We start from the raw sequence: 81,971 nt of genomic DNA on the forward strand, positions 1-81,971 counted from the left end.
TAAGCCCAAAAAGGTATAGGCTGTATATAAGTCTGCCCCGACAAGGAACCAAACGAGAAGTCCACCAAACTTTCTTCCACCAACAGACCATTCTTCTACTGTCTGCCTTGAAGATTTGTCACGACCAGCGACAAAGCCGATCACTACGACAATGAAAATAATACTTGCAGTAATCAATAACGCTGTTAAATTTCCTTGCATCAGTCAGTTCCTCCATTTGAAAATTGCATCCTGTAAATAATAAATGTGCAAATCGGTGTAAGGACAATCCAAAGTAAGAGCCAGAAGTGGAAAAAAGGCAGCCCCATGACAAATGGATGAATCCGATTCACAAACGGGAGCAGTATAAGCTGTCCGATGAATGGAATCGATATGAGTAGTAGCATGATGAATTTTTTATTCATAGTTTCCTCCTGAAAGATTTGTAATTTCATAATAATAGCAGTTGTCTGACAAGATCACAATACCATTTTCAGAAAAAACAATCATTTTCATGAATATCATACTAATATAATGCTTTAGTTCTAAAAGAGATTTTTATATGAAGATTTAAAAGGGGGCATTTTATATCAATATGGAGAAATAATATATAAAACAAATAAAAAACCCCAGCTTGGTCACTGGGGGACTTTGTGATCTTATAGGAAATCAGAGACTTCTTCGATATCGAAACGATTGCTTTTGTGTGCTTCTTTTGCTGCTTTCCCAACAGAAATCAACATGACTGGTTCGTAGCGCCCGCTCACATTGAACTCTTTGATGTAAGCTTCTTTGCTAAATCCACCCATTGCACACGTATCATAGCCCATTGCTTTCGCTGCCAGCATGAGTTGCATCGCTGCCAATGAAGCGTTTGAGTAGGCTGCTTCACGTGCATACTGCTCGCTTTGATAAGCGCCGTTAATTTGGGTCATCAGAGTTTCTTTAATGTCTTCAGTAATGAATCCTTGTTCTGCAAGCTCGCTATAGATTTTTTCACCATTTTTATTTGCTTCTAGGTCACCTAATACAGCGATGACAGCGGATGCTTGAGATACTTGCTTTTGGTTGTAAGCAATTGGTAATAACTTCGCTTTTGATTCAGCGCTATGAAAAACAGTGAAATGCCAATGTTGAAGATTCCAAGCAGACGGTGCTTTTGTCGTAATGTCAAGGAGTTCTTTTAGCTCTTTTTCTGTCATTTCATGGGAAGTATCATACTCTTTTACTGAAGCTCTTTCTTTTAAAATTTCAATCGTTTTTTGATCGATCGCCATTGGATATTTCCTCCCGTTTCTGTAAATAGTATGGTACAATAAATAAAAAAGTGAGAAACTTACTTATTGTAACTAGAGCCATTTTAAATGGAAATGGGTTCCTTTGTCAATCAAACATGAAAAGAGGCTGAAATATATGGAATTCCAACTATGTCCACGCATTCAGCAGGCGTTTGTACTTCTCGGTAAAAGGTGGAATGGTCTCATCATCCATGTGTTGCTAGATGGACCAAAACGATTCAAGGACTTAACAGACATTATTCCATCTATTAGCCAAAAAATGCTAGCAGAACGTTTAAAGGAGCTTGAGCAAGAAGGAATTATAAAGAGAACGGTTGTGCCTGAGACACCTGTGAAAGTCATTTATTGTCTGACTGAAAAAGGGAATGCCTTAAGCGATGTATTCGGAGAAGTATCACGCTGGGCAGGGGAGTACGCCGGATCACATGATAAAAAGAAGCAAGCCTAGTTTTAGGTTTGCCCAAACGTTTTTTCTTCTGATGAATATGCTGATGTTAGGCATATGACAAAGGAGGAAAAGGCATGTACCCGTATACTCCGTATTTCCGAGGCGGAGCCCCTGGCATTCCGCCGCATGAATCCAGAGTCCCTTTGGTTTTTGGTTTTGGCGCTCCTTTAGTCGGCGGATTGCTTGGCGGTTTTCTAGGTAGTGCGATCTTTAATTATCCCCGTCCGTATTATCCGCCCCCAGGACCTGTTCCACCTTATGGCGGCGGATATCCACCTTATTATTAAAAAAAGAGTAAGCCTGCTTCGTACGAAAGCAGGCTTTTTATAATGGAATATCTATTTCAGAAATGCCCGGATCATCATGCTTTAAAAACATAATCTCCAAAATACCATCTTGGTAGGAAGCCTTCGTCCCTTTCCTTTTCACAGCGGCAGGGAGGACAATCTTTTTATGTGTATTCTCTTCAGGAAAGTGATCGATATATAAGAGATTGGCTGTGTGTTTAATTTTTACTTGATCTTTATTGGGATGCGTCAGTTCAATTTTTACAAATACATGATCTGTTGTCTCAAACAGTTCGATATTCGGTTCCTTTCTTTTCTGATCATCTGTTTCGCTTTTTTGATTGGTTTGAGAGAGAGGATCCTGAAAGGGGAACTGAGCAGAATAATTGGAGCCGAAAACACTTTCCATCACCTGATTGACATACTGCTCTACATCTTTTGGATCCGAATTCTTTAACGTTTCTTTTGAAAATTGCTTTTGAAAAGGGAATAGTCGGTTCCAGTTAAACATGCACATCATCCTTTCTAAATGCCCTGAATTAGTGTATGCCCATTCAGGTATGCGCGTGCTATAATATACGATAGGTTTTAGAAAGGAATGGTTAGCTTGAATCAGCAACAACAATCAAAAGGTGTTCTGTATACAGCAGCATCTTTTATCTTATGGGGACTATTCCCATTATATTGGAAACTGATGGATCATATTTCGTCAGGCGAAATTTTAGCGCACAGAATCGTATGGTCGTTTGTCTTTATGTGCGGTGTTCTCCTTTATTTAAAGCAAGTTCGGCCAGCCATGCAAACAGTAAAAGGTCTTATGATGGATGGAAAAGCACTGTTTTCCTTATTGTTATCTGCGATTTTAATTTCGGTCAATTGGTACGTGTACATATGGGCAGTCAATCATCATCTTATGCTAGAAGCTAGTTTAGGATATTATATTAATCCACTTGTTTCGGTCGTATTAGGCATCATCTTTCTAAAAGAACGACTGAATAAGGTCCAGACGATTGCGATTCTCATTGCCGCCGCTGGTGTGGTGATTTCAACGATTCAATATGGATCATTTCCGGTCGTTGCTTTCTTATTAGCCTTTAGCTTTGGTTTTTATGGATTGATTAAAAAAAGAATGGCCTTTACGAGTGCAATCGGTTTAACCATTGAAACGATGCTACTCGCACCGGCTGCCCTTGTATATTTATTATTCTTCTTAAAGGAACCAGTGGTGACGATGCAACCAAGCAGCTTTGGCTCTCTTGGACTCCTCTTCTTTGCAGGCGTGTTTACAGCTGTGCCGTTGCTGTTGTTTTCTGAAGGGGCGAAACGAATTCCGCTGTTCCAAGTGGGCATTTTGCAATACATTGCACCGACCATCACGTTGTTCTTGGGAGTATTTGTGTACCATGAACAGTTATCCGTGGCGAAGATTGTCACATTTATCTGTATTTGGATTGCCATCTTATTGTTTACGACATCACAATTACGCATGAAAAAAACGGCAAATTCTCATTAAGATCGAAAGCAGTTTGCTTTTTTTTGGAGACGGAACATGTCATAATAAGTTGTCAACAAATCTGTAGGGGTGATCACATGACACCAGCCGATGAGCTTGTCATCGCATACCGATCTTTATGGAAAAATCGTCAGCTTGATGTTCGTGATTTGGCATCTTTGAACGAGGCGATCCGTGATGATTTACTGGACGCACGTACTCATCCACGTGCAAGAAAATCATTACATGAGAAGTATGTGTTGGCTGTAGAAAGAATTTTAGAAAGCGCTGCTGTGCAAGACCATCAATTACAGCTGATCAGCTTACATACAAAAAATCTCCGAGAATTAATTCATAATGAAGGAAGGAACCACTCATGAAACCAATTCAAACGGAAGATGTCTCAGCACATCTTGCATCGTTTTTCAATCGCCCAGTATACATCCATCTGGAAACGACAACTGGCTCTTATTCAGCTCATATGAATGAACAGAATATGACAGTCGTGGCCTATATCCGCAATGCAAAAGTTGTTTATTCACAGGCGAAAATAAAAGGACAAGGTCCGTACCGTGTCGGGATGAAAACAGAAGATGGCTGGATTTACGCAGAAGGATTGACCGACTATGTATTCGATGAAAAAGGCCGTCTTCTTTTAGCAGGGCACCTGCCGGACGGAAAACTGGCCATCTCATTACAAATTAGTGAAACACCATTTCAGGTGTAAAAGAAAGGGTGACGAGTTTTGAATGAACATGTACTTGTAATGCTACCTCACCCCGATGATGAATCCTTCGGAGTCGCAGGTCTCATCGCACAAAGCAGAAAACGCGGAATTCCCGTCACGTATGCATGCGGTACGCTTGGCGAAATGGGAAGAAACATGGGCAGTCCAACATATGCGAACCGTGAAACGCTTCCTGAATTAAGAAAGCAAGAACTCATCAATGCTTGTAAAGAAATGGACATCACAGATTTACGCATGCTTGGACTACGAGATAAAACGTTAGAATTTGAAGATGATGAATACTTAGCAGATGTGATGGAAGAGATCATTGATGAAGTGAAACCAACACTTATCGTCACATTTTACCCAGGACACGGTGTACACCCTGACCACGATGCAACAGGGGAAGCTGTCATTCGGGCGCTTTATCGCAAGAAAAAAGAAGACCGCCCTGTGACATATTGTATGGCCATTACGAGAAATAGAGAAGACGTGATAGGGAAGCCTGACATCACGATCGATATTACAGATGTGGCAGATATTAAGATGAATGCCTTAAGAGCGCACAGAACGCAAACAGAAGGTATGCTAAAAGAACTGGAACAAAAACTGAAAAACAAAGAACCAGTCGTCCAACAATGGTTTGATGAAGAAATTTTCTGGACGTATCAATGGAATGACTAAATATAAGAGCAGCTTACTTCAGTAGGCTAGTGCAGGCAGTTGAAACGCATTCGGCTGCCTGTTTTTCATGACAATTGTATTGTTTGAATAGGTCTAACATATGACTTTTAGAAAGGAAATGTCACTTGAATGATTGATAGCGCTTACGATCGGTCAAGTGCAAATGAGGGAGATATATTCTAATGGCAAAGTTGAGGTTGTTATTAGCAGCGAATCTGATTTCAACAGTAGGGACTGGGGTCACTTCATATTTAATCATTTGGTTATTAGTCGATCAGTTAAAGCAGTCTGTTTTATATGGCATTTTAACAATGGTCACGATGATGTTTGTGTTCATTGCTTCTCCCTTTTTAGGGAGCTTAGTTGACCGGCACTCTCGGAAACACTTATTTCTTCTATTAGAAATAGTAGGTGCATTGATCCTCGTTGTATTTCTTGTTTTCTATCATACTTCACATATGGTGAATGTGATTCTTGTTGTTTTATTGATCTTGTATCATACAACCTATGATGCGATCAAATATCCAACCTTATCTGCACTCACGCAAGAGATGTTTCGTAAAGAGGAGTATAGTAAAGTAAATAGTAGCTTAGAAGTTCAAGGGCAAGCAGCGTTAATGATTAGCTCTGGATTGGCCGCGTATTTGATCGGTCATATATCATTTACCATCATCTTGGTTATAAACTTGATCACATTTGTTATCGCAGCGATTTTCATCTATAAACTTCCTTATCAATCAAATCATGAGATCAAACAACAATCGAATGCGACCAAAAGCGCATCCTATTGGGTGAATTTCATTTCATCACTACACTATCTTTTTAGGCGTAAAATTCTGTTTATTCTGTTATTAACGACTTTTGTTCCAAGCATCGTCATCATCGTCGCTAATTATTTAGATCCGATTTTTATTTATCAGTATTTACATGAGGGACCCTCAGTGATTGGTGTCGCAAATATTCTTTATGCGATCGGAGCAATTGGTGCTGGTTTTATTGCGTACCAAATGTCAAAGAAACTTGGAGACATTGCGGGGATTATTTTATTTATGATTGTCTTTGCTATTGCAACGATTGCCATTTTCCTCATGCCTCATGCAGTGACGTTTATGGTCGCAAGTCTATTCTGGGGAAACTCAAACGCAGCCATTAGAATTTTCAGGAAAAGTTATATGTTTCATCAAGTTGATAACGCATATATGGGGCGCGTGAATTCATTGATGAACGCATGTAAGTTATTAGGCCAAATTTCTCTCATCGGTATTTTAACCATCACGGTCGTGCCGGCAGGAAGGCCTCATGTTGGCTACCTCATCTTATTTATTATTGTGTTGCTCTCTCTACTTGTGACCACATATTTCTTTATGAAAAAAGTCCGCACAGTCAAATAAAAAATCAACCGAAAGAAGTCGGTTGATTTTTTAGGTGATCCTAAAAACGAAGGTACACGTCTATATCAGTTGTCTCGGGTGTTGTTATGCATGCTGTTTTTGATATCGTTTTTCAATCAATCGAAGCCGGCCAAAGAGGACAATTGCGCCAGTAGCAAGCCCAGCAATTAATCCGATCCAATAGCCAAATGCCCCAAAAGAAGTATAGGTGCCGATAAAGTAACCGACCGGTAGACCAATTACCCAATATGAAACAAAGGCTGCGATGAGTGTATAGTTGACGTCCTTATAGCCGCGAAGTGCCCCTTGTATCGGTGCTGCAACTGCATCAGACAGCTGGAAAAAGATCGCGTAAATCAAAAATTGCTGTGTCATGTGTAATACCGCTGAATCGGTTGTGTATAGCCCTGCAATCTCAGGTCTCAATAACATAATAATTCCTGCTGTACATAGCGAGAAAAGAACAGCAGTTCCAATGCCGAGATAGCTGTATTGTTTAGCATCCTGATAACGCTTCGCACCTACTTCATAGCCCACTACGATGGTTAATGCCATTGATATGCCAAGTGGTAAGATATATAAAATAGAAGCAAAGTTCATTGCTGCTTGGTGACTGGCGATGGTGACCGTATCAAAGTGCCCCATGAATAGGGTGACCGCGGCAAAAATACTTGTTTCAAAAAAGATGGCAAAGCCAATCGGTAAACCGATTTTCAATATTTGTCCAATGCGGGACGGATTGAAACGGGGAAACGTTTGAAACAAATGAAATGATGTAAATGGTTCTGCTTTCATCACAATCCACACACTTATAAGGAAAATCGCCCAATACGTCAAGGCGGATGCTAGACCAGCTCCGGCTCCGCCAAGTGCTGGAAAACCAAATTTCCCGAAAATCAATAAGTAATTGAGAACAAAGTTAATGGGTAGTGCAGATAACGTGATCACCATGGTCACACGTGTTTTCCCTAACGCATCAATGAATGATCTCATAACAGAATAGCCAAATAGAGGAATGATGCCAATCGCAAGGAAACGAAGAAAACCCTCCGAGATCACGATGACGGATTGTTCAAGCCCAAGACCGCCTAAAATATGAGGGACGGCAGTCATTCCAATTAGGATGACGACGACACTTAAAAGAAGGGATAAATAAAGGGCTTGTAAAACAGCTCGGGGAACATCCTCTTTCTGATTTGCCCCCATGAGCTGAGCGACAATTGGCGTAACAGCCATAAGAATTCCGGCAAGCCCCGTATAAACCGGCGTCCATAAACTTGAACCGATGGCAACCCCGGCAAGATCCTCTGCACTTACCTTTCCTGACATCACAGTGTCTAAAAATGTAATAAGTGAAAGGCCTGCTTGTGTAATTAATATTGGAATTAAAATGGTTAAAAAATGTGCGAATTTTGCACGAATAGTTGTTGTTTCTCTCATATTAAGTTCCTCTCTTAGCAACAATAACGAGAGGAATTATATCATGCTATGTAAAAAAATCAATTCTCCGTCGGATTGTTTTTTTTTGGCTGCTTCGTTTTTTTAAACATTTGGGCATAAATAAAAGATAGACTGACCACACCTAAAATACTGCAAGCGTATTGAATCACTTTTTGAATCGTCAAATCAGCTCACCTCCATACACATAGAATGCACACATTTTGTGATTTTATGACATAGTGAGCGAAGGAGGAGAATTATCAGATGATCTATCGTACCAACGAAGAAGCAACCTTTAAAACAGAGATGAAAACCCATTTAATACAGATCGAGATGGATACGAATAAAATCATTGAATCTATTGATCAAACAGACCAATGTCTACTGTGTGAGCTTGAATCATTACATGATCAATTTAATGCAATGCATGCAGAGGCCTCTTCGTTTTATTTACAATCGTATATGGAGGAATTCACTCCGGCATTTGCTGAATTTTCTATCGCGATTGAGCAACTATCAAAGCAAAAACACGGAGCACTTATCGTCATCCAAAGGCGAGACGAGGTAGAGAATTTCATTCAAAAAGGAACACCCCTACATGCAAGAATCAGCGCATCATTAATAGAAAGCATTTTTTACCCTGGAAACCCGCTTCACGATGGTGCTCTATTAGTAAAAGAAAACACACTCGTGTCTGCCGCAAATCTACTTCCACTCACATCAAAAAAAGTCAATCCATCTCTTGGCACTAGGCATCGGGCAGCAATAGGACTCTCTGGCATGACAGATGCACTTGTGCTAGTGGTGTCAGAAGAAACTGGCAAAATGTCGTTTGCAAAAGAAGGGGTATTATACCCGTTAACCGTAAAAGACCGAAGTCAAATGTAATGTTCAAAAGAAAAAAGTAGAACTTTCATTTTCTTCATCCGTATACAATGATATGAGGATAAATGGCATTCATTTTGTCATTCACACCAATCTAACAGGAAGGGGCGTAAATATGTCTACCGCCATCGTATCTATCGTTTCGATCGTACTCTGGATTGTCGTCATAAAGGAACTTGAAAAACCCTCAAAAGAAATGAGCGGACGGAAAGTATGTACTTTCATGTTTGCTGGTTCATTATCTACGGTCATTCTGACGATTTCATTTTTTCAGCATCATCTATTTTAAAAACATGCACATGCATGAATGAAATAGAAACAAAAAGACAGCATTCTTCAAGTGGAGGATGCTTTTTGTCATGCAGCGAAAGAAAAAACACGCAATTAAGTAAAAAGTCATTTGATACAGAAAAATTTGTCATGTAGAATAGAACTATAAAACTAGTAAAGTGCTTGTTTTGACAAAGTTCTCTACGTCAACTTAAAAATTCCTTAAAAAATGTTTATAAACATAGCGATCAGCCGATAGAAATGATAAGGCTTTGTTTTAGCATTTTGAGTTTGTTGCTCGAACCTATTTGATATTGCCCAATGTCTTCATGTCTAGTAATATAATAGAAATGAAGACAAAATAGTTCAAGAGAATCAGAACCATTAAATGCTAAACTCAAAACTAGTACATAAGTATTATTGAGTGAAATTACGAAAGGCGGAGATTCATCTATGAAGAAAAAAGTAGTAACCGGCCTCACAGTTTCAGCGATCGCTGGCTCGGCTGTCATTGCGGCTCCTGCAGAAGCACAGACGATCAAGGTGAAAAGCGGTGACTCACTTTGGAAGATCGCCGAACAGTACAATACAAGTATTTCGGAGCTCCAATCTCTTAATCAATTAAAAACAACCATGATATTTGCAGGACAAAGTTTGAAAATTCCTGGCGAAAAGAGCACGAAGTCTACCTCTTCAACAGCAAAGAAATCAAGTGCTCAAACGACATCTAGCTATACAGTTAAGCTTGGAGATTCACTGTGGATGATTGCGAAAAATCATCACATGTCCGTCTCAAGCTTGAAAAGCTTAAATAGTTTAAACAGTGACCTCATTCGTCCTGGACAAAAGCTAAAAGTATCTGGAACCACTACAAGCAGTAGTCAGTCTACTAGTTCTAGCTCTAAATCTAGCACAAGTCAAAAGTCAACAAGTGCGAAACCATCACCATCAGCTAGTACATACAAAGTCAAATTAGGCGATTCACTGTGGAAAATTGCAAACTCGCTCAACATGTCAATTGGTGAAATTAAAACATTGAACCAATTAAAGTCTGATACGATTTATCCAAATCAAGTTTTGAAGGTGAAAGGTTCAGTCGCGTCACAACCAAGTCAGCCGAAGCCATCTACGAAACCTAGCAACCAGACGTCTAATGGGAATCAATCATCAAGCAGTAAAGCAACTACTTATACTGTGAAGTCTGGTGATTCGTTATGGAAGATCGCCAATCAATTTAACGTGCAAGTTCAGTCGATCCGTACAGCGAACAGCTTAAAAAGCGATATGCTGAGAATTGGACAAGTATTGAAAATCAATGGCGCTTCTGGTTCTACGGGATCATCATCTACTGGAACAACGAAGCCAGCTACTGATAATAAAACGAGTGTCCCAATGAATGCGAAAATTAGCACGATGATTCAAGAAGGTAAAAAATTAACTGGAACACCTTACAGATGGGGTGGCAATACGCCTGCTGGATTTGATTGTAGCGGATTTATTTACTATCTCATCAATAAAGTTTCATCTGTATCTAGATTGAGCACAGCTGGCTACTGGAATATGATGACGCCTGTAAGCTCCCCGCAAGTTGGAGACTTTGTTTATTTCACAACGTACAAAGCAGGTCCATCTCATATGGGGATATACCTTGGTGGAGGAGATTTCTTGCATGCTGGTGACAGCGGAGTAGGAATTGCAAACTTAAGCAACCCTTATTGGAAGAAAGCTTACTTAGGGGCAAAACGATTCTTTTAAAAAAAGCCGATTTTCGGCTTTTTTTGTTTGACTTTTATACCGGTTGTCCATACTGATATTAAAAGGGGGACGACGTCAAATGAAAATGTTAAGATGGGCAATCGTGATGTGTTTGATCCCTGTCATATCAGCTTGTCAAGCACCACCGAAAAAGGAAACGACTGAAGAGAGTCATGAAGCTGTAGCACCTAAAAGAGAGCCAATTGTCACAACACTGATGAATACTAGTGGCCAAAAGATCGGAACCATTGAAGTAAGTGAATCTGATTCATCTGGACTCGACTTGCATGTAAAAGCAAAAGGACTCCCACCAGGACCACACGGTTTTCATATTCACGAAATAGGGATATGTGAAACACCGGATTTTGAAACAGCAGGCCCTCATTTTAACCCAACTCACCGAGAGCACGGTTTTGACAATCCGAAGGGGCACCATGCTGGTGATATGCCTAACTTAGAAGTCGGAGCAGATGGTCAAATCGATGTCGTAGTGAATGTCCCAAATGTGATGCTGCATGGGGGAGAAAATGAATTGCTGGCTCAAAACGGAAGAAGCTTTGTCATTCATGCCGAAGCCGATGATTACTTAAATAATCCGTCTGGAAATTCAGGAAAACGGATCGCCTGCGGTGCAATCACAAAAGAAATGGTAAAATAACAGAAGAAAAGCCTTTATGTATTGAGTGCATAAAGGTTTTTTTAGTATACTTGGTGAGGAAAATGATCGAAGAGAGGAATTAAACATATATGTTCAACCAACAATCACTCCCAGAAGAAATCCAAGCAATGATCGCAACGAAAGTAAAAGAGCTTGAAGAAGAATTTCGACCATTAATAGGAAAAGGCGGCTATGAATCACAAGATTCTTCTATTATAGAGGATGCGATGATCGCACTTGCACTAGGAAAGAACGTCTTACTGAAAGGACCTACCGGTTCAGGAAAAACAAAATTAGCAGAAACATTATCCGCTTTCTTTCAGCAACCGATGCACAGTGTCAACTGTTCAGTGGATCTTGATGCCGAAAGCTTAATAGGGTATAAAACCATTCATAACGATGGACAAGTCGCTTCAATTGAATTTATCGAAGGACCTGTCACAAAAGCAATGAAAAAAGGGCACCTTTTATATATTGATGAAATTAACATGGCAAAGCCAGAAACATTACCGATTTTAAATGGTGTTCTTGACTACCGAAAAATGATGACAAACCCATTCACTGGTGAAGTCGTTCGAGCAGAAGAAGGCTTTGGTGTCATCGCAGCAATCAATGAAGGATATGTCGGGACAGTGCCATTGAATGAAGCACTGAAAAACCGATTTGTCGTGATAGACGTACCTTATATTGGCGGAGATATTTTAAAGGAAGTCTTACAAACCCAATCTGTTTTAAAAGATGAAAAACAAATTGACCAATTTGTGCAGCTTTCATCAGATCTGATTACACAAGCGCATAACGGACAAGTGAGTGAAGAAGCTGCGTCTATTCGAGCACTTTTAGACACATGTGATCTCGCGCAGTATATCCCACCGCTTCGTGCAGTGGAACGGGGAATTGTTGAAAAACTAGAAGATGACCGGGAAAAAGCAGCGGTACGAAATATCGCCCAAACATTATTCGAGTGAGGTTCTGACTTTTGAAATTTATCAAATTTAATGACAGCAGAATCGATTCATTTTTATTTATGGAATTAACTGACCTAGCCAAAACACTAGCAAAAAGTGATCATGTCGAGCTTGAATACGGTGTTCAATCCTACTATGATCCTTTTGAAAAGAAAATTTTCATCAGTCATTTTTGGGATGACCGAAAACAAGAAGACATGATGGCAGGGCTGAAAAGTGATGTGTTTTTGCGTGCAGTCGGGACAGTTTACAGTGACTTGGCTGTATTTGAGGACATCATTCGCTACGCACACACACTAACAATACCGGATGTATGTAAACAATTGTTTATGCTGTTTGAAGATATCCGCATTGAAGAGCAGATTAAGCGTGATCGCCCAGGGACCAAAAAGGTCTTTAAGCGAAGAAGAGAACTTTATCGTCGTCACTTTAAGACCCAATTAACAATCAACCAAGAACGAAGCATCTTAACGGACGCATTGTTTTGTGCGATTTATGTCAAGCTGACGGCTGACTCTCCTTTAGAAGAGATCCCAGCGCTTCATGAACGGATCAATCCAATGATCCCGTTCATCGAATCGAGTCTTGAACGTGTATATGACGCAGCTTCAACATCTGACATTGCAACCATTGTGAAAGAATTGACCGAAGGCTTTGATGAACTTCTTGAAAAAGACATGTTGAATACGTATTTCTTTTTCCCAGAATTGGATTATGAACAAGCGGCAAAAGAACCACTGTTCCATGACTTGAAAAGAAAGCCGAAATTAAGTGAGGATATAAAAGTCGATCGGGAAAAAGATGGGGACGAAGACATTCACCAAGAATATATGGAAGTATGGCATAGAGAGACGGAAGCCCCATCAAAAAGCTTTCTCCAATTTGATTTGGAGCATGGTGGCAAAAGTGATCTCGGCAAGGACGCCGCAAGAGAAGGAGACGACGGGGATCAGGCACTTGGAACTGTTCAAGGCTCTGCAAAACAAACCCATCGTAAAGATTATACAAAACTTGAAGCATTAGAAGCGGCTGAAGGGGAAGAAAGCGGAGCAGATGCTAGTGAAAATGGGAAAGAGAATAAATTTGCCTTCCCAGTGATGATCTCGCCAGATTCTCCCTCACTGGAACAAATCGATATGTATAAGCAGCATGCAAAAGCCATTGAGCCATATCAAAAACGCTTAAAACAAATGATTCAAAAAACACTTGAGCATAAAAAAACATGGCCAAAAACAGACCTTCATGCAGGAAGGCTTAATAAAAAACTCGTTCGATATTTTACAGAGTCTAATCCGCGTCTGTTCTATAAAAAGCAAGCACCATCAACTCAAATTGATGCAGTTTTCACACTGCTCGTTGACTGTTCTGCGAGTATGTTTGACAAAATGGATGAAACGAAAAAAGGAATCGTTCTTTTTCATGAGGCATTAAAATCAGTTCAAGTACCGCACCAAATTGTTGGGTTTTGGGAAGATACAAACGATGCGACTGAAACGAGCCAGCCGAACTATTTTAATACAGTAGTGTCGTTCAAAGACTCTTTATTTGATAGTGGTCCTTCGATTATGTCACTTGAACCTGAGGAAGATAACCGCGATGGTTATGCCATTCGACAAATGACAAAAATGATTCTAAAGCGGAGAGAAGATCAAAAGTTTCTCATTGTGTTTTCTGACGGGGAACCAGCAGCTTTTAGCTACGAACAAAACGGAATCGTAGATACGCATGAGGCTGTTCTTGAAGCGAGGAAAAAAGGAATTGAGGTCATCAATGTCTTTTTATCCAATTCGCCCATTGAAGAAGCGCAAATGAAAACAATCCAAGACATGTATGGCAGGTTCAGCATTTTTGTACCAGATGTCGATACATTACCGGATGTATTGTATCCATTATTGAAGAAACTACTGCATAAAAGCATCGGGGCATAAGGTTTTGCCCCTTTCTTCAAATTATTTTTCGGAATGATTTAAATTTTTTGTTTTTCTTTGAATTTTTTATCTTTAATTGAACAAAGAATGTAGAAAGTAATCCAAAACAGTGGTAGAATATTATTGGAAGCGTTTTATTACATAAATTTGGTCATTATGTTCTGGAAGTTATATCGAGATAGTGTTCTAACACTTGATGATCAAAGTTGGGGGTAGTGTTCAAAATGTTTCAAAATGATGTGAAACAACCGTTGAGTTGGGAAGAATTTCATGGTCCGAACCTCGGCTATGTGCTCGAGCTCTACGATCAATATGTCCAAGATCCTAATAGTGTGGAGGAAGAACTAAGAGGCATATTTGATGAACTTGGTGCACCGCCGAGCGAAATGAAGGAGGAAATTGGGAAAAAAGAAAATAGCGTAGTTACTTCTGAACAAATCCAAAAGATAGCATCAGTCGTAAAACTGGCAGAAGACATCAGAACGTATGGCCATTTAAATGCTTCCGTCAATCCTCTTCGTAAAGAGGAATTAAAAGAGTTATTTCCTCTAAAGGAATATGGGTTAACAGAAGAAGATGTAAAGCATATTCCGATTTCAATTATCAGTGCAAATGCACCAAAACACATTACTAACGGCATAGAAGCCATTAATCATTTAAGAAACACGTATAAGCGTACCATTTCATTTGAATTTGATCACGTCCATGATTTCGAAGAACGGAACTGGATCTCAAGTTCTATTGAATCTGGTGAGCTATTTAAGAAAAAACCAGCTGATAAGCTAGTTTCAGTATTCAAAAGATTAGTAGAAGTCGAGCAATTCGAGCAATTCCTTCATAAAACGTTTGTTGGACAAAAGCGTTTTTCTATTGAAGGATTGGATGCACTCGTACCAATACTAGATGAAATTATATCAGAGTCCGTGACACAAGGGACTTCAAATATTAACATTGGTATGGCGCATAGAGGTCGTTTAAATGTGTTAACACATGTGCTGGGAAAACCGTATGAAATCATTTTCTCGGAGTTCCAGCATGCGCCTAATAAAGAGCTTGTGCCATCAGAAGGTTCTATTGGCATCAGCTACGGATGGACTGGGGATGTAAAGTACCATCTTGGAGCTGATCGTCAAATTAAAGACGAAGATACAAAGAGTGCGAGAGTCACACTTGCCAATAACCCGAGTCACTTAGAGTTTATTGACCCGATTATTGAAGGAAGTACACGCGCCGCTCAAGAAACGCGGACTCAAAAAGGGTATCCAGTTCAAGACGAAGAAAAAGCACTAGCTATTTTGATTCATGGAGATGCTGCGTTCCCTGGGGAAGGTATTGTGGCAGAAACATTAAATTTAAATCAATTAGTTGGATATCAAGTAGGCGGAACGATCCATATCATTGCAAACAATATGATTGGATTTACAACCGAAAGCAATGAATCACGTTCAACAAAATACGCTAGTGACCTTGCTAAAGGCTTTGAAATTCCAATCGTTCACGTCAATGCGGATGATCCAGAAGCATGCTTAGCGGCTGTTCAGCTCGCTGTTGAATACCGTAAACGCTTCAAAAAGGATTTCTTAATTGATCTTATCGGTTATCGTAGATATGGCCATAATGAAATGGATGAACCATCTACAACTCAACCAATGCTATACGATGCGGTCAGAAAGCATAAAACGGTCAAAAATATCTTTGCTGATAAACTGATCGAAGAAGGTCTTCTGACAAAAGAGCAAAAAGAAGAAATCGAGCAAGCTGTGACAACGAAACTAGAAGACGCGTATAAAAAAGTACCTTCTAAGAAAGAACGGACGATTCAAGAAATCGAACTGCCTGAGCCAGTATCTAATGGTTTCCCAGCAGTTGACACGTCAGTTGAATTTGATGTGTTAAGAAAGCTAAATGAAGAATTAATTAGCTGGCCGAAAGACTTCCAAGTATTCGGTAAGCTAAAGCGGATCCTTGAAAAACGTGCAAAGGTGTTTACAGATGACCGTAAAGTGGAGTGGTCACTTGGGGAAGCACTGGCATTTGCATCTATATTAAAAGACGGTACGCCAATTCGAATGACCGGACAGGATTCAGAGCGAGGAACTTTTGCACAAAGAAACCTTGTTCTTCATGACAGTCAAACGGGCAAGGAGTTTATTGCGCTCCATCAATTAAGTGATGCCAATGCATCATTTACAGTTCATAATAGCCCGCTGTCAGAAGGCTCTGTCATCGGATTTGAATACGGATACAATATTTACTCTCCTGAAACGTTAGTCATTTGGGAAGCTCAATTCGGGGACTTCGCCAATGCGGCGCAAGTGTATTTTGACCAATTTATTTCAGCTGGCCGCGCAAAATGGGGACAAAAATCAGGGCTCGTCATGCTCTTACCACATGGATATGAAGGACAAGGTCCAGAACATTCAAGCGGTAGAACAGAACGATTCCTGCAATCAGCCGCTGAAAATAACTGGACAGTTGCGAACCTTACTAGTGCGGCGCAATACTTCCATATTCTTAGAAGACAGGCCAAAATGTTACTACGGGAAGAGATTCGTCCGCTTGTTATTATGACACCAAAGAGTCTGCTTCGTAATCCGAACACATTATCTGAAGTTCAAGAATTAACGGATGGACAGTTCCAAGCAGTGCTGGAACAGCCTGGTCTTGTGCATGATCATGAAAAGGTATCACGCCTCGTTCTGTCGAGTGGAAAGGTATCGATTGATATCAGTGATCGCTTCACTCAAATGGAAGATCCAAAGGATTGGCTGCATATTGCGAGAGTGGAACAATTATATCCGTTTCCTGCTAAAGATATTAAAGCGATTTTATCGAAATTACCAAACTTAGAAGAAATCGTGTGGGTACAAGAAGAACCACAAAATATGGGGGCTTGGGGTTACATTGAGCCATATTTACGAGAAATTACATCAGAAAAAGTAAAAGTACGTTATATCGGCCGCAGAAGACGCTCAAGTACGGCTGAAGGTGATCCAACTGTTCATAAAAAAGAACAAGAACGAATTGTATCTGATAGCTTGACTCGCAAAAACTAAGGGGGAAATGAAAAATGGCGGAAATTAAAGTACCTGAATTAGCGGAATCAATCTCGGAAGGAACGATCGCACAATGGCTAAAACAGCCAGGCGATTATGTGGAGCAGGGAGAATACCTGCTCGAACTTGAAACAGATAAAGTCAATGTCGAACTGACTGCCGAAGAATCCGGTGTCTTAAAAGAAGTACTCAAAGATTCTGGTGACACTGTTCAAGTTGGAGAAGTCATCGGAATCATTGCAGCAGGTGAAGCTGGCGGAAGCGAGTCCGCAGCTCCAGCACCTGAGAACGCTTCTGCATCCGAATCTAATGAAGAACAGGCAGCTCAACCAAAAGAAGCGACGCCACAAGAAGAACCAAAATCTAATAACGGCAGAACCATCGCTTCTCCTGCAGCTAGAAAGCTAGCGAGGGAAAAAGGACTAGACTTATCTGAGATTCCAACCGTAGATCCGCTGGGCAGGGTACGAAAGCAGGATGTGGCTTCATATCAGAAGAATGAAGCGCCTGCAAGTGCACCGAAAGCTGCGCCAAAAGCTCATGCTGCGGTGCAAAATGAACAAGCAGGTAAACCAGTTGAGCGTGAAAGAATGTCACGCCGCAGACAAACGATCGCAAAACGCTTAGTTGAAGTCCAACAAACAGCTGCGATGTTGACGACATTTAATGAAGTGGATATGACAGCTGTCATGGATCTTAGAAAGCGCCGTAAAGATGCATTTCTTGAGCAAAATGATGTGAAACTTGGCTTCATGTCTTTCTTCACGAAAGCCGTCGTCGCTGCACTGAAAAAATATCCGCTTCTCAACGCTGAAATCCAAGGCGATGAGCTTGTATTGAAGAAATTCTATGACATTGGAATCGCTGTTGCTGCGAATGAAGGACTTGTCGTACCTGTTGTTCGTGACGCAGATAGATTGTCCTTTGCGGGTATTGAAAAAGAAATTGGTCATCTTGCCAAAAAAGCGAGAGACAACAAATTATCTTTAAATGAATTACAAGGTGGATCATTCACGATCACTAATGGTGGAACGTTCGGTTCTCTGCTTTCAACACCCATTTTAAACAGCCCACAAGTTGGAATTTTAGGGATGCATAAAATTCAGCTCCGCCCTGTGGCTATTGATGAAGAGCGTTTTGAAAACCGTCCGATGATGTATTTGGCTCTTTCTTATGATCACCGTATTGTGGATGGGAAAGAAGCGGTTGGCTTCCTAGTCACCATTAAAAACCTACTTGAAGATCCTGAACAGTTATTACTTGAAGGATAATCTTGTGTAGAAAAACTAGCCTCTACAATGGGGCTAGTTTTTTTAGGTTGTTTTACAAAAACATAGATGTAAGTAATTTTATTATGTAAACTAAAAACAAAAACTCCAAATAGGCATTTTACCTAAATGGAGTGGGATGTTAAAACGGTGTCCAGCTCACTAATTGGGCTTTCTTTAATCGTGCTTCTGGTTCGCGCCAATCGATCACGTTCCACCATTTATCAACGTACTTCGCTTTTTCATTTCGATATTGTAAGTAATACGCATGTTCCCATACGTCAAGAGCAAGAAGAGGGATGACGTCCCATTGTGAAAGAAGCTGATGGCGCTCTGCTTGTAAAATTTCTAAACGTTGTGAGCGCGGTGCCCATACTAAGATCGCCCAGCCCACACCTTCTACTTGTTTTGCTGCTTGAGAAAATTGTGCTTGAAAAGCGTCGTAACTTTCAAAGGATTGTACGATGAGGCGCATCATTTCGCCAGTAGGCTTTCTTTTTCCTGAAGGACTCATGCAAAACCAGAAAATACAATGTAAGTAATGACCTGCACCATGGAAGGCAAGCTCACGTTCCCAATGCTTGATCAGCTTAAAATCATTGGTTTTTCTTGCTTTTTGTAGTTCAAGCTCCGCTTTATTGAGACCATCAACATACGTTTGATGATGCTTTTGATGATGCAAATACATAATCTCTTTTGATATATAAGGTTCAAGTGCCTCGTACCGATATGGAAGACGGGGTAATTGATGACGACCAACCGCTACGTCACGAAGTGCTTCATCTTGTTTGATTTCGTCTGCAATGCTTTTAGCCAGATCGTACCAATCTTGCTCGCTGGACCGGTCATCATTCAATTGTTCATTTAAATCTTCAGTAAGCCGAGAAACGGTTTCATCTTGAGATACGGTTTGAATCGAAGTAAGCCACTCTTTCAGTTGCAAACGATATTCTTCTTTAGTCATTTAAACGCCTCATTTCATCTAAAAATGTAGAACAAGCCATCATAGGAAACACAAAAGGATAGCTATGATAATCAATATAGAATTGTTTTGGTAGACCAATTCCCACTGGATAATGCAGGGCGTCATGCGAATGCTGTTGACTCACTAAAAACTGGATGGCGCTTATAATGGCTTTGTCATTTGGTTTTTCATATTGCAGGAGTGCCTCTGTCGCCCAAGCGGTTTGAACAACAGTGCCAAATCGGAGCGGGACGTACGTTTTTACCTCCGCACTTTTACACGATTCACCGAAGCTACCATCTTCTTGTTGGATCTGTTTGATAAAAGCACAAGCCTTTTGAATCGCAGGGTGTGTGGCTGGAAGACCTGCGGCTTTTAATCCTGTTAACGCGGCCCAAGTGCCATAAATATAACAAACGCCCCATCTTCCATACCATGAACCGTTTTTCTCTTGATGATTCAGGAGCCATTTGACACATTGATCTCGTTTGCGGCGAATAGAGGGAGTTGACTTTTTCTGTTCTTCTAACCCAATAAGATGTAGCACACGCCCGGTAATATCGGGGGTTGAAGGATCAATGGCAGCATCCTCTGCAGATTCAAGCGGTAGATGACGCAGTAGGAAGTGATCTTGATTTTTTTCAAATGCAGAAAAGCCACCATCTCGATTTTGCATGGAAAGAAGCCAATCAAATCCACGCCTCCATTGGGTAGGGGCATACAGCTGAGGGATGGCTTTCAGTACAATTTGTGTATCATCACAATCAGGATTATTTGTATTTAAATCTGAAAACCCAAACCCTCCTGGAGCGACCTGCCGATTATGAATCGCCCAATCTGCTTTTTTCATTTGCTGACGATTGAGTAAGTACGTCAAAGACTTTTGAATCATGGGATGTTCTGGTGTTCTGCCTGCTTTTTGAGAGGCGTAACTGACTAAAGCCGTATCCCACACAGTGGATGTTGAATTTTCAGCATACATCACGCCCTGACATGTGGTGATGAGTTGTTTCATTCCTTTGATCGCTTTTTGGATGAGATGATGTTGAGAAGAAAAGCCAAGACTCATCAAGGCATAAACCATAAAAATCGATGCACTTAAATAACTGTAAAGCATACCATCTTTTTCTAGACGATCGAACATAAATCGTTTTGCCGCTTCATATCCGAAAAAGTCCAAGCGGCTATCAAAAGAGACATATGAACGCATATACGTAAGGAAGTCATGAGACGATCGTTCTTCCCTAGCCATAAACCAGTCAAACGGATTTTTAGACATGTTTTCATCGAGATGTGATAAAGATGGAAACGTTCCTTGTGAGGTATACCGTTTGTTAAGTGCAATCATCATCGGGACAAAATGAATTCTTGCATAGGCACTAAGGTGATAAAAATGGAGCGGGAAATATGTAGGGATCAGTAAAATAGACAGAGGGACATAGAAGTAAGGCCATGGGTGCATGCCATTGACCGCAAGCATCCACTTTGTCATAAAATGTACGTCCTTTAAACCACCTTTTGAACGAATATACTGTGCGGCTTTTTCCATATGGGGATCACTTTTTTGATATCTGCCAGAAGTGAGCATCGCACAATACCCTTGCACTGTTGCAGTGACATGTCCGGTTTGATCCGCATAGAGTGAAAAGGAGCCATCCTCATTTTGTTTGGTACGTATTGCTTCTGCCAAATGCCGAATCAATGACTTGTCAGGATCATCTACTGCGGTTAAGAGCATGATCAAAAAAGCATTTGTCATCATGGGACCTTCAAAGCAGAAAACAAAAGCGCCGTCTTCTCTTTGTCTACGTTCTACTTGTGTGTGCAATTCATGAAGATACTCGTTTACCTTCGCTTCGAAAACGTGCATGATTCGTTCAAGCTCCTTTCTTTTCACACTATATTCACGCGGCAGCCTGTCACATGCAAACACAAAAAAGCCGATGACGAATCACCGGCTCTTACGCAATATTTGTCTTACAGATGAATCCAAACGCTTTTGACTTCTGTGTAGTTGTTAAGAGCGTATGAACCCATTTCTCTACCAAGACCTGATTGTTTATAACCTCCAAATGGAGAGGCAGCATCAAAGACATTGTAGCAGTTAACCCATACCGTTCCTGCTTCAAGGCGGGCTGCGATATCATGGGCGTGTTTTAAGTTTTCCGTCCAAAGACCTGCGGCAAGTCCATATTCTGAGTGATTGGCTCGTTCGACCACTTCGTCGATCGAATCGTAAGGAATCGCCGAAAGAACAGGTCCAAAAATCTCTTCTTTTGCAATGGTCATGTCATCTTCCACATCTTTAAATACAGTAGGAGAGACGAAATAACCGGCTTCATAAGGACAATCACCACCCGTAACAGCTGTTGCACCTTCTGATTTTCCTTTTTCGATATAGCCTAATACCCGTTCATGTTGCTCCTGACTGACAAGTGGGCCAATTTGTGTGTCTTGATGAAGGCCAGCGCCTTGTTTTAATGTCGAAGCATACTGAGCCATTTGATCGACCACTTCTTCGTATTGGCTACGATGAATAAACACTCTTGATCCCGCACAGCATACTTGACCTTGGTTAAACATGACACCGTTTAATGCACCTGGAATGGCCTTTTTCAAATCAGCATCTGGTAAAATGATATTCGGTGATTTTCCGCCAAGCTCTAGTGTGACACGTTTGATTGATTTTGCGGCTTTTTCCATAATTAATTTCCCAACACTTGTGGAGCCTGTGAAAGCCAGTTTGTTGACATCAGGATGATCGGTTAATGCTTCACCAGCTGTTTCACCGAAACCAGGGACAATGTTAATGACGCCATCTGGGAACCCAACCTGATCGACCAAAGTGGCTAAGTATAGAGCAGAGAGCGGTGTTTGCTCAGCTGGTTTTAACACAATGGTACAGCCTGTTGCAAGGGCAGCACCCATTTTCCACATTGCCATCAGAAGAGGGAAGTTCCATGGAATAATTTGCCCCACAACGCCTACAGGTTCATGGCGCGTATAATTAAAATACTCTTCACTCACAGGAATGGTTTGTCCAGTCATTTTGGTCGCCCATCCTGCGTAATATCGCATGTGCTCAATGGCAAGAGGCACATCTGCATTGGTCGTTTCATTAATTGGTTTGCCATTATCTAACGTTTCTAGTTGTGCAAGCTCTTGCTGATGTTCTTCTATTAAATCTGCGAGTTTAAACATGAGGCGAGCGCGCTCAGAAGCTGCCATTGAACGCCAAGGTCCATAAAAGGCACTTTTCGCAGCTTTTACAGCAGCATCAATGTCTTTTGCTCCTGCTTCATAGACGTCAATAAGGGTTTCTCCTGTGGCTGGGTTCGGTGTGGAAAATGTTTTGTCATCATGACTTGTGACAAATTGGCCGTTGATGTAGAGTTTTTTCGTTCCTTGGAGAAAAGATTCAAGTGTTGAACTAATTTGAAGTGTTGTAGAGCTCATACGTAAACAAACCTCCTAAAAGATATGGATTGTTCTGTGAGTTCTAGGTGAAAACAGTGGTCATCATGAAATGGAACATATATACGCATAATTGAAAACGTATACATTCATGATATTATACGACTGGAGGGAATGCAATCCATAACACTCTTTGCAATTCACGAAAAATTGGCTACAATACATGTATAGATAAAAAAGGAGTTTTTAAAACATGATCCATCAAAACTGGCAATCGGCTAAAACGTTAAAACAAGTGAAATGTATACATACGGACGCGAAAAAATATATGGTCAACCGCGCTTTAACAGTTGGAAACACATATGATGTGAAAAATGAAACCGAAGAATTCCTTTTTGTGCTTGATAATACCGGTAAAGTAGGCGGGTATTATAAAGAGTATTTCAAGGACCTTTCAGCTGAATGATTTAGATGATTATCACCCATACTAATCAAAACAGTAAAGGGTGATGATCATGAAAAAACAACCAGAAGATGTGCAACAAAATCAACAGGCATGGCATGATGCAGAAGATGTAGATATGGCAATTACACTTGAACAAATTTCAGATGTATATGCCGAAGGAACGATAGATACACCCAAAGATGAATAGTCATCCAAAAAACAGTGATTGATTGTGATCACTGTTTTTTTATCCATCTCTTATTTGAAGAAAGAACAATAAAAAATATTTTCCAAAAATAACTGAAACTTTTCACTTGATTTAACTGTCTTACTAAGTAGAGAAAAGCGCATCAAATAACTGAGGAAAAGTTAAATGAAATTTAATCTATTCGTAATGGAATCAGGGCCTTTTATAGCGTATTCTATAAGTGAGAACAAAACGTATCCACAATGCCGTGTGGCCGTTTTTTCATAAAGGAATTTGATGCAGGAAGAGGGGGTTTACGTGGGTATTTTTTCTGTCAGTAAACAAAATGATCATAAAAAATTCGAATCCTTGCTGATTGAAGGAGAGCGAATTGAGGCTGTTTACAGACTGCGTCACGACCAAATTTGTTTCACCAATAAACGATTGATCTTTGGCGATAACCGCGTATTTTCTAAGAAGAAAGTCAGGGTCTCCTTACCGTATCGATCAATTCATAGTTTTGCCATTCAAGAAGCCGGCGTGTTTGATCAGGACACAGGAATGCTGCTAGTCACTAGCTCCAAAGTTTTTGAACTAGATTTCTCTAAAGATACCGATTTAAGTGATGTGCAAGCCATTTTAACAAAGCATCTTTGTTAATCACTGTGATGATATAGATCACAGGCACTTTTCTTATTTTTTCTATTTCATTCATGACTTGACTTGAGCCTTTTCCTTTATAATGGGGAAGGTTTTTCTTATGGATGTGTTTGAATGATCTCAAAATCGGATAAAGAAGAAGGAGATACAGAAAGGAGAATGAATCAATGAAAGTTTTAGTTGCAGGAGCAAATGGACATACAGGGAAACTTGTCATTCGCTATTTAAAAGAAAAAGGACATGAGCCACTTGCTCTTATTCGGGATGAAAAACAAGCGGATGCGCTAAAAGAACTTGGTGCAACACCCGTCATCGGAGATCTTGAAAAAGATGTCACATCTGCTGTGAAGCAAGCAGAGGCGATCATTTTTGCAGCAGGTTCAGGATCAAAAACAGGTCCTGATAAAACCATTGCAGTAGACCAAGAAGGCGCAAAACGCCTCATTGATACAGCCAAGAAAGAAAACATTCAACATTTTGTCATGCTGAGTTCCTATAATGCAGATGATCCTAACCAAGCAAAAGGCCAAGGAAGCATGGAGCTCTATTATCAAGCGAAGAGAAATGCTGATTTGCATTTAAAAGAATCTGGTCTTTCCTATACAATTGTTCGTCCAGGCGCATTATTACATGAAGAAAAGACTGGGAAAATTGAAGCAGCCCCACATATACCAGAAGATCACAACATTGAGATTTCAAGAGAAGATGTTGCGATCGTACTTGTGGAGAGCTTGACTGAACCACATGTGAAAAATAAGTACTTCGACTTGATCAAAGGAGATCAACCAATCGAAGAAGCGCTTCGTACATTGTAAATAAGATAGCTGCTGCCAAAAAGGTGGCAGCTTTTTTCATGTTTTCCTTCTCTGTTTATCGGGAAAGAGCTGAGAAAGGAGTGATTGACCGTGAGCTTATCGAAAGAGCAAAAAGCAGAATTATATGACAAACTGATGCAATTAAAAAGAGAGGTCAAAGGTTCAAAAAAGAAAGAAGAATCGATGCAAGTAGAATCAAACGAGATCTCAAATGGAATAGGGAATCATATCGCTGATCATGGGAGCATTTATTTAGACCGTATGACGGAACAAACGTTAGATCAAGTAGATGATCAGCTTGAAGATGAAATTGATGCAGCACTTACACGAATGGAAAACGGGACATATGGGATATGTGAAAAAACAGGAAAAGACATTCCGTATGAACGTTTAAAAGCAGTCCCATATACGCGATATTCAATTGATGAAAAGAAAAAAGAAGAAACACATCAAGATCCGAATGCTTTTGATCGTTCGTTCACCGAGCAAATGCGATATTTGACGGATCGTGAAACAATGGATCAGGTACACTCAGACACATATGAAAGATTAGAGGAAGAGCAAGACGTCGAAGGAGACGAGAGGAATTAATGTTTTTTTAAAATTATTTTTTTCGATTCACTTTCTAAGTGTATAAGAGTATTGTAAAGAAAAAACGGATCTTGAATTTTGATAAATTTTCGTGTAGTATAGTTTAAAGGCTGCGATGTACGTAATGTTAATTAAGTTTTAACCTTTAAGCTGTAATAGGGAGTTTTATATTGAAGCTGGAATGTCATGCCTCCCTCGAGAGGAAGACAAGAACGTTTCTGCAAACACCCACTTTGAGGAGTGGTGGTTTAAAACTTTCTTACTTAGATTACGGCATCTGCAGCTATACATAAGATGAACCAAGCCATTTTCCTTCATTGGAAAATGGCTTTTTTTATGGCTAAAAGATGAATTTGTGTCGTCAGCATGTGATGACATCATTCTATGTTAAAATAGACAAAACAAATGACGGAGAGGGAATTCGATGTTAGAACAAGCAGAAGCACTTCTGAAACAATATTACGGCTTTGACGTCTTTAGGCAAGGCCAAAAACAAGCCATCGAATCGGTTGTGAAAAAGCGAAGGGATACAGTCTGTATCATGCCGACTGGCGGAGGAAAATCTGTGTGCTATCAGATTCCTGCCCTTATGATGGAGGGGACAACGATTGTGGTCTCCCCGCTTATTTCTTTAATGAAGGATCAAGTGGATGCTTTACATGATATGGGGATTCGGGCGTCTTTTTTAAATAGTACACTCTCGGCGAGTGAAATGAATGCACGGTTAAAGAAATGTGCAAATGGAGAATACCAATTGCTTTATATTACGCCAGAGCGTTTACAGAATGACCGTTTTCTTCAGATGATGGATCAAATGACAATCCCACTCATGGCGATAGATGAAGCCCACTGCATCTCAGAGTGGGGACATGATTTTAGACCAAGCTATCGCTATATTAAAGAGTGCTTACATCAGCTCTCAACAAGACCTGTCATCATTGCACTAACAGCGACAGCAACGAAAAAAGTCCATCAAGATATATGCATGCAACTTGGAATGAAGGGCGAAGAAACCATATTTACTGGTTTTGCTAGAGAGAATTTATCATTCCGAGTGGTCAAAGGTGAAAATCCTGATCGTTTTATCACACAATATATGAAAAAGAATCAGCGCGAGTCTGGCATTATTTATACAGCAACGAGAAAAGAAGCTGACAACATATACAATCGCCTCAAAAAACAGAAGGTGAATGCCGGTATATATCATGGCGGATTGGACGACGATACGAGAGAAGAACAACAAAACCTATTCTTAAATGACGAAATGAAGGTGATGGTCGCAACGTCGGCTTTTGGAATGGGGATTAATAAGTCGAATGTCCGTTTTGTCATCCATCATCAAATTCCAAGAGATATTGAAAGCTACTATCAAGAAGCGGGTCGTGCCGGTCGAGACGGGCTTGAAAGCGAATGTATATTGCTATTTTCGCCGCAAGGGGTTAGGGTGCAGCGCTTTCTCATCGAACAATCGACGGAAGATGAAGAGCGATATCAGCATGAGATGCTGAAGCTAAGACAAATGGTGGACTACTGCCATACAGAGCAGTGTTTGCAGCAATTTGTGATGGCTTATTTCGATCAATCGACAAACACTACTTGCCATAAGTGTAGTAATTGTTTAGATGACAGAGAACGAGAAGAAGTGACAAGAGAAGCTCAAATGGTGCTATCCTGTGCGATTAGAATGAACGAACGGTTCGGTAAAATGTTGATTGCCCAAGTGTTAGCAGGCTCGAAGAATAAAAAAGTCCTCGACTTTGGATTTGACCGTCTCCCTACATACGGTTTATTGGCACAACATTCTGTCCAGAAAATAAGTGACTTCATTGAATTTTTAATTACTGAAGAGTATTTACACATGTCTGAAGGTCCTTACCCGCTATTAAAAGTCACACATAAAGGAAAAAATGTATTAATGGGACAAGAAGCCGTATTTAAAAAACGTGCGATCAAAGCTGAAAGTATTCAAGAAAACGATGCACTGTTTGAGCATTTAAGAGTGGTCAGAATGAAGTTATCAAGAGAGCAGGGCGTTCCACCATTTGTTGTCTTTTCTGATAAGACATTAAAGGATATGTCAGCAATGCAACCAAAAACAGAAGAAGAATTACTCAACATCAAAGGTGTTGGGGAGCAAAAAAGAGTAAAATACGGTGATATTTTCTTAGAAGAAATTCGTTTTTTTATAGAAAAAGAGAAAAATCAAGAGATAGAAGGGGAAAAATAATTTTTTTTGTTGCACTAGGACATGGATTGAATCACCATTTTTCTATCCTCCCAAAACCTTGATATGGTGCGGAATGAAGCCGCTTTGTGGGCTGATTTACCAATCGAGATAAAAGTTTCATGTAAAGGAACTGTAATCTAAAACATATCGTTTTGTTATTGAAATGACATTTACATATGTTACGATAGCACTCGTTAGCCGCCATAAAAAGCTAACAAGGGAGGATTTACTTTATGAAGAAGACTATTATGTCCTTGGTTGCTGTTGCAGCAATCTCATCATCAGCAATCGGAGCACAGCAAGCATCTGCAAAGGAAATCACTGTGCAAAAAGGTGATACACTTTGGGGAATTTCACAGAAAAATGATGTGACTCTAAAGGACCTAAAGGGTTGGAACAATTTATCAACAGACATTATCTATGTAGGGGATAAATTGACAATCTCTTCAAAAGAGAAAACTCAGGAGCAGTACAAAATCCAGAAGGGGGACAGCCTCTGGAAAATCGCTCAAAAATTCAATGTGTCCATTAGCGATCTCAAATCTTGGAATAACTTAAACTCAGATATAATTATGATTGGTTCCACATTAAGTGTAGCTGGTCAAAGTTCAGCTCCGGTAAGCTCAGAGCCTGTTCAAAAACAGGCACCTGTCCAAAAAGAGCAAACAACGAAAAAAGCTGCTCCTAAACAGGAAACAGCGAAAGCAAAATCATCTTCTGCTAGTCAAAGTGTACAAAGAGAAATGACTGTAACGGCGACGGCTTATACAGCAAATGACGGTGGAATCTCAGGTATTACTGCAACAGGGGTAAACTTAAACAAAAACCCTCATGCAAAAGTAATTGCAGTAGATCCTAATGTCATTCCATTAGGAAGTAAGGTTTATGTAGAAGGCTACGGTGAAGCCATCGCAGCTGATACTGGCGGCGCAATTAAAGGCAATAAAATAGATGTACATTTACCAAGCAAATCCCAGGCAAAAAACTGGGGCGTTAAATCAGTCAAAGTGAAAGTACTTAACTAGTAGTCTATCGTTTTTGGAAAGAAGCATCAGGTGGCGGCCTGATGCTTTTATTGTACCCTTTTTTGGACAAAAATACACACACTTTTCTGAAAAATTCGCATTTTCGACAAAATCCAGTGTATACCATCAGTTCACACTGGATTTTGTCGTTAGCTATCTATCCAATAAATTTCTCCGCTTTGCTCTTTCCAATTAATTTGGACTTCAAATTGATGTTTCTCATAAAAGTGAATCAAGCGGTCTACATGATTCCAGTCTCTTTTGACAAGATCACCCGTAATGACAGGAATATTTTGTTCTCTAGCCATTTCTTTTAAGTGCTTCATACAGATGGAGCCATACCCATGATCAGGAGGACCTTTAATATCAGCGATATGAATTTTCCCTTCTTCAGGATATTCTGCAATCAATGAAAAATCAGATTGTCCACGAAAAGCTTTTTCGCAATCACTGAGCATGATTTTGCATACATCACTATTTTCAATTGTAGACACGATCATCCATTCATCTTCTTTCGCTTGGTCGATGCCAATGATCTTCGCCTTTTTAGAAATGTTTTTTATATTTTCTTGCATTCGATACATTTGAAACTGCAATTGATGTAATTCTTTTTCTAATGTATTCACATCTTTTGTTGTTTGCTGTAAAATTGACAAATCTATTGCTCCTTTCTGTGAACCTTATAAAAACAACACAAATTTTCATTTTAATAGATGTGAACGGATCTTTCAACCACCAGAATGTTCACAACTGCAAGTTTGTCTAAAAATCGACGAAGGTAGCGAATTCATTGACTTTATGCCAATTTTTCAATAACATACTCTTAGTCGGAATTTATAAAGAGAGGTTTTCAAACATGAAAGAACAGAATCAAAAACCAAAAAATTTCACCGGCATTGTGGTTTTCTTAACAATCGCCATAAATGGATTAATCGCTTTGTTATTCTTTATGCCAAAATCAGATAAATTCAGTCATCTGGATATTACATTTTTACCATTACTGAATGCTGTGATGAATAGTTTCACATTTATCTTTTTGCTTTCAGCACTTATTATGATTAAACAAAAAAATATTAAAGCCCATCGCCGCTTCATCTTTGCTGCATTTTCTACAACGTTCATCTTTTTAATTTCTTATTTGACTTATCATTCAATGGCATCTGATACAACATTCGGCGGGGAAGGGATCATTCGCCCAATCTATTACTTTATTTTAATTACACATATCGTGTTATCGGCCATTATTGTACCGCTTGCGCTCATTACGCTGTTTAGAGGCGCACAAATGCAAGTTGAGCGTCACCGGAAAATTGCTCGTTGGACGATGCCACTTTGGCTTTATGTCAGTCTAACTGGCGTCATTGTATATATCATGATTTCTCCGTATTACAGCTAACGTATGTCCATTTGGACATACGTTCTTTTATTTACAAGTGGAAGTGCTTTGGATAAAATGGAAGTTGGGTATCCGACTAGCACGGATTCGCCCCATCTATAGATATACATCATGTTTGGCCGTTTGCTCGTTTTTTGAGAACAACGATGAAACGAAACGGGGGTTATATGATGACAGATCAATTGCAGTATAAACCGGGACTTGAAGACATTGTGGCAAGTGAAACATCGATTTCATACTTAGATGTGGCACAAGAAGAAATTGTCATTCGCGGTTATGACCTAATTGATTTAGCAAAGCACAGCACATTTCTAGACACTGCCTACCTACTCATTTATGGAAGATTACCAGATAAAATGGAATCGCACCAATTTCAGCAAGACATTTCCTCTCAAACAACATTACATCCTACCATCCAACACATGTTAACAACACTACCCAAAACCACTCACCCAATGGACGCCATGCGAACATGTATATCTGCTCTTGCAGGATACGATGAATCATTACACGACCGGTCAGCTGCTTGCCAAGATGCACGTGCGGTTCGATTATTAGGTCAGCTGCCCGCCATTGTTGCTGGGAGCTATTATATTCTCTCAAAAGATACCACCATTTCTCCAGATCAGACCAAATCCTACACTGAAAACTTTTTAGCCATGCTTACAAATCGTACGCCAACGACAGACGAAATCACTGCTTTTGATCAAACGTTAACATTATATAGTGAACATGAGCTTCCCAATTCTACATTTGCTGCAAGAGTCATTGCTTCAACTCATGCTGATATGTACGGTGCCTTTACTGGTGCGATCTCATCTTTAAAAGGGGATTTACATGGAGGAGCGAATGAAGCCGTGATGCATATGCTTCTTGAAGCGAAGACGACAGAAGGCTTTCTGACACTCATTGAGCGAAAACTAGAAGCAAAAGAAAAAATGATGGGATTTGGACACAGGGTATATATGAGAAAGATGGACCCGAGGGCAGCCCTTTTAAAACAATCATTGAAAACGCTTACTGAATCAAAAGGGGATACGACCTTGTATGACATGTGTGTAGCAGGTGAGGCCTATATGAAAGAAAAGAAAAATCTTTATCCAAATCTTGATTATTATGCAGCCCCCATTTATTACGTGCTTGGCATACCTATTTCTCTATATACACCGATTTTCTTTGCAGCAAGAGCAAGTGGATTAGCAGCGCATGTCATTGAACAGCATTTGCATAATCGTATTTTTAGACCACGGGTTCGATATTTAGGGCCAAGAGGCTTACATGTCAAATGATGATAAAAGAGGGGGATGAACATGAATAAAACAGCAGTAGCCAATCAGACCGATCAGTTATTAGAGGAAATTGCAGCCTATGCAGTAGATGGGGAGATTACGAGCAAAGAAGCAATTGATACGGCACGGTATGTGCTGATGGATACGCTCGGCTGCGGAATGCTTGCGCTCAATTTCCCGGAATGCACGAAGCACCTTGGGCCTATCGTCCCTGGAACAGTTGTGCCGAACGGGGCGAGAGTGCCTGGCACGTCGTTTGTGTTAGATCCCGTCCAAGCAGCTTTTAATATAGGGTGTATGATTCGCTGGTTAGATTATAATGACACGTGGCTCGCACAAGAATGGGGTCATCCATCTGATAATCTTGGCGGGATACTTGCTGTCAGTGATTATCTTAGTAGAACGCGGCTTGTAAACGGAGAAGAGCCGCTTACGATGAATGACGTGCTACATGCCATTATAAAAGCACATGAAATCCAAGGCGTACTTGCACTAGAAAATTGTCTGAATCGAAATGGCTTAGATCATGTTCTATTTGTCAAAGTGGCATCAAGTGCAGTCGTATGTGCGATGCTTGGCGGAACGAAGGAGGATGTGCAACATGTGTTATCACAAGCGTTTGTCGATCATTCTCCACTTCGAACGTACCGTCATGCCCCAAATACAGGATCAAGAAAATCATGGGCCGCAGGAGATGCCACGAGCCGAGCAGTGAGATTGGCGATGATGACACTGAAAGGAGAAATGGGCTATCAAACGCCGCTTAGTGCAGAAAAGTGGGGATTTGAAGCTGTTGCAATGAAGGGCAAACCACTCACACTTGCACAGCCTCTCGGATCGTATGTCATAGAAAACGTACTTTTTAAAATTGCTTATCCTGCGGAATTTCATGCCCAAACGGCTGCAGAAGCAGCTGTCATACTGCATGACTCTGTCAAAGATCGGTTACATGAAATCGATCGAGTCGACATTACGACACATGAGTCAGCCATTCGAATTATAGATAAAAAAGGTCCACTTTATAACCCTGCAGACCGAGATCATTGTTTGCAATATATTACGGCCATTGGGCTGATCTATGGTGAACTGACTGCGGATCATTATGAAGAAGAAACAGCACAAAACCCAGAAATTGACCGGTTGCGTGATCAAATGATCGTGAAAGAAGATAAACGCTATACGGAAGATTACTTAGATCCGAAAAAGAGATCTATTGCCAATAGTGTTCAAGTTTTCTTTAAAGACGGAACCATGACAGACCGAATTGAAATTGAATATCCACTTGGTCATCGCAGAAGAAGAGAAGAAGGCATTCCGCTACTTGAAAAGAAATGGTTAGCTCATTTGAAAACAAGATTTCCTCAAAAACAAGTTCACGACATTGTGTCACTTTGTCAAAATCCAAATCAACTAAAAACAACAACAGTGCCAGCATTTATGGACTTATTTGTGATATAGGGGGGGAGCTAGTGTGTGGATCGTAAATGAAGAAAGGAGTCAAGCGGAGTTAGCCGCCTCCTTTAAAGCGCACATGAATCATCCAGCTTTGTTTCAAATCCCTGGCGTACATGATGGGATGTCTGCGCTTTATGCGAAAAAAATGGGCTTTCTAGGACTCTATTTATCTGGTGCCGCATTTTGTGCCAGCAAAGGCCTTCCAGACCTCGGTATGATTCATTCAACGGAAATGGCTGAAAAAGCGAAAGAGATCATTCGAGCTTCTGAGTTACCACTCCTCGTCGATATAGACACGGGGTATGGCGGCGTGCTGAATACAGCTAGAGCCGCAAAAGAAATGGTCGAGAGTAAGGTGGCAGCGATTCAAATTGAAGATCAGCAAATGCCGAAAAAATGCGGACATTTAAACGGAAAATCACTCGTACCAGCAGAAGAGATGATCGCTAAAATCAAGGCCATTAAACAGGTGGCACCGTCTCTTTTAGTGGTTGCAAGAACAGATGCAAAATCAGTGAGTGGGATGGACGATGTCATTCACCGAGCCAATCTCTATGTAGAAGCAGGAGCTGATGCGATTTTTCCTGAAGCACTGACGACAACGGACGACTTCATGTATGCTTCAAACCATATTCGAGGACCGCTGCTTGCGAATATGACGGAGTTTGGTCAAACGCCTTATTATCATGCGGACGAATTCTCTGAATTTGGTTTTGACATGGTCATTTATCCGGTGTCCACCCTTAGAGTGGCTGCTAAAGGGTATGAGCGTTTATTTACAGAAATTAAAGAAAAGGGAACGCAGCAAGGGATGCTACAAGACATGCAAACAAGAAAGGAATTGTATGAAGCCATTCATTATGATGAATATGAGGAAATGGATCAGAAAATAGCAAAAACCATTTTGCCGGAAATCGGGAAAGAACATCCATAAATCGAAAAGCACTTCCACGGAGGAAGTGCTTTTTTTACGATGATGGTGTGGATGATGAAGCCAATTTCATTTTTTCTTCAACTGTTTTCGTTTTTTCTTTTACTTTTTCAGCATAAGTGAAATCACCGTAGCAATACGGATAGCGAAAATTATCTTTGTCACCGCCGCACGTATAGACGGTCGGGTTTCGATTCACTTGCTTTTTGGAGTATTGCTTTGCCAGTTTCTCGGAATGTTCTCCCCCGTTTTTTGCAACAAAATCAATATAGCCGATTCCCATGTTATAGCTTTGAATGATGGTTTCAAGGTCAACACCTTTTTTCTTTCCATGCTTGTACATAGAAGAAAAATGTTGGACACCTTGTTTAATGCTTTTTTGAGGGTCGTTGATTTCATTTCGTTTCAAACCAAGAGATTCAGAGGACTGCATTGGATCTCCGCCTCTGCCTTTTGATTCTTGATACATCATACCGAGAATTAATGCGGTATATTGATCTAAATCTTGATCTCTTAACTCTGTTTCTACAAGCGGTTTGTAATCATCCAATCTCGACAAAACAATTGATTCCGTATCAATCGGCAGCTTTTTTAATTCCTTTTGATTGAAAGAAAAAACAATCGCTGCTAATACGAAAACGAACAGAAAAATCGTGAAACAGCCTGAAATGGCAAAACACCCTGTTTTTTTCTTTTTCAAGGTCAGTTCACCCCTGTTTTGCCCCGCTTTTAATAGGAAAGTACAGCCCTTTTATTATGCCATATCCTATAGAGGATACCAAGTAAAATTCTCATCAAGAATCATACCCAAACGTAAATTCAGGTCTCGTTTTCAATCTGTAGCAGAAATAAATGAAACCAATGATCAGCCAGCATATGCCAATGATCAGCGCATTCGTACTGATGCTAGTTAAAAGCCATAGACAAAAGGCCGTGCCGCAAAGAGGGACGAGTACATATCTCAATATATTTAAGAAGCCTCTTTGTTTCTGTTTCAAAAAATAATAGCAAAAAACAGACAAGTTCACAAAAGTGAACCCAATGAGGGCACCAAAGCTGATAAAGGAATAGATGAGTTCAAGTTCTCCAATGACAGCTGATAAAGAGAACACGCCAATCAATAAAATATTAAACACAGGTGTCTTTAACGTCGGATGAATGTAACCAAAGAACCGTTTCGGTAACGATTCATCTCGTCCCATCGCATAAAGCAGTCTTGCTGCACTCGCGTGTGACGACAATGACGAAGAAATGACCGCGACCATCGTACCCGCTAAAAAGAGTGAATGGAGAAATGCACCACCTACAAATTCAGCAATTTCAAGCGATGCTGCATCCGGATACTTGAATTGCTGGAAATTTGGAAAGACCTGCTGCAAAAAATAAGAGGTGATGATAAAAAGCACACCGCCAATGGCAACCGTAAGAAAAATTGCAAGAGGGATGGTCTTTTTGGGGCGAATGGTCTCCTCAGACATTGTCGAAATCGCGTCAAACCCTAAAAATGAAAAACATAATATGGTCGCACCAGAAAAGATCAGTGCAGGTTCTAAATTTGGTGAGTAAAAAGGTCGTGCCGACAACAATTCACCACTTCCGGTGTTTTGTGTGAGTGCATAAATGATAAAACCAACAAATATCACGGCAACAATGACCTGAAATGTGACAAATAAAGCTGTGATATTGGCTGTAAGACGAATCCCGATTACATTGACAGTCGTTATGGCGATAGCAAGTATGATGATCCAAATATAATGAGGTACATCTGGAAAGGCTGCGGTTAAATAAGCACTTCCGATCGCAAAATTCACCATAGGCAAAAATAAATAATCAAGCAATAATGTCCATCCTACGAGGAAGCCGACATGAGGATGAATACTTTTTTGCGCGTATGTATAGGCAGATCCTGCTTTTGGAAAAGCCTTCACCATATTCCCATAGCTAAGCGCTGTCAATAGTAATGCAAGTAAAGTAAATATATATGCAGCTGCGACGTGTCCTTTCGTCAGCTGAGCCACAATGCCGTATGAATCAAATACGACAAGTGGATCCATATAAGCAAGCCCGATCACAACAAGTGGTATAACCGTCAGGCTGCGTTTTAGTCTTGGCTCTTCAGTCAATTTGCCTATCAGCTCCTCTAAAAAAATGAATAAATAATGCTCATTTTAAAAAGAATGCTACCTTGTGTCAATGCTATTTGGAAAAACTTTTTTCAGAAAGATTGCGTGCTTTGCATACCACACATTTTGGTATATGATGTTAAGTAGAATAAGTCGTGATTTGACTGACAAGAAAGGTGAAACGATATGATAGATGAACAGAATACAAATCCAGAACAGGAACAGATCGAGCTAGATGAAGAAAGTTTATTTCTAGTTTCGCAAACATTCAAAGCTTTATCTGATCCAACACGTATTCGTATTCTTCACCTGCTTTCTCAAGGAGAACATTCGGTCAATGACATAGCGGAAACATTGAACCTTATGCAATCCACTGTTTCTCATCAGTTGCGCTTTTTAAAAAATCTTCGTCTCGTGAAATCTAGACGGGCAGGCACATCGATTTTTTACAGCCCTGAAGATCAGCATGTCATGGAAGTACTAGAACAAATGATTCATCATGCACAACACGATTGATAAAAAACCTTCCTTATTTTCATTAGGAAGGTTTTTTATTTTATGCATGATGCACATGAATGGATCTTTTATTGAATTTCATCATTTGATAGGAAAAAACGATATAGTAAGCAGCAAGTAGGAAAAAGCTGAGCATGGTCAAAGCATCATCACTCACAATATGTTGATATAATTCCAATGCGTCGACCTTCGTTAACGAATGGTTTGTCAGCTCGACCAATTTCATTGCAAACCTTGATAAAAACAAACACAAAATAAAGCTTTCAATCCATTTACTCGTTTTGACATAGAGTTTTCCATTTTCTAATTTCGTCCGGATCGTCTGATAGGCATGAACAGCTAAGCTACTCCCGAAGATCATGCCAATGGAAGCATACATGAAAATACTGTGATTTTGCCATCCTTCTGTCATGAGAATAAGGGCAGTGGAACCAAATACACATATTCTAATCAAAAGAGTCACCGGGCGCACAGCCTGATAGCGCTTCATTCGATTCATTCGAATGACAATACAGAACAAAATGATGATTCCGATGATGAACAACTGCCACACATTTTGTGTCATGATGCAACCTCCTCTTGCATAAAGCAGGGATGTAAACAAAGATGAGTTTTCCTTATCTTTCCCATTCTTTCTTTTTTTATCAAATCAAAACCCGCATTTATGAAAAAGAGAAAAGGTCGTGAAAATCGATCGAATTATCTCTCTTGTGCTGCTCATTAGCTAGAAGGAAGTACAAGCGAAAGACCTCGCTGTACTTCATAAAGTAAGCGTGAGGACCATTTATTGTGATATTGATACCAAATCGGTCTTATTTGATCACAGCAGGTCAACTTGTAGATCAGACATATAAAAGAGTTTCCGGCGCAAGATCTCGAATGAGAAAAGGAGCGGTTTGAAGAGGTAGTGCTTGAAACGTAGCAGCAGATTTGAGATTGGGATCATATCATCTCCACATATACAGAGGCGATTTTTGGATGGTACGGCGAAAGATTTATCGATCGATTCAAAAGAAGCACAAATTGATATTTATATTGCGATCGATGATAAAATCATTGCCTAAACTAATGATATTAGTTATTATAAAACTAATGCCATTAGTTATAGGGGGAGATCATGATGAGGTTGACGACTTTTGACCGCTTGCATCAGCTCACATTAATGCCGCGTATATTTCCAGTAAATTGTTATGTATTTGAGGAAGAGGATGGACTCATCTTAATTGATACGGCTTTGAAAATGGCGGCAAACTCAATTATCGAATTTGCCCACAAGCAAAACAAACCAATCGACAAGATTATTCTCACCCATAGTCATATGGATCATATCGGCGCATTAGATGAAGTGAAAAAGGCCTTTCCAGAGGCAGTCGTTTATTTATCAAAACGCGATGCCCGTCTTTTTGAGGGGGATTTTTCCTTGTTAGCTGATGAACCTCAGCAAAAAATAAAAGGCAGTTTTTCGAAAAACATTCACACAAAACCGGATGTTCTTGTCGAAGAAGGTGACGAGATTGGGTCATTGAAAGTCATCGCGACACCAGGACATACACCTGGGAGTATTTCATTATACGATGAACGGTCAGGAGTTATCATTGCAGGCGATGCCCTTGTAACAAAAGGCGGCTTATCAGTTACGGGTGAATTTCGTTGGACTTTCCCGTTCCCGGCTCTTGCTACATGGGATGCAGAAACCGCACTCAAAAGCGCCGAAAAATTACTGGCACTTCGCCTATCCTGTCTAGCTGCAGGACATGGCGATCTCATCATAGAACCTCATGAAAAGCTTCAAGCTGCCATTAGTAAAAGGCAGCACCAGATCAAGAAAAGGGGGAAGTAAACCGTGTCTCCGAGAATGGGTGTTACGCATGAGAAAATCATGGATATAGCGGCTGAAATTGTGGATAAAGAGGGTTTTTCTGCTTTGACCATTGCTACATTGTCAAAAAAACTGAACATCAGACCCCCTTCTCTTTACAATCACGTGTCTGGCCTTCATGAAATTCAGGCGACACTTGCCGTAAAGGGGTTGTCAATGCTTTGTGAGAAAGGCATACAGATAACCGAGGGGCTAGATAAGGAAGAAGCCGTTTTAGCCTTTGCCAGACAATATGTTCAATTTGTCCGAGAACATCCAGGTCTTTATGAAGCCGCCTTTTCACATATGAACGAAAAAGAAGTAAATATTGAGGGAGAACGCCTAGCTGAGTTTGTCCAATCCATTATGTCTCGCTTTGGTGTAAAAGAAGAGGAAATGACGCATGTGGTTAGGGGACTGAGAAGCTTACTGCACGGCTTCGGAGATATTTCAAATAAAAAGGGGTTTCAACGAAAAGAACAACTTGAAGAGAGTGTGAGCTATGCGGTCCGGCTTTATATTACAGGCGTACTCCAAAAAACAGATCTGTCTCGTTGACAGGTCTTTTTTGTATACCGGTTTGATATCATAAGAGGTGGCAGCCAAAAACAATTTTTTGTCAGATAACCACTACAGATTTGACAGTTTTGTGAAACATGGTATGCTTGTTATGTGAAAAGATTCACATAAAGGAGACGAGGCAAATGAAAAGAAAGCCTGTTTATGTGGAAGTAGATATTCATGCACCATTAGAAAGAGTATGGGAATATACTCAAAACCCAAAGCTTCATGAACAGTGGGATTTGCGATTTTCGACCATATCATTAAATGGCTCTAGTGATGAACAACCGCAGTCCTTTTTGTATGAAAAACATCTTGGCTTTGGTGTCAGTGTCACAGGGACAGGAGCATATCGAACGAAAATCATGGATGATCGTCATAAACGCGCATCATCACTTAAATTCCGTTCGTCCCATCCATTGTCGTTCATTAAAGAAGGTGGCGGCTATTGGAAGTACATCAAAACAAACGAGCAAGTTGTGTTTCAAACGCAATTTGATTATGAAACGATAGACGGAAAAGGGTGGAAGTGGGCAGATCGGTTTTTATTTCGGCCACTGATGGGGGCAATCACCGCATTTAGTTTTGGCGCATTAAAAACATGGCTTGAAAAAGGAACACATCCACGATTGTTATTAGAGAGAACTTTGGCTCATTACGGCATTTGCTTGCTTTTTGCTATTGTATGGATATGCCATGCCATCCTCCCTTTTTCACATGATGCATTTGATCATGGCACTGGATTTCAAGTGTTTTATGGTTTACTAGGCATATCGTGGCTCATTCCACATCTATCAAAAAAATATTTATTTATCTTTCAAAGCATTTATCTATTGATCATGCTGATGACCGGCATCATGTCACCACAAACAACCCTTCATGAGCCGCTTGTGACAAGTGCATTTTTGATTTTGTCCATTGCGGGAATGATCAATTTAAAAGATTGTGTAGATGTGTTTTCAATCAAACGAAAAAGGGGAGGTAAGTATGGTCGTTCATCGTCATCAAGTAAAGGATTACGATAAGCTACACCCGAAATTAAAAGAGCGCTACAACCGTACGTTTACGGCTGAAGGCATCATGGAGGAAATAGGCGGCGGCTCGAGACTTATCCGATTTTTATTCAAAATAGGGCCATTGTTTCGCTGTTTTTTCTCTGAGAGAGGGAAAAACATTCCCTTCCGTATTGTAAACAAGCCATTTATATCTAAAAAGGGAGAGGAAGGGATGCACTGGTTTCGCACGTTCTATTTCCCTGAAAAAGAGAGACATTTTGATGCAGATATGATCATTGATCAGGAGAGTTAAAAGGTACTAGATTATTTTGGAAAGCCTAGACTACTCATGTCAGAGCTTCATTTTACCGTCACGGAAAAAGGGTTCCTGCACATTCAATCAGGAAAGCAAAAGTTGTTGATGTTAGGGCGCGAGTGGCCACTGCCATCATGGCTTTACGGTGTATCAGATGTAACAGAAGGTTATGATGTGCATGCGCGTGAGTATACCATTAAGGTTCATGTGAAAAATCGCCTGTTTGGAACGCTTTTTACATATCATGGCCGGTTTACTGAAAGGGTGTTACACGATGAATAAATGGCACTTGACAACGAGCATCATCTTCATGACTTGTTTTCTCGTCCTCCGTATGAAGACAGCCCCGATAGCCGAGTTCTTTGTGCTCGTAGCGATCTTGTTTTTTCTACCGGCTGTATTAAACTTCTTCCAACAGGAGGGGAGGAAAGAGGGACTCGTTCGCTTCATTATGAAAGCCTTTCCAGTAGCGACTCTGTGTGCAACAGGTGCATTCATTTACCATTCTCCATGGTTTGCCGCAGGATGGCTTGTTTACACAGGGGTTCTCGCTTTATTTGGCTTCACTCGTTTGCTGAAGAGAGGATTCTTCCCGCTTCATGAATTGATGATAGACGGCGCATTGATGTACATCGCTCTAGGTGGGTTTTGGTTTTGGCTGTACACAGCAGATATACAAGTGATGACATTTTCGCCGATGATTGTTCTTTTGACTGCTATTCATTTTCATTATTCAGCTTTTTTTATTCCCATTTTCTATGGATTGTTGGGGAGACAACAGACAAAAGAGACGATTTTATACAAAGTGGCTGGCTGGGTGATTTTGCTTTCACCAATCATGATTGCTGTGGGAATTAGCTTCTCTCGTCTTTTTGATACGTTCAGTGTCATCCTTTATGTGATCGCACTGTACCTGTATGGAATCCTGTGTATGAAAACAGTGTTTCGTTCAACTGTCGCAAAAGGACTGATTGTGTTTTCTAGCTGTATATTAATGGGGACCATCGTGCTATCTCTTCTGTATTCTGCTGGCATGCTTTTACATGTGACCTATTTGAGCATCAATCAAATGATTTGGTTTCATGGCAGTGTTAATGCATGTTTCGTTGTGTTACCAGGACTCATTGGTTGGCTCATCGAAAGTCCGTCTATTCGTTTTAAAAAGAGAACCTTTCCATTATCGCGTGTACATGGTCGTTTTCATTTCATGTCTTTTCAAAATGAAAGGGGACATGATCGTCAGAAGATTGGCCTTGTCGATTCACTTGATCAATTAAATGGTCATACTTTTTCAGCAAGTAAAGTGTCACCAGTGATACGCAAATTTTATGAAAATCCTATGCAATTTACGTTAAAAGCAGCGGTCTGTTTCCATTGGTGGGTGAGACCTTTTGTCTTTTGCCTTCAACCTGCTTTTAAGAAAATAGGTCAGCTTTATTTGGGGACCTCTCGTATTCCGTATGTCATGCATGGGGGTCTCTGTCATTTCCAGCATCCACAGGAAGATAGGGAGAATGTGCGGGCGTGGATTCGTCACAACGAGAAGGGGAGACAAGTCTTTTTTGCCCTGTACGCCTTACATCATGATGAAGATACGGGCTACATGAATATTGCCTTACCACTTCCATATTCACAACTTACAGCCATTTTAAAACCTTTTAATGTGCAAGATGACTTTTTATTAAAAAGTACATCTCCAAAAGGCAGCACAGGGGACGAAGGTTTGTATTTGCATACGCCTTTTATCACCATGAAACTGCCAATGGAGGAGTACTTTCTTATGCGGCCCGAGACGGAAGACAGTCTCAAAGCGGTTCATCAAATGAAGCTGTTCGGTCTTCCGTTTTTAACGATTCAGTATCAGATCAACAGCATCAGCTGTCCATCTTAGTCAATGATGTCACATGGTTCACCGTGACGCAGGATATTCACAATCGCCTGTCCATCACTGGGGTGATGATCTGCATACTGTACTGGCAACAATGCAAAAAATACATAATAGACTGAGAAGTAAGCAAATTGATAGAAAAAAGGATGTTCTGGTAAGAATCCATTGACAATGAATGTGTTCAATATGAGAACACTAAGAAGGTTGCACAATGATCCGCCTAAGTAGACAAGAATGTGGGAGAATCGATTATTTCTCCTCATTTCTTCATAATGACAAAAAGCATCGAGAAAATAGATTCTTCTAATTTCGACTACGCCAATTTTCAATACTTTCTTGCCTCTACCTAGAGCAAAAGACACTTTTGCCCCAAACATCCATGCGACCATAATATGGCCAAGCTGATGCAGGATGGCAACGATCGGAAGAATGACGAAAAACGACCAGCAAAACGTCCACATATCTGATAATGTAAACAAATTGTACCCTCCCTGATAAATTCGAGAGGAAGCAGTAGGATTATTTGCCATTTTAGCGAATTCATTTTTAAGTTGCAAATATTTGATAGAATACAATAATATCATTATGTAAACTAAGTGTTATATTTGGTGCAATGAAGAGGATTTAACGGTCAAAAAGGGGAGGGGGATTCATGTGGCAGACATTGAACAGTTCTTGGCATTAGATATTCGTGTAGGAACGATAGTGGAAGCGGAATTTTTTGCTGAAGCAAGAGTACCTGCATTTAAGCTAGCGATTGATTTTGGGGATGAGATTGGATTGAAGAACTCAAGCGCACAGATAACGAAGCGGTATTCCACTGACAAATTGATCGGTAGGCAAGTAGCAGCAGTCGTCAACTTTCCGCCGAGAAGAATCGCGGGCTTTAAATCGGAAGTACTTGTATTAGGAGGCATGCCTTCAAGTGATGATGTGGTATTGCTTGCGCTAGATGAACCAGTTGCAAATGGAACGAAAATAGGATAACAAGAAAAAAGACATCTTCAACAGAAGATGTCTTTTGCGTATTGAGGCGGAATAACCACACGCCACATTCGTGTGTGTCTCAAAAGAGACGTGTTACCCGACTTACACAATTCAGCTCATCGCTATATGAATATAACATGACGCGTGAAAGAATGCAAGGTTAACTTTGAAGTGTTAGTAGAAAAATAACTAAAATGGTTGAAAATAAGTTATGGTTCTGTCTTTAGTGATTGGATGTACAGAAGAAGCGTATGAACGAATAATACCGGTTAAAAAGATCGGAGGACAGGCTTATTTGAGAGCTCCATCACAAATATGTGAGAGGGTGCTTTTTCATACTCACATACTTTATCTTCGCACTCAGGTTTCCCGACTGCATCCACAATAAACGATCCTATTTAAAGGGGACAGCAAAATCAATGATCTGGATTATTTTTTCAAAATATATTGAAAAATCAAACGAGGTTTTATAAAATGGAGTCATCTTAGTTTGTTTAGTCAATAAACTAAGATCGTGTGACAAATCGACTTTTACATAAAGGGGATGATTCTACCGTCTCAATTCCTACTGCGTCTCTTGGCGGAGCAAGCCATTACGTTTTTCAGGTTCATTTTTGCAACAAAATGAAAGCGCTTTATAATCCCGATGGTGAATGCTATCCTGCACGATCTGTTTGTTCGTTGAAGCGAAGTGAAGAAGGGAGAAAACTCATGGTTAGTGAGAATTTAAAGAAAATTGGAATGTCTGAGAAAGTGGGTTATGCTTCAGGAGATTTCGCATGTAATTTGATTTATGCAACTGTCTCTACCTATCTACTATTTTTTTATACAGATGTGTATGGGTTATCAGCAGCAGCAGCGGGGACGATGTTTTTAGTTGTTCGAGCCATCGATGCGCTGGCAGATCCGTTTATTGGGGCAATGGTAGACCGAACGAATAGTCGGTTTGGAAGGTTTCGACCTTACTTGTTATTTGGGGCATTTCCGTTTGCAGTGCTTGCCATTTTATGTTTTACAACACCTGATTTTTCTTCAATGGGTAAACTCATTTATGCCTACATCACGTATGTTGGTTTATCACTTACATACACATTCATCAATGTTCCTTACGGGGCTTTAACATCAGCCATGACAAGAAATAACCAAGAGGTCGTCAGTATTACGTCAGTTCGTATGTTTTTTGCGAATCTCGGTGGTCTTGTGGTTGCTTTTTTTGTTCCTCTTCTTGCCACTTATTTAGGTGACACCACAGGAAATACAGCACTTGGCTGGCAGATCACGATGGCTTTTCTAGGGATTCTTGGTGGCGGATTACTTGTTTTCTGCTTTAAAAGTACAAATGAACGCGTCACCCTTCAAAAACCGGAGGAAAAGATTAAACTGACCGATATCTTTGTTCAGTTGCGTGTGAACCGCCCACTCGTTGTCTTAAGTATTTTCTTCATCATTATTTTTGGCGTCAATTCGATTAGTAATTCCATTGGCATCTATTATGTGACCTATAACCTTGGAAGGGAAGATTTAGTGAAGTGGTATGGGTTACTTGGTAGCCTTCCTGCTTTAATGGTGTTACCGTTTATTCCGCGTTTACACAAACTGTTAGGAAAGAAAAAACTCTTAAACTATTCATTATTGCTCAACATTATCGGCCTGCTTGCTTTACTTGTGATACCCACGAGTCAAATCTATCTCGTTCTTGTGTTTCGATTAATTGCTGCCGCCGGGAGTATTACAGCTGGTGCTTATATGTGGGCGCTCATTCCAGAAACCGTTGAATATGGTGAGTATAAAACAGGCAAAAGGATGGGGGGACTCATCTATGCAGTGATCGGTTTCTTCTTTAAATTCGGGATGGCGCTAGGCGGTATTGTTCCTGGATTAGTACTCTCTCAATTTGGTTATGTTGCCAATCAAATTCAAACACCAGAAGCATTGTTTGGGATTTTAATCACCACAACAATTATTCCTGTCTGTTTACTCATTTTAGCGATGATTGATATTCATTTTTATAACCTAGATGAAGAGAAGCATCAGAAGGTTGTGAGAGAGCTTGAAAATAGGGATCAAGTGTATGTAGATCATATGGATGATTTTAAGATGTAGGATCATGTAACGAGGAGGACATGCAATGACGATTATCAATCCAGTACTAAAAGGATTCAATCCTGATCCAAGTATTTGCCGTGTAGGGGAAGATTATTATATTGCGGTATCTACATTTGAGTGGTTCCCAGGGGTTCAGATCTATCATTCAAAAGATCTCGTCCATTGGCAACTCGTCGCACACCCCTTGCAAAGAACATCTCAACTTGATATGAAGGGGAATCCTGATTCTGGCGGGGTTTGGGCACCGTGTTTAAGCTATGCAGATGGTCAGTTTTGGCTTATTTATTCAGATATCAAAATCGTCGATGGGCCATTTAAAGACGGCCATAATTATCTTGTGACAGCCAAGGAAGTGGATGGAGAGTGGAGTGACCCCATCCCGCTTAACAGTTCAGGCTTTGATCCATCTTTATTTCATGATGAGAATGGGAAGAAATATGTGCTCAATATGCTTTGGGATCATCGGGCAAGTAAGCATGCCTTTGCGGGAATTGTCCTGCAGGAATACAGTGTCGCAGAAAAAAAGTTAATCGGTGAGCGCAAAGTCATTTTTAAAGGCACTTCAATCAAACTGACAGAAGCACCGCATCTTTATCGCATCGGTGATTATTATTATTTATTAACAGCAGAAGGTGGAACGCGGTACGAACATTCAGTCACAGTCGCACGCTCCTCCCATCTTGAAGGACCATACGAGGTTCATCCTGACAATCCGATTTTAACCGCTTTCCATGATCCGGAACATCCGCTGCAAAAATGCGGGCATGCTTCAATGGTTCACACACATACAAATGAATGGTATTTGGCGCATCTCACAGGCCGTCCTATTCCATCAAGTGAGGAATCCATTTTCCAACAGAGAGGCTGGTGTCCGTTAGGAAGAGAGACAGCCATTCAAAGGCTCGAATGGAAAGATGGCTGGCCTTATGTTGTAGGAGGGAAAACAGGGACATTAGAGGTTCAAGCACCTGCTATAAGCCCACAGCCTTTTTCTCCAACGTATCTAAAAACCGATGAATTCACAGAATCAACATTAAATCGGCATTTCCAAACGCTAAGAATTCCTTTTACCGATCAGATCGGTTCTTTAACAGAGCGACCAAATCACTTACGACTATACGGGAATGAGTCTCTCACATCAAAGTTTACACAAGCATTTGTTGCTAGGCGCTGGGAAAGTTTTTATTTTGAAGCGGAAACGGCGGTATCTTTTTTCCCTGAGAATTTTCAGCAAGCCGCTGGTCTTGTGAACTATTATAATACGGAAAATTGGACGGCTCTTCAGGTCACACATGATGAAGAACGTGGGAGAAGATTAGAATTATCAGTGTGCGAGCAGCTCAGTTTCTCTCAGCCGTTGCGACAACCAATCGTGATTCCAGATGAGGTCGCCTATGTCTATTTAAAAGTGACTGTTCAGCGAGAATCATACCATTATTCTTATTCATTTGATGGAGAGAAGTGGGAGAAGATTGATCTATCGTTTGCATCAAAGCATTTATCAGATGATTTCGTTCGGGGAGGCGGATTCTTTACAGGTGCTTTTGTCGGGATGCAATGTCAAGACACAAGTGGGGCGCATCTAGCAGCTGATTTCAAATATTTCCGTTATGCAGAGGGGGAAGGAATGAAAAAAGACAACTCTTTGCAAGCTGTCTCCTTTGACCTCACTGATTCATTGTGAGAGGGTGGCATGATGTAAGAAAGCTTCAGTGACAAGAGATGTCATTCCTAAGGCTGGCGCATTATGCCCTAAAGAAGAAGGGAGCAGTTCAACTTGCGAGCTGAATTGCGGGTCCATTCTTGAAGCAACCTCATCTTGAATGACGCTAAGGACTGTTGGCTGTGATTCAATGATCTTGTTTCTTAAAATAACGGCTTGTGGGTTAAAGGTGTGCAGGACGTTCGTTAGTCCGATGCCGAGGTAAACCCCAAAATTACGCAAGGCGTTCAATGTTCTCATATCATTCAATTTCGCGAACTGTTCAATGGCTTCATAAGACAACTTTCGATCATCGACTTGTAGTGATTGAAATAATGCTTTCTCAGAGGCATATAGTTCCCAGCACCCACGATTTCCGCAGCTACATGTTGGCCCATTGAAGTCGATCGTCATATGTCCCATTTCACCTGAAAAACCATACGTCCCTCTATATAAATGTTGATTCATAATGATCCCGATCCCAATGCCGGTACCGATACTTGCATAGATGAGATTTTCATAATGCTCGGCCACACCAAATATTTTTTCACCATAGGCTCCTGCATTGGCTTCATTTTCTATAAAGACAGGGACTTGAAAGATGTCTTGAAACTCTGCTTTCAAGTCGACCCCTTTCCATTTGGAGTGGGGCGTAAAGACGATTTGTTCATTTGCATCAACTAAGCCTGGGACACAAATGCCGATCCCAATGAGGCCATATGGAGAAGAAGGGATTTTCGAAATGAACGTCTGAATTAATTCGATCAATCGTTGTTTCGTTTCTTGAGGGTGATGGGATGAGTGCGTCAGTTGTTCATCATGAATAATAGATCCCTCAAGGTCTGTTAGGATGGCATTGATATCATCAACTCCGACATCAATACCGATCGAGTAGCCAGCTTGTTTATTGAACATGAGCAATACAGGTCTTCTACCGCCACTAGATTCACCCTGACCGATTTCATAAACGAGATGTTCTTCCATTAATGTAGCCACCTGAGAAGAAACGGTCGATTTATTTAATCCCGTACGTTCTGATAATTTTGCTCGGGAGATCGGTGCCTGTTTTTGTATTTCATGAAGCAATCGCTTTTGATTTATTTTTTTGACAAAGTTCTGATCAGCGATATCCACAAGATTCACTCCATTTGTTTTTTCTTTAAATTAAGTAGGAAAACGATGGTTCATACCATGATGACATCAAGATTTTAACTTTATTATAGCGAAAAGATTTCTAAAATACTAAAAAATATGAAAAATTTTTAAAAATGTGATAGCTTCAACTATTTTGTTTGTTGAGTCAACGTACAAAGTAAATGCATTGGAGGAAAATAGGATGGTCAAATCAAATATGGTGTTCTCTCAATTAGAAAAGATCGGCAACATTCAATATGAAGGAAAACAATCGAAAAATCCACTGGCTTTTCAGCATTATCAAGCGGATAAAGTGATTGGCGGAAAAACCATGAAAGAGCATTTGCGTTTTTCTGTCGCGTATTGGCACACATTGACTGCTGATGGAAGTGATATGTTCGGAACTGGTACGATCCTCCGATCGTGGGATAGTTATAGCGGAATGGATTTAGCAAAAGCGAGATTAGAAGCGGCATTTCATTTATTCGAGATATTAGATGTGCCTTACTTCTCTTTTCATGACCGTGATATTGCGCCAGAGGGTGCTACTTTACAGGAGACCAATCAACAGTTAGACGTGATGGTAGAAAGAATAAAAGATTACATGAAACATAGTCAAGTGAAATTACTATGGAACACGGCCAATATGTTCAAACACCCTCGTTTTGTACATGGTGCCGCAACGTCTTGTCATGCGGATGTGTTTGCCTATAGCGCCGCACAAGTAAAGAAAGGGATCGAAACAGCCAAAGAATTAGGAGCAGAAAATTACGTCTTTTGGGGCGGACGGGAAGGGTATGACACCCTGCTCAATACAGATATGAAACGAGAGCTTGATCACATGTCCATCTTTTTACACATGGCTGTCGACTATGCAAAAGAAATTGGGTATACAGGACAATTTTTAATTGAGCCGAAGCCAAAGGAACCGACAAGCCATCAATACGACACAGATGCGGCTACGACCATTGCCTTTTTAAAGCAGTATGGACTTGACAAGCATTTCAAATTAAATATTGAAGCGAATCATGCGACACTTGCTGGTCATACGTTTGAGCATGAGTTACGTGTAGCGCGTATTCATGGACTGCTTGGGTCTGTTGACGCAAACCAAGGTCATCCACTGCTTGGCTGGGATACAGATGAATTTCCGACAGATATGTATGCCACCACCCTTGCGATGTATGAAATCCTTAAAAACGGTGGTCTTGGAACGGGTGGTTTAAATTTCGATGCGAAAGTCCGAAGAGCATCGTTTGATCTTGAAGATGTGCTGTATGCCCATATTGCTGGGATGGATGCTTTTGCAAAAGGGTTGCAGGTGGCGCATCGATTAATAGAAGATCGAGTGTTTGAAGATGTCATTCAGCATAGGTATCGTAGCTTTTCAGACGGAATTGGTCGTGACATTACAGAAGGGAAAGCAAATTTTCATACGTTAGAACAATATGCACTCGAGCATCCTGTGTTGAAAAACGAATCTGGCAGAGAGGAACAACTAAAAGCTCGATTGAATCAATATTTGCTTGAAGAATAATGGAACTGCTATTTGCGGGGAGGAGTGAACACATGAAGTATGTCATGGGGGTTGATTTAGGAACGAGCGGTGTAAAAGTGATATTAGTAGATGAGACTGGGAAGGTGTGCGGTGAATCCTCTCAGCCATTTCAGCTGATTCAAGAAAAACCAGGGTATTGCGAGCAGCATCCTGACGATTGGGTGAAACAGACAGTCGCCGCTATGAGAGAGCTAGTTGAGACATATCCTGTGCCCGCAAAGCACGTAGAAGGCATCAGTTTTTCTGGGCAAATGCATGGGCTCGTTTTATTAGATGAATCTCGCCAAGTGCTCCGCCGTGCGATCCTGTGGAATGATACACGGACGACAGCGCAATGTCACGACATCACCAATAAATTAGGAAAGCGACTACAAGAAATTACGAAAAACGATGCGTTAGAAGGATTTACATTGCCGAAATTATTGTGGGTAAAAGAACATGAACCGCACATTGATCAAAACATTGACGTGTTTTTACTGCCTAAAGATTACGTTCGATTTCGTTTGACTGGGTTGCTTCATACCGATTATTCAGATGCGGCAGGCACGTTGCTTTTCGACATTGAGAAGCAGTCGTGGAGTGAGGAGCTGTGCCGGCAATTTGATATTCCGCCCCATATTTGTCCGCCGATTGTCTCTTCTGAAGCGGAGGTCGGAACCCTTTTGCCTCAAGTTGCCCGTGAGATTGGAATTCCAGCAAAGGTAAAAGTCTTTGCCGGGGGAGCGGATAATGCTTGTGGGGCTGTTGGCGCTGGGATCTTATCTTCAGGTCAAACATTATGCAGCATTGGGACATCTGGTGTGATTTTGTCATACGAAGCACAGCGTGATCGAGCGCTTCAAGGGCATTTGCATTTATTTCAACATGCCAAAAAAGATGCTTTTTATACAATGGGTGTCACACTCTCTGCAGGATATAGCCTTGATTGGGCAAAATCGGTTTTAGCACCACATGAATCGTTTCAGACGTTTTTACAGGGCGCAGAACATGTGCCACCAGGAGCAGATGGATTGCTATTTACTCCTTATTTGGTTGGGGAAAGAACACCTTACGCAGATTCGACAATTCGTGGAAGTTTTGTTGGACTAGATAGTCGACATGAAAGGGTACACCTCGTCAGATCCGTTTTAGAGGGGATTACTTTTTCATTAAATGAATCGATTGCTTTATTTCGTCAAGCTGGGAAACGAATTGATTCCATTGTGTCGATTGGTGGTGGTGCAAAAAGTGATACATGGCTTCAAATGCAGGCAGACATTTTTCAAGCAGAGATCATTCAATTAGAACATGAACAAGGACCTGCTTTAGGCGCAGCGATGCTTGCAGCGGTTGGTTGTGGCTGGTTTGAATCACTTGAAGACTGCGCGATGCGCTTTATCCATCCAGTAGGTGCATATTCCCCGAATGAACAGCACGTTGATCGATATGCTGATCTATTTCGGTTATATCAGAGCATTTACGCGAAAACAAAAGACATACATGCTGATCTCAGTCGCTTTCGTGAAAAATAGAAGGGAATATGCTGAATTGAAAGGAGGTGACGCGTTGCTTTCATCATTGGGCTGACACAACAAAATGAATGAAAAAGGGAGAGGATTGGAGAATGAACCGTAAACAATGGAAGCTGCTCTTTGTCATGTTGATTGGATTCGCCCTTACACTACCGGCTATACCTGCACATGCGATGACCATTACGAATAATCAAATGGGTAACCATAGTGGCTACGATTATGAATTATGGAAGGATTATGGTAATACGTCCATGACATTGAATAACGGCGGCGCATTTAGCGCGCAATGGAGCAACATCAACAATGCGCTGTTTCGTAAAGGAAAGAAATTCGATTCCACTAAAACACATCATCAGCTTGGTAACATCTCCATCAATTACAACGCTAGCTTCAACCCAGGCGGAAATTCCTATCTATGTGTCTATGGATGGACACAATCTCCATTAGCTGAATACTACATTGTTGATTCTTGGGGAACGTATCGTCCAACGGGGACGTATAAAGGAGCCATTACGGTAGACGGAGGCACATATGATATATATGAAACAACACGTGTCAATCAGCCGTCGATTATTGGGAATGCCACTTTCAAGCAATATTGGAGCGTTCGTCAAACAAAACGTACTAGTGGCACAGTCTCTGTCAGTGAGCATTTTAAAAAGTGGGAAAGCTTAGGTATGCCAATGGGGAAAATGTACGAGACAGCTTTGACAGTCGAAGGCTACCAAAGTAATGGAAGTGCGAATGTGACGAGAAACGAACTATTTATTGGTCGATAAATTGAACACGAAAAAGCCAACAGTTTGTCTGTTGGCTTTTCGTTATCATATTTTCTCCACTTCTACCCGACCAGAGAAAAATGTGGCGCCTCCACCCATATCTGCTAGCCGGTCAGGTGTTAATCCATTGACTAAATGCTTTTTGCCTTTTTGATCGGCCCATAACCCTTGGCTGACAACGGCGCCGGATAACACATGCGTACCGACCGATACGATCAGCTCACATTCTCCTCGATCATTGAACACACGCACCATGTCACCGTCATCTATCTTTCTCTCCTTCGCATCTTGTTCATTCATGTGAAGCTTCGGATATTTCTCAAGCTTTTGATGCTTTTCATTTAAAGAGAAGGTCGAATTAAGGAAATTATGGTTCGGTCCAGGGATAAAAGTCAGTGGGTATTCACTTTCCAAATGAAGTGGTACATAGGTTGGGAGTGCTGGATACCCGTCTCTTTTCATTTTTTCAGAATAAAGCTCAATTTTCCCGCTTGGAGTCGGGAGCTTGATCTCATGAAAAGGACCACGTTTTGCTTTTATCCATTTGTTCTTCTTTAAGGCTTCATATGAAATATCTTCATAGTATGGGTTTTCGGGATGATGAAGTGCTTGTTGCATAAGCTCGGCATCTGTCTCACGAAAAGCCGCCTCTTCAAAGCCCATGGCATGAGCTAACAGTCGAAATACTTCTGTATTTGATTTACTTTCTCCATATCGCTCAATGACAGGCTCTTGAATTTGCATGTAATGATGCCAGTAAGATGTATAGAAATCTTCGTTCTCAAATGCAGATGTCGCAGGAAGTACAATGTCAGCATAAGTCGCTGTCTCTGTGAGAAACAAGTCATGAACGACTGTAAATAAATCTTCTCTTAGTAAGCCTTCTCTGACTTTATTGGCTTCAGGCGTTACAACTGCTGGATTACATGAATAGACAAAGATTGAGTCGATAGATGGTGTTGCATCCAGTAAGACACTGCCTAGCTGGTTCATATTGAATGTTCTAGGTGCCGGCGATGTTAATAAGTCTGGTCGTTGTAAAGCTGTTTCGTTATAACTGAGAAAAGAGGAGTTCGATTTCATCGCTCCACCGCCTTTATGAAGCCATTGGCCTGTTAGGGCAGGGAGGCAGGAGATGGTTCGAATGCTCATTCCGCCATTATCGTGATGCTGTAATCCATTTCCGATGCGAATAAGAGATGGCGATGTTTCAGCATACATTCTCGCAAGTGTGATGATATCATCTTTTGGTACACCTGTGATTTGTTCCACCATTTCTGGGTCATACTGCTTCACGTGCTCGCGAAGCTCTTCGTGACCAATTGTATACGTTTCTAAAAAGGACGAATCCGTTCGGCCTTCTTTAAATAGAACATGCATGATGCCAAGAGCGAGTGCGCTGTCAGTGCCAGGGCGAAGGGGGATAAACCAATCGGCCATTCGCCCTGTTTGGTTTTTATGGACATCAATGACGACAATTTTGGCGCCTTGTTTTCTCGCTTTTTGTGCGATTGTGATTTGATGCATGTTCGTTGAAACGGCATTGATGCCCCAGAAGATAAAAAGTTTCGTGTGAATCGTTTCTTCTGGATCTGTCCCAATACTTGCACCCATCGTATATTTATAGCCCGTCGTTCCTGCTGATTGACAAATGGTTCTATCTAATTGGCTTGAGCCAAGACGATTGAAGAAGCGCCGATCCATTCCTTCTGCATTCAAATTGCCCATATTGCCATAGAAGCTATAAGGCAGAATACTTTCTGGACCTTTTTCGTTGATCAGGTTTGTCCATTTTTGCCGAATGGTTTCAATGGCTTCTTCCCACGTAATAGGCTCAAACTCACCATCTCCTTTTCGTCCAACACGTTTTAAAGGAGTTGTTAGCCGTTTTGGGTCATAAATACGTTCAGTCATATTTCTCACCTTGTTGCATATGTTCCCTTGCGTCACTGGGTGATCAGGATCTCCTTGAACTTTCACGATTTTTCCATTTTCTTTATGTATTAAAAGACCGCACTGATCTGGGCAATCTAATGAACAAACTGATTTGAATATTCCATCTTTTATCGCTGAATAATCGGTCATGGGTCATTCGCTTCCTTTCTGTATGCTTCTGCCACTTTGTATGGACTTTATTTTAGCACGTTAGAGAGTGGAAGGTAAGAAGAGTTCATAAAATTCGAAAAAGAAAAATCCCCTAAAAAAGGGGACGCTTAATATCGTGTGACCTTGACAGGGAATTCTTTCACGCCAAAAACAAACGTACTTTGGATGGGCTTCAAGTCATCTGTTGCACAAGTCATCTCTTCAAAAGTATTGAATAAAATCTCTAGCGCAATATTGCTTTCAAGCCGTGCGAGTGGAGCACCAAGACAGAAGTGAATCCCAAAGCCAAAACTCATATGCGGGTTTGATTTTCGATCAAGTCGAAACGTATCAGGGTCTTCAAACTTCCGTTCATCCCGATTCGCTGACGCAATCCAGCTAATGAGATAATCGCCTTTTTTTATCTCCTGACCGGCAATGTTAACATCCTCTACTGCAATACGACCAATCGCTTGAACAGGTGGATAAAACCGTAATGTTTCCTCAGTCAATTGAGGGATAAGCGAAGGGTCTTGCCTTACGGATTTCGCAATATCAGGCTTTTCAGTGAGAATTCTGACGGCATTCGTGATGAAGTTGGTCGTTGTTTCATTTCCAGCAACGAGTAATAAAATACAAAATCCAAGCAGCTCATCTTCAGTTAAATGCTCGCCATCAATTTCGGCTTGTATAAGAAGAGAGATCAAATCATTTGTCGGTGTTTCTTTTCGTTTTTTGATTAAATGAGAAAAATACTGGGAGAGCTCTTCTTCCGCTTGCTTCTGCATGTCCACAACGGCTTGAATCGCTTCATTTGAGTCGTCTTCTGCACCAGCAACAAGGGCATCTGAATGTTTTTTAATGAAATCCCTATCTTGAACCTCTGCACCAAGAAGCTCTGCGATAATCATGACAGGTAGAGGGGCAGCAAGATCATGAACCAGATCAAATGTCTGTTCTTGCCGCACCCGATGTAATAGGTCGTGCGTCAAGTCTTTGATTTTTTCTTCTAATTGTTTGATCGCTTTTGGAGTAAATGCTTTATTCACAAGTGCTCTCATCTTTGTATGTTTTGGAGGATCCATTGTTAAAATACTTGATTTAGACGTACTTCTTCCTCGCTGAGATGAGAACAGTTTTGGCTGCTTGAGAACGAACTGAATATCGGCATACCGAAAGAGATCCCAGCACTTTCTCGTCTCGTCATATCTGATATCAGCCTGCGAACGTAATTCATTGTAACGAGGGAACGGGAAAAGAAGGTCATGTGTTGATCGAATTTCTTTCATTGGAATGACATTGACATAGTTTTCTTTCACTTTCATGATGAACGCTCCTTTTTCGTATCATTTCCCTTTCACGTTATCACCCGAGAAAGGTGCATTTCAACGGACATGTTCACTAAAATATGTCAATAGTCTAAATGAAACATTCAAGTTCATAGATGATCTAGGAAAATAGAAAGCGACAAAATGTTAGCGCTTACTAAAGCGTGTAATAGAAGTCACCGAAAAGAAAAATAAATTGGAGAATCCAGTCGAACGAAAGGGTCTTATGTTTCAAATGTAGATAGTTCTTTATACTCAAATTATACAATGTGAAAAGTGTAGTGAACATACATAGCGTCAACTGTTTTTGATGTACTCGGGACTTTTGAAAAGCGCTAGCCCTTTCTTGACACGATTTCTCATCATGTTACGATAACTTACGTGTGAAAAACGCGAACAAAAAGCGAACAAGGGAGAGGTTCCATATCATTGATCAAAAGAAAGTTGCTTTCATTGGCGCAGGTTCTATGGCTGAAGGGATGATTGCAGGTATTGTGCGATCAGGCCGGATGCCGCTTCACCATATTTACGCAACAAATAGACAGAATGTGGATCGACTTCATGAACTAACGAAACGATACGGTATTCAAACAGCGACAATGGATTCATGTCCTTTTGAAGACATGGATATCTTGATCCTAGCGATGAAACCAAAGGATGCTGAAAAAGCACTTGACACCTTAAAACCTCATATTCAACCTCATCAGCTCATCATGTCTGTTCTTGCAGGTGTGAAGACACAATCTATTGAAAATATGCTTCATGAAGGGCAGCCAGTGATGCGGGTTATGCCTAATACGTCAAGTACCATTGGTGCATCAGCCACAGGGCTATCTGCCGGACGATATGTGACGAATGGGCAAATGGCGATGAGCCAAGCGCTTCTATCTGAAATGGGAGAAGTATACACCATAGAGGAAGAGCATATGGACATATTCACAGGAATTGCCGGAAGCGGACCCGCTTATTTTTATTTCCTTATGGAAAGAATTGAAGAAGCAGGAGAAGAAGCAGGCTTATCAAAGGAGATGTCTCGCCAAATCGGAACTCAGACACTGCTTGGTGCCGCCAAAATGCTTCAAGAAACGGCTGAAAACCCATCTATTTTAAGAGAAAAGATTACATCCCCGAACGGTACAACGGCAGCAGGACTTCATGCATTAGATGATTTTGGTGGCGGGGAAGCCATCAAACAAGCTGTCAAACATGCAACCAATCGATCTAAAGAAATCAGCGAACAACAAAAACAAAAAGTATCGATCTAAATAGAGTCTCAGTACAGGAGTGATAACGTGTACGCAGATAAAGAGAGAAAACGAATTGTTGTGAAAATCGGAAGCAGTTCTCTGACTAGCTTTCAAGGTGAGATTAGTCTGAAGAAACTAGAAAAACTCGTCAACCAAATTGTGAAACTCAAAGATGAAGGCCATGAAGTCATCTTGGTTTCTTCTGGAGCTGTTGCAGCTGGCTATCGAAAACTAGGGTTTATGGATAGACCGAAAACATTACCAGAAAAGCAGGCATCTGCCTCGATAGGTCAAGGGCTGTTAATGGAATCATATTCTACCTTATTTTTATCGCACGGTTATATTGCCTCACAGCTTTTAATCACAAGAAGTGATTTTTCAGATGAAACCCGCTATCAAAACGTGCGAAATACGATGAATGTGTTATTAGACAGAGGCATTATCCCAATCATCAATGAAAATGATACGGTGACCATTAACCGGTTAAAGTTTGGGGATAATGATACGCTTTCTGCGAAGGTGGCAGGATTGATAGATGCTGATTTCCTCGCTATCTTATCAGATATCGATGGTTTGTATGAGGAGAACCCGCATACGAATCCACATGCGAAAAGAATCCGAGAGGTAACAGAGATTACTGAGGATATTGAAGCCGCTGCTGGAGGGGCAGGAAGCAGTGTTGGAACAGGTGGCATGAAGTCAAAGCTTGATGCTTTCAAGATATCGATGGCGGCAGGGATTAATGGCTTTCTAGGAAAAGCGGATACCCCGCATATTTTAGATAAGGCGCTGAACGGCACTGTAGATGGGACTTATTTTACGGCTGATGAAAACCTAGCACCGCTTAATTATAAAAAGCAGTGGATCGCGTTTCATTCTGGCCCAAAAGGCGAACTAATGGTACATGAGAAGACGCAAGAATCCTTACTTCATCGCGAAGAAAGTCTCGATTCAGATGGCATTATTGATGTGAAGGGCTCATTTAAAAAAGGTGATGTTGTTCGCATTTTAGATCAAAGTGAAAGAGAAATTGGACTCGGCATTGTCAACTATGATGCGGCCATTCTTGCGAAAAATGGCGAGCTGTTACAAGGCGAAGTTGTTGATGTCGTCGATCTTGAAGCATTTGTTTGTCATTTAGAACGATCAATTCCAGTTTGTTAATGAAAAGGGAGGAATTCCATGACACTGACAGCTGATGTTGTCACATCCGTCAAAGAAAAAGCGAAGAAAGCAAAACATGTATCAAAGAAAATGGGATTACTTGACACAGAAGAAAAAAATGAGGCGCTGCTACATGTCGCAACAGCCTTAGAAAAGCATAGCCATTTTATTTTACAAGAGAATCAAAAAGACTTACAGGTAGGAAAAGAAAAAGGCTTCTCAGAAGCGTTAATGGATCGTTTAATGTTAGATCAGGATCGAATTCATGAGTTTGCGGAAAGTCTGCGACTTGTGACAAGATTAACAGATCCTGTTGGAGAAATATTGGATGAATGGACTCTTGATAATGACTTATATGTAAAAAGTCGAAGAGTACCGCTCGGCGTGATCGGCATGATCTATGAAGCGAGACCGAATGTGACTGTCGACGCAGTAGGCCTTGCCTTAAAGGCAGGCAATTCAGTCATACTAAAAGGCGGTTCCTCCGCTATTTCTTCCAACAAAGCCATTGTCAACGTCATTCATGAGGCACTAGATCAAACAAAGATTCCTCGTGATGCGGTTCAATTCATTGAACAAACAGACCGCTCTTCGGTTCAAGCAATGTTTCAATTAAAGGAATGGATTGATGTCTTAATTCCGCGAGGCGGAGCGTCATTAATTAAAACGGTTGTAGAGGAATCAACCATTCCAGTCCTTGAAACAGGAACAGGCAATTGTCATGTCTTTATTGATCAAACAGCGAATGTGAAGAAAGCCACCAAGATTGTCATCAATGCCAAAACGAATCGACCAGCCGTTTGTAATGCGCTAGAAACGTTGATCATTCATCGCGATTGGCTGAAAGAAAATGGGGACACATTGAATGAGGCATTGCAGGAGCATCACGTGACGGTACATGGGGACAAGGAAGCAGAGTCTTTCTTTACAGATGTCGTTCCAGCCGAGGAAGCGGATTGGATGGATGAATATTTAAGTCTTGATCTTGCAGTGAAAATCGTAGATTCAATTGAGGAAGCAATTCTTCATATTGATCAATACGGAACGAAGCATTCAGAAGCGATCGTCACAGAAGATGAGAAAAATGCGCTCATATTTTTAAATGAAGTAGATGCCGCTGCCGTGTATCATAATGCATCCACTCGCTTCACTGATGGCGGGGCGCTCGGGTATGGGGCTGAGATCGGAATCTCGACCCAAAAGTTGCACGCACGAGGCCCAATGGGACTCACTGCCCTCACCACAACAAAACTTCTCATGTCCGGTGACGGTCAGATTCGACATTAGGAACGAAACAAAAAACACGACCTTTTTTAGAGGAGGTCGTGTTTTTTTAGTGTATGATGAAAGAATAGACAAGAAGGAGGAGACACATGAAGACCAGCCACACATCCATCTATTTAAGAGATTTAATGGAAGATGATGCCGAAGCACTCACAACACTTGAGTATGACAATCGCGATTTCTTTCAGCCATTTACTTCACTTAGGGAAGAGAATTTTTACACGGCTCATGGACAATTAAAACGAATTCAATCGTATCAAGAAGGGCGAAAAAAAGATGAAACGTATGCGAAAGGAATTTTCCATCGTGACTCGGATCAGCTCATTGGAACAATTGCACTGACTGGTATTGTGAGAGATGTTATTCAAAGTGCCTGGCTTGGGTACGGGCTTGATCAAAAGCAGAATGGAAAAGGGTATACGACTGATGCGATTGGGCTCATGCTTGATGAAGCGTTTCAAGTCCTTGAACTACATAGAATTGAAGCAGGTGTTCAGCCACACAATATTGGTTCCATCCGTGTACTTGAAAAATCAGGCTTTCAAAAAGAAGGGCTGTCTAGACAAAATGTGAAAATCAACGGAGAGTGGAAAGATCATTATTTGTTTGCTATTCTCTCTACCGATAAACGCCCAACCGTTGTCACTACATAAAAACTCCCTCAAATGGGGAGTTTTTTTATTTACAGCATGACTTTCTCGAACTTAAAGAATTCACATTCTTCCGGTACGAACGTATCATCTTTATGATCATGAGGTGCGTTTGGATCTGGATGGTGTAAATGATAGAACTCCGTTATGTGAAACCCGCATTTATTGACATAGAAATGAATGTTGCGTTTTTCAAAATAGGGCGTTACAACCTCCCATATTTTTGTTTCTGGGTATTGCGCTTCAATGGCTTTCCATGCCGCCTGACCAATCCCGCGGCTGTGTGAGGAGGAAGTGATATAAAGCAAGTCTACCGAGTTGTGATGTGTTTGGCGGTTGATTTTTAAAACAACGCCGCCAGCCTTTTCACCATTCAGCAAAATGTGATAAACCATGTTTTCGTTCGCTTGGAACGATGCATCAATCGCATCATCCGGAGGAATAGGTCCACCTTGTGCGTCGCCAAAGGCGTCGATCACGCCAGCTATAAACGCTTCTTGCATCTCTTTTTTCATTGAAGGGAAGTCCTCTTGGTGTGCCAATGCTAATGTGACTTGATGTTGAGTGATTTTGTTCATTTTCTGATCCTTTCTTCAGTTCATTATGTTCCTGCGTGTTATGATAAAGGGTGGAGTAACTCCATAGTCAAGAGAGGAGAGTTAAAATGATCAATGATGTGCAAAAAACGTTTTACACTGGTGAATTTGCCAAGTTATTTGATGTCAAAAAAGATACACTGCTTTATTATGATAAAATTGATTTGTTTAAGCCGGCTGGCGTCCATGAAAATGGATACCGTTACTATACAATGGAGCAATTTGATCACTTTATTGCGATTCAATCCCTTCGTGCTGTACAGTTTCCGATCAAAGAGTTAAAACAATATTTCACCGAACCTTCTCAGGAAAGACTACAAAATCTCGCGCTAGAACAAGTGGAAAAGGTCAAAGAGGAGATACAAAAACTAGAGGATATCCAATCTTTTCTAATGCGTGTGATCGAGACGACGAATGAATTAACATCCGTGAACCCAGGGGAGGTTTTGTTTCAAGAACTGCCAGAAGAATCGATTGTTCTTAGTGCATCAAACCCGATTGATTTGAACACTTCTGTAGAGGAAATCTCTCGTATTGTGGGTGAGTTCATGAAGGAGATTGGTGTGAAAGGCGCTGCAGCCAATGGCTCTGTTTTAAAAAAAGAGCCATTTCTTCAGCGTCGCTATCATGAGTCAGATAGGCTGTTTTGCCGAATGGAAGGACCTGGTGCTGTCAAAAAGCCTGCTGGCCTTTATGCGGTTTTGTATCATCAAGGTACACCTGAAGACATTGCATCTGCCTACTCACATTTACTAGATCAGATTGAGGCAGAAGAAATGGTGCTGGATGGAGATGTCTTTGAGGAGTATGTACTCCATTCGCTCTTGTCTAAAAATGAAGCGGAATACCTCACAAAACTTAGTGTAAAAGTAACTAAAAAAGGATAGACAGGCATGTTTCCATGCTGTCTATCCTTTTCAATTTAACCTACTTGATGTTCTGTAAATTGACTCATATACAAGTCCGCATAAAAGCCTTTTTCGTTTAAAAGCTCATTGTGCGTTCCTTTTTCAATCATGGTGCCGTCTTTCATGACTAAAATGAGATCGGCATCTTTGATTGTTGAAAGTCTGTGGGCAATCACGAAGCTCGTTCTGTCATTCATTAGCTCATTCATGGCTTTTTGAATGTGCATCTCTGTCCGTGTATCTACACTACTTGTCGCTTCATCTAATATCAAAATCTTTGGATCAGATAAAATCGCGCGGGCGATCGTTAAGAGCTGACGCTGACCTTGTGATAGGTTCCCGGCATCTTCTGTTAAAAGTGTGTCATATCCATCAGGAAGCGTTCGGATGAAATCATCAGCATAGGCATGTTTCGCGGCTTGGATCACATCTTCTTTCGTCACACCTTGTCTTCCGTAGGCAATGTTATCGTAAATGGTGCCTTCAAAAAGCCACGTATCTTGAAGGACCATCGCAAATAAATCGCGCACTTGCCGGCGGCTAAGGTCGGTCGTTTTCACGCCTCCAATGCGAATAGAGCCTCGATCTAATTCATAAAAGCGCATGAGCAGATTAATGATGGTCGTTTTTCCTGCGCCTGTTGGCCCCACAATGGCAACTGTTTGTCCTTCTTTGACATGTAAATTCAATTCTTTAATAACCGGTTGATTTTTGTCATAACCGAATTGTACTTGCTCAAAGGTCACATCTCCTGAAAGTGAATCAAGCTCCACAGCCGCATCTTCTTCGGTGCTTTCTTCCTCTTCATCTAAAATGTCAAAAACCCTTTCAGCAGATGCAATGGCTGATTGTACTAAGTTCGCCACACTTGAGGCTTGCACAAGTGGTTGCGACATTTGTTGTGTGTACTGAATAAACGCTTGAACATCTCCCACACGAATATTTCCGTTAATCACAAGAATCCCCCCAGCGACGCTTACTGCAACATAGCCAAGGTTTCCAATAAAGGTCATCATCGGCATCATCAAGCCGGAGATAAACTGTGCCTTTCTAGATGATTCGTAAAGCTGGTCATTTAATTGATCAAACGTCGCGATCGCTTTCTTTTCATAGCCGTATGCACGGACGGTCTGATGTCCTGTGAACATTTCATTAATGTGTCCATTGATGAGACCTAGCTCTTTTTGCTGCGCCTTAAAATGCTTTTGTGAAAATGACGTGATGCCTTTTATGGCGAACAGACTAAGAGGTAATGTCAAACAAACAAGTAAGGTTAATAACGGACTGATGACAAGCATCATGATGATAATCCCGATCACTGTAATGACAGAGGTGATCACTTGGGTGAGTGCCTGCTGTAGGGATGTATTGATGTTATCAATATCATTCATGACACGGCTCAATGTGTCTCCGTGAGTTGTTTTATCAAAATAACGGAGGGGGAGACGTGTGAGCTTGTCGTTTGCCTCTTGGCGTAATTCAGCAATGGTTTGCTGAGATACCCCCGCCATCACATATTGCTGAACAAATGAAAAGAGGGAAGCAATCACATATAACAAAACCAGTAGCCATAGAATTTGGCCAATGACATCGAATTGAACAGCTGTCCCTTGTGTGAAACTGTCAAAGAGGGAAGAGGTGGCATCCCCGAGTAATTTTGGACTGATGACATTGAAGACGGTTGATCCGATTGCGGCAATTAGCACAATGATGAGCTGGGTTGTTCTTGGCTTTAAATAGCCCGCCAAACGAAATAAGGTTTTCTTAAATTCCTTTGGCTTGCCAGCTGGTGCTCCGCGGTGTCCGCCTCGATGTCCCATTCCAGAGGACATTTTTTTACTCATCCTTGCTTCACCTCCTGTCCTTCTTGTGATGCAACAATCTCTTGATACACACGGTTGTTTTGACTTAATTGTTCATGTGTTCCAATCCCAGCGATGTTGCCTTCGTCAAGCACAATGATTTTATCACTATGCTTCACTGTGCTGATTCTTTGCGCGACAATGATGAAGGCCGCATACTGCTTTTCTTCTTCCAATGATGCCCGAAGCTTCGCATCTGTTTTGTAATCAAGGGCTGAGAAGCTATCATCAAATAGATAGAATGCTGGTTTTCGAACGAGTGCTCTCGCAATTGAGAGTCGCTGCTTTTGACCACCTGACAGATTCGATCCACCTTGATCGATTTCCGCCTCAATTCCACCATCTTTTTGCAGAACAAAGTCTTCAGCTTGTGCAGTACGAAGTGCCTGCCAAATGTCTTCATCGTTCGCAGTTTGCCGCCCAAAGCGTACATTATCTGTAATGGTGCCATTGAACAAGACTGCTTTTTGAGGAACATAGCCCATTTGGCTTCTTAATGTGTCTTGATTGAGGTGTCTAATATCGATCCCATCTAGTGTAATCCGGCCATTTGATGGTTCGTAAAACCGGGTCATCAGCTGAAGGAGGGTCGTTTTTCCAGAACCAGTACTTCCAATGATGGCTGTCGTTTCACCCGTTTTCACTTCAAACGTTATCCCTTGAACTGCCGGTTTTTCAGCGTTTGAGTAATAGAAGGAGACATCTTCAAAGCGAATGGCTTTTGCGGGTTGCGAAAGCTCTCGAATCGACTCACTCTTGTCTTTGATCTTTGGTTCCATGTTTAATACTTCATTGATCCGTTTCGCAGATGCTTGCGCCCGTGGGATCATAATAAAGCTCATCGACAGCATAATCAGTGCCATTAAAATCATCATCGCATATTGAATAAAGGCAATGAGATTTCCAACCTCCATCTGTCCTGCATCAATGCGATTTGCCCCAATCCACACGATGCCGATATTTGTGAAGTTCATCATGATGAGCATAAACGGGAATAAATACGCCATTAATCGATTGACGCGCAGGCCAGTGTCTTTATAGGACGTATTGGCTTGCTGAAAACGCTCCTTTTCATCTTCAACTCGATTAAAGGCACGAATGACACGGATGCCAGAAAGAGACTCGCGCATAATCAAATTCAAACGATCTGTCTTTTTCTGAAGCTGACCAAATAGCGGGATGGCTTTTCTTGAAATCAAATAAATAAACCCGCCAAGTAGGGGGAGGGCTGCTAGGAAAATAAGAGATAACACAGCATCTCTTGAGACAGCCAATAGAATCCCGCCAACGAGCATCAAAGGGGCTCTTGTCATCATTTGCAAGATCATAATGGTCACATCTTGGACTTGCTTGACATCGTTTGTTGATCTTGTAATGAAGGAAGACGTCCCAATCTTTTGGAATTCTTCTAGTGAAAATTGTTCGACATGGACAAATAACTGTCTTCTCATATCACGGCCGAAGCCAAGTGCCGTTTTGGATGATAAATAGGATTTCCAGATCGTAAGCAAGATCGCGAGTAAAGAACAAGCAATCATCCAGCCGCCAACCTTCCAAATATACGCAGTATCTCCTCGCACGATACCGACATCTACGATATCCGCAGTCAGTGTTGGTAAGTATAACTGAAGCATGCTGCTTAAAAAGGTGAGGATGACAATCGAGACAACCGATAACCGATAAGGCTTTAAAAAGGATAAAATTGATTTCATACCGATACCTTTCTTTCATCTAATCTGTGATTCTGTCACTCATCATATACAAAGAGGGGTGATGACGACAAATGAAATGTCTTCAGTTCGTGAATTATTTATATTGTTCAATTTTAGAGAAGAAATCCTTTACAAACACATAGAAATCTTGCGCTGATGGAGAGATTTCTCTTGATTTAGGTGTAATGATTCCAACGGTTCTGCGAACGTGCGGGAAGTCGATCGGAATTTTCACCGTAAACCGAGGTGTTGTTTCATAAAAGGCGCTTTCGGGTAATAAAGTAACGCCCATACCTGCAGATACTAACCCTTTAATGGCATCTAAATCCTCACCTTCAGACGAGATCTTCGGCTCATATCCTGCCTGCTTACAAGCATCGACCGCAATTTTCCTCAGCACATATCCTTCCGGAAATAGAACATAATGATCCTTTCTCAAATCACTTAAATGTATGCTGCGTTGTCCGCTAAATGGGTGACTAATCGGCAAGAGCGCATAAATGCTTTCTGAAAATAAAATATGTCCTTCTAATTGAGGATCGTTCGTCGGCACTGGTCCTAAAAAGGCGAGATCAATATCTCGATTTTTTACAGCGTCAATGAGAAATTTATAGGAGCCTTGACGAAGTAAAAAATCGACCTCTGGATATTCCTCTTTAAAAGCAGAAATGACAGAAGGGAGTACTTGGCTAGCAAGACTTGTCGGAAACCCGATATTCACAGTCCCTTTATGGGGATCTAGATATTCATCAATTTGTTCTTTCGCATAATCAATCGCCTTTAATGCTGTTCTGACATGATCTAAAAACTGGCGACCGATCTTCGTTAATTTAATGTTACGTCCTTCACGTTCAAATAATTCAACCCCTAGCTCTTCTTCTAAATTTGCAATCTGGCGGCTAATGGCCGATTGTGCGACATGTAAGTTTTCTGCTGCTTCTGACACGTGTTCTCGATCAGCGACTTCTACAAAATATCGTAATTGACGAAGCTCCATTTTTGCAGTTCACACCCATCTATCTCAAAAAGAGATTGTTTTGATCTAAATTATATATTGTTTATATCAATTTGAAAACTTAAAATAAATCACAGAGTTTGTGAGATTTTACGACTGACAAAAAAACGGATCTTTTAAAACGGGGGAGAGAAAAGATGACGTATAACCAACTGCCAAAATCACAAGGTCTCTACCGTCCTGAGTTTGAACATGATGCATGTGGAATTGGCTTGTATGCCCATTTAAAAGGAAAAGCAACACATGACATCGTCAAAAAAGGATTGCAAATGCTGTGCCAGCTTGATCACCGCGGCGGGCAAGGCAGTGATCCGTTTACAGGAGATGGAGCAGGTTTAATGGTCCAACTGCCAGATGCTTTCTTCAGAAAGAACTGCAAGCAATTCTCACTACCTAAAAAGGGCCGTTACGGAGTAGGTATGGTCTTCTTTTCAAAAGATGATGATGAAAAAACGCGTCAGTCCATCGAACAGACAATCAATGGATTCATTCAACAAGAAGGGCAAACACTCATTGGCTGGAGAACCGTTCCTATCGATCCAGAGAAAATTGGCACAATTGCACAGAAAAGCTGTCCAGTGGTTAGACAAGTGTTTATTGCCGCCAATGAAAACGTGTTAGACCGTTTATCATTTGAAAGAAAGTTATATGTCATTCGAAAACAGGCGGAAAATTGGGGGATTCAAGAAAAAAAGTCATTTTATTTCGTCAGTCTTTCAAGTCAAACGATTGTCTATAAGGGGTTATTAACATCCAATCAAGTCGATGATTTTTATTTTGATTTACAGGATGAAACATTTGTTTCTGCATTTTCACTTGTTCACTCCAGGTTTAGTACAAACACATTTCCTAGCTGGGAGAGAGCGCATCCAAATCGTTATTTGATTCATAATGGAGAGATTAACACATTAAGAGGTAACATCAATTGGATGAGAGCAAGAGAACAACAATTCGTGTCTGAGGCCTTCGGAGAAGATCTCGACAAGATTTTACCAGTGCTGAATGCAGACGGAAGTGATTCATCCATTTTAGACAATGCGTTTGAGTTTTTTGTTCTTGCAGGCCGCTCACCGGCACATGCAGCCATGATGCTCATTCCAGAACCTTGGACAGAGAATACACACATGTCTAAAGAGAAACGGGCGTTTTACGAATTCCATAGTTCTTTGATGGAGCCGTGGGATGGACCAACAGCCATTTCTTTTACTGACGGTGTGCAAATCGGTGCCATCTTAGACCGTAATGGATTGAGACCTGCAAGGTACTATGTCACAAATGATGATCACATCATTTTCTCTTCTGAAGTCGGTGTCATTGACATCAATGAAGAAGAGATCAAATATAAAGATCGCTTAGAGCCAGGAAAGATGCTATTAATCGATCTAGAAGAAGGCAGAATGATTTCTGATGAAGAAATCAAGTCTACCATTTCAAATGAGCTCCCTTACCAAAAATGGCTTGATGAAGAAATGGTTCATGTCAATCCAACTGGAGAAAAGTCAGAAAATTCTACTATAATGAAAGATTTACTGACACGCCAACGGGCTTTCCATTATACGTACGAAGAGATTCAAAAGTATTTCATTCCTTTACTTGAGGAAGGGAAGGACCCAATTGGTTCAATGGGGAGTGATACACCGCTTGCTGTGCTGTCAGATCAGGCACAGTCACTGTTCAATTATTTCAAGCAACTGTTTGCCCAAGTCACCAATCCACCTATTGATGCCATTCGAGAGCAGCTTGTCACTTCGACCATGACATGGTTAGGAGCCGAGGGAGACATTCTTCATCCGAACGAATATTCATGCCGGAGAATCAAGCTGTACACACCAGTCTTGACGAGCGAGCATTTCAATGGTTTGAAAACAATTGTTCATAATGCGTTTAAAAGCAAAACGATTCACACATTATTTACGGATGATATAAAGCGCGGGCTTGATGGAATGTTTGAAGAGGCGGAAAAAGCCATTCGTGCAGGCGTCTCATTCATCATCCTCTCAGACCGTCACATGTCAGCGAATCAGGTGCCAATTCCACCACTTCTAGCATTAAGTGCTCTTCATCAGCACCTCGTTCGCCAAGGCTTACGAACAAAAGTGAGCCTCATTGTCGAATCAGGAGAAGTCAGAGAGGTGCATCATTTCGCTGCACTGATTGGTTACGGGGCAGATGCTATTTATCCATATTTGGTGTATGAAACGTATAAACAACTCATTGCGGATAAGACCATTTCTATGAGCTTTGATGAAGCCGTCACAAAGTATAGCAAAAGCGTCACTGAGGGTGTCGTCAAAGTCATGTCTAAAGTCGGGATTTCCACTGTGCAAAGCTATAGAGGTGCACAAATTTTCGAAGCAGTCGGGATAAGCGAAGACGTCATCGATGCCTATTTCACAGGAACAGCAACACAGCTTGGCGGGATTGATCTTGACACAATTGCATATGAAGCAAAGCTTCGCCACCAAGCGGGCTATCTAGAATCGATTGATCAAACACTAGAATCAGGCAGTGAATTTCAATGGAGAAAAAATGGAGAGCACCATGCGTTTCATCCAAAAACGATCCATACGCTTCAATGGGCATGCCGGAACGAAGACTATGGCCTTTTTAAACAATACACAAAGGCAGCGGATGAAGAAAGAATTGGATTTTTAAGAAATCTATTTTCTTTCTCTTCGAAACAAAAACCCGTTCCACTGGAGGATGTTGAATCAGCCGCGTCCATCGTGAAGCGCTTCAAAACGGGTGCGATGTCATTCGGTTCGTTAAGCAAGGAAGCACATGAAGCGCTTGCCATTGCGATGAACCGAATCGGTGGAAAAAGTAATAGCGGAGAAGGCGGGGAAGATCCTGCACGATTCACGATAGATGAACATGGTGATGATCGAAGAAGTGCCATTAAGCAAATTGCTTCTGGACGATTTGGTGTTAAAAGTCATTACTTAGTCAATGCCGATGAATTACAAATCAAAATGGCACAAGGGGCAAAGCCAGGAGAAGGCGGACAACTGCCAGGAAATAAAGTGTATCCGTGGGTGGCACATGTTCGCGGCTCTACACCGGGTGTTGGTCTCATTTCACCACCCCCGCACCATGATATTTACTCAATCGAGGACTTGGCACAGCTGATCCATGATTTGAAAAATGCCAATCGAGATGCCCGCATTAGTGTGAAGCTTGTGTCCAAAGCAGGTGTCGGCACGATAGCAGCTGGTGTCGCAAAAGGCACCGCAGATGTCATTGTCATCAGTGGATACGATGGCGGAACTGGAGCTTCACCGAAAACGAGTATTAAACATACTGGACTCCCTTGGGAGCTCGGTTTGGCAGAGGCACATCAAACCCTCGTCTTAAACGGTTTGCGTGAGCGAGTAGTACTTGAAACAGATGGAAAGTTAATGACAGGACGCGATGTCGTCATGGCGGCGATTCTAGGAGCAGAAGAATATGGTTTTGCGACAGCACCACTCGTTGTATTAGGTTGCGTGATGATGAGAGCTTGTCATTTGGATACTTGTCCCGTCGGTGTGGCCACACAAAACCCAGCGCTTCGCAAAAAATTTACGGGGAATCCCGATCACATCGTGAACTTTATGATGTATATTGCGGAAGAAGTCAGAGAATTGTTAGCTGAACTAGGCTTTACATCTCTCGATGAGTTGATTGGACGGACAGATGTATTAACAGTCAGTGAGCGAGCAAAAGCGCACTGGAAAGCAAAACAGCTTCAATTAGACACATTACTTTATCAACCAGATGGCGCTCGGACATTCAGAACACCGCAAAATCATCAAATAGGTGCATCACTGGATGTGAAGGAGATTCTTCCAAATGTTCAGGAAGCGTTGACCAATCAAACACCCGTAGACTTATCACTTCATATTCGCAATATCAACCGCGCTACTGGAACGATAACGGGTAGTGAAGTGTCAAAGCGCTACGGAGAGGAAGGGCTCCCTGAAGATACGATCACACTACGATTCACTGGGTCAGCCGGTCAAAGCTTTGGCGCATTTGTTCCAAAAGGCATGTCCTTACATCTAACAGGCGATGCAAATGACTATGTCGGCAAAGGATTATCAGGCGGGAAAATGATCGTAAAAACAACTGATCGTTTTACACAAAATAGCGGTGGCAATGTGATCATTGGAAATGTGGCGTTCTACGGTGCGACGAGCGGAGAAGCTTACATTAACGGACGCGCTGGTGAACGATTTGCTGTACGGAACTCAGGTGTGAATGTTGTCGTTGAAGGGATTGGTGATCACGGCTGTGAGTACATGACAGGCGGACGCGTCATCATTTTAGGGGATGTCGGGAAGAACTTTGGCGCAGGGATGTCAGGCGGTGTAGCTTATGTGCATACGTCAGATGCGAAACAGTTTAAAAGAATGTGTAACACAGAGATGATCATGTTTGAAAAGCTTACGAATCAGAAGGAAGAACATGATGTCAAACACATGATTCAAGCGCATGTAGACTATACGAATAGCTCAAAGGCGTTTCAAATACTGGAAAGCTGGGATAAAGAAAAGAATCGTTTGATCAAAATCATCCCGAGACATTACAAAATGATGCTTGAGCGCATTGAACAGCAAAAGCAAGCAGGTCTCAGTCATGAAGAAGCTGTCATGCTTGCCTTTGAAGCAAGTACGAAACCACAAGTCAAAAAAACGACAAACGGGCAAAAGGCAGCCCTCGCTCATTAAGAAAGGGGAGAGGACAATGGGGAAATCAACAGGTTTTATGGAATTTAACAGAGAAAAGCCAAATGAACGTGACCCTCTCACTCGACAAAATGATTGGAAAGAATACGCTTCTATCTACACAGATGAATCATTAAAACAGCAGGGCGCTAGATGCATGGATTGCGGTACACCGTTTTGTCAAATGGGGATTGAGCTGAAGTCGGGCGTTTCTGGCTGTCCGATCTACAATTTAATTCCAGAGTGGAATGACCTTGTATATCGCGGGAGATGGAAAGAAGCACTCGAAAGGCTACAAAAAACGAATAACTTTCCTGAATTTACTGGGAGAGTTTGTCCAGCACCTTGCGAGGGGTCTTGTACAGTTGCAATTAATGATCCGGCAGTGTCGATTAAACATATAGAACGCACAATTATTGATAAAGGGTTTGAACATGGCTGGATCACACCAAGAATTCCTTCAAGCCGGACAGGGAAAAAAATCGCCATTGTTGGTTCTGGACCAGCAGGATTGGCAAGTGCAGACCAATTAAATCAAGCAGGACACGCGGTTACTGTGTTCGAACGATCTGACCGTCTTGGCGGACTGCTCACATATGGCATTCCAAATATGAAACTCGACAAAGAAGTCGTTGAGCGTAGAGTGAACCTCTTAAGGCAAGAGGGCATTGATTTTGTGACGAATACAGAGATTGGCGTGGATATAACGGCTGATGAACTAAAAGAGACATTTGACGCGGTCATTCTTTGTACAGGTGCACAAAAGCAGCGTGATTTATTAATTGAAGGACGAGAAGCAAAAGGAATTCACCTCGCCATGGATTATTTAACACTTGCTACAAAAAGCATGCTCGATTCAGGATTTAAAGATAAGAATTTTATTGATGCGAAAGGAAAAGACGTGATTGTGATTGGCGGGGGAGATACAGGTGCTGACTGCGTAGCAACGGCACTTCGCCAAAAAGCAAAGAGTGTTGTTCAATTTGGGAAGCATCCAAAACTTCCAGATTCACGTGTAGGGGATAACATGTGGCCCGAACAACCATATGTCTTTTCGTTAGACTATGCTTATGAAGAAGCAGAAGCGATATTCGGAGAAGATCCGCGTCAATATTCCATTCAAACCACAAAAATTGCGTCAGATCACAAAGGGAAATTAACAGAGCTTCATACCATTCAAATGGAAAAAGTGAAAAACGAACATGGGATATTTGAATTTCATGAAATTCCAGGAACAGAAAAGGTATGGCCAGCTCAACTTGTCTTCATAGCGATTGGCTTTGAGGGAACTGAACAACCATTAGTCAAACATTTTGGGTTGGACAGCAAAAACAATCGCATTGATGCAAAGTATGGGGAGTATACAACAAATAGAGAAGGCGTATTTGCAGCGGGAGATGCAAGACGCGGCCAAAGTCTCATCGTTTGGGCAATCAACGAAGGCAGACAAGTCGCACATGAGGTGGACCGGTATTTAATGGGGAGTACGGTTCTACCAAAATAGGTCAAACAAAGGGTGTTTACACATATTAAGAAAAGCCATGACCAAAGAGTGGTCATGGCTTTTTATGATTCAGAAGATGTAATTTTACTTACTTCGTCATATTTAAAGGCTGAAGGTACCGTGACAAACGTAAAAGGGCGCGTTACGCTTAAAGTAGCAACATATCCCATTTGTGTTTTAGCGGCAAATGCAACTTTTTCACCCGCAGAAGAGAAATAGTGAGCCGTAATATAAGATGAAGAATCTGATTATTCTGGCATGACCTATGAACCGAACGAAGATTAAAAAATGAATGCTCACATTATGATAGTTGTGCAAAATTTGCCGTCGTTCACACAGTATGGAAAGAGTTGGCGAAGGAACTGTCCTGTATCGTCGCCAGACTATGTGAGAAATCAAAACATGTATTTTATATCTATGTTTAAATGATGGTACTTTCTAAAAATGATCACTTGAGGGGTGTTTTATCATGAAAGAAAGACTCGTATTAGTGGGGAATGGTATGGCTGGTATTCGAAGCCTCGAAAACATTTTAAAAATTGACAGCGAACGATTCGAGATGACGGTATTTGGAAGCGAACCATATCCTAACTATAACCGGATTCTTTTATCGAAGGTGCTTCAAGGAGATACGAAGGCAAAAGATATTACACTTAACGATTGGAACTGGTATCAGGAGCATGATATTCAGTTGTTTACAAATGAAACCATTGTGAAGATCGATACAGAAAACCAAACAGTCACCAGTGATCAAGGACGCACCGTACGTTATGACCGGTTGATTTTAGCTACAGGATCACTTCCGTTTATTTTGCCGATTCCAGGAAGCGATAAAAAAGGTGTGACGGGCTTTCGGACATTGCAAGATACAGAGGAAATGGTCAATGTCTCTCACAGGTACAAAAAAGCAGCAGTCATTGGAGGCGGGCTTCTTGGACTGGAGGCGGCACGCGGCCTACTTAACTTAGGGATGGAAGTGAATGTCATTCACCTCTGCCCCCATTTAATGGAACGCCAGCTAGACCCTACTGCAGGTGAGCTTCTCCAAAAAGCATTAGAGGAACAGGGCATGAACTTCCTATTAGGAAAAAAGACAACCGAGATTTTAGGAGATACAAGAGTTGAAGGATTATCATTTTCAGATGGCACAACACTTGAGACAGATCTCGTCGTCATGGCTGTAGGAATTAAACCAAGTAAAATGCTTGCAGAAATAAGCGGTCTTGAAGTGAACCAAGGCATTATTGTAAATGATTTCATGGAAACTAGTGTACCAGCCATTTATGCAGTCGGAGAATGTGCAGAACACAGGGGACAAACGTACGGTCTTGTTGCTCCATTATACGATCAAGCGAATGTGCTTGCTGGACATATATGTGACATGAATCCTGCCCCATATGAAGGATCTGTGATGTCATCACAGCTGAAAGTGTCAGGAGTTGACGTATTTTCCGCTGGTGATTTTATTGAAAACGATGAGAAAAAAGCGATCAAAATTTTTGATGAACAAAAAGAGATTTACGAAAAACTAGTCTTCCAACAAAATCGATTAGTAGGTGCCGTCATGTTTGGAGAAACAAGTGATGGGCCCCGCTTATTCTCGTACATTAGAGAAGGGATAGATATGTCGGATATGGAGAAGGTGTCTATCCTAACCTCAAAGGGTCCGGCGCAAGAAAGCACGATTAAAAGCATGTCAAACGATCATATCGTTTGCGGCTGCAATGGCGTCTCAAAGGGGCAGATTGTAAATGCCATTCAAAAAGAAGGCTTAACAACGCTTCAGGAAGTCAAGCAATGTACAAGTGCCTCACGATCATGCGGAGGCTGTAAACCCGTAGTTGAAGAGATTCTTTGGCACACGTTGGGCGATGGTGCGAACCGAACAGCTCAAAAAGAAACCATCTGCGCCTGCACCACTCTTTCACGAGATGAAGTCATTCACGAAATCAAAGAGAAGGGCCTGCAGCATATCAAGGAAGTCATGAGCGTACTAGACTGGGAGATAGAAGAAGGCTGTTCAAAATGCCGACCTGCTCTGAACTACTATTTAGGCATGCTTCACCCTCTTGAGTACAAAGATGAAAGGAGCTCAAGATTTGTGAATGAACGCTTGCATGCCAATATTCAAAAAGATGGCACTTATTCGGTTGTTCCAAGGATGTACGGTGGCGTCACAAATGCAAATGACCTGAGAAAAATAGCTGATGTCGTCGACAAATATGAAATACCGCTTGTGAAAATGACTGGTGGCCAGCGTATTGACCTTTTAGGTGTCAAAAAAGAAGATTTACCTAAAGTGTGGGCAGACCTGGATATGCCATCTGGTTATGCATACGGAAAATCTTTAAGAACAGTTAAAACTTGTGTTGGAGAACAATTTTGCAGGTTCGGCACACAGGACTCGATGGCTCTTGGCATTGCACTTGAAAAGAAATTCGAAGGTCTTGCCACACCGCACAAAGTGAAATTGGCTGTCTCTGCTTGCCCTAGAAACTGTGCAGAATCTGGCATTAAGGACTTTGGCATTGTGGGGATAGATGGAGGATTCGAATTATACGCTGGCGGAAATGGTGGCACTCATCTGCGGGCTGGAGATTTATTGATGAAGGTCAATACAGCTAAAGAAGTAGAGCAAGTGGCAGCTGCATACCTTCAATATTACAGAGAAACAGCAAACTATTTAGAAAGAACCTCTGCTTGGGTTGAACGACTTGGATTAGATCATATTCAATCTGTCCTTCTAGATGATGAGAAACGAGAAGCTTTAATCCAAAGAATGGACATCGCACTTTCCACGAATGAAGAGCCTTGGCAGGAGCTTCGCGAGAGTCAAAAAGATACGAAACAATTATTTCAAAAAGCAACGGCTTCTGTATCAATCAATTGAAGGGATGAGATGATATGACAGTTTCAGTTGTAAAAGTTCACATTGGCACCTTATCAGATTTTCCGCTGCAGCTAGGAAAAACAGTTGCAGCAGGTACTCTTGAATTAGCTGTTTTCCAAACCTCTAATCAGCAGTTCAAAGCCATTGAAAACCGCTGCCCTCATAAAGGCGGTGTTCTGGCTGAAGGAATGGTAAGCGGAGATGATGTGTTCTGCCCAATGCATGATTGGAAAATCGATCTTTCATCAGGGAATGTTCAGGCACCAGATCATGGATGCGTCAAAACATATGAAACATTGGTGGAGGGGAATGAGGTTTTTGTTTTATTGCCTTCATAACTAGTTTAGATCCTTCCTTTCATGTAAATGCTGTATATAAATAGAGCAAGAAAGGAAGGAATCTTCGTGCCGTATCTTAGTATTTTGCTTGAGCTCTTTATCGGGTTTTTCGCCTTATTTTTTATTACAAAATTATTAGGGAAAACACAATTTGCACAAATCACGCCGTTTGATTTTATTTCTGCACTAATTTTAGGCGAAATGGTGGGAAACGCCATTTTTGACTCAGAAGTCAAAATTCAGCACATTTTATTTGCTGTTGCGGTATGGGGCGTCCTCATCTACACAGTTGAATGGTTTTCACAGCGCTTTAAAGGGATTCGAGCCTTTTTAGAAGGAAGACCGACACTTGTCATTGATCAAGGGAAGATTCACTACAATCGCTTGAAGAAAAATATGCTAGATCTCAATCAGCTACAGACGCTAATCCGGGCAAAAGGGCACTTTGCGCTAAATGAAATTGAATATGCCATTTTAGAAACAGATGGCTCTGTCAGCGTCCTCCCAAAAATGAAATACGCACCTGCGACGGCAGAGGATGTGAACGTAGTCGGCAAAGAAGTCAAATTACCTAGAACGTTTATGATTGATGGTGAAATATTAAAAAAAGATTTAAAGGAAGCGGGATTTGACGAGACGTGGCTGAAAAAGCAACTAAAAAAGCAGCACATCTCTTCCTATAAAGATGTTTTATTTTGTGAATGGATTGAAGGTGAAGGCATATATGTGACGAAATATGAAAAGTAAAAAAACATCCACCATTTAAAAACAGTGGGTGTTTTTTCATGCGTTCATGAATAAGATCAAACAGACTGAAAATTTTGTAAGCGTTAACAAAAAAGGAGGGGGTTTTTATGAAAGGTGGCAAAGGATTGTTTATGTTAGTCATGTCTTTTTTCCTTTTTCATTCGGCATCACTTGAAGCAACTGGACAACAGAACAAAACAAACCGTGTTCTTGTCGTTGACCAAAAAGGAAGCGGCTCATTTCGTACCGTACAGTCTGCCATTGATGCAATACCAGAAAACAATCAACAGGAGACAACCATCTATATCAAAAACGGAATATATCAAGAAAAGATTCTACTGCCAAAAACCAAACCGTACGTCTCGTTTATTGGCGAAGACCAGTACAAGACCGTTCTGACGTATGACGATACAAATGCGAGTACAGGTAGTACGACAAACAGTTCGAGTACAATGATTCGAGCAGACCATTTTTATGCAAAGAATATCACATTCCAAAATACTGCGGGAAGAGATGCCGGTCAAGCTGTTGCGCTTTATGTGTCTGGAGATCGAGCCATGTTTGAACAAGTACGGGTTCTTGGCTATCAAGATACACTATATGCAACAGGGACTGGTAGACAATATTACAAAAACTGCTATATCGAAGGAACCGTTGATTTTATTTTCGGCTCTGCAACAGCTGTCTTTAAAAATGCGAAAATAAAAAGTCTTGGAAACGGGTATATTACTGCTGCATCCACCACAGAATCACAAAAGTTCGGCTACGTTTTTATTGATTCAACGTTAGAAAGAGGAACAGCCAATCCACAATCGGTTTATTTAGGTCGCCCATGGAGACCTCATGCTGCTGTCACCTTTCTTTATACAAAAATGGACGATCATATCAAGGCAGAGGGATGGCATCATTGGAATAACCCTGAAAATGAAAAAACAGCCCGATATCAAGAATATGGATCATCAGGAGCAGGAAGCAGCGTGACAAACCGCGTCACATGGTCTACCATTTTAACAAGAAGTGAAGCAAGTCAAATCACAGTTCAATCGGTACTTGGGGGATTTGATGGATGGAACCCTGAAAAACGATAAAAAGGCTTGTCAGTTTTCGTCAAAGAAAGCTGACATTTCTGTTTAAAAAACCTTTGAGAACAAACGTTCTTTTGTGTATAATGTACATAATCTGTTAAAATTTACGCCTGTTTCAAATGAAGGAGGGGTTTCGTGAATCGTCTTTTTCAACTCATGTTTTTGCACATGTGTATCATGTTGCTTTTATTCCTCCCTTTTTCAATGAAAGATGAACAACTAACCGCTTATGATAAACAAACGGAATGGATCACTGCATTAGATGAGTTGATTCGAACAGCACCTGACCTAGACGGTGCTATTAGTGGCATAAGTGTCCGTGATACTTCTGACACCTCACTTCTTTATGAACATCAAGCTGACATCCGGCTTACCCCTGCTTCAAATATGAAACTCCTCACATCTGCAATAGCCCTTGATGTACTTGGTGAAACACATACATTTTCTACAGACATATGGACAGACGGTTTTATCCAAAATAAAACGCTACATGGCGACCTTTATCTCCGAGGAACAGGAGACCCCACTTTATTAGAGGAGGATTTTATTGCTTTAGCCAAACAGGTGAAACAGGCGGGAATTCATACGATACGAGGTCATCTTATAGGAGATGATACGTGGTTCGATGACACACGTTATTCTATTGACTTGCCTTGGAGTGACGAAGATCAATACTACGGGGCACAAATTTCTGCTCTTACTGCTTCACCGAATCACGACTATGATGCAGGAACGATCATTCTAGACGTCAAACCAGGAAAAAAGGCTGGAAAGATGGCAGATTATGATATGATCCCAAAAACTGATGTCGCTCATGTGATAAATAAAGTGAAAACGGTGCCTGAAGGAGGGAAAAAGAAGATCTCCTTTCAGCGTTCACACGGATCGAACGAGATCACGATAGAGGGGACGATTCCAATTAACTCTAGCGCATCAAAACAATGGATCGCCTTGTGGGAACCAACAACTTATGCGCTAGATTTAATGAAACGTGCACTACAGTCTGAAGGAATCCAGCTCAAAGGAAAGACGAAAACAAACCAACTACCTAAAAAAGCGAAAAAAATCGTCACTCATACATCTATGCCTTTATCAGAGCTACTTGTGCCAATGATGAAATTAAGCAACAATACGCATGCTGAAATCCTGTTAAAGGAACTTGGTCAGCAGGTGAAGAATAAAGGCAGCTTTGAGGACGGCCTTCATGTTGTCAAAGAACGACTCCCAGCGTTCGGTGTTGACCCGTCACTTGCTGTGCTACGAGATGGATCAGGAATTTCCCCGATAAATCTTGTATCTGCAAACCAATTGACTCTTTTCCTAACAAAGATACAAAAGGAAAAATGGTTTAAGACTTATATACACGCTCTCCCACTAGCAGGAGCAAGCGACCGAATGGTCGGAGGAACGTTAAGAAACCGATTAAAGGCACCCGCGACTTTTGAAAGGGTACGCGCGAAAACAGGTTCATTATCTACCGTCAGCACACTTTCTGGCTATATTGAAACAAAGGGCGGGAAAACACTCGCTTTCTCTATTTTATTGAATCACCTTGTAGATGACGAAAAAGGAAAAGAAATAGAAGACCAAATTGTCAGCATTTTAGCTGAGGATCTTTAAACAGAGAAGGAGAACCATCATGTCGTTAGATAACAATCAATCTTTAGTAAAAACCATGTCCATTTTTCTTGTCCCTCTTTTATTAAGCAATGTTTTACAATCAATCGGACAACTTGTTTCCATTGTCCTTGTCGGAAGGTGGATTGGAGAGGATGCAGTCGCCGCCATTTCTGCATTCTTTCCACTTTTCTTTTTACTTGTCTCGTTTTCCATTGGCATTGGGTCAGGGAGTTCCATACTCATTGGACAAGCTTATGGTGCCAAAAATGAACAAAGATTAAAAGAAATCATTGGAACGACTTTATCGTTTACTTTTTTAATTGGATTATGTTTAGCCATTATCGGCGGATTTTTTGCAACAGATATTTTACAGCTAATGGGGACACCCGCAAACATTATTGAGGAAAGTGCGTCCTATGCGAGAATTCTGCTGATTTCGATGCCGATCTTATTTCTGTATTTTGTGTACACAACCTTTTTACGTGGGACAGGTGATTCTAAAACACCTTTTTATTTCTTAATTATCAGTACCGGCATCAATATTTTATTGTTACCGATTCTATTATTTGGCTGGCTAGGACTACCGGCCTTTGGCTTGTATGGTGCTGCGTATTCTTCCGTCATTTCAACGATTGTGACATTCATCATACTTCATATCTATCTTTTTAAAACAAAGCATCCATTGCGTATTGATGCATCAGTGAGAAAACATCTTGTGATGAAAGGTCATTTATTGAAAACGTTGTTGAAGTTAAGCATCCCTTCAAGTATCAATATGATTCTGATTTCATTATCAGAGATCGCCGTTATTTCTTTTGTGAATGATTACGGCTCACAGGCAACAGCTGCTTATGGTGTTGTCAATCAAGTGGTAAGTTATGTACAAATGCCAGCTGTTAGTCTTGGCATTGCAGTATCGATTTTTGCAGCACAGTTCATTGGAGCAGGCAATAACAACCGCTTGAAAGATGTCATAAAAGTTGGATTGGGGCTAAACTTTGCCATAGGTGGTTTCATCATTATTTGCGTGTATCTATTTGCTCCGCAAATTTTATCAATCTTTTTAACAGATCCGCAAACGATTGATATTGCATATAGTTTAGTTGTGATCACACTTTGGAGCTATCTCATTTTCGGTACGGCTCAAATCGTTGCAGCCATCATGAGAGCAAGCGGAACCGTTCTATGGCCAACGATCTTTAGTATCTGTTCGATTTGGCTCGTTGAAGTACCCGTAGCTTATGTGCTATCACACTATACGTCTCTCGGCATTAAAGGCATATGGATAGGCTATCCCGCGGCGTTTTTTGTCAATCTACTCCTTCAATATGGATACTACAAATTGGTTTGGAAGAAAAAACAAATCGTAGCGCTTGTCCAATCATAATGTGATCGTGTCAACCAGCATATACATACGAGGATCATCACTTTTTAGGAGGTAAGCTATGTTTCTAAACGAAAGAAGTGAACTTAGCTCATATGAAATAGGTGACTTCTCGTATGCTGGACTAGATTTTCAAGTGTTGACGTGGGGAGAAAAAACGACGCTGAAAATAGGAAAGTTTTGTTCCATCGCAAACGAAGTAAAAATTTTTCTTGGTGGTGAACACCGGACAGATTGGATCACCACATACCCATTTAACCAAATCTTCAAAGAAGCTGCCCATATCGAAGGGCATCCAAAATCAAAAGGGGATGTCATCATTGGTCACGATGTATGGATCGGTTATGGAGCAACAATTATGTCGGGAGTAAGTATAGGAAATGGAGCTGTCATTGGGGCACAAAGTGTGATCACAAAGGATGTACCACCCTATGCAATCGTTGCCGGAAACCCGCAACAGCTCATGAAATATCGATTTTCTCCTCACACCATTGAAAAACTTGAATCGTTAAAATGGTGGGAACTAGACTTTTCTAAAATACAAACGATTTTCCATCTCTTACAATCGAATGAGATTGAAGCGTGTTTACATGCGATTGAAGACATAAAAAAGAAAGGCTGAGAAAGCCTTTCTTTTTTTATTAGCTGAGTCTGATAATGGTTAAGGCTGCACCGACTGCACCGCCAGTACCTACTAAATTAGCTGTGACAACTGCTCCAAAAAATTGAAGTGAAAGCGTATTTCCAGCAGTCAAATTCACAATGAACGTATTATTGAGGTAGGAAGTGGAAACGACAGGTGATTGAACAGAGCCTTGCACAGCTGTTGTTCCATTTAAAAGCAACCGTGTATTAATCAAAAGAGCTGCTGTTGTATTGACCTGATACGTTATATAGTACTTGCCTGTTTGCTGAACAGTAAAGACAGTATTACCAGCATTTTGCGTAAATCCAGTGATGTTTTGAAAGTTCGGTAAAGGAATATTTGTTCCACCCGCCGCCGTGACGATTGTAGGGCCTGAAGAATTAGCCGCATAAAGGGCAGTATTAGTAACCCCACCAGTCCCAGTTGCACCAGTAGGTCCTGTTACTCCGGTGACACCTGTCACACCTGTTACACCCGTGTCACCTGTAGGTCCTGTAGCTCCTGTTAAACCAGTGTTTCCTGTAGGTCCTGTAGCTCCTGTTAAACCAGTGTTTCCTGTAGGTCCTGTTGGTCCAGTTGAGCCGGTGATTCCTGTGGCACCAGTAGGTCCAGTTGAACCTGTGTTGCCTGTGGCACCGGTAGATCCAGTTGAGCCAGTAATTCCTGTAGGACCGGTAGCTCCAGTTGAACCAGTGATTCCTGTGGCGCCAGTAGATCCAGTTGAACCGGTAATTCCTGTAGGACCGGTAGATCCAGTTGAACCGGTAATTCCTGTAGGACCGGTAGATCCAGTTGAACCAGTGATTCCTGTCGCACCGGTAGATCCGGTCGAACCAGTAGTTCCAGTTGAACCGGTGATTCCTGTTGGACCGGTAGATCCAGTTGAACCGGTGATTCCAGTCGCGCCAGTAGATCCAGTTGAGCCAGTAATTCCTGTGGCACCTGTAGGTCCAGTTGAACCGGTGATTCCTGTTGGACCGGTAGATCCAGTTGAACCAGTGATTCCTGTCGCACCAGTAGATCCTGTTGCACCAGTTGCTCCGGTTGAGCCAGTAATGCCTGTCGCACCGGTAGGTCCAGTTGAACCTGTGTTGCCTGTGGCACCGGTAGATCCAGTTGAGCCAGTAATTCCTGTAGGACCGGTAGCTCCAGTTGAACCAGTGATGCCTGTGGCACCGGTAGGTCCAGTTGAGCCGGTGATTCCTGTTTCGCCAGTAGATCCAGTTGAACCAG

General features: G+C 41.2%; 73 protein-coding genes, 1 other RNA gene and 3 pseudogenes. 55 read left to right on the forward strand and 22 right to left on the reverse strand.

Features of this window, described 5'->3' with window-relative positions; translation table 11 throughout:
- The 3 genes and pseudogenes from AB1K80_RS11905 to AB1K80_RS11915 form a co-directional block, all read right to left on the reverse strand.
- Positions 1-201: pseudogene (locus AB1K80_RS11905) on the reverse strand (symporter); the annotation flags it as partial.
- Positions 201-404: a DUF3311 domain-containing protein gene (locus tag AB1K80_RS11910; protein WP_412856837.1), complete on the reverse strand. Its 204-nt coding sequence runs from the start codon at positions 402-404 to the stop codon at positions 201-203. The pseudogene AB1K80_RS11905 and the gene AB1K80_RS11910, both read right to left, overlap by 1 nt.
- Positions 405-638: 234 nt before the next feature.
- Positions 639-1,256, reverse strand: coding sequence for a nitroreductase family protein (locus AB1K80_RS11915; protein ID WP_412856838.1), 618 nt, complete (start codon positions 1,254-1,256; stop codon positions 639-641).
- 136 nt (positions 1,257-1,392) lie between these two features.
- On the opposite strand from AB1K80_RS11915, the gene AB1K80_RS11920 reads away from it, so the two are divergent.
- On the forward strand, positions 1,393-1,725 hold the full coding sequence (locus AB1K80_RS11920; RefSeq protein ID WP_412856839.1) for a winged helix-turn-helix transcriptional regulator: 333 nt from the start codon (positions 1,393-1,395) through the stop codon (positions 1,723-1,725).
- A gap of 74 nt (positions 1,726-1,799) precedes the next feature.
- Positions 1,800-2,012 (forward strand): hypothetical protein, encoded by a 213-nt coding sequence (locus AB1K80_RS11925; RefSeq protein ID WP_412856840.1) that lies wholly within the window; start codon positions 1,800-1,802, stop codon positions 2,010-2,012.
- 37 nt (positions 2,013-2,049) lie between these two features.
- On the opposite strand, the gene AB1K80_RS11930 is transcribed toward AB1K80_RS11925, so the two are convergent.
- Positions 2,050-2,523 (reverse strand): Hsp20/alpha crystallin family protein, encoded by a 474-nt coding sequence (locus tag AB1K80_RS11930; RefSeq protein WP_412856841.1) that lies wholly within the window; start codon positions 2,521-2,523, stop codon positions 2,050-2,052.
- Between the two features lie 96 nt (positions 2,524-2,619).
- Here AB1K80_RS11930 and rarD point away from each other — a divergent pair, with 96 nt between their 5' ends.
- The 5 genes from rarD to AB1K80_RS11955 all read left to right on the forward strand — a co-directional run bounded on the left by rarD (position 2,620) and on the right by AB1K80_RS11955 (position 6,306).
- Positions 2,620-3,525 carry an EamA family transporter RarD gene (gene rarD / locus AB1K80_RS11935; protein ID WP_412856842.1) on the forward strand — a complete coding sequence of 302 codons (906 nt, stop codon included), beginning with the start codon at positions 2,620-2,622 and terminating at the stop codon, positions 3,523-3,525.
- Positions 3,526-3,602: 77 nt separating this feature from the next.
- A complete protein-coding gene (locus AB1K80_RS11940; protein WP_412856843.1) occupies positions 3,603-3,884 on the forward strand; it encodes a hypothetical protein in 282 nt (93 codons plus the stop codon).
- The gene (locus AB1K80_RS11945) at positions 3,881-4,231 is read left to right on the forward strand and encodes a YojF family protein (RefSeq protein ID WP_412856844.1); all 351 of its coding nucleotides are present in this window, start codon (positions 3,881-3,883) and stop codon (positions 4,229-4,231) included. The genes AB1K80_RS11940 and AB1K80_RS11945 overlap by 4 nt, the downstream gene beginning before the upstream one ends.
- A gap of 18 nt (positions 4,232-4,249) precedes the next feature.
- Positions 4,250-4,915, forward strand: coding sequence for a bacillithiol biosynthesis deacetylase BshB2 (gene bshB2 / locus AB1K80_RS11950; RefSeq protein ID WP_412856845.1), 666 nt, complete (start codon positions 4,250-4,252; stop codon positions 4,913-4,915).
- 182 nt (positions 4,916-5,097) lie between these two features.
- Positions 5,098-6,306: an MFS transporter gene (locus AB1K80_RS11955; RefSeq protein WP_412856846.1), complete on the forward strand. Its 1,209-nt coding sequence runs from the start codon at positions 5,098-5,100 to the stop codon at positions 6,304-6,306.
- An 84-nt stretch (positions 6,307-6,390) separates the two neighbouring features.
- Here the strand turns inward: AB1K80_RS11955 and AB1K80_RS11960 are convergent, their stop codons facing one another.
- Together AB1K80_RS11960 and AB1K80_RS11965 are read right to left on the reverse strand one after the other, a co-directional pair.
- Positions 6,391-7,746 carry an MATE family efflux transporter gene (locus AB1K80_RS11960; protein ID WP_412856847.1) on the reverse strand — a complete coding sequence of 452 codons (1,356 nt, stop codon included), beginning with the start codon at positions 7,744-7,746 and terminating at the stop codon, positions 6,391-6,393.
- Positions 7,747-7,805: 59 nt separating this feature from the next.
- The gene (locus tag AB1K80_RS11965; protein ID WP_412856848.1) at positions 7,806-7,931 is read right to left on the reverse strand and encodes a hypothetical protein; all 126 of its coding nucleotides are present in this window, start codon (positions 7,929-7,931) and stop codon (positions 7,806-7,808) included.
- A gap of 79 nt (positions 7,932-8,010) precedes the next feature.
- Between AB1K80_RS11965 and cdaS the strand changes: the two genes are divergently transcribed.
- From cdaS to odhB, 8 genes are all read left to right on the forward strand, one after another.
- Positions 8,011-8,634 (forward strand): sporulation-specific diadenylate cyclase CdaS, encoded by a 624-nt coding sequence (cdaS, locus tag AB1K80_RS11970; RefSeq protein WP_412856849.1) that lies wholly within the window; start codon positions 8,011-8,013, stop codon positions 8,632-8,634.
- A 112-nt stretch (positions 8,635-8,746) separates the two neighbouring features.
- Complete coding sequence (locus tag AB1K80_RS11975) at positions 8,747-8,920, forward strand: hypothetical protein (protein WP_412856850.1); 174 nt, start codon at positions 8,747-8,749, stop codon at positions 8,918-8,920.
- Positions 8,921-9,354: 434 nt separating this feature from the next.
- Positions 9,355-10,656, forward strand: coding sequence for a LysM peptidoglycan-binding domain-containing protein (locus AB1K80_RS11980; protein ID WP_412856851.1), 1,302 nt, complete (start codon positions 9,355-9,357; stop codon positions 10,654-10,656).
- Between the two features lie 85 nt (positions 10,657-10,741).
- The gene (locus AB1K80_RS11985) at positions 10,742-11,314 is read left to right on the forward strand and encodes a superoxide dismutase family protein (protein WP_412856907.1); all 573 of its coding nucleotides are present in this window, start codon (positions 10,742-10,744) and stop codon (positions 11,312-11,314) included.
- An 89-nt stretch (positions 11,315-11,403) separates the two neighbouring features.
- Complete coding sequence (locus AB1K80_RS11990; protein WP_412856852.1) at positions 11,404-12,282, forward strand: ATP-binding protein; 879 nt, start codon at positions 11,404-11,406, stop codon at positions 12,280-12,282.
- Between the two features lie 11 nt (positions 12,283-12,293).
- A complete protein-coding gene (locus AB1K80_RS11995; protein WP_412856853.1) occupies positions 12,294-14,210 on the forward strand; it encodes a vWA domain-containing protein in 1,917 nt (638 codons plus the stop codon).
- A 224-nt stretch (positions 14,211-14,434) separates the two neighbouring features.
- Entirely contained in the window at positions 14,435-17,266 is a 2,832-nt protein-coding gene (sucA, locus tag AB1K80_RS12000; RefSeq protein ID WP_412856854.1) for a 2-oxoglutarate dehydrogenase E1 component, read from the forward strand.
- Positions 17,267-17,280: 14 nt separating this feature from the next.
- Positions 17,281-18,537, forward strand: a complete 1,257-nt coding sequence (gene odhB, locus AB1K80_RS12005; protein ID WP_412856855.1) for a 2-oxoglutarate dehydrogenase complex dihydrolipoyllysine-residue succinyltransferase — start codon at positions 17,281-17,283, stop codon at positions 18,535-18,537.
- Between the two features lie 139 nt (positions 18,538-18,676).
- On the opposite strand, the gene AB1K80_RS12010 is transcribed toward odhB, so the two are convergent.
- From AB1K80_RS12010 to AB1K80_RS12020, 3 genes are all read right to left on the reverse strand, one after another.
- A complete protein-coding gene (locus tag AB1K80_RS12010; RefSeq protein WP_412856856.1) occupies positions 18,677-19,498 on the reverse strand; it encodes a superoxide dismutase in 822 nt (273 codons plus the stop codon).
- A complete protein-coding gene (locus tag AB1K80_RS12015) occupies positions 19,491-21,368 on the reverse strand; it encodes a prenyltransferase/squalene oxidase repeat-containing protein (protein WP_412856857.1) in 1,878 nt (625 codons plus the stop codon). The genes AB1K80_RS12010 and AB1K80_RS12015 overlap by 8 nt, the downstream gene beginning before the upstream one ends.
- A 107-nt stretch (positions 21,369-21,475) precedes the next feature.
- A complete protein-coding gene (locus tag AB1K80_RS12020; protein WP_412856858.1) occupies positions 21,476-22,954 on the reverse strand; it encodes an aldehyde dehydrogenase family protein in 1,479 nt (492 codons plus the stop codon).
- Positions 22,955-23,165: 211 nt separating this feature from the next.
- Between AB1K80_RS12020 and AB1K80_RS12025 the strand changes: the two genes are divergently transcribed.
- The 8 genes from AB1K80_RS12025 to AB1K80_RS12060 all read left to right on the forward strand — a co-directional run bounded on the left by AB1K80_RS12025 (position 23,166) and on the right by AB1K80_RS12060 (position 28,862).
- A complete protein-coding gene (locus AB1K80_RS12025; protein WP_412856859.1) occupies positions 23,166-23,378 on the forward strand; it encodes a DUF6501 family protein in 213 nt (70 codons plus the stop codon).
- A 49-nt stretch (positions 23,379-23,427) separates the two neighbouring features.
- Positions 23,428-23,565: a DUF4025 domain-containing protein gene (locus tag AB1K80_RS12030; protein ID WP_412856860.1), complete on the forward strand. Its 138-nt coding sequence runs from the start codon at positions 23,428-23,430 to the stop codon at positions 23,563-23,565.
- A gap of 297 nt (positions 23,566-23,862) precedes the next feature.
- Entirely contained in the window at positions 23,863-24,204 is a 342-nt protein-coding gene (locus AB1K80_RS12035; RefSeq protein ID WP_412856861.1) for a PH domain-containing protein, read from the forward strand.
- 167 nt (positions 24,205-24,371) lie between these two features.
- Positions 24,372-25,019 (forward strand): SDR family oxidoreductase, encoded by a 648-nt coding sequence (locus AB1K80_RS12040; protein WP_412856862.1) that lies wholly within the window; start codon positions 24,372-24,374, stop codon positions 25,017-25,019.
- Between the two features lie 90 nt (positions 25,020-25,109).
- On the forward strand, positions 25,110-25,610 hold the full coding sequence (locus AB1K80_RS12045; RefSeq protein WP_412856863.1) for a TraR/DksA family transcriptional regulator: 501 nt from the start codon (positions 25,110-25,112) through the stop codon (positions 25,608-25,610).
- Positions 25,611-25,714: 104 nt separating this feature from the next.
- Positions 25,715-25,900: non-coding RNA, 6S RNA (gene ssrS, locus AB1K80_RS12050), on the forward strand.
- A gap of 134 nt (positions 25,901-26,034) precedes the next feature.
- On the forward strand, positions 26,035-27,837 hold the full coding sequence (recQ, locus tag AB1K80_RS12055) for a DNA helicase RecQ (RefSeq protein ID WP_412856864.1): 1,803 nt from the start codon (positions 26,035-26,037) through the stop codon (positions 27,835-27,837).
- A gap of 233 nt (positions 27,838-28,070) precedes the next feature.
- The gene (locus AB1K80_RS12060) at positions 28,071-28,862 is read left to right on the forward strand and encodes a LysM peptidoglycan-binding domain-containing protein (protein ID WP_412856865.1); all 792 of its coding nucleotides are present in this window, start codon (positions 28,071-28,073) and stop codon (positions 28,860-28,862) included.
- Between the two features lie 149 nt (positions 28,863-29,011).
- Here the strand turns inward: AB1K80_RS12060 and AB1K80_RS12065 are convergent, their stop codons facing one another.
- Positions 29,012-29,518 carry a hypothetical protein gene (locus AB1K80_RS12065; RefSeq protein WP_412856866.1) on the reverse strand — a complete coding sequence of 169 codons (507 nt, stop codon included), beginning with the start codon at positions 29,516-29,518 and terminating at the stop codon, positions 29,012-29,014.
- Positions 29,519-29,718: 200 nt separating this feature from the next.
- Between AB1K80_RS12065 and AB1K80_RS12070 the strand changes: the two genes are divergently transcribed.
- The 4 genes from AB1K80_RS12070 (at position 29,719) to prpB (ending at position 33,936) form a co-directional block, all read left to right on the forward strand.
- Positions 29,719-30,258 carry a DUF420 domain-containing protein gene (locus tag AB1K80_RS12070; RefSeq protein WP_412856867.1) on the forward strand — a complete coding sequence of 180 codons (540 nt, stop codon included), beginning with the start codon at positions 29,719-29,721 and terminating at the stop codon, positions 30,256-30,258.
- A gap of 170 nt (positions 30,259-30,428) precedes the next feature.
- On the forward strand, positions 30,429-31,547 hold the full coding sequence (gene mmgD, locus AB1K80_RS12075; protein ID WP_412856868.1) for a citrate synthase: 1,119 nt from the start codon (positions 30,429-30,431) through the stop codon (positions 31,545-31,547).
- Positions 31,548-31,568: 21 nt separating this feature from the next.
- Positions 31,569-33,005, forward strand: a complete 1,437-nt coding sequence (locus AB1K80_RS12080) for a bifunctional 2-methylcitrate dehydratase/aconitate hydratase (RefSeq protein ID WP_412856869.1) — start codon at positions 31,569-31,571, stop codon at positions 33,003-33,005.
- A gap of 13 nt (positions 33,006-33,018) precedes the next feature.
- Positions 33,019-33,936 (forward strand): methylisocitrate lyase, encoded by a 918-nt coding sequence (gene prpB, locus AB1K80_RS12085; RefSeq protein ID WP_412856870.1) that lies wholly within the window; start codon positions 33,019-33,021, stop codon positions 33,934-33,936.
- A gap of 34 nt (positions 33,937-33,970) precedes the next feature.
- Here prpB and AB1K80_RS12090 read toward each other — a convergent pair whose 3' ends face one another.
- Both AB1K80_RS12090 and AB1K80_RS12095 read right to left on the reverse strand, forming a co-directional pair.
- Positions 33,971-34,633: a lysozyme family protein gene (locus AB1K80_RS12090; protein ID WP_412856871.1), complete on the reverse strand. Its 663-nt coding sequence runs from the start codon at positions 34,631-34,633 to the stop codon at positions 33,971-33,973.
- 94 nt (positions 34,634-34,727) lie between these two features.
- Positions 34,728-36,056, reverse strand: a complete 1,329-nt coding sequence (locus tag AB1K80_RS12095) for an APC family permease (RefSeq protein ID WP_412856872.1) — start codon at positions 36,054-36,056, stop codon at positions 34,728-34,730.
- A 186-nt stretch (positions 36,057-36,242) separates the two neighbouring features.
- Between AB1K80_RS12095 and czrA the strand changes: the two genes are divergently transcribed.
- Positions 36,243-36,572, forward strand: a complete 330-nt coding sequence (gene czrA / locus AB1K80_RS12100) for a Zn(II)-responsive metalloregulatory transcriptional repressor CzrA (RefSeq protein ID WP_412856873.1) — start codon at positions 36,243-36,245, stop codon at positions 36,570-36,572.
- A 40-nt stretch (positions 36,573-36,612) separates the two neighbouring features.
- On the opposite strand, the gene AB1K80_RS12105 is transcribed toward czrA, so the two are convergent.
- A complete protein-coding gene (locus tag AB1K80_RS12105; RefSeq protein WP_412856874.1) occupies positions 36,613-37,137 on the reverse strand; it encodes a mother cell-specific membrane sporulation protein in 525 nt (174 codons plus the stop codon).
- A 118-nt stretch (positions 37,138-37,255) separates the two neighbouring features.
- Here AB1K80_RS12105 and AB1K80_RS12110 point away from each other — a divergent pair.
- The 7 genes and pseudogenes from AB1K80_RS12110 to AB1K80_RS12140 all read left to right on the forward strand — a co-directional run.
- Positions 37,256-37,375: pseudogene (locus tag AB1K80_RS12110) on the forward strand (YafY family transcriptional regulator); the annotation flags it as partial.
- 108 nt (positions 37,376-37,483) lie between these two features.
- Positions 37,484-37,636 carry a hypothetical protein gene (locus tag AB1K80_RS12115; protein ID WP_412856875.1) on the forward strand — a complete coding sequence of 51 codons (153 nt, stop codon included), beginning with the start codon at positions 37,484-37,486 and terminating at the stop codon, positions 37,634-37,636.
- A 56-nt stretch (positions 37,637-37,692) separates the two neighbouring features.
- Positions 37,693-38,412, forward strand: a complete 720-nt coding sequence (locus AB1K80_RS12120; protein ID WP_412856876.1) for an MBL fold metallo-hydrolase — start codon at positions 37,693-37,695, stop codon at positions 38,410-38,412.
- A 3-nt stretch (positions 38,413-38,415) separates the two neighbouring features.
- Entirely contained in the window at positions 38,416-38,988 is a 573-nt protein-coding gene (locus AB1K80_RS12125) for a TetR/AcrR family transcriptional regulator (protein ID WP_412856877.1), read from the forward strand.
- 146 nt (positions 38,989-39,134) lie between these two features.
- Complete coding sequence (locus tag AB1K80_RS12130) at positions 39,135-40,016, forward strand: hypothetical protein (RefSeq protein ID WP_412856878.1); 882 nt, start codon at positions 39,135-39,137, stop codon at positions 40,014-40,016.
- Positions 39,979-40,584 (forward strand): annotated as a pseudogene (locus AB1K80_RS12135) (DUF4166 domain-containing protein). Before AB1K80_RS12130 ends, AB1K80_RS12135 begins: the two are co-directional and overlap by 38 nt.
- Positions 40,577-42,193 carry a YndJ family protein gene (locus AB1K80_RS12140; RefSeq protein WP_412856879.1) on the forward strand — a complete coding sequence of 539 codons (1,617 nt, stop codon included), beginning with the start codon at positions 40,577-40,579 and terminating at the stop codon, positions 42,191-42,193. Before AB1K80_RS12135 ends, AB1K80_RS12140 begins: the two are co-directional and overlap by 8 nt.
- On the opposite strand, the gene AB1K80_RS12145 is transcribed toward AB1K80_RS12140, so the two are convergent.
- Positions 42,190-42,669, reverse strand: coding sequence for a hypothetical protein (locus AB1K80_RS12145; protein ID WP_412856880.1), 480 nt, complete (start codon positions 42,667-42,669; stop codon positions 42,190-42,192). The genes AB1K80_RS12140 and AB1K80_RS12145 overlap by 4 nt on opposite strands.
- 175 nt (positions 42,670-42,844) lie before the next feature.
- Here AB1K80_RS12145 and csaA point away from each other — a divergent pair, with 175 nt between their 5' ends.
- The 3 genes from csaA (at position 42,845) to AB1K80_RS12160 (ending at position 46,967) form a co-directional block, all read left to right on the forward strand.
- Positions 42,845-43,177 (forward strand): chaperone CsaA, encoded by a 333-nt coding sequence (gene csaA, locus AB1K80_RS12150; RefSeq protein ID WP_412856881.1) that lies wholly within the window; start codon positions 42,845-42,847, stop codon positions 43,175-43,177.
- A gap of 711 nt (positions 43,178-43,888) precedes the next feature.
- On the forward strand, positions 43,889-45,280 hold the full coding sequence (locus AB1K80_RS12155; protein WP_412856882.1) for an MFS transporter: 1,392 nt from the start codon (positions 43,889-43,891) through the stop codon (positions 45,278-45,280).
- 25 nt (positions 45,281-45,305) lie between these two features.
- A complete protein-coding gene (locus AB1K80_RS12160; protein WP_412856883.1) occupies positions 45,306-46,967 on the forward strand; it encodes a glycoside hydrolase family 43 protein in 1,662 nt (553 codons plus the stop codon).
- Here AB1K80_RS12160 and AB1K80_RS12165 read toward each other — a convergent pair.
- Positions 46,959-48,119, reverse strand: coding sequence for an ROK family protein (locus AB1K80_RS12165; protein WP_412856884.1), 1,161 nt, complete (start codon positions 48,117-48,119; stop codon positions 46,959-46,961). The two genes, AB1K80_RS12160 and AB1K80_RS12165, sit on opposite strands and share 9 nt — an antisense overlap.
- A gap of 202 nt (positions 48,120-48,321) precedes the next feature.
- On the opposite strand from AB1K80_RS12165, the gene xylA reads away from it, so the two are divergent.
- From xylA to AB1K80_RS12180, 3 genes are all read left to right on the forward strand, one after another.
- Positions 48,322-49,656, forward strand: a complete 1,335-nt coding sequence (xylA, locus tag AB1K80_RS12170; RefSeq protein ID WP_412856885.1) for a xylose isomerase — start codon at positions 48,322-48,324, stop codon at positions 49,654-49,656.
- Between the two features lie 32 nt (positions 49,657-49,688).
- Positions 49,689-51,188, forward strand: coding sequence for a xylulokinase (xylB, locus tag AB1K80_RS12175; protein WP_412856886.1), 1,500 nt, complete (start codon positions 49,689-49,691; stop codon positions 51,186-51,188).
- A 92-nt stretch (positions 51,189-51,280) separates the two neighbouring features.
- Positions 51,281-51,967 (forward strand): glycoside hydrolase family 11 protein, encoded by a 687-nt coding sequence (locus AB1K80_RS12180; protein WP_412856887.1) that lies wholly within the window; start codon positions 51,281-51,283, stop codon positions 51,965-51,967.
- A 45-nt stretch (positions 51,968-52,012) separates the two neighbouring features.
- Here AB1K80_RS12180 and AB1K80_RS12185 read toward each other — a convergent pair whose 3' ends face one another.
- Both AB1K80_RS12185 and AB1K80_RS12190 read right to left on the reverse strand, forming a co-directional pair.
- Positions 52,013-54,052, reverse strand: coding sequence for a molybdopterin oxidoreductase family protein (locus AB1K80_RS12185; RefSeq protein ID WP_412856888.1), 2,040 nt, complete (start codon positions 54,050-54,052; stop codon positions 52,013-52,015).
- Positions 54,053-54,180: 128 nt separating this feature from the next.
- Entirely contained in the window at positions 54,181-55,377 is a 1,197-nt protein-coding gene (locus tag AB1K80_RS12190; protein ID WP_412856889.1) for a cytochrome P450, read from the reverse strand.
- 428 nt (positions 55,378-55,805) lie between these two features.
- On the opposite strand from AB1K80_RS12190, the gene proC reads away from it, so the two are divergent.
- The 4 genes from proC (at position 55,806) to AB1K80_RS12210 (ending at position 59,728) form a co-directional block, all read left to right on the forward strand.
- Entirely contained in the window at positions 55,806-56,645 is an 840-nt protein-coding gene (gene proC / locus AB1K80_RS12195) for a pyrroline-5-carboxylate reductase (protein ID WP_412856908.1), read from the forward strand.
- Positions 56,646-56,672: 27 nt separating this feature from the next.
- Positions 56,673-57,791 carry a glutamate 5-kinase gene (gene proB / locus AB1K80_RS12200; protein WP_412856890.1) on the forward strand — a complete coding sequence of 373 codons (1,119 nt, stop codon included), beginning with the start codon at positions 56,673-56,675 and terminating at the stop codon, positions 57,789-57,791.
- An 18-nt stretch (positions 57,792-57,809) separates the two neighbouring features.
- Positions 57,810-59,078, forward strand: a complete 1,269-nt coding sequence (locus tag AB1K80_RS12205; protein ID WP_412856891.1) for a glutamate-5-semialdehyde dehydrogenase — start codon at positions 57,810-57,812, stop codon at positions 59,076-59,078.
- A gap of 86 nt (positions 59,079-59,164) precedes the next feature.
- Positions 59,165-59,728, forward strand: a complete 564-nt coding sequence (locus AB1K80_RS12210) for a GNAT family N-acetyltransferase (RefSeq protein ID WP_412856892.1) — start codon at positions 59,165-59,167, stop codon at positions 59,726-59,728.
- 29 nt (positions 59,729-59,757) lie between these two features.
- Here AB1K80_RS12210 and AB1K80_RS12215 read toward each other — a convergent pair whose 3' ends face one another.
- On the reverse strand, positions 59,758-60,303 hold the full coding sequence (locus AB1K80_RS12215) for a GNAT family N-acetyltransferase (protein WP_412856893.1): 546 nt from the start codon (positions 60,301-60,303) through the stop codon (positions 59,758-59,760).
- Between the two features lie 86 nt (positions 60,304-60,389).
- On the opposite strand from AB1K80_RS12215, the gene AB1K80_RS12220 reads away from it, so the two are divergent.
- The gene (locus AB1K80_RS12220; RefSeq protein ID WP_412856894.1) at positions 60,390-61,208 is read left to right on the forward strand and encodes a MerR family transcriptional regulator; all 819 of its coding nucleotides are present in this window, start codon (positions 60,390-60,392) and stop codon (positions 61,206-61,208) included.
- 35 nt (positions 61,209-61,243) lie between these two features.
- Here the strand turns inward: AB1K80_RS12220 and AB1K80_RS12225 are convergent, their stop codons facing one another.
- The 3 genes from AB1K80_RS12225 to AB1K80_RS12235 form a co-directional block, all read right to left on the reverse strand.
- Positions 61,244-63,073, reverse strand: coding sequence for an ABC transporter ATP-binding protein (locus AB1K80_RS12225; RefSeq protein WP_412856895.1), 1,830 nt, complete (start codon positions 63,071-63,073; stop codon positions 61,244-61,246).
- On the reverse strand, positions 63,070-64,803 hold the full coding sequence (locus AB1K80_RS12230; protein WP_412856896.1) for an ABC transporter ATP-binding protein: 1,734 nt from the start codon (positions 64,801-64,803) through the stop codon (positions 63,070-63,072). The genes AB1K80_RS12225 and AB1K80_RS12230 overlap by 4 nt, the downstream gene beginning before the upstream one ends.
- A gap of 94 nt (positions 64,804-64,897) precedes the next feature.
- The gene (locus tag AB1K80_RS12235) at positions 64,898-65,800 is read right to left on the reverse strand and encodes a LysR family transcriptional regulator (protein ID WP_412856897.1); all 903 of its coding nucleotides are present in this window, start codon (positions 65,798-65,800) and stop codon (positions 64,898-64,900) included.
- Between the two features lie 155 nt (positions 65,801-65,955).
- Between AB1K80_RS12235 and gltB the strand changes: the two genes are divergently transcribed.
- The 9 genes from gltB to AB1K80_RS12280 all read left to right on the forward strand — a co-directional run bounded on the left by gltB (position 65,956) and on the right by AB1K80_RS12280 (position 80,714).
- Entirely contained in the window at positions 65,956-70,527 is a 4,572-nt protein-coding gene (gltB, locus tag AB1K80_RS12240; protein ID WP_412856898.1) for a glutamate synthase large subunit, read from the forward strand.
- A gap of 16 nt (positions 70,528-70,543) precedes the next feature.
- Positions 70,544-72,028 carry a glutamate synthase small subunit gene (gene gltD, locus AB1K80_RS12245; RefSeq protein WP_412856899.1) on the forward strand — a complete coding sequence of 495 codons (1,485 nt, stop codon included), beginning with the start codon at positions 70,544-70,546 and terminating at the stop codon, positions 72,026-72,028.
- Positions 72,029-72,497: 469 nt separating this feature from the next.
- The gene (nirB, locus tag AB1K80_RS12250) at positions 72,498-74,918 is read left to right on the forward strand and encodes a nitrite reductase large subunit NirB (protein ID WP_412856900.1); all 2,421 of its coding nucleotides are present in this window, start codon (positions 72,498-72,500) and stop codon (positions 74,916-74,918) included.
- A 14-nt stretch (positions 74,919-74,932) separates the two neighbouring features.
- A complete protein-coding gene (nirD, locus tag AB1K80_RS12255; RefSeq protein ID WP_412856901.1) occupies positions 74,933-75,256 on the forward strand; it encodes a nitrite reductase small subunit NirD in 324 nt (107 codons plus the stop codon).
- Between the two features lie 66 nt (positions 75,257-75,322).
- Entirely contained in the window at positions 75,323-76,003 is a 681-nt protein-coding gene (locus tag AB1K80_RS12260; RefSeq protein ID WP_412856902.1) for a DUF421 domain-containing protein, read from the forward strand.
- Between the two features lie 107 nt (positions 76,004-76,110).
- Entirely contained in the window at positions 76,111-77,091 is a 981-nt protein-coding gene (locus tag AB1K80_RS12265; RefSeq protein ID WP_412856903.1) for a pectinesterase family protein, read from the forward strand.
- Positions 77,092-77,244: 153 nt separating this feature from the next.
- Positions 77,245-78,708, forward strand: a complete 1,464-nt coding sequence (dacB, locus tag AB1K80_RS12270; RefSeq protein WP_412856909.1) for a D-alanyl-D-alanine carboxypeptidase/D-alanyl-D-alanine-endopeptidase — start codon at positions 77,245-77,247, stop codon at positions 78,706-78,708.
- Positions 78,709-78,727: 19 nt separating this feature from the next.
- Positions 78,728-80,095 carry an MATE family efflux transporter gene (locus tag AB1K80_RS12275; RefSeq protein ID WP_412856904.1) on the forward strand — a complete coding sequence of 456 codons (1,368 nt, stop codon included), beginning with the start codon at positions 78,728-78,730 and terminating at the stop codon, positions 80,093-80,095.
- Positions 80,096-80,153: 58 nt separating this feature from the next.
- On the forward strand, positions 80,154-80,714 hold the full coding sequence (locus tag AB1K80_RS12280) for a CatB-related O-acetyltransferase (protein ID WP_412856905.1): 561 nt from the start codon (positions 80,154-80,156) through the stop codon (positions 80,712-80,714).
- 19 nt (positions 80,715-80,733) lie between these two features.
- Here AB1K80_RS12280 and AB1K80_RS12285 read toward each other — a convergent pair.
- On the reverse strand, positions 80,734-81,971 hold a 1,238-nt coding region (locus AB1K80_RS12285; RefSeq protein ID WP_412856906.1), incomplete at its 5' end, for a BclA C-terminal domain-containing protein.

The organism is Bacillus sp. 179-C3.3 HS (assembly GCF_047229225.1).
In the GTDB taxonomy this organism is placed as follows: Bacteria; Bacillota; Bacilli; order Bacillales; family Bacillaceae; genus Bacillus.

Coding starts and splice junctions, on each gene's coding strand:
- AB1K80_RS11910 (WP_412856837.1), bottom strand. CDS start 404: ATGAATAAAAAATTCATCATGCTACTACTCATATCGATTCCATTCATC.
- AB1K80_RS11915 (WP_412856838.1), bottom strand. CDS start 1,256: ATGGCGATCGATCAAAAAACGATTGAAATTTTAAAAGAAAGAGCTTCA.
- AB1K80_RS11920 (WP_412856839.1), top strand. CDS start 1,393: ATGGAATTCCAACTATGTCCACGCATTCAGCAGGCGTTTGTACTTCTC.
- AB1K80_RS11925 (WP_412856840.1), top strand. CDS start 1,800: ATGTACCCGTATACTCCGTATTTCCGAGGCGGAGCCCCTGGCATTCCG.
- AB1K80_RS11930 (WP_412856841.1), bottom strand. CDS start 2,523: ATGTTTAACTGGAACCGACTATTCCCTTTTCAAAAGCAATTTTCAAAA.
- AB1K80_RS11940 (WP_412856843.1), top strand. CDS start 3,603: ATGACACCAGCCGATGAGCTTGTCATCGCATACCGATCTTTATGGAAA.
- AB1K80_RS11945 (WP_412856844.1), top strand. CDS start 3,881: ATGAAACCAATTCAAACGGAAGATGTCTCAGCACATCTTGCATCGTTT.
- AB1K80_RS11955 (WP_412856846.1), top strand. CDS start 5,098: ATGGCAAAGTTGAGGTTGTTATTAGCAGCGAATCTGATTTCAACAGTA.
- AB1K80_RS11960 (WP_412856847.1), bottom strand. CDS start 7,746: ATGAGAGAAACAACAACTATTCGTGCAAAATTCGCACATTTTTTAACC.
- cdaS (WP_412856849.1), top strand. CDS start 8,011: ATGATCTATCGTACCAACGAAGAAGCAACCTTTAAAACAGAGATGAAA.
- AB1K80_RS11975 (WP_412856850.1), top strand. CDS start 8,747: ATGTCTACCGCCATCGTATCTATCGTTTCGATCGTACTCTGGATTGTC.
- AB1K80_RS11980 (WP_412856851.1), top strand. CDS start 9,355: ATGAAGAAAAAAGTAGTAACCGGCCTCACAGTTTCAGCGATCGCTGGC.
- AB1K80_RS11985 (WP_412856907.1), top strand. CDS start 10,742: ATGTTAAGATGGGCAATCGTGATGTGTTTGATCCCTGTCATATCAGCT.
- AB1K80_RS11990 (WP_412856852.1), top strand. CDS start 11,404: ATGTTCAACCAACAATCACTCCCAGAAGAAATCCAAGCAATGATCGCA.
- sucA (WP_412856854.1), top strand. CDS start 14,435: ATGTTTCAAAATGATGTGAAACAACCGTTGAGTTGGGAAGAATTTCAT.
- odhB (WP_412856855.1), top strand. CDS start 17,281: ATGGCGGAAATTAAAGTACCTGAATTAGCGGAATCAATCTCGGAAGGA.
- AB1K80_RS12010 (WP_412856856.1), bottom strand. CDS start 19,498: ATGACTAAAGAAGAATATCGTTTGCAACTGAAAGAGTGGCTTACTTCG.
- AB1K80_RS12015 (WP_412856857.1), bottom strand. CDS start 21,368: ATGCACGTTTTCGAAGCGAAGGTAAACGAGTATCTTCATGAATTGCAC.
- AB1K80_RS12020 (WP_412856858.1), bottom strand. CDS start 22,954: ATGAGCTCTACAACACTTCAAATTAGTTCAACACTTGAATCTTTTCTC.
- AB1K80_RS12025 (WP_412856859.1), top strand. CDS start 23,166: ATGATCCATCAAAACTGGCAATCGGCTAAAACGTTAAAACAAGTGAAA.
- AB1K80_RS12030 (WP_412856860.1), top strand. CDS start 23,428: ATGAAAAAACAACCAGAAGATGTGCAACAAAATCAACAGGCATGGCAT.
- AB1K80_RS12040 (WP_412856862.1), top strand. CDS start 24,372: ATGAAAGTTTTAGTTGCAGGAGCAAATGGACATACAGGGAAACTTGTC.
- recQ (WP_412856864.1), top strand. CDS start 26,035: ATGTTAGAACAAGCAGAAGCACTTCTGAAACAATATTACGGCTTTGAC.
- AB1K80_RS12060 (WP_412856865.1), top strand. CDS start 28,071: ATGAAGAAGACTATTATGTCCTTGGTTGCTGTTGCAGCAATCTCATCA.
- AB1K80_RS12070 (WP_412856867.1), top strand. CDS start 29,719: ATGAAAGAACAGAATCAAAAACCAAAAAATTTCACCGGCATTGTGGTT.
- mmgD (WP_412856868.1), top strand. CDS start 30,429: ATGACAGATCAATTGCAGTATAAACCGGGACTTGAAGACATTGTGGCA.
- AB1K80_RS12080 (WP_412856869.1), top strand. CDS start 31,569: ATGAATAAAACAGCAGTAGCCAATCAGACCGATCAGTTATTAGAGGAA.
- czrA (WP_412856873.1), top strand. CDS start 36,243: ATGATAGATGAACAGAATACAAATCCAGAACAGGAACAGATCGAGCTA.
- AB1K80_RS12105 (WP_412856874.1), bottom strand. CDS start 37,137: ATGACACAAAATGTGTGGCAGTTGTTCATCATCGGAATCATCATTTTG.
- AB1K80_RS12120 (WP_412856876.1), top strand. CDS start 37,693: ATGAGGTTGACGACTTTTGACCGCTTGCATCAGCTCACATTAATGCCG.
- AB1K80_RS12130 (WP_412856878.1), top strand. CDS start 39,135: ATGAAAAGAAAGCCTGTTTATGTGGAAGTAGATATTCATGCACCATTA.
- AB1K80_RS12140 (WP_412856879.1), top strand. CDS start 40,577: ATGAATAAATGGCACTTGACAACGAGCATCATCTTCATGACTTGTTTT.
- AB1K80_RS12155 (WP_412856882.1), top strand. CDS start 43,889: ATGGTTAGTGAGAATTTAAAGAAAATTGGAATGTCTGAGAAAGTGGGT.
- AB1K80_RS12160 (WP_412856883.1), top strand. CDS start 45,306: ATGACGATTATCAATCCAGTACTAAAAGGATTCAATCCTGATCCAAGT.
- xylA (WP_412856885.1), top strand. CDS start 48,322: ATGGTCAAATCAAATATGGTGTTCTCTCAATTAGAAAAGATCGGCAAC.
- xylB (WP_412856886.1), top strand. CDS start 49,689: ATGAAGTATGTCATGGGGGTTGATTTAGGAACGAGCGGTGTAAAAGTG.
- AB1K80_RS12180 (WP_412856887.1), top strand. CDS start 51,281: ATGAACCGTAAACAATGGAAGCTGCTCTTTGTCATGTTGATTGGATTC.
- AB1K80_RS12185 (WP_412856888.1), bottom strand. CDS start 54,052: ATGACCGATTATTCAGCGATAAAAGATGGAATATTCAAATCAGTTTGT.
- AB1K80_RS12190 (WP_412856889.1), bottom strand. CDS start 55,377: ATGAAAGTGAAAGAAAACTATGTCAATGTCATTCCAATGAAAGAAATT.
- AB1K80_RS12205 (WP_412856891.1), top strand. CDS start 57,810: ATGACACTGACAGCTGATGTTGTCACATCCGTCAAAGAAAAAGCGAAG.
- AB1K80_RS12210 (WP_412856892.1), top strand. CDS start 59,165: ATGAAGACCAGCCACACATCCATCTATTTAAGAGATTTAATGGAAGAT.
- AB1K80_RS12215 (WP_412856893.1), bottom strand. CDS start 60,303: ATGAACAAAATCACTCAACATCAAGTCACATTAGCATTGGCACACCAA.
- AB1K80_RS12220 (WP_412856894.1), top strand. CDS start 60,390: ATGATCAATGATGTGCAAAAAACGTTTTACACTGGTGAATTTGCCAAG.
- AB1K80_RS12225 (WP_412856895.1), bottom strand. CDS start 63,073: ATGAGTAAAAAAATGTCCTCTGGAATGGGACATCGAGGCGGACACCGC.
- AB1K80_RS12230 (WP_412856896.1), bottom strand. CDS start 64,803: ATGAAATCAATTTTATCCTTTTTAAAGCCTTATCGGTTATCGGTTGTC.
- AB1K80_RS12235 (WP_412856897.1), bottom strand. CDS start 65,800: ATGGAGCTTCGTCAATTACGATATTTTGTAGAAGTCGCTGATCGAGAA.
- gltB (WP_412856898.1), top strand. CDS start 65,956: ATGACGTATAACCAACTGCCAAAATCACAAGGTCTCTACCGTCCTGAG.
- gltD (WP_412856899.1), top strand. CDS start 70,544: ATGGGGAAATCAACAGGTTTTATGGAATTTAACAGAGAAAAGCCAAAT.
- nirB (WP_412856900.1), top strand. CDS start 72,498: ATGAAAGAAAGACTCGTATTAGTGGGGAATGGTATGGCTGGTATTCGA.
- nirD (WP_412856901.1), top strand. CDS start 74,933: ATGACAGTTTCAGTTGTAAAAGTTCACATTGGCACCTTATCAGATTTT.
- AB1K80_RS12265 (WP_412856903.1), top strand. CDS start 76,111: ATGAAAGGTGGCAAAGGATTGTTTATGTTAGTCATGTCTTTTTTCCTT.
- dacB (WP_412856909.1), top strand. CDS start 77,245: ATGTTTTTGCACATGTGTATCATGTTGCTTTTATTCCTCCCTTTTTCA.
- AB1K80_RS12275 (WP_412856904.1), top strand. CDS start 78,728: ATGTCGTTAGATAACAATCAATCTTTAGTAAAAACCATGTCCATTTTT.
- AB1K80_RS12280 (WP_412856905.1), top strand. CDS start 80,154: ATGTTTCTAAACGAAAGAAGTGAACTTAGCTCATATGAAATAGGTGAC.